Source organism: Paenibacillus sp. TCA20 (genome assembly GCF_000732325.1).
Lineage (GTDB): Bacteria > Bacillota > Bacilli > Paenibacillales > Paenibacillaceae > Paenibacillus > Paenibacillus urinalis.
Window position 1 is genome coordinate 461,374 of the sequence record NZ_BBIW01000001.1, and the last position, 115,343, is coordinate 576,716.

The following is a 115,343-nucleotide window of genomic DNA, read 5'->3' on the forward strand; positions in this document are numbered from 1 at the left end:
AAATGAAAGGAATTGTATTCCCCCTGATCAAAGGACAAATAAGGATACTCCTCCAGCTCCTCAATGGTCACTATGGACTGCTTCGCCAGCGGGTTATGGATACTAATGAAGATATGCGGCTTCGCTACAAACAAGCTGTGAAACTGCAAATTGGCGGAATCCAGGAGTCGATTGATAACTTTGGCATTAAACTCATTTAAATACAAGATCCCAATCTCGCTGCGCAGTGTTTTGACATCTTCAATAATCTCATAAGTCTTCGTTTCCCGTAGCGCCAGCTCATATTCATCTAATCCGTGCTCCTTCACCAGCTTCACAAAAGCGTTGACGGCAAAGGCATAGTGCTGGGTAGAGACTGAAAAATGCTGTGGAGACGGCTTGGCGTTCCGATATCTGCTCTCCAGCAGCTCTGCCTGCTCGGTCACCTGTCTGGCGTACCCCATGAATTCGGCACCCTCCATTGACAGCGTAATCCCCTTATTTGTCCGTTCAAATATAGTAATGCCGATCTCTTCCTCCAGCTCTTTGATCGCCTTGGACAAGCTCGGCTGAGATATAAACAGCCGCTTGGCGGCCTCATTCATGGAGCCGCGGTTCGCAACCTCAATCACGTATTTTAACTGCTGCAGTGTCGTCATAACTCTCCTACTTTCGTAAATTAAACTAATCCTCATCGGGAAGACAGAAGAACATAATTCATCGTAAATCGCCATACACATCATTAAATACACAATTGAATCGGAATTTATTTAAGGAGGGCCGGTATATGGCTATTGCTCCCCCTATTTTACAAGCAGGAGACACTGTGGGTCTAGTCACATTAGGCAGCCCGTTAAGCGCTGAAACCATCGATTCACGAATCGAGGTCCTTCAGGGCTCTGGTTTTAATGTAATTATTGGCAACCATGTATATGATCAGGACGGGTTCCTGGCAGGAACAAACGAGGAGCGGGCATCCGACCTTATGAGCATGTTTGAGAACGAAGAGGTCAGATTAATTCTTGCAACACGCGGCGGCACTGGAGTTGCCGGCATTCTTCCTTATCTTGACTATGATGTAATCCGCAATAATCCCAAAATCGTATCCGGCTATAGTGATATTACAATACTGCTGAATGTGCTCTATCAATACGCGGACCTCATTACACTGCAGAGCCTCATGCTTATTGACTTCGCACCACAAACGCCTGCTTATAACTTCGATCAATTTTATAATGCAACCTCTACTTTACAGCTCCAAAGACAGATTACGAACCCTCCCAGCATTCCTCAAATCAGCAGGATTCAAGGCAATGTAACGGGACCTATCGTTGGAGGGAATTTAGCCTCCTTCATGGATACCATTGGAACTCCCTATGAAATTGATGTACGAGACAAAATATTGTTGCTTGAAGAAACGCATGAGCCGACCAATACGATCTATCGTTATCTAAATCATCTCTTGCTGGCGAATAAACTACAGGAGTGTGCGGGCATTGTGATGGGGGAATGCACCGGATGTATTGAGGCCTATGGGGTCTCCTACCAGCAGTTAATAGAAGAAGTTATCGTACCGCTAGGCAAGCCCCTCATGACCAATGTGACAACTGCTCACGGGATATATAAAGCCGCAATTCCCATTGGAGCGACGGTAAATTTAAACACCTATGAGAACACTCTGACAGTCATTGAACCGACGGTCAGTGCTGAACAATAATAATCAGCACAATGCAGAATTTTATTTAACATTTGCCTTATATACAGCGTCAATCATAGTTTCTGTCCAAAAAAAGAGGAGCGAACCATTCGGTTCCCTCCTCTTCGTTATTATATGAGTTCTAGTACCAGTACATTGACAGAGTTTGCCGGCAGGGAAATAACCACAGAGGCTTGCTCTACTTCAACCTCTGTTTGATAAGGCTGTACCTTCTCATCGTCTCTCTTGTTCACGTTAGGAACATGGACGAGAGACGCATCTCCTGTCAGAACCGTTAACTGACCTTTGGATGCTGTATTCAAGCTGTCCAGATCAATCTTGATCGATTTACCCGAAGTGTCCGGGTTAACGAGCTTCACATAGACATGCTTCTCGTCTTTCGTCACCGAATGATAGACCTCTCGGTTATAAGCTTCCAGCTTGTAATCCAGCACTTTGCTCACCTTATGCCCGTCTGTGTAGAAGCAGATGAGGTGTTTGCCATCATTGCCCCCATAATTCACCGTAATGGTATATTCTGTGTCATTTGCAAGCTCTTCGTAGCTTGCCGCACGCAAATTACCTGCTGCAGTACTGGAGGAATAGTCACCAAGCGTGTAGGCTTCAACCCCGTTCTTAAACACTTTGACGCCGGTTGCATTTCCGTTATAGCCAATCGCGTATTCAATGACATTCTTATGCTCTGCTGTAATATCCGTGAGTCCTGCTCCAATGTAAAAACCATCATCCCCAGGCGCCTTCTTCGCCGTAAATTCCACTGTATAATTCGTCCAAGCCTCATTCATGAGGTAGATACCGTTGCGACCGATTGGCTGAGCTTGGAGGACTAGCCCCTCCTCGGAATCAAGCTCATAACCGGCAGAGCCAGGAATGACCTGCCATTCTGGGCTCAGCGGCTTCGTAAAATCTTGATCCAGCAGAACGCTGCCGTCTGTGTTTGAAGTAACGACGACCCGTTTCACGTGAACCTCTGCTTTTCCAGCTGAGATTTCAATTCCACCGTGCGTAATCAGCTTGGTCTCCTCCCCGTTTCGATAGGTAGTGAATGATGTGGCCAGCCCTTTGGTACCGATATATTTGGCGAAGAGCTGCTGCACGTAATAGTTCGGCGTATACCAGACCGTCTCATCATCAAACCAAATGCAGTCCGGTGTCCAGCGATACAGATTGTCTGTCCGTATTTTATTGAACAATGGAGCGGTCGCCGCAAGTCGGACAACATCTGCATTATTCTCGAAGCTGGTCATAATCACCGCTTCTGCTACCGCACCCGCCAGTGTATTCTTATCTGTGGAGGCATACTCTCCGACAAACACTTTGGACGTCTCAGTCTCGTTCAAGCTGCCATCTTCGTTATACGCACGGTAGTAGTAATTGTAACGGTCGGCATTTTCCAGCAAATACTCATTGGAACGGTAATAATGCTCATCCGCGATGGTATCCATATAATTCGGCTGCTTGCCATACCAAGTGATGGTCTCTTCAATACTTGTCTTGCCATCGGTAAAGCTTACTTGAGCTGAGCCTTCGAGTCCTCCGCTTAGGAATTTCCACCCCTGCTGGTAAGCATCATCGTCCGCCTGTGCCCCAACGGTAGAGATGATGTGAAGCTCATGATCCGGATAGTACTGCTGCATATGCTCATCAATCGCCGCTTTGAAAATTTCAAAGTTAGCGAAGAATTCTGTTCCCCAGTTCTCGTTCCCTACACCCAGATATCGAAGATCGAACGGCGCTTCATGGCCCATATTTTTACGTAGAGCAGCCCATTCATTCTTCTCATAATCCGTGCTGATTGCAAAATCAATCAGATCTGTAAAATTGCTGATATAGTAGTCTCTCAGCGCTCCTCCGGCTGGATTTGCATAATCTGAACGTGCTTGACACAGTACACCACAGGCCATAACTGGAAGCGGAGTCGAATTCAAATCCTCAGCCAGCTGGAAGTATTCCATATAGCCAAGACCCATCGTCATCATATAGCCCCAAACGTTATAGTTCTCCTTGCGCAACTCTACATCACGCACGGATTCTTTCCAATCATAGACATTCTCCCAAATGTGTGAGCCTTCGGAGATACAACCACCTGGGAAACGCAGAAATTTAGGGTGCAGATTAACCAGTGACTCGACCAGATCCTTTCGCAGACGATAGTTCGGGTTCCCTACATAGTTGGAATGTGCAGTAGAAGAGCTTTCTTCCTCGGTGGCTCCCCACACATTTGCCGGGAATAACGAGACCATATCAATGGAGATCTCTCCAGTAAAATGAAGGGATAACTGGCCCAGCCCATTTTTCTTTCCTTTAAGTTTAACAGGTGTAGCTGCTCCGTACTTCTTCCAGCTCCCTGCCTCAACATCAATAACGACGGTGTCGCTGATTCCTTCTCCGTCCTGATCCATCAGCTGGAGTGTAATGCTGCCCGCTTGTTCTGACTTGGCCCAAATGGAGAACAAATATTCCTCGTCTTTTTTAATAGACATGGCGCAGTTATGGTTCAAATCGTTAAACCCTTTATTATATATTACAGCCCCATCCGCTGCAGTCACATAATAGCTGTTAACATCCTTGTCCTGAATATCAAAATGCTCGTTAAGTCCCCCGCTGTGATGAACCGTGAGCTTATCTGTGTCACCATACCATGCAAAGAGAGCATCACGGTTCCGTCCTGTAGAGACACCGCATTCGCCGCATACATGAGAGTAGCTGTCGTACTCAAACGCTTCAAAGGAGCGGTTCTGCACCAGCTCTGCATAGATCCCTCCATCAGCCGCATTGTTGATGTCCTCATAGAACAATCCATACATGACCTCACTAATATCAACGACCTCGTTATTTCCTTCAATCGTCAGCGTATGGTCCGGGACACCTTCAGGCAGCACAGAAACGACATAGCTCTGGGAAGCATCATGCTCTCCAGCGCTAAGTTTAGCGGTAAGTGTAACACCAGCAGGCTGCTGGATGTTCTTGTTTACTTTTCCCTCATTCGTAATCGCTTCCGAATTGCTGGAGCTCCACTCTACTTGGACTTTGCCCCCCATAAGTGAAGATGGAAGATCTATATCGACTTTGATAATAGAGTTCGGTGCGCTTAAATATTTGCTCTTGGCCAGCTTGACAATCTGTTCATCGGACAGGGATTCGCACATGACCTCGATGACTTCATCCTCAGTAAGCGCAGCTTGATAAATGCGCACATCGGATATAGATCCCTGAAAATCGGCATCCGCATAAAACTGGGATTTCCCAATATAGTTACGATCATAATTCGTACCGTTTGTAAACGTATCAAACCATGCTCTCAGCTTCGCATAGGTTCCACTGGAAGTCTGGCTGATCGTCCCATCCCCAATCGGTTCTCCGTTAGCATATACGACAGGACCGGCACTGCTGAGTGTACCGCCCTCGGTACCGCGGATTGAAATCGCAACATGCAACCATTCACCCGCCGGGAAAATCTTCCCTGGATCTGCAACGATCTCGTCTCCCGCATAGCATACGCCTCTTAAGTTACGGGTCAAGAACAGATACGGGTTTCCTTCCCCTCCACCAAAGTCGATGATACGCTCCCACACACTGTTAACTTTGCCGGGATGAATCCAGGCAGCTACCGTAATTCCCGTATGATCACTAACTCCCTTCAGCAGATTGGATGGCAGCTCCATATAAGATGTTCCATTGCTGCCACCCGCCAAAGTTAGTGCAGACCTGCCGTCTACATTATGTATTTCAGGAAGCTTGCTCCCTTTAAGCACACCGTCGTTACCGTTATTTGTTGCATCCTTGCCTGCATTGCTCTCATCCTCAAACTTGTAATGCGCGATTAGTTGCTCGTTCTTTATCATGCTGCAGCTCTCCTGTCTTGTCATAATAGAAATTAAAAAGCAGTCGTTTAATGCATAAGCAATCAATAAAGTAATGTAAATGCTAACTTATTAATATAATAACTAATCTTTGTACAAAACGAAAGCGTTTTTTTCTCATATGCAAAAAAAGAAGCCCCCAAACTAGGGACTTCTTCTGACAATTGATTTATTCTTGGATTCATCATTCTACTACTTGATTTGAAGCTGCGGATGGTGATTCTTTCTTGATAAACAGCTTGCACAGCTTCCACAGTAAATATCCAATAAACGCCCCAGAGGTGTTAAGCAGCAGGTCATCTACATCAAAGGTCCCCATACTAAAAACAATTTGAGCGCATTCGAGCAGCAAGCTAAAGCTGAAGGATAGAAGCATGACGAGGACAAAGCTCAGCTGTTTGATGATCGTTCCAGCCAAAAATCCAAAGGGGATAAAAATCGCGACATTGCCAAACAAATTGATTAAATTATGCGTTGTTGGATGCTCCAAGCTGTCTTTTATCGTATGCAGCCATATCATATTGGATCTATAGCTCATCGATTCACTCAGAGAAGCAGGATTCTCTATGACTCTGGATATCATCTGACCCAATATACTGACATCAACAGCTCCGAACTTAAACAAAATGACCTTGATCACTACATAAGAGTAGAACAGCAGCAAACCTAGTATGAGTACTGGATACAAATGCATTTTTTGTTTCATCATCATTACTCCCTTATTGTACACGTGAATTCCTGATGAATACACAATATACGAATCTTTTTAAGATCAAGGGAATTAATTCTTAAATTTTTCTTAAGAGAATCCATTAGTTCTTCTTCTAGTATGACCATCATATAGTGAAAATAATAGAGTGGTTGATAGAGTTACTATTTTCAAGTGGGAGGTCATTATGTACCGTCTATCACGTATTTCATATGCAGGAATCAGTGGAATCCTTCTGCTCGGTTTCTCATTATTGCTAGTTCTTGTTGTTTCCATGTGGCAAGGAGCACTTCATATTCCATCAAGTCTTCTTCAGCTGAACACCATTTTCATGAGCATACTCATTGAGGCATTACCGTTCGTACTCATTGGGGTGCTGATCGCTGGGGTTATTCAAATCTTTGTGACTGAAGATCATATTCGAAGATGGCTCCCCCGCAGCAAGCCTGCCACGATCCTCATGAGCTGTGTTATCGGAGCCCTCTTTCCCGCCTGTGAATGCGGCATTGTACCGATAGCAAGACGACTTGTTCAAAAAGGGGTCCCGCTCTATGCGGGTGTCGGTTTTATGCTGACGGGTCCACTCATTAATCCGATCGTCATCGCTTCTACGTACATGGCTTTTGGCAACGATCTGCAAATGGCTGGGCTGCGTATGGGCATCGGATTCTTGATTGCATTACTGATTACTTTTGCCGTGAGCATGTCTTTTCAAGGAACTCAATTGAGAAATGCTTCCTCATCCACATCCACAGCTCATCAGCATGCTCACAAGCAGCATACCTCCAATTCCTTCACTGCTCGCTTTAAACATATGCTTCATCATTCCATTGACGAATTTTTTGACATGGGGAAGTTTCTCATTATTGGAGCGTTCATCGCGGCAGCGGTTCAGACCTTCGTCTCTGCCAAATCCCTTGTTGATATAGGTACAGGTATGGCTTCATCTACTCTTGTTATGATGGGACTAGCCTATGTTCTGTCGCTATGCTCTGAAGCAGATGCCTTCATCGGTTCGTCCTTCCGTCATTTATTCGGCACAACACCTATTCTCGGATTTCTGATCTTCGGACCGATGCTGGACCTGAAGAACACCATAATGATGCTTAGCGTATTTCGGACCCGATTTGTTGTCTGCCTTCTTGCTCTTGTCGTGCTGACCATATTTACTACACTCATGCTGCTGCAACCCTATATATAAGGAGGCTTCGTCCCGCTTATGATCATCAAATGGAACGGACAACAGCTCTTTCGAGCTGGCATCCTGCTGCTATTTTCCATCATGCTGTTTCGGCTGCATTTCACCGGAGAAATATTGAAATTCGTTAATCCAAAATATGAGCTGCTCAGTCTTAGCGCTGCTGTCCTATTTGCATGCCTGTTTCTGATTCAGCTCGGAAGAGGCTGGGATAAGGTAAGTCATGAGCATAACCATCATGAGCACGTTCATCACGAGCACGTTCATCATGAGCGCGTTCATCACGAGCATGACCACCATGAGCACGTGCCTTCTATAAAAGAGCAAGGTAATTCAATGCAGCCGCATGCACCTCACCATTGCGCCGATGACCACTGTCATCACGATCATGGAGATGGCAAGCTCAATTATAAGAAACTCATCAGTTATGCCATCATTATCTTCCCGCTGACTGCAGGATTTCTTGTGCCTCCCCAGGTTCTGAATGCTTCCATCGCAGATAAGAAAGGCGGCTTGATGCTGTTAACCGGCTCACAGCAGAATTCGGCAATAACAGATACAACGGAATCGACAGCATCAAATGAAGATTTCGCTCTGCATAACCATCATACAGGGCTTATTGAGCTCCCGGGATATGAAGAGGCTGTCACAGATGAACATGCAGAGGATGAAGCCGTAATGGAGAACACGGTATCAAGGGATGAGTTTAATCAGATCATGGTGGAATTGGAGGACAAACAATCCATCGTGATGGAGGAGCATATTTTTGCTTCTTATTATGAACGTATTGCTAACACGCCGGATAAATATGCAGGCAGACCCATTCAGCTGTCCGGTTTTGTATTTCGGGATGAGGAGCTTTCAGACAACCAGCTCGTAATTTCGAGATTTTTAATTACCCATTGTATCGCAGATGCAGCCCTGATCGGATTTCTGGCTGAATTTCCGCAAGCAGCCCGGCTTGACGAGGATACATGGATTGAAGCGACCGGCGTCATCGATACGACGGTGCATAACGGAACTAGGCTGCCCATGATACGCATCACAGAATGGAAGGAATCCGCAGCCCCCGATCAGCCGTATGTCTATCCGCTGAGTGTAAGGATTTTGTGATTGATTTGGCTGAGTTCAGTTAGCTCGATATGTTTATTTTTATCTTGTTCAGATAGGTGACAAGCTGTTCCACATTTTGCACCGCTTGTGCAAAGCCAATATATCCGTCCGGCCGGACGAGAAATAGGGAACCCAGAGGAATGCCTGCTTTTTTAAAGGCTGAAGGGTCGTTGAACTCATATAATGGAATGGAACGGTCGTCAGCAGACAGGACCAATTCTGGATCTGCTTGACCATACACATGAAGCTGCCACTTCATGGATTGCAAAGGCTTATAATTATCTTCTGACATCTCTACCCATGGCAAACGGTCACCTGCCTGCAGATGGCCGGCTTTGCCTTCACTCAGCAGACTGTCCGGATAATGAATCCGCGTTTGGGACAGGATTTCAAATGCTTTTCTCCGGGCCGGCGGAAGATGGAACAGAACAGGTACAAAATACGGAACAATCACCTCCATCGCTAATTTGGAGTTTATCCCCTTGCCCACCATAATCTGAAAAGCGCGGTCTGTCGTTGCTACAAGGGTCTTTGCAAATCCGATTCTTTCTGTTTCATAGGAATCCAGAATTTGCTCGTCTGCTTCTCCTTGAAGAACAGCGGCGAGCTTCCAGGCCAGGTTCATCGCATCCCCAATCCCTGTATTCATTCCTTGTCCCCCTGCCGGGCTATGGACATGTCCTGCATCACCTGCAATAAAAATACGTCCTTTTCGGAAATGCTCGCTGACTCTGTGATGTACCTTGAAGGTAGAGAACCAGTTCACCTCTTGAATCTCTGCTTCCGTATTTGATGACGCATAGGGAGCAATGACATTAAAATCATCCGGGAGACCCTGCTCCAGTACCGCTTTCGGTATAATACCGATTAACCTGACATATCCGGTTGTGCGCACCGGTGCCGTAAGGCAGAATCCGTCATGGTTAAAGCTTATATGCAGACCCTGGATCGGGACAGCGCTCTTCACATCCGCCACATAAAACATTTGTTCATAGGTTCCGCCGGCAAAGGAAAGCTCCAGTCCTTTACGGACTGCACTATGAGCACCGTCACAGCCACATATGTATTGAAAGATGGCCTCCTCGCACTCCCCTTGCTTCTCAAGAACCGCATGGACCACATCTCCCTCTTCTCTGAAAGATATTAGTTCCGTATTCCACTCCACACGGTCTCCTCGCTCCTTCAGCGCGCTTTCCAGAATGGCCTCATGCTCATCCTGAGGAAGGCTGAGTACATAAGGATAGGGACTGATCCCAAGGCCAATATCCCCCATTTTCATGCTCGCTTTAAGCTCCCCGTCTTTACGAATCTGTAGTTCCTGGATGGGAATACCCCGCTGAGCCAATTCCTCCGCTAAACCAAGCTGCTGGTAATATTCCAGTGTTCGCGCATGAACGACAATCGCTCTAGAGGCTTCTCCCGTTCCACTGTTTTTGTCAACAATTCGAAACGGGATTCCCTGCTTCTGCAAGGCCAAGGCCATCACTAAACCTGTTGGACCGGCGCCGACGATCAACACTTGAGGATTCATATGTCTTATTCCTCCTGCACTTTATCCTGAATTGAGGGGAAAATGATTAATTGACAATGTCACACACATTATAATGATGAGTTTGCTTTATTTTAACCCTATGCCATCACTGCTAAGCAATATATATGTCCTTAATATTCCATTATGTACTGTCTGCGGCCAGGACTGATAGATTCGCGAATTTGCATAAGAGCAAAATAAAAACGCGCGCGTAGAAAACTAAAGGTACTCATTAGAGTGTCGAGTATTAAAACATAAAAAAACCCTTACTCCACGTAAGGGTTTAGTCAGATATATGGACTCTCAGGGACTCGAACCCTGGACCAATTGATTAAGAGTCAACTGCTCTACCAACTGAGCTAAGAGTCCGTAAGCTCATGCCGCTAAGGCAGTTGTTACATTCATGAATGTTAACAACTCAGTAAAATCTATTATAACAGATAATAAATAATAATCAAGCATTTTTTATAAAATTCATTCCGAAGTTTGCGGGAATCCTAATTTTTCTTAAAAACCAATTCTCCACGATTTGAAAATGCTTCTAGTGTATCCGCGTTTAAGTATGGCTCTTCTAGCATTTGGTACCATAAAGTGATCCCATCGCCAAATCGTATTATTTTTGCAGGCTCACCATTAACCAGAATTCGGGTTATTTCTTCTTGATTTATTGAGCCAAAAACAATTCTGAATGGCTTATCGTTGGTATATTCCCAAACATAAGATATCGGCAAATCTGGTTCCATTAATGTCGCGCTGCCGGAACTCCCTATAAGCTGCCATTCCCCAGAATTATACTCCACATAACTCGAATCTATACCGTTATCATTTACATAAAAAGCGACCACTCCATCCCCTTTTACTTCATAATGTAACAGCCCTTCAACATTAATGTCTGCATCCCTAAGCACTGTATCAAGTTCTTCTTGGAGACTGATATGATCTGTATCGTCAGAACAACCAGAAAGAATCACCAGCATTAAACTAATAAGCAATAGAAATTGCGTTTTCATTGTGATGTCATTCTCCTCTTTGGAAGGTACCATCAGATATAATGAAAAAAACCGCTAAATATAGCGGCTTTCTACGAGTATGGAGCCTAGGGGGATCGAACCCCTGACCTCATCGCTGCCAGCGATGCGCTCTCCCAGCTGAGCTAAGGCCCCATGATTTGAAGTTATAATTAATCACTCATCTTGTACACAAAAAGTAGTGTAACATAACTCGGTATATTTAGGCAATATGTCACCCTACTTTTTATTTTCATCGTTATCAATTTTCTCTTACATCCCAAGTAGGATTCCACACTACTTCCCACAAGTGACCATCCGGATCCATGAAGTGCCCGGAATAGCCTCCCCAGAACGTTTCATGTGCAGGATCACAGATCGTGGCCCCGGCCTGACGTGCCTGCTCCATTATGGAATCCACCTCTTCGTTGCTTCCCACATTATGTCCAATCGTCATTTCAGTCGAACGAACTAGGAGGAGATAGCGGAACTTTAGCTTCAAAGGAAAGGTCCCTTCGGTCCCAAATCGCCAGCTTCATCCCACCTTGCAAATTCAAAAAAGGCAACCGCCCTGCTCCCCCCTACTTCTTCATAAAGGACAATAAATCCTATCTGATAAAAATACCGATGTGTTCAGACACACACGACATATTTTCAACTGAAACTCTAGGCACCAACCTATGCTAAGCTGAATAACCTAACTCGTGGATTATAATATCGAAGCGGAGGAATGAATAGCAATGGCAGTGTCTTACATGGATTTTACTTCCCCGGATGTACAATTTTTTGATGATGTCAATAAAAACCGGTTCTTTACCAAAGACAGTGGTAACTACATTAATGTTCTGGGCAGAACACAACTGAATACACTGGGAAATGCTTCCTTACTGGATATCACGCTCACCAGAGGAAATGTCGTTGAGCCTCATGTTCATCAAAATGCTTCTGAACTCGTCTACGTTGTTTCGGGAGAAGCGATTGTATCTTTTGTTAATCCTTTTACCAAAGAGGTTCTTAATTTTACGGCTGGACCTGGACAATCGGTATTAGTACCTCAAGGATGGATTCACTGGGAAGTCGCATCACAGGACAATACAAAAATCATTGCCATTTTTGATGCCCCGGAACCGCTATTTATTGGAATATCTGATTTCCTGCGCCTGGCTCCAACGAACACGATTGCCCATACTTATTGTCTGGATGAGGCCATGCTGAAACAAACTTTGGCTCCCATCAAGGATACGACCGTCATTGGCCCTCCTGCAGACTGCAACAAGTACCATCAGCCGCAAACGGGAGTTCAGGGTACTTCCTACAACAACCACATGATGGCTCCGCAAGGATATCAAGGTCATATGATACAAGGTGCTCAAAGTATGCAAGGTGCTCACGGTCATCAAGGCCAAATGAAAAAGGAAGGCTATTCCCGGCAAGTGATCGGGAATGGACAACATCAAAATTATTAAGAGGTAATTTAAAATAGAAGCCTTCGGAGCTCACAATCATGAGTCTGAAGGCTTTTACTTTTATCATGCTCGATTTTCACTTTACATTTTGACTGATTCATTAAAGCTTTACATCTAGTCTTCGTTTACGCCCTTAGACAACAGCGTCTTCAATTCCTTCATAAACATGTTGATGTCTTTAAATTGTCTATAGACCGATGCAAAACGGACGTAAGCAACCTCATCCACAGGATATAGCTGTTCCATGACGAGTTCTCCAATCTCCCGACTCTCCACTTCAGCAACCGCAGTATTACGAAGAGACTTCTCTACTTCTGATACGATGGAATCGAGCTGCTCCACGGAAACAGGTCTCTTCTCACAGGCACGAATCAATCCTCGCAGCAATTTCTCTCTGCTGAATTCCTCTCTGCTTCCATCCTTCTTAATTACGATCAAAGGTGTCTCTTCAATCGTTTCAAAGGTTGTAAATCTTCGATTACACTTCTCGCATTCTCTGCGTCGGCGTATGGATTTGTTCTCATTGGCTGGGCGAGAATCAAGTACCTTGGTACCGCTATATGTACAGTACGGACACTTCAAGCTCACTCACCTCCTTAATTGTATATAGTTACCAATCATTTTTTTAAATAAAATGTTATGAAAATTCGAGTTGCGAGACATAATACTTTTACCAACCCGCAAGGAGGTGAAAGCAATGGCACAAGGTAATAACTCCAACAACCTGGTAGTATCTAAAGCACACGGAGCTCTCGAACAAATGAAGTACGAGGTTGCTCAAGAGCTTGGAATCAGCATCCCACAAGATGGTTACCAAGGTAACATGACATCTTATGAGAACGGTTCTATCGGTGGTTACATCACTAAACGTCTTGTAACAATCGGTGAACAACAACTGGCTGGACAATTTCACTAATTAGATTTCATTAGAAGTATTGGGCTCGGCTTAATCAGATTAAGCCTGTCCAATGCTTCTTTTGCTATTCACACTGAATTCTAAAATTCCTTATAAATATCCTTGTATTGATTATAATAGTAAACGACCCGCTGAACATAGTGTCTCGTCTCACCGATCGGAATTTCCCCAATAGTGTCCAGATGACCGTCCCATTTGCCTTCCTTGATCCAGCTTCCTACATTCCCTTGGCCTGCATTGTAGGCAGCAATTGCTGCTATGGGATTGCCTTCAAAATGGTCTGACAGATAATCCAGATACCAGGTTCCCATTTGAATGTTGGCATCAGGCTCATGCTTCAGTTCATCGAGTGTGACATTGTCCAGCCTTGCTGTTTCCAGGATCCAATTGGCCGTATCGGGCATGAGCTGCATTAAGCCGATTGCGCCTTTTTTGGACTCCCTGCTCAGCTTGTAGTTGGATTCTACTCGAATAATGGAGGCGACTAAAAACGGATCTACCTCATAATTCTCTGAATGGGTGCGAATTTGTTCTTTATAATGGATAGGATAAAACCATGACATCCAGTTCGTATTTAAAAATAACAAGAGTACAAAGGCAATGAAAAGAACGAGCAGGCTTCTTTTTTTGCGTAATAGCTTCATGATAAGCCCTTGTCATGCCAAAACTTTAAGATTTGCGCCTTCGTTTCTTCCATCGTTCCGCTGTTGTCGATCACAATATCGGCCCTTCGCTTCTTCTCCTCGATATCCATTTGTGCATTTAATCGGCTAATAGCATCCGATTCGCTGATTCCATCCCGTTCCATCAGGCGCTTCAGCTGAATTTCGGCAGGGACATAGACCACCATCACCTGTTCAAATTGCTCTGACAATCCAGACTCATAGAGTAAGGGGATATCGGATACAACTAGCTTATCAGGCTGTTCCTGCTCAAACATCCGCATACGCTCCCGCATCTCTTGACGAATGGCAGGATGCGTGATGTCATTGAGCGCCTTCAATTCAGCAGAATTTCCAAATACGATTTCGCCCAGCTTCTTTCGATGCAGCGTTCCGTCTTCATTCAGAACAGCTTGTCCAAATCTTTCAATCACAGCAGCGAGCACGGGGTGCCCGGGAAGCATCACTTCCCGGGCAATTTGATCGGCATCAATAAGAATGGCTCCGAGGCTCACAAGATACCTGGAGACGCTGCTCTTCCCCGTAGCAATCCCGCCTGTAAGTCCTATATTCATGTGTTCACCTCAAATCAGCTTCAATAGACCCATAATAATCAACATCACGGCTGGGAGAGCAGTGAATGAACGAATCCAGCTTGCACTTGCAAACCGAAATCCTGCTCTTAACCCTAACACAAGAAATGTACCGCTGAAAAGTGCGATCATCACAGATGTGAGCAGCGGAGGCAGTCCAAGCAAGGCTGCACCAAGTCCTGCTCCAAATGCATCAAGTGACAGGGCAATACCTAACCACATCGCTTCATATCCCGAAATACTGCCAGAGTCGTCCATATCTGCAGCGGAAGGTTTCTTCAATATTTGAATGACGATGCCCCACTTCTGAATTTCCAGTAAAAACACCGTCTTCTTCGATTCCTTCATTATATGCTGCTCGTCTTCATCCCATTCTTGCTCCTCTGTGACAGAAGCGCCATTCACAGTCTCCTCCTGCCCTGGCTGAGCAGATGCTCTCAGGGATTGAATAAGCGACCACGCACCCATGCCTATAAGAATGATTGCTCCTATATATGAAGCAACATCAGGAGATACGAGGTGCGACAGCAGCACACCGAGCTGCATCGACAGTCCAATTACAAGGCCCGAGCATACCGATATAATGACGATGGACAGCCAAGGTATTTTCATTTTTCGAAGACCATATGTAATACCTATACCAAATCCATCCAGGCTTAATGCAAAGGCGAGCATTAGCAGAGTTAATAAATGAGGCACCCTCCATTCCTCCCCGTCCGGCTCAAGTTACATCTACCCATTTTTCTAATTTAAAGGTAGCGAATGTTTGCCTTAACTGCGTTGCCCTAGCAGTATATGGGAACCTGGTCTAAAGGGTGCCTATTAATGCATTTGCTCTCTATGACATACTAAACAAGAACCTGACACTTAGGACAGGTATGGGTACCGCGACCTCCGACGACACTCTTGACAATCATCGTACCGCACTCCGTACAAGGCTCGTCTTTTCTTCCATAGATCTTAAGCTGATGCTGAAACATCCCCATCTCACCCTGTCCGTTAACATAGGACTTGATGGATGAGCCTCCGGCTTGCACCGCTTCAAGAAGTGTATCAATAATGGACTGATGCAATAGAGCAAGCTGCTCTTCACGAAGTGTATTCGCTGGCTGCTCAGGATGTATTCCTGCTCTGAACAATGCTTCATCTACATAGATATTTCCGATTCCCACCACATACTCCTGGTTAAGCAGCGCAATCTTGATCTTCGTTGTTCTTGCTCCGATAACCTTAACGAAGGATTCAAGCGTAAAAGCCTCATCAAGCGGCTCAAGACCCAGCTTCATTAGTGGTTTATTCGCCAGATCCTCACCGTTCTTGAACAGATGCATGGTGCCAAATTGTCTTACATCCTTGTAACGCAGCTCTGTTCCATCCGAGAAGTGGAACACAACATGGGTATGCTTCTCAAGTGGATCGCCCTCTTGATACATCCCATAGCGGCCCTCCATTCGCAAATGAGAAACAAGCACGAGGCCGTCAAGCATAATACGCAGGAATTTGCCTCTGCGCTCTACCCCTTGAATCGTGTGGCCTGCAAGCTCCATTGCAAAAGCTTCGATGTCATCCGGCCGCTGAATAATACGCGGCAGGTGTACGGTAACGCGATCTATATACTTTCCGACAATAAGTGTATTTAATGTTCTTCTGACTGTTTCTACTTCCGGAAGTTCCGGCATGATGTCTTCACCTCACGTACCATTATACCGGAAGTTTGTTCGGACTTGTAACCCAAAATTAGATTACTTCGCCTCGTACCAGTTTCTTCCGTAGCTAACCTCTGCCTTGAGCGGAACCGACAGCTGGAGCGCTTGTTCCATCACTTCCGGAACGAGCTTCTTCATCGTTTCCAGTTCCTCTTCAGGGACTTCAAATACAAGTTCGTCATGCACCTGAAGCAGCATCCGGCTCTGCAGTCCCTGCTTGGCAAGAGCAGCATCCATCTGAACCATGGCAAGCTTGATGATGTCTGCAGCTGTGCCCTGAATTGGTGTATTCATTGCAGTCCGTTCTGCAAAAGAGCGCAGGTTAAAGTTACTTGCATTGATCTCAGGCAGATACCGGCGCCGACCCATCAGAGTCGTTACGTAGCCGTCTTTTCTTGCTTCTTTTACAATATCATCCATGAACTTGCGAACGCCCTGGAATACAGCAAAATATTGCTCAATAAACTGTGCTGCTTCTTTACGTGTAATATTCAAATTTTGTGACAAGCCGTAATCACTGATTCCATACACGATACCAAAATTGACGGCTTTGGCTGAACGTCTCATATTACTGTCTACGGCATCCTTGTCCACTCCGAATACATCCATAGCTGTCTTCGTATGAATATCCATGTCATGCACAAAAGCTTCCTTGAGCCGCTCATCGTCCGAGATATGAGCCAGAACCCGCAGTTCAATCTGCGAGTAATCGGCAGCAAGAATGTACCAGTTCTCCTCCGAAGGTGCAAATACTTTACGAATCTTCCGTCCTTCTTCAAGACGAATCGGAATGTTCTGCAGATTCGGATACTGACTGCTCAGCCTTCCTGTAGCCGCGATGGTCTGACGATAATAGGTATGGACCTTGCTGGTCTCCGGAGAAATTTCTTTAAGAAGTCCCTCAATATATGTGGATTGCAGCTTGGCAATCGTACGATATTCCAATATATACTGCACAATATCGTGATAAGGAGCCAGCTTCTCCAGCACGTCAGCCCCCGTCGAGTAGCCTGTCTTCGTCTTCTTGATCACAGGCAGCCCAAGCTTATCAAATAGAATCTCGCCCAATTGCTTCGGAGAGTTCAGATTAAATTCCGTACCTGCGATTTCATAGATCTTCTCCACCAAGCCGCGGATCGTCTTCTCAAACTCTGCGCCCAGCTCCTTCAGATCGTTGATATTTGCCTTGATTCCCTGCTTCTCCATATCAGCCAGTATTCTGGATAGCGGCATTTCCAAATCGTAGAACAGCTCATGCATCCCTGTCTCCTCCAGGTCCTTCTGTTGAAGCGGGATGATCCCTTGCAGTGAAGCTGTCTTGCGGGACAAGTGATTGGCCAGAACCTCAATATCTGGCACCTTATACTTTGCTCCCTTGCCCAGCACTTCCTCATCGGAAGCAAGTCGAGGCAGGGCGTATTTGGCAGCAAGCCCTGTCAGGGTCTGATCGCTGTCGGTGGGATCAAGCAGATATCCTGCCAAGTGAGCATCAAAGGCAGCTCCGGCGAATTCGATGCCGCTCGCATGTAGAGCAAGATCTACCCGGTGCAGATCATATCCATGCTTCGGCTGATTCGTATCAGCAAACCATTCTCTGATTTGGATACAAGCATCCGATCTCAGTATTTCTGGTGTCAGGAAGTAATAACGCTCCTGTGTGTAGATTACGATTCCAATGATTTCTGCATGATGGGGGTTGTCCCCATGAGCTTCTACGTGAACAACCTTCACTTCTTCCAGCGCCGAAGCGAGCTCCTTCGCGTTATCTTCAGTTACAATGACCACGTCCAGTTGAACAGCCTCCGGAGCGTCTTCTGAATCCTCATTCACCCGGTTCACAGTAAAGGATAAGCGTTCCAGCAGAGACTTGAATTCAAGCTTACCGAGTGCCGGGGCTGCTGATTCTTCCTTCAGTCCATCGAATACCATGTCTTCCCAGGATTGATCCAGCGGAACCTCGCGATAGATTGTAGCCAGCTTCTTACTGAGCCTGGCATCGTCCGCATGGGTTTCAATCTTCTCCTTCATTTTCCCTTTCAGCTCACTGGTATGTTCAAGAACAGCCTCTACCGAACCGAATTGATGCAGGAGCTTCAGCGCAGTCTTCTCTCCGACGCCCGGAATCCCAGGAATATTATCTGATGCATCGCCCATCAGACCTTTCAGATCAATAATTTGCAGCGGAGTTAGTCCATATTTCTCTTCAATCTCTTTCGGACCATAGGCTTCGATCTCGGAAACGCCTTTTCGAGTGAGAGCAATATTGACATGCTCGGAAGCAAGCTGCAGCATATCCTTGTCTCCAGTAACGACAAGCACTTCCCGTCCTGCCTCATCTGCGCGTTTGGTCAAGGTACCGATAATATCATCCGCCTCGTAGCCTTCGAGTTCAAATTGAGCAATGCCAAAAGCTCTCAGCAAGTCCTTCAGCACAGGGAATTGTTCGGACAGCTCAGGGGGAGTCTTCTGTCGACCGCCTTTATACTCCTCGTACCCTTCATGACGGAACGTCACCTTGCCTGCATCAAAAGCAACCATCATATGAGTCGGCTTATGCTCCTCCAGCAGTCTTAGCAGCATCGTTGTGAATCCATACACTGCATTCGTATGTAGACCGCTCGAATTCGTCAGCGGCGGCATTGCAAAAAACGCCCGATAAATAATGCTGTTACCATCTATTAAAATAAACTTTTCCATTAGACACCTCACACTGTGTTTTTGCTGTTTATATGATAACACAAGGGAACGGCTGTTCCAAAAAAAACAAGCAACCAGACGAGTGTGATAACGTCTCTGATTACTTGTTTTTTGTGAAAACCTGTTTATTCAATGGATACAGGTGTCAGAATTCCTTTTCCAGCGCTGCTAATCATGGCGGCCTCCGTCACTTTTGCAATGTAAAGCCCACTCTCAGCTGGTGCAGAAGCACTCTCTATTCTTCCAAGCAGCAGTTCAACAAAATCATGATTCGGATTACTGGACTCCGGCCATCGTTCTGGTGGTACCTCCCGAACTTCCGGTTCACCGTCTACAGCTTCATACAGCCTGCCATTTCGGAAGAGCAATGTACCTTGATCTCCATGGATCGATAAGTCCTCCTGCCACTTAATGCTTGCGCTGCCTACAACATGGAACGAGCCAATGGCTCCTCCCTCGAACTGAATCGTAACTGCTGAATCGATATCGACTTCGGTCTGCCTTGTGTCAATCACCGCTGAGACCTGCAGCGGCCGCAATCCGGTAATCCATAATACGGCATCAAGCAAATGACTGCCGGAATCGTTCAGCTGACCACCGCAGGATAAAGCCAGGCTCTGCCGCCAGGTGCCTTTCTGATCTACCATCCAGCTCTGGGCCTGATATGCGCTCACAAATTGAATGCTGCCCAACCTTCCGTGCGATACGGATTGCTTCATATACATATAAGGACCTAATAAATGACGTTGATATGCTACGGCAAGATGCTTGCCGCTGGCAGCCGCATGCGAAATAATTGCCTCTGCATTTGCTGCGCCATCTACAAAAGGCTTTTCCATGAGTACATGCAGTCCTGCCGTAAGGCAATCCATTCCTTGCTCATAATGCATTCGATGGGGAGATACGATGACAGCCGCATCCAGCTTCTCCTTTGCTAGTGCATCTTTATAGTCCGTATAAATGGCGGTCTTCTCTAATTCGGGAAAATCAGCCTTAGCACCATCTAGTGCAGCCGTACTGGGATCTGCGAGCGCTGCAATTTCTGCTTCCGGGAGCTGAAGAATTCGGCGTATATGCTCTCTTCCCATCCCTCCGACTCCGATCATTAAAAAACGAATTTTGTGCATTTGCTATAATCCCCCTATCCTTTGATTCCACTGAAGGTAATCCCTTGAATAAATGTTTTCTGCAGGAAGAAAAACAAAATAATAATGGGCGCGGTCATAATCGTCGATACCGCCATCATAAGTCCCCACTCCGTCCCTTTCTGGCTTTGGAACTGCTGCAATCCAAGCGATAAAGTATACGACTCGGGATTGGTCAGATACAGCAGTGGTCCCATGAAATCCGTCCAGCTCGCCATGAACTGAAACAAGCCGACTGCCAGCACAGCGGATTTGGCTAAAGGCAGCATAATCTGCCAGTAAATCCGAAACTCCCCGGCCCCATCGATTCTCGCAGCATCCTTCAGCTCGTTAGGTAATCCCATAAAAAATTGCCGCAGCAAAAAGATATAGAATGGAACTCCGAAAAAAGCAGGGATGATCAATGGCAGCAGCGTACCAATCCAGTTCAGCTTATCGAACAAGAGAAAGAGCGGAATCATCGTAACCTGGCCAGGAATCATCATGACGGCTATGGTGATCAGGAATAAAGTCTTGCTGCCTCTCCACTGCAGCTTGGCGAAGCTGTAAGCGACCAGCGGCGAAGTTAAGACAACGCCCAGCGTGCTGAAGCCAGTTATGATTAATGTGTTTTTTAAATAAGTAAAGAAGGGAATGTAGGTCATGGCATCCACATAATTGCTCCACATGAAGGGCTTCGGAATCCATTCCGGCGGGAAAGTGAACACCTGTTCCAGCGGCTTCAGTGAAGTAGACACCATCCAGATAAACGGGGCCAGAAAGAATACAGCTGCAATAAGCAGAAAGAGATGGGCACTGATTCGTTTTACATTACGTACTGTTTTGGCTGTCATATCCATCCCCCCTATTCGCCTTGATAGTGAACCCATTTTTTGGACGAACCAAAGATTACGGCTGTAAGCACCATCACAATAATAAATAAGATCCAGGCCATCGCTGATGCATATCCCATCTTAAAGAACTTGAATCCATTATCGTACAGATACATCACATAAAATTTCATGGAATCAGCTGGCGTTCCCTGACCATTCGTTAGTGTGTAGGGCAGCGTAAACTGCTGAAACGCATTGATTACACCCATGACCAGATTATAGAAAATAACGGGGGTGAGCAGTGGCAGCGTCACACTCTTCACCTTGCTGAACCAGCCTGCCCCATCAATCTCAGCTGCTTCATAATAGTCACTTGAAATATCATTCAGGCCTGCCAGATAGATCACAATAGATTGACCGATCCCCCACAGAGACATCAGGATCAGTGACGGTTTGGACCAGGTCTCCGATCCGAGCCATGCCGGGCCTTGTATCCCCATTCCGTCCAGAATACCGTTGACAAGACCAAATCCAGGATTTAGCAGCCACATCCAGAGTACAGCCATCGCGACAGCCGGAACCAGCGTTGGCAGGAAGAAGATCGTGCGGTAAACTGCCATTCCTCTAATCTTCATATTGAGCAGCATGGCTAAGGCCACACCAAAGAATATACTGAGCGGAACAAAAAACACGACAAAGTAAATGGTATTGTTGATGGATGTCCAGAACACAGAGTCCTTCATGAGAGATGCATAATTTTGGAAGCCTACAAATTCACCAGGCTGCAGGATGCTGTATGTGGTTAGGCTGAAATATAGAGATGAGACCAGTGGTGCCCCAAAGAACACGAGAAGTCCGATAACCCAAGGGGAAGCGAACAGCCAGCCGTACATATTGTCTCTATGCAGTCTGCGGCCCTTTTGTCTCATATTCACATGCTCTGTGCGGATCGGTTCCGATTTAATCAAGATTTACGCCTCCTGTTCAACTAGAGTGAAGTGAGGAATGATAGGTGTGCAGCAGCGTACGAACCTAAATTATTCATTCAATGCCTTGGATACATTATCGGTAACCTTCTTCAACACTTCTTCTGGCGTTCCTTTGCCGCGTGTTGCCAGATCGACTGCGGATGCCAGCTCGTTCCAGTACAGAGAGCCTTGTGTCATAACCGGACGCGCATGGGAGACGGGAAGTACATCAATGAATTCCTTAAAGATCGGATCCTCTTTGTACCCAAGCTGCTCATTCACTTTATCCTTGATTGAAAAATCCCCACTGATTCTGCTGAAGATTTCTTGACCCTTCTCACCGGATAAAAATTTCATGAATTCCCACGCTGCATCCTGATTTTTCGAACCCTTCGGCATGACGGTCGCCCATCCTCCGGACCAGGTCGTGTGATTCTCACCTGTAGGGGTTGGCATCGGAAACACACCATACTTCAAATCAGGGTTAAATTTCTTGGCCTGTGACACAGTCCATGGCCCTGAGACTTGCATGCTCAATTGCCCGGTGAAGAAAGGGTCCATCGTAGAGGTTCCCTGAGAGCTTGTAAAAGAAGCAATATCTTCAATGTTATATTCTTTAGCGTAATCCACCATCCAGGTAAGGGCTTCAATATTCTTCGGATGGTCTGCGGTTACATTCCCGTTCTCATCAAGGAATTCGCCCCCAAATGCCCATCCCCAGCCATAGAACCATCCCTGCCCATACCAAGGGATAAAGCCAATCTGCTTAAACCGGTTGCCTTCTTTGATTGTAAGCTTCTCAGCTACCGCCTCCAGCTCCTCGATGGTCTTCGGCGTCACTTCAGGATCTAGCCCTGCCTGTTCAAAATGCTCCTTGTTATAGAACACAAGACGTGCATCTGTCGACGTCGGCATCGCATAGAGCTTGCCATCATAGCTTGCTTCTTCCCACGCAAAAGGGTAGAAGCCATCCTCGGTAATCTGATCCCTTGCCGCAAATTCGGTTAAATCCGTCAATGAGCCTTGATTCGCCCAAGTAGCGACTTCGAATCGGTCAAAGTAGGCCACATCCGGTGCATTTCCACCCGCGACCGCAGCAAGCAGCTTCTCGTTCTTCCCTTCACCCTGCTGGGCGATATAGACCGAATTCACCTTGATGTCCGTATGCTCTGCTTCGAACGCCTTGATCACTTCTGCTATGGCGTCCCCCGTCAACTCTGTCATCGAATGCCAAAAAGTAATTGTTGTCTTTCCTTCTTGATCTGCTGAGCCGCCTCCGTCAGCATCCCCACCTGCACAACCTGACAATACTGTGCTGAATAACAGAACAAGCAAGCTCAAGCTCCAGAACCCTTTCTTTATAGCCATTCTTCTGACACCGCCTTTACCATTTTTGGTTCAGATAACTGTAAGCGCTTACGACCATTCATAAAAAAATAAGACCGGTAAGTTAGTATGTAATGTATATATCAACTTAAGTCATCTGTAAACAGTACAATATCAGACCTTGCTTCATTTTGCAATATTAAGAATAAATATATTTTTATTCCAAACAGAGCCCAGCAAAAAAAGAAAGAGCAGCTCTTATGTAGAGCGCCCTTCCTTAAATTCAAATCCGAGCAAGGTCAGCTTCGGAACTTCCTTGTTCTCAATTTGTGCAAACAAAAGCTCGACTGCCGTCCTTCCCATCTTCTCTTCATATTGCCGGATATGCGTAAATCTTGGCCTGTTCAAGTGATCATACGGATCATCCGGGCAATCGAAGCAGACGATGGAGCAATCCTCCGGAACACGTAAGCCCATGGATTCGAGCAGCTTATATAGAATAATCGCAATCTCATACTCAGCACATACATAGGCCGTAATTTGAGGATGCTCCTCAAGCAGCTTTTTCATCAGCCTGTACTCTCCAGAATGAGTATCACTTGATTTACACGAGTAACCACTCGGAATGTCTGTTATCAAATAATCGGAACACAGTCTCGTCCCGCTGGCCAAGAAGGCTTGCTGAAAACCGGCCAGCCGATCTTCAAGTGTTGACGTCCGGTTAGGATCCGGTGATATAAAAGCGATATGCTTATGTCCTGACTCCAGCAAATGAGCAGCGAGCTTGTAGGCTGCGGTTTTATTGTCTGTATGTACTGTACAGGCCTGGATCCCTTTCAAATTTCGATCTACCACTACGACAGGGAATTCATCCAGAATCATCTTGAGCAGCCGCTGATTATACTCTCTGCTGTCAGCAGGGAATACAATAATGCCGTCCACCTGAAGATCCAATAGAGCGTCAATCGCCGCTTCTTCCTCTTCTACAGAGTGATTGCTCCGCTTGATAACGAGGGAACCGCCGAGCTCAGCAATGGTCTTCTCAACCGCATACTGCAGCAATAATCCATAACCATCCGTATAGCTTGGAAAGATCGCTCCAATCAAACGGTCACCTCTTCTTAACTCCTTCCCCTCTCTGCCTGTAACGTCTTCGTCAGCTAGAGCATCAGAAACGTTGACATACGATCCTTTGCCGCGAATTCTTACAATAACTCCTTCTTCTGCAAGCTGGTCCAGTGCTTTTTTTGCTGTAATTCGACTGACCTGGTATTGATCTGTTAATTCTTTCTCTGAGGGAACCTGATCGCCAGGCTGCAGTCGGCCAGTGTCGATTTCATTTAGAAGAGATGTAATAATTTGTTGATATAAAGGTTGGTTCATACACATTTCCTTCCAAAAATTTATAATATACCAACTATATCAACTTAGGTTTGCAGCGTCAATTTTGTTTATTACATGAAAAAGCCCGTCACATGCGTAGTGTGACGGACCTATAATGGGTCTAAGGTATATCCTAAGACTTAGCGATTTTAAAACGATTCGACAATCTTCCGAGAATGATATCCGCAAGAATGGCCAGCAATGCGGCGGGGATAGCCCCTGCCAGGATCTTAATATTGTGACGCTGGTTCAGACCTGCATAAATTTCACGGCCCAGTCCATCTCCGCCAATAAGCGGTGCAAGCGTTGCGACACCAATCGCAATGACGGCTGCTACACGTAAACCCGCCATCAGAAACGGCAGTGATAGCGGCATTTCTACCTTCCACAGCAGCTGAAGCGGACTCATCCCCATGCCTTTCCCCGCATCCTTAATGCCTGCATTGACTTCGGATAGGCCAACGTAGGTATTACGAACAACCGGGTTTAAGCTGTATAGGAACAACCCGACAACTACGGTTGCATTGCCTAATCCAACGAGCACCATTAGAAGAGCAAGGAGCGCCAAGCTAGGTAACACCTGGATAATATTCGTGATGAACATGATTACTCGTCCCGTTCTCTGATAACGGGCACTTATAATACCTAACGGAATCCCAACTACAAGGGCAAGCCCGAGTCCGCATAGCACCATAACAATGTGTATCCATGTCATATTCCATAGATAGGATGCATTCTCTGTTAAATAATATCCAAACTTCTGCAGTGGAGGCGCATCCGGGTTCATCACGGACGCAGGAAGCTTGGATTCATCAAGCAGCCCTTGGTCCACCAAATACATAAGAGCCACATTTTTCGGCTCCATTTTGTTAACATCCACCTGATAATTGAGATCCGTCATTGTGTCGGCATCAATCGTGCCAATCAATAAGGATAGTGTTTCATCGAGCTCAGGGTATTCGGCGAGCAGCTCTTTTTTTACAACAGTCGATGCATCAAAGGGCGGAAAGAATTGCTTGTCGTCCTCAAGTGTAACGAGATTAAACTCCTTCAGACCCGGGTCAGTGGTGTAAGCAAGAACGACATCTACAATCTTATCCGCTACCGCTTGGTATACGAGCGAGATTTCCATAGGTGAAGTCGATGCGAATGTATAGCCATATTCCTTCGTAAAGGCCGGATAACCGTCAGCAGGACGTTCCAGCCAGGTTGTATCCACACCGATACTCATATTCCCTGCGTGCTCTTTGAGATCGGACATTGTACTTAAACCATATTGTTCAGCTACCTCTGGTCTTACAGCCAAGGTATACGTATTTTCGAACCCAAGCGGATCATACCATTTCAAATTATACAATTCGTCAAAGCCTTCTTGTGCCTGTCTCAGCACCGCTGCCCGGTCCTTGGTGTCTTCGATTTCAAAATATCCATTAAATATTTCTCCTGAGTACAGTGTACCCATATCCACTTCGCCCTGGGCGATGGAACGGAGAACAACACTGGAGGCAGCGAGGTCCGTTTTAATATCTACAGTTAGATCGGTTCGATCTTCAATTAACGCCTTATACATTTCGGCAAGTATCTTCGTTTCGGTAAATGTCTGGGTTCCTATGGTGACATCTGCTGCGGCAGCCTTGGTTGGAACGCTTACTGTGAATAACGTAAGAACCAAGACCAGCGTGAACAACGACCGTATCGTTTTGAACCATTTCTGATTTAATGCTCTCATATTTCCGTATCTCCCTCTTTCTTCATGGCTTTGAAGTGTGAACTTCCTGCTGATGCAGCGTTCTTATGCATTCGCTTTGGCACTATTCTTTTTTGGTGTGAATGCTTTCTCGACAAGGCTTAACACGAGGTCAGCCAGCAATGCAAAAAGAATGGCCGAAATGGCACCTGCTACAATCAGCTCCGTCTTATTCACGCCTAGACCTGACACAATTAATTGGCCAAGGCCACCGGCTCCAACAAGGCCTGCAAGGGTGGTCCAACTGATAATATAAACGGTCGTAATTCGGATTCCTGACATGATGTATGGAACAGCTAAAGGGAGCTCGATCTGGAATAAGCTCTGAAGTCTGCTATAGCCCATTCCCTTCGATGCGTCCCGGAGTGCTGGGTCTACAGATTGTAAGCCCGCGTAAGTATTCCGCAGCAAGGGCAGTAGGGAATACAGAAACAACGCGATAACCGCGGGTGTCATTCCAATGCCGAAGAGCGGAATCATCAGTGCGAGCAGTGCCAGACTTGGTATCGTCTGAAACAGATTAGCTACGCTAAACACAATCGAGTTGAGCCATTTGATCTCGCTTCTTGATATCATGATTGCGACTGGAATGGCGACCACAATCCCGAGCAGTGTTGCAATCAGCGCAATGAGCGCATGCTGTCCTGCAGCACTGAGGATATCAGGGTATCGCTCACCTACAAATACAAAGAAATTCGCTATCGCATCAAAGATTTGCATTGGCATCTGCCTCCTCTGTATCCGGAGTATACACATCCGCCAGCAGTCTCACCACGCTCCCCCTTGTAATGAGACCAAGGAATTGTCCATGCTCATCTACCACAGGCAGATTGGATAAATGATGCTCATTCAGAATCGCCAGCGCGGTCGTAACCGAAGTTCCACGCTGCACCACATGCTCTACAGGAGTCATAATATCCGCAATCTTCTTATCTTCCTCACGGTAATGCTTGATTAATTGATAGATCGTAACCGTACCGAGGAGACGCTTGGATTTGTCGACAATAACGAGGGAGTCAACCTTGCGTCTTTGAAGGATCGTTACAGATTCAGCAATTCCCCGGGTCGGGAATGCGGTAGCAGGATTATCGATCATGACCTCCTCAACATTCGGGAAGTCACTGTCATTATTTGAGATCATCCGGTTCTTACCAATGAAGCTTTCGACAAAAGGACTCGCAGGATGACGCAAGATTTGGTCCGGTGTCCCGACCTGTTCAATCTGACCATCCTTCATAAGCACAATGGTATCCGCAAGCTTAATCGCTTCGTCCATATCATGCGTAACGAACACAATCGTCTTCTTGACCTCTGTCTGCAGTCGGATGAGTTCATCCTGGAGCTCTTCACGACTGATGGGGTCCAAGGCACTGAATGGTTCATCTAAGAGGATAATGTCCGGATCAGCAGCAAGAGCACGAATAACTCCTATCCGCTGCTGTTGACCTCCGCTGAGCTCTGAAGGATAACGATTTCCAAATGTCTCAGGACTTAGCCTAACCTGGTTCATCAGTTCATTCACTCGGCTATCGATTTTTTCCTTATCCCATTTCTGCAGACGAGGTACAACCCCGACATTTTTTGCAATTGTCATATTCGGGAACAGACCTACACTTTGAATGACATATCCGATCTTCCGTCTAAGCTCAACCGCATCCATCTTGGAAATATCATCGCCATTGATTAGAATCTGCCCGTGTGAAGGTACATTCAATCGGTTAATCATTCTCATCGTCGTCGTTTTCCCACATCCCGAAGGTCCGATAAATACCGTTATTTCGCCTCGCTTGATTTCAAGGTTTATCCCTTTTAATGCCTCGAAGCCATCATCATACACTTTCTTAACACCTTTGAATTCAATCACAAATACGTTCCCCCTATTCAGAATTACTCACCTTATTCATTGTCTCGCAAATAACAAAAAGAGCCGTTGTATAACGGACTCAAGTATTAACCGCTATATCCATTTGCTTGGTGAGTTGCTTAAGTGACAAAGTATTATTACCCAATTTTGAGCATAAAAAAACAGATTTATCCGAAAAAGTTGAAAAAACTTTTTTTCGGTATAAATCTGTTCTTTGTTTCTTATTGATTTAGGTCTGGACGCTTGCCGGTAACCAAATATACGGTGCTTTCGCCGATATTGGTTGCATGGTCTCCAATTCGTTCAATATATCTTCCTACAAGCATCAGCAGCATCACTTGGGAAGCTTCCTGTGGATGATCAGACATGTAGCTGTATAGATCCGTAATAATTCGACTGTACAATTGATCTACGCCATCATCTCTCTTAGCCATTTGATACGCCAAATCTGAATTCTCTTCAAGATAAGACTGAATGGATTCGTCGATCATCACTTTTACGATATCCGCCATTTGAGGAATATCAATCAGCGGTTTAATTAGATTCTGACCTTCTAGACGCATGGTCACTTTCGCAACATCCAGTGCCAGATCACCCATTCTTTCAAGATCACTGGAAATTTTGAAGGCAACGATAATTCTGCGAAGGTCCTTTGCTACAGGCTGCTGTGTAATAATCAATTTGGTGCCGATATCCATGATGCGTTCTTCCATGGCGTTCAGTTCCACGTCTTCGCTTACTACCTTTTGCGCCAGCCCTTGATCCGAGGTTTTCAAGCTTGTAATAGAATCCACTAATGCCTTATTTACGTGCTCTGCCATCTGAAGCAGCAAATCACGGAGTTCATTCAGTTCACGATCAAAACTTTTTCTACGAATCATACTGCAGTTCCTCCCTTGGATGAGTCAAGCTGAGCTGGTACAAATATTACTTAACCAAAACGCCCTGATACGTAATCTTCTGTTCTGGAATCCTGCGGGTTAGAGAAGATTTCATTCGTATCCTGCGCTTCAATCACTTCCCCATTGAGGAAAAATACCGTTTTGCCCGATACACGTGCCGCCTGGTGCATATTGTGCGTTACCATCACAATGGTATATTTCTCTTGGAGCTCCTGCACCAGCTCTTCAATCTTGAGTGTAGAGATGGGATCAAGCGCGGAAGTCGCTTCATCCATCAGGAGCACTTCCGGCTGAACCGCAAGTGCTCTCGCAATACAGAGACGCTGCTGCTGGCCTCCCGACAGAGAGAGTGCAGATCTTTTGAGATAATCCTTCACTTCATCCCATAAGGCTGCTTGTCTCAAGCTCTGTTCTACGAGCTCATCAAGGACCTTCTTGTCTGTTGTTCCATGAAGTCGAGGCCCATAAGCGATGTTATCATAGATCGATTTAGGAAATGGATTGGGCTGCTGGAATACCATACCAACCTGCTTCCGAAGGTTCTCTACAGGCAGATCCTCACCGTATATATTTTGGCCATCGAGCTCAACAATTCCTTCAATGCGGGTTCCTGTAATCATATCATTCATTCGATTTAACGTACGCAGAAGCGTTGATTTACCGCATCCCGATGGTCCAATGAATGCCGTAACCGTGTTCCGTGGAATATCCAGATTTACGTTTTTCAAAGCATGAAAGGATTCGTAGAATAAATTTAGATTCTTTATATCAATCATGGTAGTGTTCATCCGTATGCTATCTCCTTTACTGCCTAACAAAATAAGAAATACAAAAACTCATGAATATAGTCGTCAGAAACTGCTTAATTGTATCAAATTATTGTTAAGGCTGTATAAACAATTGTTAACGCTATGTAAAATATAGTCTCACTTACGTCTATCACTTTTCTGACTAATCATTCAGCAGCAAGTGATGTGAGCGTTTTGTGGACCATCTCTGTTACATGAGCAGCATCGGATATTGAAGCCAGAATCTCCTCACTTGTACGAGACATTTCCCTCGTCGTAGACTGAACAGAGTCATAAGCTTCATTACCAAGAGCAATATCTTCAGAGCTTGAGGCGATTTCAGCTGCGCTTTCTTTTGCAATAAGAGCGGTCAGATGTATTTTGTCTCTGATGAGGTTTAATAATTCAGTGATTTGATCGGCAAGCGTTCCTGTCTGACCCGACAGCTTCCTAACCTCATCTGCAATGACGCGAAAAGATCTGCCATATTCCTTGGCATGTGCCGCCTCAATGGAGGCGTTAATCGCCAGCAAATGACTGCTCTCTGCGAGCTCGCGAATGGAAGAAGTAAGATTAGATATATCGCTGACCTTAACCATCTGTTCCTCTGCTTGTGAGCGCTGAGCCTTGGTTTGATCCAGAACTGAACGATAGGATTCCTGGATGTGCCTTAGTGAGACACTGCCCTTCTCCGTCAGCTGGTTCAATTGTGCAATCCCCTCTGTATTTTTCAGTACAGCCTGTCTTACTTTCTGAACGGCAGTATCCACTTCTTGCAGTTTAGATTGACTATGCTCGATAACCTCTGTTCGGGACCTTCTAGCGATCTTTTGAATATCTCTTGACATGTTCATTAAATCACGAACTGTAAGAACACCCACGTAACGCCCTTCTTCATGCATAATGACACAATGATAAAAAGATTCGTCCTCTCGGTCTACTGCCTGATCTACGATCTCTTCGGCAGACAGCTGGATGCTTAATATTAATGGATGCTCTGTCATAAAAGATACAACGGATCTGTGATCATACAGTTCAGCAGCAAATCGGTTCGCATACTTTTGAAACACCGTATCCCGCATAATCAGTCCTACGATCGAATCATTCTGATCTCCAATGACAACACAAGAGAGCGTTTCATCCTGCTTCATCATCGCAAACAATGACTTTCCTGTCATATCTTGCGGTACCATCGGCATTTGGCGGCAATAGGCCACAGCTTCCAGATCTTTTTTCATCGTAACTACCCCTTTAGAATTAGTTCTAAAGGCTCATTTTATATAAATGTGATGAAGGATGATCTTGTATTTTGTAAAGGGAATGTAAAATTAAATGTTGTGATTTATTTTATTGATGCACTTTTTTCTTCCCGGCAACAAGCTTGTACCCTACACCGCGAATTGAATCGATATGCACCGTCTCCGGGTCCAGTTCAAGCTTCTTGCGAAGAGAGCTGACATGGACATCCACGGTACGCTGACCTCCGATATAATCAAACCCCCATACCGCATTCATCAAATCATCCCGAGTGAGGACTACACCCGGCTTCTTGGCCAGATATAACAGCACCTCAAACTCTTTTGGCCGCAAGTTGATGGATTGTCCGCTCAGGAGGACTTCATATTTCTCCGGATAAATCTCCAGCTCACCAAGAACAATACGGGAATCATCTTCCTTCTCGACTGTGCGTGTCTCTTCAACACCGGTAACTCTTCTGAGCACGGCATCTACGCGAGCTAAGAGTTCGGATACCCCGAATGGCTTCGTTATATAATCATCAGCTCCGAGCTTAAGACCCTGAACGACTTCATTCTCACCGTTCTTGGCCGTCAGAATAATAACGGGTGTCTTCACACCCGAGGATCTTAATTTACTGAGTATCTCTAATCCGTTCATCCCTGGCAGCATTAAATCAAGCAGTATGAGATCAAATTCTTGTGAAGAAGCTCTATTGTAACCAGCGGAACCATGATCCTCCACCGTCACGTCATGGCCCTCTTGGGTAAGATTGTAGGAAAGCAATCTAGCAAGTGTAGGTTCATCTTCTATAACAAGCAATCGTTGTGCCATCGTATATATCCCCTGCTTTCTTTATGTTAAATCTGCTCATATCATAGCACTCTTTTGTTATCGTTGTGTAAAAATACGACCTGATGCTTAATCTTCCTCTGCTTCTTCGACAGAATCCTGCAGCATAGGCAGAGTTACGGTAAAGGTGGTCCCCGTTCCAAGCTCACTCTCGACAGCGAGCTGTCCATGATGAAGCTCCACCAAGTGCTTCACAATGGAGAGACCAAGCCCTGTTCCGCCCGAATTACGGGACCTGCCTTTGTCCACCCGATAAAAACGTTCGAATACGCGAGGCAGATCACTTTTCGGAATACCTATACCTGTATCACTCACCTGGAAGATGATATGCTCCTCATCCTTGCTGATCTGAGCTGTAATCTTAACCCTGCCGCCATCCAGAGTATAATTAATTCCGTTGCTGACCAGATTCAAGAAGATTTGCTTCAATTTATCCTCATCTGCTTCGATGAACAATTCTTCCGGCACATCCAGAATTAATCGAATCTGCTTCTTCTCTGCGGCATTGCCCAGTGTTCCTGTTATCATTTCAAAAAAAGGCATGAGATGTACAGGTGAGCAATCCAGTGTCGCTCGCTTTGATTCAATCTTAGACAGATCCAATATGTCACTTATTAAGCGATTCAGCCTGTCCCCTTCATCATAGATAATCTGCAGGAAGGACCTTGTTGTTTCTTCATCTCTAACTCCCCCGCTCAGCAGCGTCTCCGCAAAACCTTTAACAGCGGCAACCGGCGTCTTCAGCTCATGAGATACATTCGCGACAAATTCGCTGCGCATGTTCTCCAGTCTGCGAATGGCTGTAATATCCTGAAGCAGGAAGAGCATTCCCCGATAGCTTCCATCATTCTCATACATCGGTACACCGTCAATGCGAACGATAATTTCGTCCGGGCTGTAGATTCGCACTTCGTCATGCACTTTACTTCGCTGCAAAATGCTTGTCTCCACAATCTTCGTCAGTTCATAGTGACGTTTTAATTCATGGTACGGCTTTCCGGTTACACGATCGGGATGCAGCCCCAGCATGCGATGGCTCTCTCTGTTCAGCACCGCAATATTCTGATTCGCATCAATCATCAAAATACCGCCAGCCATGTTGGTCATCACACTCTGCACCAAATCCTCATTGTCACGAATCAACTTCAGCTGGGCCTGCAGGCTGTCAGCCATTCCATTAATGGCATTCCCTAGCTGTCCTATCTCATCATTCCGGGTAAATTTGACTCTCGCATCGTAATCAAGATTCGAAATCTGATTCGCTACTTTGGTTATATGCTCAATTGGCTGCGTTAAGCCTCTAGCTACTCTGTAACAGACGATCGCCGCAATGATATAAAGGGCAAGAAGTGTTAACCCCATTAAATACCAGCCTCTTGCAAGTCCTTCATCAACCGAGTCCAAGCTTAGGGATAGTCGGATGTATCCATCAAAATGTTGGTCAGGGGATGTGACTGGCAGTGCAACATACAGCATTTTTTGTGACAGTGTATCACTCGTCCTGATGGAACGGCCGTAAGGTGAATCATGATCATTCGCTGTTTGTATCTCTTCACGATTAAGATGATTGTCCATCTCGTCAGCAGCATACTCTGAATCTCCAATAACGGTTCCATCCTTCAAAATGAACGTCGTTCGGGAGTCGGTTAAGCGCTCCAGTAACTCGGCCTGCTGCGTGTAGTATGCAACGACTTCATTCTTGTCTAGTGAAGTGTCTTTAAAGTCAAATGTAGAATGAAGCAGATTAATCTCTCTAACCATATTTTCTTCCTGAGATTGGATATGCAGGTCTTTAAATACTTGACCCAAAGCCAAACCAGAGGACAGTACAGAGAGTCCAATCAGCACCATGATGATCATTGTGAGTCTGAATCGAAAATTTTTCATAAATGCTAGTAATCATCCTTTGTATGAATCAATTTCATATTACCTTTAGCTGCTTCAATAAGACGAATTGATTCGTATAATAATAATTAATCTTGTGTATAGAAAGCCCATAGATATTCATCCATTGGCTAAATTAATGGGGACTGAACATTTACAATGTGCTTCCCCCTATAATTAAGTTCCACACTAATATTTACTTCCAATATAAGAACCTATGTCACCTCGCAGCAAGACGCTTGTCTTTCACAGGAGCAAAACGCTTGAGTACAGCATGCTGCACCGTGGCTAAGGGCTGTTGAATTAAGATGCCGAGTACTACAGGTATGGCTGCTTCCGGTGAAAAATAACCCATAGCGAGTACAAGACCGAGTGATATATTCCGCATACCAGAGGCATAAGACATCGTTACGCTTATTTCCCGGGAAACATAGGGCAATAAGAAGGAGCCGGCAAAACCGATGATGTAGCACAGAGCAACGATAAACGTAATGGATATGATCGCCATGATTACACTTGAATCTAAACTGCGCACATGAGGTGCAATAGCTGCCGCGTTGAGCAGAACAACGGCCATAAAGCAAAATTTGGATATTGGAGCAGTAATCGGGGCGGACCATTCTTTAAATTTTCCTTTAGACAGTTCATATACAATGACACCCAAAATCGTCGGCACCACAATAATGAGCATCAAATCCTTGATCAAACTAAGCGTATCAAATTGAACCTCTGCTCCAAAAAACAACTCGATCAGACCTGGAACAACCAGTGGACTTAGAGCTGAATCCAGCACGACCATCGCAAGCATCAGAGGCACACTTCCATAAGACATTGACACCCACAAGACCGAGGATACACCAAGAGGTATGATCGTAAATAGAACGAGTCCAATTGTATACCCCGATGAAGCACCAAATAACAATGTGCCCATAAAATAGGCTATCAAAGGAGCCAGCACATGTGACAGCAATAGTGTAACAACCATGACGGCCGGGCGCTGTACCACCTTCTTCAAGTGACGAACACCACACCCAATGGCCATAACAAAAGTAACGTAGCCAAACAGGTAAGGAGCCCATGATACATAGGATATCAGCTGGTCCGACAGCATAACGCCTAGTAATAATGTTAGCGGCATAATGATAAACATGTATTTTTCAAAACCTGCAGTAAAGCGCAGTGACAGTAGCCTCATGCTGCAACAGATCCTCTCTATGTAACTTATGTAAATTCATGTTCAGTTTTAATTGATCATATCATAGATTACCAGCTCATTTTCGTTCTTTATGTAAAATCTAATTGAATATAAGAATACAAAAAAAGCTCTGTACAGTGTATTTATACTGTACAGAGCTTTACGTATTAGAAACCTATTAACCGTTGACCACTTCGCCGCCATTTACATGGATAACTTGGCCTGTTACATAAGAAGAGTCGCTGGTTGCTAAATATACATATGCAGGTGCCAATTCTTCCGGCTGACCTGGACGCTTCATCGGCTGAGTTGCTCCAAATTCACTTACCTTCTGCTCATCAAAGGTAGCCGGAATAAGCGGAGTCCAGATTGGTCCTGGAGCAACGGCATTGACTCGAATTCCTTTCTCTGCCAAATGCATAGATAAGGAACGTGTGAAGGAAGTGATGGCTCCCTTCGTCGAGGAATAGTCTATGAGTGTCGGGCTGCCGCGATATGCCGTGATTGAGGTCGTATTGATAATTGAACTCCCACCTTTTAAGTGAGGCATTGCCGCTCTAGTCAAATAGAACATGCTGAAGATGTTGGTACGGAATGTCTTCTCAAGCTGTTCATCCGTAATATCCTCAAAGCTTTGCTGAGGATGCTGTTCAGCTGCATTATTGACTAATACATTCAGTTGTCCCAATTCCTCTACCGTTTGCTGTACCGCTTGCTGGCAGAAGGCCGGATCACCTACATCTCCAGCGATCAGGATACACTTTCTGCCTTCCTGCTCAACCTGGCGCTTCGTTTCCTCTGCATCACCGTGTTCATTCAAATATACGATGGCTACATCGGCACCTTCCTTGGCAAAAGTCACTGCCACAGCACGGCCTATACCGCTGTCACCGCCTGTGATAAGCGCTGTCTTCCCTGTGAGCTTCCCTGCTGCCTTGTATTGTTCAGATTCGAATTCCGGTCTAGGAAACATTTCCGATTCGATTCCCGGCTGCTGATTCTGATGCTGTGGAGGCAAAGTTTGATTCACTTGATTCTGTCCCATTTCTGATTTCTCCTTTCGAACGTCAATTTTCATTTCATTAACAGGTTTAGGATGGCTGTTCCCCTCCTCATTATTCCTAACGATTCAGTGACAGCCCATACTCAATAAATATCTCATCCTACTCAATATGGATTTACCCTCTCTTCATAGGATCAAACAATTCGAATGATTAATTCTCGTTCTTAAATCGATGAAAAAATCGGAAGCACAAAAAGACAATGGTCGTTTGCTTATATGCAAATAACCATTGTCTCCGTTAATACATTATTATGTATCTTTAGTTTACCAAGGATTAACCATAATCCACAGCATGACCAATAGAAGCACTGCCAGAATGATACTAAATGTGCGCAGCTTTCCTTTTTCACTACTGATGTCTCTCTTCTCTTGAATACCTGCAATACCCAGACGTAGAGATTTCCCCATAATACCTGCAATCGCCAGCATAGCAAGGAAAATAACAACAACAAGAATCATCCAGGAAACGCCATACTCTCCTTGAGACATAATATATCCGCCGGACAGCAATTGAATGATCAAGCCGTATTGAGCGATACGGTTAAAGGTTCTTACAGCTGCAATACTGCCCTCTTGTGCGGGTACCGACAATTTGCTGATTGCCGCAACGACAAAAGGAAGTAACAGATAGAAGCCGACTGAAACAGCTCCAAGAATGTGTACAAAATACATAATAGCACCCATATTCGTTGATCTCTCCTTTCTTCAAATTGAAAACAATATCATCATATTACCCATTAGAATAATGCTGTAATCAGTCTATTCCCATAAGGAATATGTACAGGTAATACTCTTCCAAATTATACTTGATAGGCGAGGATAAAGAAAAGGAAACCCTCAAATAATTAAAGGGTTTCCTATCATAATTCACGGATTTTTCATAATCAACATCTGAACTCAGATATGGATCACAGAAATTACATTGCGTACGGAGTCTGCTGATTGATCCAGTGCTGTCTTCTCATCGCTAGTAAGCTCGAGCTCAAATATCTTCTCGATTCCACTGCCGCCAAGAATGGTCGGTACACCAAGGAATAAATCATTGTATCCGTACTCTCCCTCGAGGTATGCAATGACAGGGATAATTCGTTTCTTGTCCTTCAGGATCGCTTCTGTCATCTGAACCAGTGAAGCCGCCGGTGCGTAGTACGCACTTCCGTTTCCTAGGAGATTTACAATTTCGCCCCCGCCTACACGAGTCCGCTTGACGATGGCCTCAATTCGATCCTGAGGAATCAGCGTATCAATGGGGATGCCTCCCACACTGGAATAACGTACAAGTGGAACCATATCATCCCCATGTCCGCCGAGTACGAAACCACGGACATCTTCAACAGAAACATTCAGCTCCTGAGCGATGAACGTACAATAACGAGCCGTGTCAAGAACCCCTGACTGGCCTATGACACGGTTCTTCGGAAAGCCCAGTGTCTGATACGCCGCATAGGTCATTGCATCCACCGGATTACTCAGGATGATGACGATCGAATCAGGACAATATTTTTTCACATTTTCACAGACAGATTTGACGATGCCTGCATTCGTATTTACGAGATCATCACGACTCATGCCCGGTTTACGGGCAATCCCTGCCGTAATAATGACGATATCCGAACCTTCGGCATCCTCGTAGTTGGATGTACCGGTTATGTTACTGTCAAATCCTTGAACAGGACTTGCTTCCAGCATATCAAGCGCTTTACCCTTAGTTGGATTCTCAAGCTGAGGAATATCTATAAGCACGACGTCACCAAGTTCTTTTTGAGCCAACATAAGTGCCGTTGTCGCACCGGTAAAACCGGCGCCGACCACGGTGATCTTTTTACGCTGAATGGTCACAGTATCCGCTCTCCTCTACAGGTTTTTGATAATCTCGTCTGCAAACTCAGAGCATTTCACTTCTGTCGCGCCTTCCATTAAGCGAGCAAAGTCATAGGTAACGGTCTTGTTATTAATGGACGTTTCCATCCCTTTGTAGATCAGGTCAGCCGCTTCCTGCCAGCCCAAATGCTCAAGCAGCATAACACCGGACAAGATAACAGAACCCGGGTTAACTACGTCTTTGTCTGCATACTTCGGTGCTGTACCATGCGTCGCTTCGAAGATGGCATGACCTGTTACATAGTTGATGTTCGCGCCTGGAGCGATACCGATACCACCAACTTGTGCAGCTAGAGCATCAGACAGATAGTCACCGTTCAGGTTCAGTGTTGCGATAACATCAAATTCTGCAGGACGAGTCAGAACTTGCTGAAGGGCGATATCGGCAATTGCATCCTTAACAATGATCTTGCCTGCATCTTCAGCAGCTTTTTGAGCGGCATTCGCTGCATCTGTACCTTCTTTTTCTTTAATTTCATCGTATTGTGCCCAAGTGAACACTTTATCGCCAAATTCAGCTTCCGCTACTTCATAACCCCAGTTCTTGAAGGCACCTTCCGTAAATTTCATAATGTTGCCTTTATGAACCAAAGTTACGCTCTTGCGTCCATGATTGATTGCATATTCAACTGCTGCACGCACAAGACGTTTGGATCCTTCAGAGGATACAGGCTTGATACCGATACCGGATGTTTCAGGGAAACGGATCTTGTTCGCGCCCATCTCTTGCTGCAGGAACTGAATAACCTTCTTCACTTCCTCAGATCCTTCTTTGTACTCGATTCCTGCATAGATGTCTTCTGTGTTCTCACGGAAGATGACCATGTCTACGAGGTCCGGACGTTTAACTGGAGAAGGTACACCGTCGAAATAACGTACAGGACGCAAGCATACATACAAATCCAGCTCTTGACGGAGAGCTACGTTCAGAGAACGGATTCCACCGCCAATTGGAGTTGTAAGCGGCCCTTTAATAGCTACGATATATTCACGGATCGCTTCCAGCGTATCAGCCGGCAGCCACTCTCCGTATGTATTGAATGCTTTTTCACCAGCAAACACTTCATACCAAGCGATTTGCTTCTCGCCATTGTATGCCTTCTCAACTGCTGCATCCAGAACACGCTTCGATGCCTTCCAGATGTCACGGCCTGTCCCGTCACCCTCAATGAAAGGAATGATTGGATTGTTAGGTACTTGAAGTGAACCATTGTCAATTGTAATTTGTTCGCCCTCAGTAGGTAGTGCGAATTTTTCAAAGTTCGGCATTGTAAGTATCCTCCTTGTTATTTAGCGGGTAGTATTCGATAGGCTGACAAGCATGGCAGTGCCTTGGGTAATCAAGAGAGCCTCTCCTGCTACCCAAGGATGCTATGACTCTATTATACATATTTCTTCATTAAAATCCCTAGAGAGTCTATCAAAATTATCGATTTTCGATAGAAATGTACTTTTGGGTTGTCGGTCCTGTATATTCTGCGCGTGGACGAATAATACGGTTATCCGCCAGCTGTTCCAAAATATGTGCTGTCCATCCAGATACACGACTGATAGCGAAGATTGGAGTAAACAAATCTCTTTGAATACCAAGCTGTGTATAAACCGATGCAGAATAGAAATCCACATTAGGTCTCAGACCTTTTTGGCCTGTGATCAATTCTTCGATCCGAACGGACATTTCATACAGCTCTGTATTTTCATTCTGCTCACCAAGTTCACGAGACATCTTCTGCAGATGCTTCGCACGAGGATCTCCGTTCTTGTATACACGGTGTCCAAAGCCCATAATCTTCTCACGATTATCTAGCTTCTGCTGAATATAGGCTTCCAGCTTATCTTTGGAACCGATTTCATTCAGCATCTTCATAACAGCCTCGTTCGCACCGCCATGCAAAGGACCCTTAAGTGCACCAATCGCAGAAGTAACTCCGGAGTAGATGTCAGAAAGGGTAGCTACGGTTACACGGGCAGCAAAAGTAGATGCGTTCAGCTCATGATCCGCATGGAGAACCAGGGCCTGATCCAGTGCTTTGATTGCAGTTTCACTCGGCTCCTCTCCTGTAAGCATGTAAAGGAAATTCTCTGCGATGGATACCCCTTGTTTAGGCGCAATCGGCTCTTTGCCTTCACGAATACGAGCAATGGCTGCAACAATCGTTGGAAGCTGTGCTTGCAGCTTCACTGCCTTATTCTCATTTGCTTCCTGAGAGTCGTCTTCTGCCTGAGCATCATACAGCCCAAGTGCAGACACCGCTGAACGCAGAGCCGCCATTGTATTCAAGTCCCGCGGATAGAGTTTGATCTGAGCGATCAGTTCATCGGGAATCGGTGCATATTCACTGAAGCTCTTATTCAATTGATCAAGCTCAGTTTTGTTAGGGAGCTTGCCGAACCACAGCAAGTAAGCAACTTCTTCAAAGCAAGCGTTCGCAGCGAGGTCATCGATATCATAACCACGATATGTAAGAACGCCGTCAACGATGGAACTGATTGAGGAAGTTGCTGCAACGATACCTTCAAGGCCTTTAGTAGCTGTCATCTTAAACATCTCTCCTTTTTATCAAAAATTTACAACATTTAGAATGAAAACATTTACATTATTAAAGATTACAATATCACATAACGGTATAGCCACGAAACATCACTGGAATCAGACACGCTGTGTAAACAACTTTCTTGAATTATCATACTGGATTTTGTCGCTCCTGTGAACATTTTGGAGATGGATTAGGGCATCAAAGTTTTTTTTCAATATCATAAGACATTTTTTGTAATCACTTTCATTGACATTTAAGGAACCTTGGGACCTGAGACTTTGGTCTTGAATAATGATAAGTTTGATTAAAAAAAGAGCAGAAAGAAGTAATAACTTCTCTCTGCCCTTCCTTAAAAACGTTTATAAAACGTAATTTTTCCGTCTTTCATCTTCTTCTCGATCCATTTCAGCAGGAACAAACGGTATATGGGTCTGGTTAGCGGAAACACAAGGGTGAATCCGATAATATCTGTTACGAATCCAGGTATAATTAACAGGCTGCCACCCAAAAACACGCATAATCCATCCAGCATCTTTCGCCCTGGAACCAGGCCGTTTTGCATTTCATTACGTGTATCCTGAAGAACTTTACGTCCTTCAAATTGCATCATTGCCATCCCGATAATGGAGGTAACCAGAATGAGTAGTAAAGTATATCCTGCCCCTATTTGTTCGCTTACCCATATGAACCCGAACAATTCCACTGCAGGAATGAGCAGCAGAAGCGCCCACATCCAGTTTCGCATGTACGGTTACTCCCTTCCAATAGACAAAGCTCTCTTTAAAGCATCGTACAGGTTTGGAACGCTTTTATCAAGCCTGACAGGCTTGAAGTCTGCATTTACCCACACATGCTGCGTCGATCCTGTGACAAGCAGCTCCCCAGGCAAATCCTCGGTATTCAATACGACCTCTTTGTTATCTATCTTTATCTTGTCTGCTGCCATATCTTCTCTTCGCACTTCATATTCGTAATGAAGTCGGACACTGCTAAAATTATTTATACGCGTCCACACCGTAATATAGTCATCATACTTCGCAGGCAGCTTATACTTCAGGTCAAGTCCAATTACAGGCAGCAGAACCCCCTGCTCTTCCATGCTCCGGTAACTTAATCCAAGACTTCGGATCATTTCGGTTCTGCCGATTTCGAACCAGTTCACATAATTCGCATGGTAAACGACCCCCATTTGGTCACTTTCCTGATAACGTACTCTGAACCGTGTTCCATACCAGGCTGTTCGTTCTATCTGCTGGGCTTTCAAACTTTTGCACCTTCCTTTCTGGAAAAACTGTGAAAAAAGCAATGAGACGATAAATGTCCCATTGCTTCTTTACAAATTCTATATGCTTAATGCTTCAGGAACCTTAGTGGATATGGTCGATCTTGATAAGGTTCGTGGATCCCGAGCGGCCAAGAGGAACGCCCGCTGTGATAACTACCAGATCTCCATCTTGCACGATTCCTGATTTTTTGCCGCCAACTACTGCGTTTTCAAACAGCCCGTCAGTCGTGTCACAAGGCACACCTTTGACAGGTGTTACGCCCCAAGTCAATGCGAGTCTACGCATTGTACGATCTTCGTTCGTTACAGCAACGATCGGAGCTTCTGGACGATATTTGGAAACCATTCGAGCTGTATATCCGGATTCCGTAGAAGTAAGAATTGCTTTGGCATGCAGTTCGTATGCACTGATTGCAACCGATTGACTGATTGCTTCAGTAACCGTTGTTTCTTGAGCAATTCGTTGCTTCTTGTATAGTTCACGGTAGTTAAGTGCAGACTCTGCTTTTTCAGCAATACGAGCCATTGTCAGCACAGATTCTACAGGGTATTTACCTGCAGCTGTTTCTCCGGACAGCATAATTGCATCAGTTCCATCGAAAATGGCATTCGCAACGTCACTTGCTTCCGCACGTGTAGGGCGCGGGTTGCGCTGCATGGAATCCAGCATTTGAGTTGCTGTAATAACCGGCTTGCCGGCAATATTACATTTTTCGATCATACGTTTTTGCACAACCGGTACATCTTCTGCTGGAATTTCAACACCAAGGTCACCGCGTGCAACCATCAGGCCGTCAGATACTTCAAGAATTTCATCCAAGTTATCTACGCCTTCTTGGTTTTCAATTTTAGAAATAATTTGAATGTGTCCTGCATTGTGTTTGTCAAGCAGTTCACGAATTTCTAATACGTCACTTGCTTTACGAACGAAGGAAGCTGCAATAAAATCGATGCCTTGTTCAATTCCAAAAATGATATCGTTAGCGTCTTTTTCGGTAATACCAGGGAGAGAAATTGCAACACCAGGAACGTTAACACCTTTCTTGCTCTTGATGGTGCCGCCGTTAACGATACGGCATTTAATATCCGTTTCGCTTACTTCCTCAACCGTCAGTCCGATCAGACCATCGTCAATCAAAATCGTTGATCCTGGGGATACATCACTTGGCAAGTCTTTGTATGTGATAGACAAACGGTCTTTGTTGCCAAGGATCTCTTCCGTTGTCAGAGTGATGTACTCGTCTTGAACCAGTTCGATAGGCTCAACTTCGAGTTTGCCTGTACGGATCTCAGGACCTTTCGTATCCAGCAGAATTGCAACTGATTTATTCAGCTCGTCACTCGCTGCACGAATTGTTTTGATACGTCCGCCATGCTCCTCAAAGTCACCATGGGAGAAGTTCAAGCGAGCTACGTTCATACCCGCCATAATCAATTTTTTTGTGTTTTCCAACGACTCACTGGAAGGACCAATAGTACATACAATTTTAGTTTTGCGCATTTTTCTAGTTTCCTCCGTTTTCAAAATCTCTCTTTATATATCTTTTCCAACAATTAAATCTACTACAAAATTCGCCTTTTGTATAGGAACTTTGTCATATTTAATCTTTAATTAACGAAGATTCTTCAGGCACTGTTTCCTTAGCTGTAATTTCCTGGAATTTACCTATTTTACGGAATTTCTCGTAGCGATCCTGACGAAGGGCCTCTCTATCCATCTGCAGCAGTTCATTAAGATGCTTCTCCAGCGCTTCCTTAATCGATACTGCCGTCGCTTCGTAATCCCGATGAGAACCGCCACGCGGCTCGGGAACGATATCCTCGATGACTTCCATCTCTATCAGATCCTGAGCGGTTATCTTCATCGCTTCTGCAGCCTGATCTGCTTTGGATGCATCCTTCCACAGAATCGAAGCTGCACCATTAGGTGAGATAACGGAGTAAATTGCATGCTCAAGCATTAGCACCCGATTGCCGACCGCCATCGCAAGAGCACCGCCGCTTCCTCCTTCTCCAATGATGACGCACAGCACAGGCACAGAGAGCTTGGCCATCTCAAGAAGATTACGGGCGATAGCTTCGGACTGACCACGTTCCTCCGCTGTTTTGCCCGGATATGCCCCTTTCGTATCTATGAAAGTAATAATAGGCCTGCCAAACTTGTTAGCCTGATGCATTAAACGGAGCGCTTTACGAAACCCTTCCGGGTGCGGACTCCCAAAAAAACGGGCAATATTATCTTTCGTATCCTTGCCTCGCTGCTGTCCGATAACCGTAACAGGACGTCCGTTAAGCTTGGCAAGTCCTCCGACCACGGCCAGATCATCACCAAACTGGCGATCTCCATGAAGCTCCATAAAGTCCGTAAAGATGAGCGATATCAGGTCCAGCGAAGTGGGGCGCTGCTGATGTCTTGCCAAATGCATTTTCTGAGGAGCTGTAATTGATGAGTAAATCTCCTCTTCCAATTTGGTATACCGCTCTTCCAAACGAGCCACTTCCTCTGCAAAATCGATGCCTTTTTCGATACCGAATTGCTGAAGCTCTTCAATTTTTTTGCGCATCTCAATAAGAGGCGCTTCATATGGCAACTCTCCCGCCAATTTAGACCTCTCCTTTCGCGCTGTGCATGTCGAGCAGTTTGGCCAATGTATTCCGCAATTCCTTACGGTTCACGACCATATCCAGCTGTCCATGCTGCAAATTGAATTCAGCGGTCTGAAAGTCATCAGGAAGCTTCTGGCGAATGGTCTGTTCAATAACAATTCGGCCTGCAAACCCGAATATAGCTCCCGGTTCCGCAATATTTATATCTCCGAGCATAGCAAAGCTGGCGGAAACGCCGCCTGTCGTCGGATCGGTTATAACAGATATGAACAATCCGCCCTGTTCATCATGCCTGGACAGCGCACTGCTTGTCTTCGCCATTTGCATCAGACTCAGAATGCTCTCCTGCATACGAGCTCCACCTGAGGTGGAAAAAATAAGGATAGGAACCTTCTTCTCTGTGGCTTTCTCTATGGCGCGCGTAATTTTCTCGCCGACAACCGAGCCCATGCTGCCTGTAAAGAAGTCAAAGCTCATAACAGCAACGACCACCGGATGACCATCAATCGTACCTTCACCTGTAACGACGGCATCCTTCAGGCCCGACTTCATCGTTTGCTGCTCCAGCTTAGATTTATAGCCTGGAAAATCCAGGGGGTCCACGGACACCATATCCGCGTCATACTCAATAAATCCTTCATCAAGCGTCATTTCAATACGCTCTCTTGCATTTAGACGCATATGATGACCGCATGACGGACAAACTTTCAAATTCTTTTCAAGTTCCTTGCTGTATTGTATCGTGCCGCATTTGCTGCACTTATTCATGAGTCCCTCTGGAATCTCACGACGCGGTCGCTCTTCACCTTCAGGATTATCTGTGCGCTGTGCACGATCTGAAGGAATGGTCGCGTACTTCCGTTTTTTCTGGAAAATATCTTTGAACACAACTACACCTCTTCAGCCGTAAATTTGTGGCCCATGCAGTCAATTTGTATGATCGACATTGCATAATAAAGTTAACATGAGCAGCTATAAAATGTGCCCTATAAGCAAAAAAAGAGAAGAATGACACATGTGGGGAGTCGTTTCACTCTTTGCATCCGTAGCCCTTGTCCAATTTAGAAGCAGGTCCTAAAAATAATGAATACAATTCCACCGCCTTCAGTATTATGAATGCAGAATGGAATTCAACACTTCCTGAACCTCTTCCAATTCTCCGGAGGGTACAAGAATTTCGTACTGTTGCTTGGATAAGCTGATGGGACGGGCCTGTACCAAAAATCCTTCTTCCTCAAGCCGATTTGTAATTCTGTCAGCAATCTTTGCCGTCGGTGCAATATATATCACCGTCCACATGCCATTGTACGCCCCCTAAGCCTCATGTTCAAAGCCCGTATAATGGGTTAATGATAACATAACTGACTTTTTTTCCGCAAGGAAAGGAAAGGAAGGCATGGGACGATTATAACCATAATGTTCCTTCATTACATCTTACTGTAACATTCGTTATATCCATATTAGCAGAATATAAACCTTCCAATTACAGCGGATAGACCTTCGCATTCGTGTTCTGATGCGCAATTCGAGCCGAAGCAGCAGCTGCAAGGCCTGCCACCAAATCATCCAGGAATACATGAATGCCCGCATTTTTGTCATTCAGATTCTTAATGATTCCGGTCTTCTCCTTGTCTAAATATCCAAAACTTGTAAGCCCTATCATACCATATACACTGGTAATTCCAAGTGCAAGAGTCTCGTCCACACCATACAGCGGCTCATCCGCCTCCATCAATGCCTGAAGCGGCTGAGGCAGCAGATTTTGCTCCGCCAGCTCATCAAGTGCTACCCCCGTATATAACGTATACTGTACCTCACGCTTGGCAAGAACAGCCCGTACGCTTGTAACACACTCTTCTTCCTTTAATTCGGGATGAAACTTTTTTTGAAGATCATAGACTATTTTGGCGATGGATTCAACGCTCACACCCCTGCGTTTCAGCATCGCTTCCGCAATTTCATATGACATCCGCTGATTCCCCCATCCTTTAAAAACTAGGAATTCCACATAAACTAAGGTATCCGCTTCAAAAATCAAAGCCCACCTTTGCACCTTAGGCCGCATCAATTCACAGCAACCATCGATACTTATAGGGTGTTCCTAAGTGTATGCGCCAGGTTCAAAAATAGTTCGTAAAATGTGCTCATGCACAACAGGGATGCCATATAAAATTACATTCATTATTTCACGATAACGGTATCTTCCCCGAGCATTTGTTCCATACGGTGAATCAGTTCAGGAGAGGGATTAATTCGATAACTGTCACTTAATGCCCGATACTCCCTAGTTTCTTCATAAAAAAGGATCGTAGCTACATTTCCCGGATGTTCCTGTAACAAGACCTTAAGCTTAGTGAGCATCCCCGACTTCTCTATGTCAGGTTTAATCTTGATGAATACTCGCTGCTCGCCCCTGGCGGGCTTCCTATCCGTTACAACCCCTTGGCTATCTGACTTATTTTGCGCCCGTCCACTTCCACTGTTAGGCGGAGAAGTAGAACGACGATTTCTGCCGACTTTAGGCTGTGAAGCTTCTTCCGAACTGCTTCGCTCTTTACCTCCGCTCCCTCTGTTACGCTGCTGCATCATACGCTGCAACTTGTCTGTACTAAGCTCATCCACCTCATCAGCAAGCAGCTTGAAGCCTTCATCCTGAAGCTGAACTTTAGCCCGGAGCGCAATTAATTGACCTTTTGCCGCTAAGTTCTGACTTCTTCTCCACACTTCGGGAAACAATACCACTTCGGTCCGTTCGATCTGATCCTCCAGCTCCATGAAGGCCATCGCTTTGCCTTGCTTCGTAGTAATCGATTTGACGGAAACGACCATTCCGGCCGTAACAATCTGCGCATGCTCTTGTGCATCGTGAAGCTCCATCAGCTTATCCGCTTCGAGCTCTTCCAGAACTTCCGTAAAATCATCAAGCGGGTGACCGGATAGGTATAATCCAAGCAGCTCGCGTTCTAATTCAAGCTGCTGTGTAATCGTGTACTTAGGTATATCCGGATATTCAATTTCCCAATTCGGAGTCTCCACAAAATCAAACAGCTGGATCTGCAGATCCTCTCTCTCTTTGCGCCATTTCGTGGCCGCTTCTACCACTTCATCAAGCATGGCGAACAGCTGCGCACGGTGACCAGGCAATGTATCGAAAGCCCCGGCCTGTATAAGAGATTCTATGACCCGCTTGTTACATACTCTTAGGTCCACTCTTCTGCAAAAATCGAGCAGACTCTCGAACGGTCCCTTGGCCCGCTCTGCAATAATGCTGTCTACGGCCTGTGTACCTACATTTTTAATGGCAGCCAGACCAAAGCGAATGCCCGTCTCACCACCGCCCGGAGTAAACAGCACTCCGCTTTCATTTACATCAGGTGGCAGCACAGGAATATTCATTCGTCTGCATTCGACAACATACTCTGCTACTTTTCGATGATTTCCCATGACCGCCGTCAGCATCGAAGCCATAAATTCGACAGGATAATGTGTCTTCAGATACGCCGTCTGAAAGGCCAATACTCCATACGCAGCAGCATGGGCCCGAGGGAAGCCGTAATTGGCAAACCGTACAATCATATCGTACACAGCTTCAGCATCCTCGCTGCTATAGCCCTGATTCAGGCTCCCTTTTACAAAGTGCTCTCTCTCTTTATCAAGCACTTCCCGTTTCTTCTTCGATACCGCCCTGCGGAGCAGATCGGCTTCTCCAAGAGAAAAGCCTGCCATTAGAGAAGCAATCTGCATAATCTGCTCCTGATACACGATGATACCGTAGGTGTCCTCAAGTATTGGAGCGAGATCAGCATGCGGGTACTCGACCTTGATCTCCCCATGCTTTCCTTGGATATACTTAGGAATGAAATCCATCGGACCCGGACGATATAAAGCAACCACAGAGATAATATCTTCAAATACGGAAGGCTTCAAATCCTTCAGCACTCTTCTGATTCCGGCTGACTCCAGCTGGAATATACCTGTCGTATCTCCAGAACCGAGCATTTCATAGGTTAGCGGATCATCATCCGGAACTGTTTTGAAATCTGGAACTTGCTTCTGCTGATCCTGAATCCATCGCATACAGCGTTCAATGATGGAGAGAGTCCTCAGTCCAAGGAAGTCCATCTTGAGTAGTCCGATGGCTTCGAGATTCTCCATGGAATATTGAGTAAGCGCGGTCCCTTCACTGCCCTCCTGGAGAGGCACTACATCGGTCAGCGGGTCTTTGGATATAACCACACCTGCCGCATGCGTAGAAGCATGCCTTGGCATGCCTTCGACCTTTTTGGCCATTGTGAGCAGCTCTCTTGTTTTGGCTTTGGTATCATGCAGTACTCTAAGCTCATCGCTTATCTCCAGAGCTTTGGTGATATTCATCCCCACTTGTCCGGGAATGAGCTTGGCAGCCTTGTCCACTTCCCCATACGGAATATTAAGCACTCTTCCTACATCTCGAACGGCTGCACGCGCAGCAAGCGTACCAAAAGTAATAATCTGTGCGACATGCTCGCGTCCATATTTAGAAGCGACATATTCAATCACTTCATCCCGGCGTTCATCACTGAAATCAATATCGATATCCGGCATGGTCACCCGCTCAGGGTTGAGAAATCGCTCAAACAAAAGCCTGTATTTCATCGGATCCACATTAGTAATATTCAGTACGTAGGCAACGAGACTTCCTGCGGAGGAGCCCCGTCCCGGACCGGTTGCTATTCCCTCTCTATGCGCATAGGCGATGAAATCCCATACGATGAGGAAATAATCAGAGAAGCCCATTTTATCAATGACGGACAGCTCGTAATCCAGCCGTTTATTCAGCTCGGATCTCTGCTCTTCATGATGCCAGTTATCCGTATCCTTGTAGCGTTCTTCCAGCCCCTTCAGGCAGAGTTCGCGCAAATACTGTCCAGGCGTCAGATGCTCAGGGATCGGCCGGTACTCAGGCAGAATGGAATGTCCAAATTCCAGATCAAGCTGAATGCGGTCAGCAATTTTAAGGGTATTCTCTACCGCCTCTCTCACATGAGGAAAAAGACGAGCCATCTCATCGCCGTTTTTCAAATATAGCTGGCTTGAGGGAATCTTAAGCCGTTCCTCATCCTCCACCGTTTTGCCCGTACCAATGCATATAAGGACATCCTGCACCTCGGCGTCCTCTTGAGACAAATAGTGCACATCATTCGTTGCTACAAGCGGTATGGACAATTCTGCGGCAAGCTCAATCAGCTGAGGATTCACTCGCTTCTGCTCTGCCAGACCATGATCTTGAAGCTCAAGATAGTATCGGTCTCCAAAGATCTGTTTGTGCCTCATGGCTGCACTTTTGGCTTCATCATATCGTCCCATCAGAAGATGCTGAGGAATTTCTCCCCCGAGACAGGCACTGAGGCATATCAATCCTTCGTTGTATTTCGCCAGGCTCTCCATATCGATCCGCGGCTTATAGTGAAAGCCCTCCAAGTGACCAATGGAGCACAGCCTCATCAGATTTTGATACCCGGTCATGTTCTGCGCCAGCAATATAAGATGATAGATCGGTTGATCCTTGCGGCTGCCGCGTTCATGTCTTGAGCCTGCTGTAATATACACTTCACAGCCGATAATCGGCTTAATTCCTTTAGCTGCACATGCTTTATAAAAAGGAATGGCTCCATACATAACCCCATGATCCGTCAGGGCCAGAGCTTCCATCCCGTATCCTGCTGCTGTGTCCACGAGCTCTGCAATCCGCGCCGCACCATCTAGCAGGCTGTATTCACTGTGAACATGCAGATGCACAAATGAACTCATGCTTCCATTCTTCCTCTCTACATTCTCAAATTTACGTATTTTATCTTTACTATTTTATCATATCAGACAAGGCTCCGCCCATAGAATAGAGTACAAGCCGGACGACTCTGCATATCTCACTTAGAAGAACAGCTTGCTAAAAGTGCTATTTAAGAAAGGTGTGTAGTGAACAATGACTTTCATGTCCAAAGTAATCCTAGATTTCTTTATCGCTTTCGGCATCGTTCTCGGTGGGTCCATGCTTGGCGGGATTGGGGCCGTAATGTCCATGCAGCCGCCTACACAAACGATGCTGGAGGTTGCCGGCCGCATTAAAATCTGGGCTCTTGCTGCAGCTGTAGGAGGCACGATTGACCCCATGCGGGTCATAGAAAGCAATATGCTGGATGGGAATCTGTCACCTGCCATTAAACAGATCCTTTATATTATATTCGCCTTTCTTGGAGCACATATGGGAACTGAGCTGGTTAAATGGGTGTGTACCATCCGGAATTAAGTAAGGAGGAAGTCAGCTTATGCGTGTACCCGAGTATCGCCGCTTCCGGCCCTTTATACAGCTGTCTGGTGTATTTGTCCTCGGAATGATTGTAGGGAGCATCGTCTATAATGCGATTTTTCATGCCAGCTACAATAAATTATGGATTGAGAATAAAGATCTCAAGATTCAGGAAGAGCAATATATTGATGATATTAATTCTTTGAAGAAATATAGTAAGAGACAGACCGTGATTAAGGAAATCAATATTCGTGCTGAGGAGTCCGAGAAGGCTCCTGATTCTGTGTACGTGAAGGAGATCATTCAACTGCTTACTGATGAGCTTGAGGTGCTCCGGGGAAGAGATGTTTATAATATCGATGAATACAGTAAAATGACACGCATTATGCTGAACAAGAAAACGTATAACGTCCGAGGACATCCTTACACTGTCAAGATTACAACCATGCTCGTAATGGAAGGCGTTCTTCAGGTATGGGTTGATATTTCAGCTGCACCATAAATGAGCTAAACATGTTACAATAAGTGATAATTCCATATTTATGTAACATAAAGGAGCTGTCCTTCTTTCTATGCTGGATGTCATTCGTTATTTACTGTTTGCGCTGTTCATCCTCTCTACCGTCTGCGCAGCCTTCACAAGTATTCGTGGACGCAGAGCCAGTGATGCGCTGAAGCGAGGTCTCTACCAGGCAATGACAAGCATATGGATGGGAATCATGCTGATTGTTCTGGCCCTTATACAGATGTTTATGTTCAGCGGTTCTACGGTTGCCGTCGTTGTTGAGGGATTGTTCCTGGTGCTGGGTGCCTTCAATCTGTTTGCAGGAATTCGCAATCGCATTCATTACTCCCAGATAAAAAACGAAAAGTCTCCTTTATAGGGAGACTTTTCTGATGAATCATTAATATCTAGGATAGATCGATGGATTGCAGGGTCATGATCGCTTTACATATCAGCTGCCCGTCTCGGACCAGGTCAATATCCAGCTTGCAATTGCGTCTGCTGAGCTCCATTACACTTGGAGATATCGTCACTTTATCTTCAATTTGCAGAGGACGCACAAAATAGGTCGAAAAATTCTCCAGCATATGGTCATTTCCGGTAATCTCACGCGCAATTCGATGTCCGGCCTGCGTCATGAGATGAATAAGCACCCCTTCGGAAATCGTGCCTAAGTCTGTCGCCATCTGAGGAATGATTACACCATTGTACTTGATCTCTCCCTGCTCTCCTCTCTCTTCAACGAACCCATTCCATATCAAATGATCGAAGGTTTCTCCAAGCTGAGGCTGCTTCTGGGTGTCCCGCATCGCACTCAACACTTCTGTGCGCTTAACAGAAGTAATCAGCTTACGATTCCGGTCAACGATCGGTAAATAATCGATACCTTCCCAGGCCATAATCTGTGCGGCAGATGCGAGTGAGGTCTTAAGTGTTGCCGTGACAGGCTTGCGCACAACGCTTTTGTCAATACTTTGATGTTCAGGGAGATCTACGACATCCTTGCGGCTTATAATCCCGATTACCCGATTCCATTCATCAATTACCGGAAAACGCAGCTCTCCCGTTTCGAGCACCAGACGGCTGAAATCCGCCACTGTACTACTCAATTTCAAATAGTAGGTTTTGGGCTTTTCACCGACAATATCTTCTACCAGCATAATCTTCTTCTTAATCAATCGGTCAAATATCGCTCTGTTAATCATGGATGCCACAGTAAATGTGTCGTGCTTAGAAGAGATAATCGGTAAGCTCAGCTTGTCCGCAAGACCCACCACTTCTGGATCAGTACCGAAGCCTCCAGTAATAAGCACGCCTGCCCCTTGATTTAACGCAAGACTATGCGCATTATCTCTATTACCAACGATAAGCAGGCTGCCTGCATCGATGTACTTGGCCATGGCTTCTTCTTTCATAGCTCCAATGACGTATTTATACAAAGGTTTGCCCAGCCCTTCATTACCACCAAGGACATGTCCGCCCACAATCTCGACTACATCCCCGAAAGTGAGCTGTTCCGAGGCTCCTCGCAGCCTTTTCTCTACACGTACTGTACCAATCCGTTCTTTGGTAACGACAATTCCTGCATTTTCTGCTTCTTTGACAGCACGGTAAGCAGTCCCTTCACTGACTCCCATTTCTCTAGCAAGCCCTCGAACCGATATCTTCGAACCGATCTTTAACTGCTCTATGTATTGAAGGAGCTGCACATGCTTCGTTACTGTTTCTTCTTCAAATCCTTCCAAACTCGACACCCCTCGGACGATAAAACATTTTACAATTAGTTTAATCAAATATTTTGCATTAAAATCAGTTCATGTGACTCTTAGCTGCTGAAACCAAAAATATAGTTATTTCCGATTATAGCATTAATAAGGGGGACATCTCACCTTAGAACGGTAAAAAGAATTGCATCCCTCATTACATGAAGGTGCATCCGTTAAATAAAAAGGGTTGACTCCATAACAGCAGCTACACTGTAGGAGACAACCCTGCAAGCATTACTGTGAATGCTCTTTGGCCTGCGCCGGCACAATTTTCACTTTGTTTCCCTGTTCCGTATTATCCGTCCATTTAAGCTCCCACTGACGCAGCTTCGCTTTGCGGACACGGTCAAGCGTCTGCTTCTTCTCTTCATCAACGCCCAATATAAAGTGCAGGTTTGCACCGATGACTAGCAGTGTAAAGAACAGCCAGGCCATGCTGAATCCTGCGCTCCAGCCTGTAAATGAAAGCTTCGGTAATGCAAAAACCAGCATACCACCCGCAACAAGCATATACAGCGTGTGCTTCCACTTCGCAAACTTCATACCCTTTCCTCTCATTTCATTCAGCTCCTCATTTATTCCTTAGAATCTATATATCTATTCTATGAACGGAAAAATGAGATTATGTGAATCAATTTAGAGAAAGAGTCCGCAATTATTATTTCAGTTCGCCGCCGTACAGATGCTGCAGACTTTCCATAATGATTTTGTTGACATCTTCAATAATGACGCTAAGGCGGCGTTCTGCCTCAAACAGTCTCCGAATATTCAAATTCAGACTTAGCACCTCAAAGGATTTTTCCATCGTTTCCATTTCCTCTTGAGAAGGCATGTCGCCTGTCATCATCCGCTGCTGGAGCTCATTCTGACGAACCCGAAACTCATCCAGCATACGCTGCGAATCCGGATCTGCGGCAACAAGCTTCATCGCCTGTGAGATTTCCTTCACTTCTTCGCTGTCTTTAAGTGCTGCGGCCAAATCGTGTGCTTTGTCATAAACGTTCATTATTCATTTTCCTCTCTGTCGATAAAGTGCTGCTGTACATTTACTTCCATCCCTCATGTTTTCGTACAACAACCTAAAATTAAATCAAGTTTTGCAAAAAATGGTCAATCACCAAGGGATATATGTCCTCATATGATGAATCACATGCACTTTCTCATACTCAGCTTACATCCAAAAACGACTGACATCATGTTTGCCCCCTGGAAGGAGATCCACGATGTCCCAAAAAAAAATAACGATCCACATCAGCGGATCAGGCATCCTGCAGGATGACGTCGTGATGATCGGTGAGAAATTTCTAAAGTTTTGGAAAATTCCTGCCGGACGTCCGCTCCAGCTTGCATTCGGAAGCTTTAAGCAAGAAGTTACCATTATTTCCGTACCCAAGTTTGAAGGCATGCGAGTGAGTCCCATACTAGCCGAGCGATGTGGTCTCACTTCTCGTACGGTTCTGAAGATCCGTTATTTCGATAGCAGCCGGACACTCCGTATCGGTCCCCTCATCAGCGTCCTGATCAGTCGCGATCATCCTGATAAGCTTGATCGGCCTTTCGGCTCTATCACGATGTTTTGCAGCGAACTGGTGAGGGCCTGTCAGAAACGGGGAGCATACGTGTACTTTATTACACCAGACCATGTCGATTCAGTTACCGGGCAAATCGAAGGCTGGGTGTATGACGAAGGATGGAAAAAAAGAGTGATGCCTATTGCAGATGTCGTCAACAATCGACTGACTTCACGCAAGCTTGAGAACAAACCTAGCGTACAGCATTTTGTAAAGGAAGTAAAATCGCGATACGGAACCGTGACGTATAATGAGAAGTTTCTCGACAAGAATGAAGTGTTCGAGGCGTTGAAATCGGAGAGCAGTCTAAGAAGGTACTTACCTGAATCACACTCCCTCAAGTCCTTTACTGTGCTCAAAACGATGTGTCAAACGTATCCGGTTATATTTCTCAAGCCCGTTCGAGGCAGCCTGGGCAAAGGAATCATACGTATATCCAGACAGTCTGATGGAACCTATATGACCCTTTCCACTCAGCTTGGCGGTGTCCAAAAGCAGGTATACTCCAGCCTCACCAAATTATTTGCAGGATTGTCTGGGAAGATGAAGACAACCAAATACCAGATCCAACAAGGACTGCATCTCATTGATATCGGCAAAAAACCGGTCGATTTCAGAGCATTGGTACAGAAAAATCGTGCAGGGAAATGGAAGGTAACCTCCATTGTCGCCCGCATTGCCGGCGGCAGCCATTTTGTATCCAACCTCGCCAGAGGCGGCTCACTCAGCACGGTAAGAGAAGCCGTAAACAAGAGCTTATTATCCAGTGATGCCAAAAAAAATGCTTATGTCTCTCTGCATAAGGCAGCGCTTAGTATTGCAGAAGGGATCGACGCGACCATTCCAGCGCATTTTGGAGAACTGGGAATTGATCTTGCGATGGATTACTCGGGTAAGGTCTGGCTCATTGAGGTCAATTCGAAGCCCTCCAAGAATGACAACACACCGCTTACTGACAATAAGATCCGGCCATCTGTCATTACTATGCTCGATTATTCCGCTTACCTCGCCGGATTCTAACAACTGGAAAGGAGGAATCAGATCCATGAAAAAGCCGCTTGGTACGCTCGGTGTGCTCGTGAATGAACGGAAGGGAACACCCCCATTTGCCGATGAATATTTCTGCAGGCGGCTCTGTCAAGAAGGAGTAAACTTTGGAATGAATGTCGTTGTGCTCACCCCCAGAAGCTCAGAGCCAAATGGTAATTATCTAGGTTATCAATATATTAAGGGCACCTGGACCCAGCTTCCGGTAGAACAGCCCGATCTGATCTATGATCGATGCCTGTCACCTGTACCCGGCATATTCAGACGAAGAATAAATAAGGCTGCGAAATCAACTTCACACAAGGTCAGATATTTATCCCGGGGACTACCGGGTAAGTGGCATGTTTATAACTCCCTTCGTCTAAACGCTGTGCTGAGAGAGCATTTGCCCGAAACAGCCATCTACACGAATGTAGAACAGCTGAAGCAATGGCTGGTACGGCATCCTCAAGGTGTATTCTTGAAGCCGCAGGCAGGAACACACGGCAAAAGAACCGTTCTCGTTCGCAGGCAGCCTGAGAATGGCAAGCTTATCATTCAGGGACGCAATCGCTCCAACCACATGTTCAACAAGCGTTTCACCAATCATGAACTTGGACTCAGCCAGCTCCATCGCATCCTTTCCACTCGAACATTTATCATTCAGCCATTTCTCTCACTCATGAATCACGAGGAAAAACCATTTGATCTGCGTGTTCTCGTTCAGAAAAATGGCAGGGGGAAATGGAGCTTAAGCGGTCAAGCGATTCGTGAAGGCGGTCATGGCAGTCTTACTTCTAATCTTCACGGAGGCGGAACAGCTGTGGACTGCCGCTCCTTTCTGGAAACGGAATACGGCAAGGATCAAGCCGATCTCATTATGAACAAAGCGGCTGAGCTCTCCGCTATCATCCCCGTGGTACTAGAAGGAAGGTTTGGTCGTTTAAGCGAGCTTGGTATCGATTATGGGATCGACCGTGATGGGAAGCTGTGGATTATTGAAGTGAATTCCAAGCCGGGCCGCTCTTCCTTTCTGCTCGCAGGTGATGTGGAAAGCGCGAGTCTTGCTTACAACCGGCCTCTTGAATATGCCCGTTATTTACTGCTTCGTACCCAATAACGTCAAGCAAAACGAATAAGCACACTAAAATAGCCGAATACATCCAGCACAGCTGGCCTGAGACGAGACAGCTAAGCTCAAGATCAGCAGCGTTTCAGGATAGGAGGATAAAATCAATGAGTCTGACTTTGTGTAATGTGCACTTTACAAAAAGGCCGGAGAAGGTCATCTATATATCCAATGCATTAATGAATAACTTCCAGCTATCCGGTAAAAAAACAGTTCATGTCCGGCTTGGCAAACAGCGTATCAATGTCCATCTCAAACCACTTAAAAAATCCGGAAAACACATCTATCTGTCAAGCAGCGTCCGCAACGCAATTCAAATTCCAAATCCAGGCAATATTCTTATCAAAGGAGTCGAGGGAGATGAAGTTCAGCTCGGTCCGCTGATCGGTATTCTGTCTGACGGTCCGACTTCTGCATCACAACCGTTCGGCTCACGAACCGGATTTGTGAAACAATTGCTTAAACAAGGTAATCAGGATTCTTATACATTCGGATTTACTCCGAAAGATATTGATTGGGGAAATGAGAGGGTCTACGGCTATTTTCTGAACAGCAGTGGTGGATTCTCTAGAAAATACGTGCCGCTTCCAGACGTCGTATATAACAGGCTGCCGAGCAGAAGATCCGACTTCTCGCAATCGACCAACCAGCTTCGTGACCGCTTTGAGCGAAAGAACATTCCTTTTTTCAACTGGAGCTTCTTTAACAAATCCGATATCTATCGATTGCTGGAGAATGATCAGACAGTTAACAGCTATGTACCGGAGTCACACATGAATCCAAGCATGGAAAAGATCAAGGAAATGCTGGACCGTCATCAATTTGTATATTATAAGCCTTCCGCAGGAAGTCTCGGTCAAGGTATTTTTCGTCTGACCTACTTGCCCAAGAAAGGTTATTATGCCAGGTTCAGAAAGCCAGGCGGCAATGTACTTCTCCGATTTACTTCGTTCAAGAAGCTTGCAACCATGCTTCAAGCCAGACTTGGATCGAGAACGAAGGATTACGTTGTCCAGCAAGGGATTCGGTTGATTGAGATCGATGGCTGCCCTATAGATTTTCGTTTTCATATGCATAAGAACGGGAATAACGAGTGGGTTGTTGTCGGGATCGGTGCCAAAAAAGCCGGAAAGGGCTCCATTACTACTCACATTAAGAACGGCGGCTCCCTTATGACACCAGAACACGCTCTCAGCAAAACCTTTGGTGACCGAGCGCAAGAAATCCTGCAGAAATCTAAGAACACAGCGATTAAATTAGCTGAGGCTATCGAGTTTCATCATAAACATCTTCTCGGTGAAATCGGTTTTGATCTCGGTATTGATCAGGAGGCACAAGTATGGATGTTCGAAGCGAACGCCAAACCGGGCAGATCCATTTTTCGTCACCCTTCCCTCCGCACAGAAGGGAAAGCTTCGGTGGAGCATATCCTGGCGCACTGCATGTATCTGAGCAAATTCCGGAAGAAGGAAAGTTCTTAATTGGAGGCAAAAAAAACACAAAGCCAACGATCGCCATATTAACTGTTTATGATAGAAAGAGAAAATTCCGAGGGAACCATAAAAATTTTAAAGACATTATCAAAACAGGCGAACAATTGGGGTGTCAGGTCTATGTCGTTACGGTTCGCGATCTGAACCTGTCCGCCGACTTCATTAAAGGATACAAGTACAGTGCAGAGCGGAAGGAATGGCTCCAGGGCCGGTACCCACCACCCAACATTGTTTACAATCGGATTCCTCTTCGTGAAGATGAGAGCCGGCCGCTGGTGCAAAAAAAAATCAAGGAATGTATCGCTCATCCCAAAATCAATCTGTATAATCCTTACTTTTTCAACAAATGGGAATTGTTTGAATGGCTGAGCAAAGCGAGGTCAACCGTATCATTTGTCCCCCATACTCGTAAGCTCAAATCGTCTTCTGTAATCAGCAGCATTCTTCAATCCCACCCTACTGTATACCTTAAGCCAGAAAGCGGAAAGGCCGGTAAAGGGATAATGACCCTTCAATATCGTGAGGAAGATAAGCTTCCCTATAAGCTCAAGATCCAGGATCAATCCAAGAGCACAACCTATAAATCCTCTAATCTGGAGTCGTTATGGAAGAAAATTAAGCGCAGTATTAAACAAAACGACTATATAATCCAACAAGGTATTGAGCTGGCCGAATATGGAGGACGTCCCTTCGATCTTCGGGTTCTTGTGCAAAAAAATGCGAATGGTCAGTGGCGCATGACCGGTGTAGGAGCCCGCCTGGCCGGCCGCAGAAGCATCACGACTCACGTTCCGCGCGGAGGCAGTATTGAAGATCCGATCCTGCTTCTCAGCAGCGTATTTGACACACAGCTGGCCAGTAACATTCTCAACGATGTAAAAAGCACCGCTTTGGAAATTGCCAGACAGATAGAGAAATCATCGGGTCACGCCTTGGGTGAAATGTCGATGGATCTCGGCATTGACCAGGACGGAGGCATATGGTTTTTTGAAGCCAATTCCAAGCCGATGAAATTTGATGAACCTGCTATTCGCAAAAGATCGCTTGAACGGTTAATCCAATACTGTACGCACCTAGCGAAGCAAAATGGATAAACCATCCAAATTTGACTATCAAAGAAGGTGATCATTCTATGCCGTCACCTGTCTTAGGCATACTGACACTGTACCTCAACGACAAAAAACAACTCGAAGAAAAGAAAATATACGAGCGAATGATTTCGGAAGGCGAACGGCTCGGACTCGATGTTTATGTATTCACTCCATCCGATGTCCATCCGTCCAAAGAGATGATTCATGCCCTGATTTATGAGACAGAGCATAAACGATGGGCTCGAAAATGGCGAAAGTTCCCTGATATGATATTTGACCGGTGCAGAATCCAGCGGAGTGCCCGTTTCCAAGAGCTCAGACTTTTCAGACAAAAGTATGCGCATCTCCTCTTCTTGAATCGGCCATTACGCAATAAGTGGACTATACATCAGGTACTGCATAAGAAACAGCGATTCAGACCCTATCTACTGGACACCAAATTGTACAGCAGTAATGCAGATCTGAAGAGCATGCTCATGAAACACAGTCTGCTGTATATTAAGCCGATTAACGGAACAGGGGGCCGCGGAATTCTCAGAATCGAACGATTAACCAAGGACGGCCTCCTGCTCGTTCAAGGCAGAGATCATCAACGGCAGATTCTGGAGCCGAGACAGATGCACTATAAGCTGCTCCCTAAGCTGCTGAAGAATTGGGAAGTCAGGAGCCGATACATTATCCAGGAAGGGGTTCAGCTCCAGCTAGCCAGTGGACGGGTGCATGATTACAGGATGCTGGTTCAGAAGAATCAAGAGGGGATATGGGAATTCACTGGCTGTGCCGGTCGGATCGGAGGACATAAGAGTGTCACTTCCAATCTTCATGGCGGGGGAACAGCGATTGAAATGAATGAACTATTAACACAGTGGATTACCGATTCGGATAAGAGAGCAGAGGTTCGTGCTGCTGTCGAGCACTTTGGAGTCGATGTTGCAAAATATTTAGAAGCCACTTATGGTGCATTATGTGAGTTGGCACTCGATATTGCCATTGACAAGAACGGCGATATTTATCTGATTGAGGTAAATCCGAAGCCTGCAAGGGAAGTCTTTGCACAAATTGGCCAGAATGAGGTTTACAAGCAAGCGATTGTGAAACCGCTGGAATACTCTCTGTGGTTATATAAGCAGAGGAGTTCATAATTGTCCTATGCCTCATCATTGATTATATGAGTTAAGAAACCGCATATGCGTAATTCCCTTCGAAAGCTTGAAAGCAATTGACAACGTCCAAAGGGGATTTCATATGCGGTTTACTCATTTCTATAAGCAGTTATTCATTACTATTCAGCTTGTTTATACAAGGTCAACAATTCTGTAAAGTCATTTAGAAGCGCATTTGAGCCCTTCAATTCATCCTCGCGCCCAAACCCTGCATAAGCGCAGCCAATCACTGTTTGTCCATTCTCCACGCCTGCTTCGACATCAGAGGATCGGTCTCCTACCATCCATGCCGAACGAATATTGTGTTTATCTAACAATAGCTTGACCAGATCAACCTTTGATGCTGTTGCATACTCTCCGGCACTATACAGATCATCAAACAGATGTGCAATACCATAAGCTTTGGCGACACCCTTTACATAATGCTCCAGTCCATTACTTGCAACAAACAGCTTCACACCGTAATCATGCAGTGCCTTAAGCGTATCAACCACCCCAGGATATAGTACACCTATCCCCTGCTCTAATCCTTCCAGCTCGAGCTGCAGCAACAGTTCATCGGCACGCAGCTTCGCTGCCTCTGTTGAATTGGGTATTACCCGCTTCCATATATCAGGAAGCAGCATGCCCAGACTGCCGAGAATAAGCTCTTCAGGCGGTGTCGCTCCTTCGTGATGTCCTTCTTCTCTTAAAATATCAAACATTTTATGGTACACAGGAACGAGCAGCGATTCCGTCTGAAACAGTGTTCCGTCCATATCAAAAATCATTGCCTCGGGTTTATTCAGTATGATCCTTTTTTCCACTAGTCCGCATCCCCTATTCTATTAAATATAAGTTTGCTATTACGAATGATTTAGTCGTAAGTCCACCTGTCTATGATAAGCATTCCAGCTCCCACATGTAAACCTTTCAAATGTAAATTTTCAGTCCTGCTTCCGTTTATTCTGTGTGTTGAACCTTCGTACTATACTTTTAGTTTCATCTTTCATCTTGAGGAAAAAAGGGTATATATAATGGCGAAGGATAAGGAAAGGAGAAAAGGGAGAAATTATACTGTCAAGCTCTCTTAGAGTTCTAGGTTCCACATACATATGCGGGCTGTAGGAGCAGGAGCAAATACTAAAATAGGAGAATGGAAAGGAGTCTTAACGCTTGAAATACTACCAAATAGATAAAGAGGAAGTTCTGCGTGAAGTGAACAGCAGCTTAGAGGGCCTGTCGAAGGAAGAAGCACAGAAGCGAATTGAAACAACAGGATACAATGAACTAAAAGCAAAGGATCGAGATCCCATCTGGAAGCTGTTTCTTGAAAACTTCAAGGACCCTATGGTGATCGTCCTGCTGATTGCGGCGATTGTGCAGCTGATTCTTGGACAATTCATTGAATCACTTATTATATTCCTTGTACTAATTCTTAATGCTATCGTCAGTGTTGTGCAGACTCGAAAGGCTGAGAGCTCTCTCGATGCGCTTCGTAATTTATCTGCTCCAGAGGCCAAGGTTATCCGTGCAGGAGCACGAGTTACCATTCCGGCAAGGGAGCTTGTACCCGGCGATATTGTCATTCTGGAAGCAGGTGACTACGTACCTGCAGATGGACGCATTATCGAATCCGGCAGCCTTAAAGTGAATGAGGGTATGCTGACTGGCGAGTCTGAAGCCGTGGAGAAGCATACGGACCCGATCGAAGGAGATGCAGCTCTCGGAGATCGGCGTAATATGGTATTCAGCGGTGCACTAACCGTGTATGGACGGGGAACGGTCGTCGTCACCGCAACTGCTGGCAATACCGAGATTGGTAAGATCGCCGGGCTCATTGAAACTGCGGAGATGAAACAAACACCTCTTCAGCGCAAGCTTGATAAATTCAGTAAGAAGCTGGGTGTGTTTATTCTCATCCTCTCGATCATTATATTCGGTGTTGAGGCTGGTCGCATCTGGCTGTCAAATGATACAGGAGATGTTACGAGCTCTATCCTTAACGCGCTAATGTTTGCTGTTGCCGTAGCGGTTGCTGCGATTCCCGAGGCCCTCTCTTCGATTGTGACGATCGTACTCTCTGTGGGAACCAACAAAATGGCAAAGCAGCACGCCATTATCCGCAAATTGCCGGCGGTAGAATCGCTGGGCTCCGCGAGTGTTATCTGTACAGATAAGACAGGTACACTAACACAGAATCGAATGACCGTTGTTGATTACTTCCTGCCCGAAGGAGCTAAGGAAGAGTTCCCGGATAACCCGCAGGAATGGAATGATGCAGAACGCCGGCTTCTTCATATTGCGGTATTGTGCAACGATTCTCATATTAATGAGGAAGGTAAGGAGCTGGGAGATCCGACCGAGATTGCACTCATTGCATTCAGTAACAGCAAGAACAAGCACTATCGTGAAATTCGTGATCAGTTTCCAAGAGAAGCAGAGATTCCATTCGATTCCGATCGAAAGCTGATGTCTACCATCCATACCTTTGCCGGTCAAAAAGCAATATTAACTAAAGGCGGTCCTGATGTATTATTCAGCCGTTGCAAGCATGTATTTATGAAGGGAGAGCAGGTTCCGCTCACAGACGAGCTGCTCACTCAGTTCCAGGAAGCAAATGAGAATTTCTCTGAAAGAGCACTTCGCGTGTTAGCTTATGCTTATAAAACAATACCAAGTGATAAAAATGAGCTTGGTGTTGAGGATGAGTATGATCTAACCCTAGTAGGTCTGACTGCCATGATCGACCCGCCGCGTGAAGAAGTATACGATTCAATTATTGAATCGAAGAAGGCCGGCATACGTACGGTAATGATTACAGGCGACCACAAGACGACTGCGCAGGCCATTGGGCGTGATATCGGTCTGATGGATGACCATGATATCGCCGTAACAGGACAAGAGCTGGACGCGATGTCTGAGGAAGAGCTGGATCAGAAGCTTGAGAATATATCGGTCTATGCCCGCGTATCACCAGAGAACAAGATAAGGATTGTACGTGCCTGGCAGAAGAAAGGAAATATCGCTGCCATGACTGGGGACGGCGTTAACGATGCCCCGGCCCTGAAGCAAGCCGATATCGGGGTTGCCATGGGCAGCGGAACGGATGTAGCCAAGGATTCCGCGGCGATGATTCTGACGGACGACAACTTCGTGTCCATTGTTAAGGCCGTCGGTGTCGGCAGAACCGTGTTTGATAATATTAAAAAAGCGATCGCATATTTATTTGCAGGAAATCTGGGTGCGATCATCGCCATCCTGTTCGCGCTCATCGTTGACTGGATCAATCCTTTCACAGCAATACAGCTTCTATTCATTAACCTAGCCAATGATTCCCTTCCAGCGATTGCACTTGGTATGGAAAAACCGGAGCCGAACGTCATGTCTCGCAAGCCAAGGGACATCAACGAAGGGATCTTTGCGGGAGGCACGCTCAGCGCTGTGCTCACACGAGGAATCCTTATCGGGATTGCCGTTATTACATCACAATATATCGGTCTATCCCATTCACCTGAGATGAGCGTTGCAATGGCCTTTACAACCTTAATACTGGCCCGCACCCTGCAAACGTTCGCTGCACGCTCAACACAGCAGACGATTTTCCAAGTCGGGCTATTCTCGAACAAATATGTCCTCGGTGCTGTAGCTGTATGCTTCGTGCTGTACGCTGTCACCTTGATTCCAGGTGTGCGAGGAATCTTCTCTATTCCTGATGCATTTGGCTGGAATGAGTTCTTCATAGCCGCTGGCTTAGCGCTGGGTGCTGTAATTCTGATGGAGATTATGAAATTGATCCGCAATACAACAGCTCAGCGTAATTAATAAATTAAGGGCTGCCTCACCTCATGGGTGTGGCAGCCCTTTGTATACAAACTATCCGATGATATTTGGAAAGGCCTTACGTGTCTTGAAATCAATATCTTTGTAATACATATCTCTTACGAGCAGATTAGGCCCACAGCAGCTCGCTGCATCGCAGAAGCAATTCACCGTTTGATTCAATGGATGATTTGAAGTCCATTCCGAGAAAATATCATCCAGTCTCTCATTCTTAATATTTCCGAATTCCGGAATATCCGCAAAATCGGTTACGTATACGTTGCCGGTAAACATGTTCACATTCACTCGATTGCGGCCATCCGGATCATTTCTTACTGTTACATTCGGCTCTTTATATAGACGGGAAATGAGCCTGCGATCCTCATCTCCCCCATTGCACGCATAGAACGGCAGTGTTCCGAAGAGCATCCACATGTCCTGATCTCTCACATCCAGCAGTCCATGGATCGCGTTACGCATATCATCCAGCGACAAGACAGGTAGTGACTCAGCAAAGTTTGAAGCATACATAGGATGAACCTCATGCCTTCTTGCTCCCATTTGTCCTATGAGCTTGTGGATCTCACCCAGCTTCTGATGTGTGCGATAATTAATCATTGATTCTGCAGAGATGAACATTCCCTGTTCGCTTAGCTTCAAGGAGTTCTCCATCATGCGATCGTACATTTTGGCTGCCGTATTATAGCTGACCGGGCGATTCGTGTTCGCAAATCCTACCTCATGAAAGTCAGAGGCATTCAAATAATTAAATGAAATATGCATAACATCCAGATAGGGCAGCAGCTTCTCATATCGACTAATATCCATCGTCAAATTTGAGTTGATCTGTGAGCGGATCCCACGTGATTTGGCGTACTTGAGCAGAGGAAGAATCATTTCATCCACTGTTTTCTCCAAGAAGCTCGGTTCCCCGCCCGTCAGGCTAATCGTCTCTAGATGCTCCACCTGATCCAACGCCTCAATCATTTGAGATACTGGAATGGAGGGAGCCTCTCTCATAACCAGCATCTCACCGACAGCACAATGCTCGCAGCGCATATTGCATAAATGAGTGACAGTCATTTCAACGCTGGTGAGCACATGCTTACCATATTTTCTTAACGACATCATCGGATCCCAGGGATCATATGCCGGAGAAAGCGCACGAATATTCTTCATTTCATGATTCATTAAAGTCATTTATTTCACCTTATTTCCTAAATTGAACTATGCTGTCCTGCTAAACTACACTACATTATGTAAACTGTGGCTGTTCAGCGATCGATAATACCGAGGAAGACTCACCCATCACTCCTGTAATCATCACCGATAGACGATGAAACAGATCCAGTTCATAAGGGGCTGTAAGGGTGTAACCTTCCTGATCCATAATGATCCGAACTACCGGTCTCTGTGGAGCTTCCGGATGCAACCGTACAACGACTGCCGTCTCTCCTGTAGATAACTGAACAGTCAAACCTACGGGATATATCGCTGCATAGTCCCGAAACAATTCTAACATTTTTTGATCATACTGCGTACCCGAACCTGCAAAAAGCATTTCGACCGCTTGATGCGGCAGCAGAGCATTCTGATAAATTCGGTTTGTCGTCATCGCATCATAAGAATCGGTTAAAGCGATCAGTTTACCGTAATCGTGAATATCGGGCCCAGACAAGCCCTGTGGATATCCCCTTCCATCCATTCGTTCATGATGCTGTAAAGCACAGTGGGCTGAAATAAGCGGAATTCCTGGCTCATCTTTGAGGAGCTTAAACCCATAAACGGTATGATTCTTTACAATATCATATTCCTCATTGGTGAGCTTACCCGGCTTCTGCAGAATATGAGCAGGGATCTGAGTTTTTCCGATATCATGGAGCAGAGCTCCAAGCCCTAACTCCATCAATCTCTTGTTGTCATAACCAAGTGCCTTGCCTAACACTAATGAATAAATACATACATTTAATGAGTGCTCGTATAAAGCATGGTCCATGGATTGCATCCCGGTGAGCATAATCATCACATCTTGACGAGAGCTGATATCTTCAAGAATCTTCTCCATTAGTCCCACGAATACTTTGCCGAGATGAGGATAATAGCCCCGCATCGTTCCACTGGAAGATAACATAGAAAACTGAGTCTTTATCTCTTTCATGGCCTGTATACGGGTTTCTTCTCGTAATAATTCCGGAAATTCAATATCATCAGTATTCGGATCATGAATATACACATAGCTTAAGCCTAATTGACCTAAACGATGAATCAAATTGGCGGTCAATTCGACCTGCTCGCCTAACAATATAATTCCTTCGTCATTATATATTCTTTTGCCCAGCTTCATTCCGGGCTGCAGCATTTGAATGGGTATTAAACGCAAAGTGATCTCTCCTGCCTAAATCAGATGCTATTAGCGGATTTCATTTTATTCTCATTCAAGAATCCATCTCTGTCTCAGACATTCATCAAGCGAATTCGGTCTCTTAAGCTCCATGGCTATCAAATCACGGATAAACTCTGGTAAACGATAAGCTGGCTCTGAACCGAGCGATAGGCTCTGATATCCCACATTGAACGTAAACATATCCAGTGTTCCCACTCGATATAGCTGCTCATCATTCAAAGGAACGCCTCCTATATTCAGCTCGGTAATTCGTTCATATGGAGCTTTGGTCGGATCGTAATGTAACTCTGCACCATCGATGCACAGGACTCCCAGCTGGTATCCTCGAAATCCAAAGCCTTTAAATACGAGGTCCCTGTACTCTGGTATTAAGCTCTCCTCCATAGCTGTACGAAGGTCAGCGCCTTTTAACAGAATGGTGCATGCATTAATCGGAGAAGGGCATAAAGCATGCAGCATCCCCTCCGTTATATTCCCTTCCTCCAAATCACCAAGCAGCTGACCTGCATTAACAACCGCCAGATCTGTACCCGTAAATTGCCGCACTGCCTGAGCTAATAAATTTCCAAATGACGATTCTCTGTCCCAATGAATGGCAAGTGTTCGATCCGTCACAGCAATGGTTCTACCTAATTTATTTTCGGCCTGTTCCCGATGTGTAATAATAGCAGCCGCCACATTTTCATGCAGAAGATTGTCATCCACAGGCAGGCACCCACCTGAAACCAACTTAAAATGCTCTTCCTCGCTGGATCTTTCCACGGTTATTTTTCCGAGGTATTGACCATATTTGCCCGCACCGCATAAGAGCGTCTTGTTTATTTCCAGCGGCTCCTCCAATACGTGATGCGTGTGGCCTCCCAATATCATATCAATTCCATCGATCTGTTCAGCAATTCTCTGATCGGTTGTTAGTCCCAAATGCGATAACAGAATTACGATGTCTGCTTGCTCTCTTATTTGTGTTACCTGAAGCTTTAGCGTTTCGATTGGATTAAGCACCTTCATCCCAAGCAGCTCATAGAACGCGCTAAACGGTGCGGTAGATCCCAATATACCTATTCGTATGTCGCCCTTTGTCAAAATAGTCGATGGCTCCATCCAGGCCGGAGGCTGCCCTGAACGTTCTTCAATCAGATTACCGCATACGACCTTGCATAACAGACCTGCATATGCCTGATCTAGGATATCCGGTGTAAAGGTTAATCCCTCATTATTACCAATCGTAATTGCATCATAGCCCGTTAAGTTTAGAACATCTACATTGGCCCCGCCCATGGAGCCTTCGGTCTCCACTGCCATCCGGTCCATGTGATCTCCAATATCCAATACTAGAATTTCTTCTCCGGGTTCTGCCTGCTCTCTCTCCCTTTGGATCATCGCAGCGATGGAACCCATTTTCTCAAAATGGCTGTGAATATCATTCGTATGAAGAATGGTCAAGGTTTGTTTAGGCATATGGTTCGTCATCTCTGTATTCCTCCTCCGGATACTTATTAGCCATAAATTAATGCGCTATATAAACTAAATTCTCGTCATTTTGCTCACTCTGGTCCATTGGATCTATCTAAAAGATAAGAATAACATTTTCATAAAGGATATGATATATTAAAAGGGTTTATCAATACATCCGTTCGAGGTGAAATCATTTGAAACTGTCCGTGTTATTATTCGCTGGTGTCGCAGAGAGAATTGGGCAATCTAAGATTGAATTAAATATAGATCATGCAGTCACGGTAAACGATTTGAAAAAGCAGCTTGCAGAAGCGTATCCTGAAGCTTCCTTACTCATCCATTCCTCACTAATTGCTGTAAATATGAATTATGCACCAGGCCATGTGGTGATCAACGAAGGAGACGAAATAGCGCTGATCCCCCCCGTTTCCGGCGGAGAAGGTCCCACCTATTCATCAAATTCCGTTCAGCAAACCCACACCTCTGATGATGGACTATACTCTATTGGATATGCCCCCCTATCGGTAGAAGAAACTTCGGCCAAAGTCATCACTGCCAATCACGGAGCAACCTTAACCTTTATAGGAACAACAAGAGAAATGACCGGCGATCAGCGCACCGTCCATCTTGAATATGAAGCATACATACCCATGGCATTATCTACAATGAAGTCGATTGGTGATGAAATCAATGAAAAGTGGCCTGGCGCGCAATGTGCGATATCCCATCGATTAGGCAAAGTGGATATTGCCGAGACAAGTGTCGTGATTGCCGTCTCTTCCCCCCATCGTGACGATGCCTATAAGGCAAGCCGGTACGCTATTGAGAGGCTGAAACAGATTGTCCCGATTTGGAAGAAGGAGATCTGGGAGGACGGATCAGAATGGAAAGGACATCAAACTGGTCCCTGGGACCCATTAAAATGACTAATCATTAAAACTAGTCGTTGTCTGTCCATTTTTTTCTTGATATGATAAATTTAAAAACTTTACATTTAAAGGTGGTTAATTGTCTTGAGATTACATGTCACCGACTTAAAGCCTGGTTTATTGCTTCAATCGGATACTTTTAATCCTTCCGGAGTGCAGCTGATGTCAGCAGGATCCATAATTGATGATTCAGACATCGATAAACTGATGATGCACGGTATTGATTATGTAGACATAACAGAGCCTGCCACCCAGACTGCTCCTGTCTTCAGATCATCCCCAGGAGAATCCCTGCTTAAGCTAGTTCCAATGTTCGATAGTACCATGATAGGAACTGCCTCGATCTTTAAGGAAGCTACAACATCAGGACGTTTCTCGATATCGGAGGTTGACGATCTGCTTAAGCCAATGGCTGAACAGCTTCTGGAGCAGAAGGATGTCGTGTCACTTCTTCTCCTGCTTGATCGTGATGATGAGTATACTTACAACCATTCCGTACAGGTAGGCATTCTTACATACTATATGGCTTCATGGCTCGGTTATGCCCCGGAGGACTGCTACACCATCTCCAAAGCAGGTTACCTCATTGATATAGGGAAATCTATGGTGCCTGAGAAGCTGCTTCACAAGCCAGGCAAGCTAAGCCCAGAGGAATTCCGTGTGATGAAAAAACACGCTAAGCAGGGATATGACATTATATTAGAGTCTACCGGTAATGAAACACTCGCGATTCCTGCATTACAGCATCATGAACGGGAAGATGGCAGCGGTTACCCTTACGGATTACGCAAAGATGATATTCATCCTTATTCCCGAATTGCGGCTGTGGCAGATGTGTACAGTGCGATGACGACTCATCGTGTGTATCAATCCAAGCAAGAATACATATCCGTGTTATGCGAGCTATACGGACTCAGCTTCGGACAGCTCAATGCAAAAGTAACGCAGAGCTTTATCAAGCATCTCCTGCCTAATTTTATTGGCAAACAGGTATTACTGACTTCAGGAGATACAGGTACGATTGTAATGAATAATCCGAATGATCATTTCCGTCCGCTCGTCCGTTGTGGACAAGGCTTTGTAGACTTGGCCAAACAACGAGATATTACTATTGTAGAAATTTATATCTAGAACATACGTTACATAATAAGTCCTTGATTCCTTTCATATCAGCTAGAACTACTTAGAAAGAACAATCTAGTACATACTTCCTTAGATCATCAAATGAAAAACATTTGTAGAAATAGAGGCCTTTCCTATACGGATGGCCTCTATTTTTATATAGCCTAAGCAGCTGCTTGATCACGATGTGAACAAAAAAATACGTGCCCAGCCATAAATGGCCAGAACACGTATTAGAAATCATTTCAAATGTTAAATAGCTCTGCTTAACCGATCGAGCCTTCCATCTCGAATTTGATGAGACGGTTCATCTCCACCGCATACTCCATTGGAAGTTCTTTCGTAAACGGTTCAATGAAGCCCATAATGATCATTTGTGTTGCTTCGTCTTCAGAGAGGCCGCGGCTCATCAAGTAGAACAGCTGATCCTCAGACACCTTAGATACGGTTGCTTCATGCTCAAGCGTAATATTATCGTTCATGATCTCATTGTAAGGAATCGTATCCGAAGTGGACTCGTTATCCAGAATCAATGTATCACACTTAATGTTCGATTTAGCGCCTTCTGCATTGCGTCCGAAGGAAGCCAGACCACGGTAGGTTACTTTACCGCCATGCTTACTAATTGATTTGGATACAATTGTAGAGGTTGTATCTGGTGCAAGGTGAATCATCTTCGCACCTGCATCCTGATGCTGATCTTTACCCGCTACTGCAATCGAAAGTACAGAGCCTTTCGCGCCGCGTCCCTTAAGAACAACTGCAGGATACTTCATAGTCAGCTTGGAACCGATGTTACCATCAACCCATTCCATGGTTGCATTTTCTTCTGCAACTGCACGCTTGGTAACGAGATTGTAGATGTTCGGAGCCCAGTTCTGAATCGTCGTATAACGTACACGTGCATTTTTCTTAGCGATAATCTCAACAACCGCACTATGCAGAGAGTTTGTGCTGTAAATTGGAGCCGTACATCCTTCTACGTAGTGTACAAAGCTGTCTTCGTCAGCAATAATCAGGGTACGCTCAAATTGACCCATATTCTCAGAGTTAATCCGGAAGTAAGCCTGCAGTGGAATTTCACACTTCACGCCTTTTGGCACGTAGATGAAGCTTCCGCCTGACCATACAGCACTGTTCAGAGCAGCAAACTTGTTATCTGCCGGAGGAATCACGGTTGCGAAGTACTCCTTGAGAATCTCTGGATGCTCCTTCAGCGCTGTATCAGTATCCATGAAGATAACGCCTTGATCCTCAAGATCCTTCTGCATGTTGTGGTATACAACCTCAGATTCATATTGAGCAGATACCCCTGCCAGGAACTTTTGCTCTGCTTCTGGAATACCCAGTTTGTCGAAGGTTTCCTTGATTTCTGCAGGAACCTCTTCCCATGTCTTTCCTTGCTTCTCCGAAGGTCTTACGTAGTACTGAATATCATTAAAATCAAGCCCGTCGAGATCGCCGCCCCAACGAGGCATCGGCATCTTCTCAAACTGTTTCAAGGATTTCAGACGGAAATCGAGCATCCATTCAGGCTCTTCCTTAATACGGGAGATTTCTCTTACAACCTCTTCCGTCAGACCTTTACCTGTTTGGAAAATGGACTTATGCTCATCCCGGAAACCATATTTATACTCTTCCATTTCTGGCGCTTTTTTTGCCATGTGGGTCTACCTCCCTATCGTTATTGTGGTTTGTGATCCTCATCTATCCCTTTGCGCAGCGCATTCCAAGCAAGTGTTGCGCATTTGATGCGCGCAGGGAACTTATTTACACCGGATAGGGCTTCTATATCTTCATATTCGTCAAATTCTGGTTCCTCTCCTTGCATCAAGGCGGAGAAACGATCTGCTAGGTTCAAAGCTTCATCCATAGTCTTCCCTTTAACCGCTTCGGTCATCATGGAGGCCGAGGACATGCTGATGGAGCAGCCGTCACCGGTATACTTCGCATCCTCGACAATTCCATCTTTAACTTTTAGCTGCAGGGATATCCGGTCACCGCAGGTCGGGTTGTTCAAATCAACTGTTACCGAGTCGTCTTCAAAGCTGCCCCGATTCCGCGGATTTTTATAGTGGTCCATAATTACGCGCCGATACAGATCATCAAGTTGCATCACCAAAATACTCCTTTGTCTGGATTAAGGCGCTCACAAGACGGTCTACGTCCTGCTCTGTATTGTATAAATAAAAGCTCGCTCTTGCTGTAGATCCAACTTCAAGCCAGCGCATCAGCGGCTGACAGCAATGATGACCTGCTCGAATAGCTACTCCGCTTGCATCAAGCACGGTTGCTACATCATGCGGGTGTACATCATCGAGATTAAAGGTTACGAGACCTACATGACGTTTCTTAGGTCCGTACACCTGAATGCCATCGATTTCAGATATACGACTCATTGCATAATGTGACAGCTTGCTCTCATGCTGCGCGATTTCATCCATTCCAATCTCAGTCAGAAAATCAATTGCTGCTCCGAGACCAACCGCACCAGCAATGATCGGAGTTCCTCCTTCAAACTTCCAAGGGAGTTCCTTCCATGTAGACTCATACAAGCCAACATCATCGATCATCTCGCCGCCAAATTCGACCGGCTCCATGGACTCAAGCAGCGCCTTCTTGCCATACAGTGCACCGATTCCGGTCGGTCCGCACATTTTATGTCCGGATAAGGCGTAGAAATCACAGTCAAGATCTTGCACATCAACCTTCATATGAGGGGTGCTCTGTGCGCCATCAACAACCATAACTGCACCATTGCGGTGAGCAATTTCAGCTACTTCCTTAATGGGGTTAATGACTCCGAGAACATTCGAAACATATGCCATAGAGACAATTTTCGTGTTAGGAGTGATCGTTTTTTCCACATCTGCCAGATCGATATTGCCGTCTGGTTGAAGGGGAATATATTTCAGCACAGCACCTGTTCTTTTGGCAAGCTGCTGCCAAGGGATCAAGTTACTGTGATGCTCCATAGGAGTGATCACAATTTCGTCTCCCTCATTCAGTACGGAAGGTCCGTATGAGGAGGCAACAATGTTGAGCGCCGTTGTTGTACCTCTAGTAAAAATAATTTCTTGCGATCGTTTAGCATTAATAAATTTGGCTACCTTCTCACGAGCACCTTCATATGCATCCGTTGCACGGCTTCCAAGCGTGTGAACTCCACGGTGAACGTTGGAATTCTCCCACTCGTAGTAGCGCTTGATTGCATCAAGCACTACGCGAGGTTTGTGGGAAGTTGCCGCATTATCTAGATAAACTAATGGATGTCCGTTAATTTCCTGATCGAGGATGGGGAACTGTTCACGAATCGCCTGAGCGTTCATTGTCCCAGTTTCCTTTCAACAAGGGACTGCAGCTGCACCTGCAATTCTTCAAGCGGAATGTCAGATACAACAGGCGCAAGGAAGCCATAGATGATTAATCTTTCTGCATTCTCACGGGAAATACCGCGTGACATCAGATAGTAGATTTGCTCTTGGTTTACTTGACCTACAGATGCAGCGTGACCTGCTGTTACATCATCCTCATCAATCAGAAGAATCGGGTTCGCGTCTCCGCGTGCTTTAGGACTCAGCATCAGGACACGTTCCGTTTGCTGACCGTCCGCTTTTGTTGCACCATGCTCGATTTTGGTAATTCCGTTAATGATCGCAGACGCTTCTTCACGCATAACCGCACGTGTAATCATCTGGCTTGCAGAGCTCTTACCAAAATGCTTGGCTTGGGTCGTATAGTTCAGCTTCTGAGAGCCTGCACCTACTGCAATCGTCTTCTGATCCGAATTCGAACCATTGCCTTTCAGGATAGAAAGGGTGTCACTTGCTGTATTACCTGTGTTCATTTCACCAACGATCCATTCAATTGTACCATCGTTCTCAACTACAGCACGGCGATAAGTAATATCTGTTACTTGATCTCCAAATTGGTGAACGGTAGCAAAACGAACCTTCGCACCTGGCTTAACAAACACTTCAGCTACCCCATTATGGAAGACAGGAGCTTCCAAATTGCCTGATACATAGTTGTCTACATATACGACAGAGCTATTCGTGTCCGCAATAATGAGCACATGTGGTGCAAATGTTGCCGTTCCATCTTCAGCAAGCAAAATAGCTTGAACCGGCTTCTCAATCACCACATTACGAGGCACATAGAGGAATACTCCGCCGTTCCAGATCGCTGTATGCAGTGCAGCCAGCTGATGTTCGTCAGATTTAACTGCTGTGTGAAGATGACTCTTAACAAGATCCTCATGCTCACGCACTGCAGTTTCGAGATCTGTAAAGATTACACCTTGATCAGCAAGCTCTTTGGAAAGATTGCTGTACACGACGCTGGAGCCCCGTTGAATCAACAAAGTTCCATCTTGCTCATCTTTTATTAAGCTTGCGATTGCTTCAGGTGTTTCATTCAGAGTAATCGCATCACTCGTTTTATATTGTCCGTACGCGGATAGATTCCAGCGTTCAATTTTTGTTTTTTCCAGTTTTGGAAGCGCAAGGTTGCCCGCAAGATCAAGTGCTGCTTGGCGCCCTTCAGAAAGCCATGCCGGCTCATTTCTGCCTTCGGATAACGCGCGAAGCGCTTCGGAATCAACCGGAAGAATGGTTTGTGTCGTCATTTAAGATATCCTCCTCCGTTTATTCTTTACGCTTCTTGGCCAACAGTTTCGTCTTCAATTCCCAGTTCTGCCTTGATCCAGTCATAACCTTCTGCTTCAAGACGTTCTGCAAGCTCAGGACCACCAGATTTAACGATACGTCCTTGCATCATAACGTGTACATAGTCTGGCTTGATGTAGTTCAGCAAACGTTGGTAGTGAGTGATAATCAAGAAGCCACGATCCTCACTCTTCATTGCATTGACACCTTCTGCAACGATACGAAGAGCATCGATATCAAGACCGGAGTCAATTTCATCCAAAATAACGAGCTTCGGATCAAGCATCATCATTTGAAGAATCTCATTACGCTTCTTCTCACCACCGGAGAAGCCTTCATTAAGGTAACGATGAGCAAACTCAGGGTTCATCTCAAGATCTTTCATCTTACCTTCCATTTGGCGGATGAACTTGATCAGAGAAATTTCGTTACCTTCTTCACGGCGTGCATTGATTGCACTGCGCAGGAAGTCGGAATTTGTTACCCCTGCAATCTCACTTGGATATTGCATTGCAAGGAACATCCCTGCACGAGCACGCTCATCAACTTCCATTTCCAGAACGTCTTCGCCGTTCAAAGCAACAGAGCCGCCAGTTACTTCATACTTAGGGTGACCCATCAGTGCTGAAGCAAGCGTACTTTTACCCGTACCATTCGGTCCCATGATCGCGTGAATTTCTCCACCGTTCATGTTGAGGTTAATGCCCTTCAAAATTTCTTTTCCTTCTATTTCTGCTTTAAGTCCTTCAATGACGAAATTTGTAGCCATATGTGCCTTTACCTCCAATAGAAATGAATTTCCCACTTGAAATCATGAAGTATATTTAATAGGGTATCCCCTTGATTTCCAGCTTCACTCGATAAGTGTCACTTTATAATAATTCTAAACTGATTCTCAATGATTCTCAAGTCATTTATGTGGGAAAGTTTACAGACGCCGTAAACAAAATACCCTTGTCCACATAAACTAAATAGACACAGCTTCCCGAGGTGCTTCCTAAGTGGTCCAATATTTATGCATTCTATAATAAATAAGGAGGCAAATCAAATGATCTTTCCCCCTTTCACTAAGAAATTATCGGACCTTTATTGTTCCTTCATATAATGAAAAAGTCTGGTCATATCGACCAGACTTTAGAATTGTGAAATTATCTATCTTATGCCAAGTAAGAACGCAGCATCCAGATATGCTTCTCCAGATCAGCCTGGAAGCCAGTCAGCATATCTGCTGTCGGGCCATCTCCTGCTTCCTCCGCAGCTTCAATACCTTCTGCATATTCTTCGGATAGTGTTGCGAAATCCTCAATCAGATTTTGAACCATGGTCTTCGGATCTTCACCGCCGGATGCCTCTTGGATGGAAGCCAGGTCCAGGTATTCCTTCATCGTTGCTGCCGGACTACCTTTAATAGTAAGAAGTCGTTCAGCCACTTCGTCCATTTGAAGAGTAACTGCATTGTACAGCTCTTCAAATTTAGTATGAAGGGTAAAGAAATTCGAGCCCTTAACATACCAGTGGTAATTGTGAAGCTTAACGTACAATACATTAAGATTCGCAACCTCTCGATTCAGCAGCTGTTCAATCGTTGTTTTGTTTTCTGTTTTATTTGTTGATTTTGCCATAATGATCCCATCCTTTAACTTATATTTATGATCACATTTATCTTTCGCCACTAGTTCTAAGTTACCCTTGTACGATTTTAATGAAACAAGTTAAGAACTCTATTCCTTAGAGTAAACTCCGACAAAAATATCATGATCCAGCAGTCTCTGCATTATGCAAATTTACGAAATGAAATCTTTGGCGGTTCATCTTATGTAATAGCTTCATTTAAAAAAAAGCAGTCTCCTATAGACAGATTCGACTCAAGGATGAAGTATTACCCTCATTAGCTTCGCATCGTCCGATAGTGGGACTGCTATTCATATTATGTTCGCTTACTACTCCTCAGCTTACTCTTTCATTCCCATTACAGCATTCTTTGCAGCGCCTCTACCCCACTCATTCCAGGAACTATACCTAATCTTTCAGCTTCAATGGTTACAGATTCCATCGGTGCAGCAAGCAGTTCTGCAATGGTCTTGACGCCAACTGCCCGAGCTGCGATAATGCTGCGCGCAGCCAAACGCTCGTTTAGCAGGCCAACATCAAGTGCTCCGCACATAATGTATCCTTTGGAAGTCGAGACTGTAATCAGTGTTGTTTTGGGTAATTTAACTTCAACTGCTACAAGGGTATGGTCTCCAACTTGAACCGGCTCCAATGTTACCATAAGTGTAACACCCCCTTCACTTAACGCGTCTCGACAGTTTATTCCTGGGTCTTCTATATGGTGTGGACAGTAGCGGATACTTTTCATGCTAAAAGAACCATGTCTTAAAACCTACCATTCCACCCTCATACTCATAAAAAAATCCTAAATTTTCGTATAAATATGCGTCTATGGTAGTATTCATGATTGCGTTTTAATGATATAGTTAGAGAATCAATGTACATAAATATTCCATTATAAGAGCAGTGCGAGGTAAATATTATTATGAAAAATACGACGTCAGCAGGCACGAGTAACGAGACCGAATTTCTTTTTAACGTTGACATTATGATTCACAGCAAGTCCGATGCCCTTGCACTGCAATCCCTTCTCGAAATGCTTAATGCACAAGATCAAATTGCAGATTTCAGAATTCAGTCCGGAATGAGGCTGGGAGCAAGAATTGAGCAAGCTTTGAAACAAACAGCTGTATCCGATCTAAACTTGAAACCGATTCATAAATCTCCTCTCCTCCCTGCATCCGGAACGATGAAGAGAGAAGAAGAGGACCGTTGCCCTTCAGAGAAATGGCTTATGTCCGCCATGAAGGAAGGGAGACTGATCAGGCTCGATATTCGTGATAAGAATGGCAAAGATAAGAGCATTCCGTGCCGAGTTCTTAATTTTGATGCGCTATCCAAGCTGGTCAGCATTTATCATGTGGATGAGAAGCAGGTCTACTCCATCCATACGTCCGAGATCGAGAAGTATATCTAGGAATAAGCAAGAACGGCCACTCTCAGCTAATGAGAATGACCGTTCCTTATCCTTATTTTTTTAACACGGACACGACAACAAGAATCCAGCCTATAATGAAGCAAATTCCCCCTAATGGTGTAATTGCCCCGAGAATGCCGATTCCCGTCATGCTAAGCACATATAAACTTCCTGAGAACAGTATAATGCCGATGAGCAGCAGTCTTGCCGCCCAATCTAATGCCTTCTTTGGACCGAAGCTGTTGGCAAGAAGTGCAATAAGCAAAATTCCAAGCGCATGCATCATATGATACTGCACGCCGGTTTCATACGTAGTAAGCCGCTCTTCACCAATAATCGGTTCAATAATATGTGCACCAAAGGCGCCAATCAGGACAGACAGCATCGCTAAAATTGAACCTATGGCAACCCATTTTTTTGCCACTTGATATGTTCACTCCTCAATGAAATGTATTCTAAATTATCTTAACCTAATTTACGCGCCATTTACTAGTGAACATCCCTTTAACATTGTGACAGAACGGTTAGAGAGATACAGCTTGCATTTTAATTTGAATTATGGAAAAGTTAACTGTAAATCTATAAAGGAGCGACTTCATGGATAAGAACCAAGTACCCGATTACGAACAACTTCAAGAAGTAAACAATCCCTATGGCACTTTTCAGCCGCCCCCTGCTAAGGTTAAGCATTCAGGTCCTGGTATTGCGTCTTTCATTGTTAGCATAATTTCCCTGGTCCTTTACATCGCTGTTCTCGCCCTGTCACCAGCTGCGGCAGCTGAAATACTTGAGAATCCCGATCCAGAGGCAATGCTGAACAACTTATATGTAATTGTTATCGGACTTTTGATTCTTGCCAGCCTTGGACTGAATATCATTGGTGTTATCCTTTCTATTATCGGATTGGCATTAAAGAATCGAAAAAGAGCATTTCCACTGGTTGGCCTTATTTTAAATGGACTGATCCTGCTGATTGTCATTGGCTTTTTCAGCATGACCGTTGTGGTGTAGAATAAATCCTCTTCGCGACGAACCTTTTTGCTGCCTTTTTTGCTACACACGCCAAATATGCATTATAATGTTTGATGTAAATCCGTTTTTCACACGATGATGTGAATAGGAAGATGATTTATGAAGAAGAAATAACTAAGTATAAAGGGGATTGAGATGTCGCGAATTAAAATTTTTGCGGACAGTACTAGTGATTTGCCAAAAGAATGGATCCATCAGTATGACATTGGCATTGTCCCTCTCTATGCCGTATTCGGAGACGAGTCATTGAAGGATGGAGTGGATATCGTTCCTGAAGAGCTGTACGAACGTGTCAAAACAGAAGGACGGCTACCGAAGACTGCAGCTCCATCACCGGCCGATTTTATGGCCTGTTTTGGCCCTTACATAGATGAAGGCTACGATATTCTATTTATCAGCCTCTCTTCAGAGCTGTCGTCAACCTATCAAAATGCACTGCTGGCTGCTTCAGAATATCCCGATGGCAGAGTTACCGTGTTTGACTCCCTTAATTTATCAACGGGAATCGGTCTTCAGGTGATCAAGGCGGTACGCGCAGTGGAAGAAGGGCTTTCGGTTCCCGAAATTGTGAACCGTCTTACCCAGATCCGACCACAGGTTGATACTGAATTTGTAATTGATACATTAGATTATCTATATATGGGCGGCCGCTGCTCGGGGATGCAAAATTTAATCGGCAGTCTGCTCAAGATTAGACCGGTTATCAAAGTAACGGATGGCAAAATGACACCTGCATACAAGGTCAGAGGCAAACGGGAAAAAGCGATGGATCAGATGCTCTCAAATGCACTGAGCAAAGCATATGAAATGGACAATGATATTATCATCGTTGTTCACTCCATGTGTGAGGATGATGCGCTTTATCTGCAAAAGGTATTGCAGGAAAAAACAAATGCCAAAGAGGTTGTTCTAGCTACTGCAGGTTGTGTTATTTCCAGTCATTGCGGACCTAAAACCATTGGTATCATCTACACTAAATCATATTAAAAAGAAAAAGAAGACCCTGCATTATATTGCAGAGTCTTCTTTTCTTATGTTCGTTCTATACTGTTATTTCGGTCAATTGTGCCTCGAGCTCGAGACATGCCATAACAAATGGAGCTAATCCTTTAGGATCATCCGTACGCTGCGGTTCTCCAATATAGTATTCGAATGATCCATCCCTATACGGCTGACCGCCGAGACCAGCTACCTTGCATATGCCTTCCAATGCGTAAGAACCATCCTCACGTGCTTTAACAAACTGGCGAACGATGCCTTCATGTCCCCTCCGAGCAGCCTCCAATGCATGACTGCCCAAATAACCAAGACGGGCCCCTTTTGCGAGTGCACATACAAACATTGAGGAGGCAGATGCCTCCAAGTAGTTGCCTTCTTGCTCAGGCAGATTCAGTACTTGATACCATAAGCCAGTCGCCTCATCCTGCACCTTCATGATTGCCTCACACACCCGATAGAAGATGCCGATGACCTGACCGCGTTTAGGATGATCCAAGGGCAATGTATCGAGCACATCGGTGATCGCCATTACATACCAGCCGAGAGCTCTTCCCCAGAAGTGCGGAGAGCAGCCTGTGATTGAATCGGCCCAAGCCTGTTCCCTGCTCTCATCATAAGCATGATATAGTAATCCAGTTTCTGGATCTCGTGATACTTTTTCCATCAACAAAATTTCATGCACAGCCTCGTCAAACCATTCATTTGCACCAATCAGATCTGCATAAGCCGTCATCAACGGACAGGCCATATAAACGCCATCCAGCCACATTTGGAACGGATAGATTTTCTTATGCCATAGTCCTCCTTCGGCCGTTCGAGGATGGCTTCTTAGCTGTGTCATCAGGTGCTCGATCGCGATTCGATATTTCTCATCACCCATTTCTTCGTACAGAGTAAACAATGTCTTCCCTTGATTCAATTGATCCACATTGTATTCATTCAAACGATATGTATGAATATGGCCGTCATCCTGAATGAATAGATCCATGTTCGTTTTGAGGTAATCAAAATAGATAGGGTCGTTCGTCGCCCGCCATACTCGTTCAACAGCGGTCATCATGCAGCCATTTTCATAATTCCAGTGCAGCCTTGAATGAAAATCCCCCCATGGCAATTGCTTGTTACGGTTCATGAATGAATCCAATATCCGAGTAGACCAAATGATATCCAAAGCCCGTTTCCCTCCTATGATTGTTATTCATAATTCATATTTGCCTAATGTGTCCAAGTATCGAATCTCACTTTTTAACTATATAATGGAAATAAAGCGTATACAAGGTTAAATACACAAAAATACGATCTCCATATAAAATCGCATAAAAAACCGCTGACAGCATATAAGCTGATCAGCGGGCTTGCATATTTCACAGATTAATTTCAGTAGGTCTTGGTCTTTAATTCATCCAAGCTTTTGAAGGTGTAGCCCTGAGCTCTCGCAGCATCTATGATGGAGCCAAGTGCCTCTGTATTGTCCTTGGATACCGAATGCAGCAGAATTACAGCACCCGGATGCAGCTGCTTCATCACTTGATCATAGGCATACTGCGAGCCTTTCTGAACATTCGTATCCCAATCCTTATAGGCGATGGACCAGAATACATCGGTGTATCCGAGACCACGACTTACTTCAAGCGTTCGATCACTAAATATTCCTCGAGGTGGCCGGAGATAAGGGTATTCTTTACCTGTCAGCCTCTTGGTCTCTTCCTTGACTTGGTCCAGCTCGATCTTGATTTTTTCATTCGAAGTTATCGTGAGATCGGGATGGCTCCAGGAGTGGTTTCCAACGATGTGTCCTTCTTGACTCATCCGGCGAACTAGGTCCGGCTTGTCCTTCAGATAATGTCCTGTTACAAAAAAAGCAGCAGGCACCTTCTTTTCTTTCAATACATCCAGGATAGCTGGTGTATACCCATTCTCATACCCATTATCGAAGGTCAGATACAATTCCTTCTGCTTCGTATCTCCCATAAAAATAGCACCATGCTTCTCCAGAATATGTTTAAAGCCTTCCTCGTTAATGGAGGCTGATTGTCCGTCCTTGCTTTTCTTAAACCCAAAATGAAATGCGTCCTTCACGGAGGAAGCATGGACCATCTGTGTCCCTGAAATGAGGATTGCGATTATCGTGCCCAGGACGAGCAACTTTTTCATTTGTGATCTGCCCCTTTCTTAATTTGATCTTTGGCCCAATTCCACTTGAACGATGTCTAACGAACACAGCAGGCCTAATACTTTCACTTGCTGTCACTTTACGTAATATAAGCAGATATTTATATTTTTATGTAGTATTTTGCTAATTACTTTCATCCGTTATAATCGAAATGTAGGGGAACCAAATTGTACTAAAAATACATATTTTCTAAGGAGAGAAGGGCCTTGTCTATAAATAAGAATCCGAGAGTCATTTGGCTTACAGGCCTATCTGGATCTGGCAAGACGACACTTGCGTCCCATCTGGAACACGTTTGGAAGAGAGAAGGAATTCCCTGCTACATGCTGGATGGGGATCAAGTGCGCCGCGGTTTAAACCGGGACCTGGGATTCAGCCCAGAGGACCGCAGAGAAAATTTAAGGCGAATTGCAGAGGTATCTAAGCTATTTCTCAACTCAGGCACCAATGTCATCGCAGCGTTTATTTCTCCACATGAGCAAGATCGGGAAATGGTGAAATCCATGTTTGAGCCTGGGGAATTTGTAGAGGTGTATGTGAAATGTTCTGTCGAAGTCTGTGAACAGCGAGATCCGAAGGGATTATACCAAAAAGCAAAACGTGGTGAAATTTCGAATTTCACAGGGATATCAGCTGGATACGACATACCAAACAAGCCCGATATCATCATAGATACCGAGCTTCAAGATATTGAGCTGTCCGTCTCCTTACTCGTCACCGCGTTACAAAGACATGCCCTAGCTTAATGGCTTCTTCTATTGGCACCTTCAGACGGAGAGCATCCTGTGTTATAAAGATGCTCTCGTCTGATAAGACAGCAATTGACCGAAAGCACCATCTGCATCTGTAGACAGCCCTTCATATGCTCCTTGCTGCATTACTTTGCCCCCTCCCTTCAAGCACGATGACTTGATCAGCGCCTTGAATAGTAGACAAGCGGTGTGCAATGACGACGATCGTCATCCGCCCCTGCAACGCCTTAAGTGCTTCTTGTATAGTGAGTTCATTCTCGCCATCCAGTGCGCTGGTTGCTTCATCTAATATGAGAATGGCCGGCTTACGTAATATCGCTCTTGCGAGTACAATCCGCTGTCTCTCCCCTCCAGATAATCGGACTCCCCGATCACCGATGATGGTATCCAGTCCTTGCGGCAAATCAACAACAAAATGGGCGGACGCAAATCGCAGCGCTTCCCACAGCTCCTCCTCGGTAGCATCACGCTTAACCAGAACAAGATTGTCCCGTATCGATGTATGGAACAAGAAAGGCTCTTGCGATACATAACTGATCGACTGACGCCAGGCTTGCAGCCGTGATGCCTCCAAAGGAGCTTTATCCAAGAGAATGGTCCCTTTTGTCGGCTGAATTAACCCCATGAGCAGATCAATAAACGTACTTTTACCTGCACCTGAGCGTCCCACAATTGCCGTCATACCGTTAACGGGAATAAAGGTATTAACGTGCTGCAGCGCATCTTGGGTTTGTCCTGGATATCGATAGGATATATCCTCACAGCGAATCCCTGTCTTCAAAGCAATCGGTTTGATATCCGTACCGCTCATCGGAGTATTTAGGCTGCCGGATTCCAAAGCCTGCTCACATTCTTGTTGCAGCTGTAACAAGCTCCGGAAAGCAGGGATCAGCGAACCGATATACTCCAGACTGGTTTGGATCATGGAGAACCGGGGCCATAATCTCGAGAATATAACAATCATCAACAGCAAATGCTCAGCAGGATAAGAAAACAGGTTAAGAGATGCATACACAAACAAGGCAATAATAACAGCCGCAGCGATTCGATAAATCAGCTGTGTAGTTGAATTAAGACGAATATAAGACACCATGTTGTGCTCCATTCGCTTGCACAAGGCTTTAAAGCCTGTTTCATGCTGCTGCTCCAGATTGTTGCTCTTAATATCCTTCATCCCGTTAAAATGCTCGACGATCTCAGACATATATTGTTGAGACAGATCAGATGTGTGATCCCCCAAAGCCTTGGCTTTGCGTATAAACGGCCGGAGAACCATAAACAGAATGGCACCAAAGCCTAATACCATCAGAGTCAATTCGGCAGACAGCCAAAAGGCAAATCCAATCTGAATGACTGTAAATATGACCGATGCCGTAAGCTGAATTAAGACGTTCGTTCCTTGGCTCACACGCGCCAGCTCTGAGGTGAGGATATGGTTAAAGTCTGATTTTTTCTTCGTTAAAAAAAGCTCCCATTTGGAATAAATTAATAGTCTATACGTTTCATAACGCAAGGTATGTATAAAGTTTTGCTGGATTTGAGAGCTGAGAATGTTCTGATTACGCTGCATTAACGCCTGAAACGTCAAAATAACCACAAAAATGAGAAGTACAAGTAAAAGCTGTGATTGCTGCGGTACAAACCCAAGAAGACCGGTGACCCATTCGAGCGGGACTGAATCATTCACGCCAGAGTCCAACACATTAATTGCAGACAGCATGGGAACCAGTAAGTAGATTCCAAACCCTTCCAATATACTGATGATGACCATAAACAAAATGCTGGCGATCAGCTTGGGACCTGTAATAGAGTACAGCTTCTTTAGATAGGTTCGAAGTTCAATCATATTCATGTCTCCCTTTAAGAACCATGCGCTGCCTGATTCTGCGCCACATCCATAGGAAAGGGCGTAAAGGTATGTATAGAAAATGCAGCTTGCGGGGCAGTGGCAATAATTCAGCATCCATCGGACCTGGATACAGCCTTCCTAGCAGCATGATCATTCGTCGTTTCGGAGATTTGATCTGTTTCAGATAATTTATCCCTGTTTCTTTATCAGGTTCTTCAAGGATCAAATTTAATGCATACTCCGTTAATTTTATTGTATGGGCATGCTCCACTAATTCTTTCATTTTACTTGTAAGCGGGGCTCTCAATAATCTCGAACACAACAGGTAAGCCTGCCCTGCATAGAATTCACTTTCATGCAGTTCCGCATAGTATTCAAAATTATGAATCGTATTGTTCTTACGTAATATGAGATCGATATCCATTAACCAACGAAGTCTAAACCATCCATGTCTTGCTCCATGACTGACGAGATACATGAATAGATCTTCTTTGCCTAGGTAAGACACCTCGTGTTCAACTATAGTTATCGTTTGTCTTCTATTCCACAATTCTTGAAAAGAAATGTCTTTTGCTCCGGATGGATTAAGCTTCCAATGAACCTCAATTTGCGTTTTATGCTCCGGATGAAACAGAGAGATATGATGGTCCTTCCATTTCCAGCCTTCCATAATAAATGGGGTATCATACTTTTTAATATAACCCGCTTTTTCTAGAACATTTAGGGAGGCATCAACATCACTAATGTTGACCAGTAAATCAAGATCCTTGGAAGTTCGATGCGCAAGATCTCCATATAATTCGAAAGCAAGAATCGGCCCTTTTAACATAATAACCTTAATATTTTGTTGTTCCAGGACTGAGGTGACTCGCTCCATTTCAGCCGTCAGTCTCATCATATAGAAAGTGTTATGCGTCACTGCCTTCTGAATTTGATCCATTACATCCAATGGGACTACTTCGTGGAATGATTGTAATCGTGCATAAATAAGCGGGTAAATGCGGTGGTGGTAAATTAATCTATTGAATTCCTTCCAATCTATTGTTTCAACCTCATATTTTTGTCGAATTTCCTGTTCAGTTACACGATCTTCTGCTAGTAAATCACACATGAATTGAAATTCAATGGATTCTCCGACAAATATATTATTATTTTGAATACTCATCATTTTGCTCACCCTCTGACTTCACTCTGGTTCAAGCATTTTTGTTAGAGAACATCCCTACAACGGTATATTTCTCGATTTCGTCTGCTCCAGCTACATACATGGGACCACTACGAAGCCAAGCATGCGCACTCATTCCTCCGCTTTCGTTACGTGCAACACCTAGATAAAGCGTACTTTGAATATTGCGTCTTTTCAGCATCTTCATCCCGGCAATACTAGTGACAAGGCATTCACTCCTCCAAGGAGTATGTTTAGCCGTCATATCAATGGCCTTGGCAACTTTCAGTCTAATGGGATCGAGATCAGAGCTCCGATCATATGATGTTTCTTCATTCTCACAATCTAACATCTGAGCAACTTTTGAGAAAGGGCGCAGGTTAAGTACTCGTGCATAGGCCAAATAAAAGAAAGCCTCTATGATCAGTTTTCTCATGGCAGGCTTTTGTTTGGTGAAAGAGCGAAGTAATAAAGTTTTGCTCCACATCACATTAATCCTCTTTTTGTTTAATTAATCCTTCCTTAAGGAGGGAATTCATAAATAGCTCTACCTGTTGACCACATGTAGATTGATCGATTGAATATTCAGCAGATAAGATATTAACAATTTCTGAAATCGTGTTGCCATCAGCAAGTAGTTCCCAGATTCGCCCACCTGTACGGCCCAAGTTATAATACTTTCCTGACTGAATTGACATCATCACTTTATCACCATTCATGTCACTGACAACATGTCCTTCTTGCTGAATATAGTGGACATCTTGTAATATCGTTTCTAATTTCATTTGGTTACCCTCACTCCTCTTTCAATGGCTTGCAGCACAGTATTCACAAGTTGCTCAATAGTTATAGAATTCTTCGGACGATGCAGTCGACACAGATCTACTTGACTTGCAATCTCTGTCACCTTGTCAAAATGCCACTGCATATTCTGTATTCTTTTGACAAGTGGCAACCGATAAGTATGTGCTTGGAGCAACTGAATACCCTCAAGCGTAGATACTGAATTCAACTGTACTTCTGGCTGATGATCTGAGGCAATAAGCTCAAATACACCTGCTAACGGTATCCTAGCTTGAGCTTGACTAAAATCCTTTTTCCTCGGAACGGCATACTTCCATTCGTCCTTAATTACACTAAGTCCATCAGAACTCATAGTTAGCAGATCAAGACTAAATGCATTTAGTTTTTGCTGGGGATAAGCCGGAGAAACCATAGGTACAGATTGATTCGTGCTGACAGCAATGACATCGTCACTAATAAGTCTGTAGCCTCTATTTACAAAGGCCGCAGATAAAGTTGATTTGCCTGCACCTGATTCCCCAACAAAAGCAAATGCATATCCATTCATAGCTACTGCGCTACCATGTAAAGGTAATATATTTCGCTGCAGCAGCAATACGCCCATACACGTTCCTAGCAAATACAGCCTAACTCTGGATAAATTACAGCCATTATGCGGCATTACCGTCACAGTTCTGCCTTGTACGACATGAAATGTTCCTACTTCAGGTATTTGAAATAAAAATTGATCATCCCTGCTTTGAAAATTCTGCTCAGCCAACCCCCAGTCAAAGCAGACAGAGGACAAATCTCCAAACTGAATGGTTACATCAATATTCGTCTCTTCTGCAACAATTATAGCTGTCAATTCAGGAAGAGGCATTTCACTTTGAATGGTTAATCCAAAAGCTAAATAGGCGGATACAGCTGATTTATCTTGTGACATGTAATCCTCCCAGCTGGTCTATTTAAAAGCTATTTTATATCGGTTTACAGCTATCAGCGAAAGCAGATATAGATCGTTTTCACTGATAGCTGTAAGCTGTCAGTATGCATAAGTAAAAATGACTCCATTACTTCTTATTAGCTAGGATCATACAAATCCGCATCATGCTCGGAGATCCAGTCAATTTGTCTGAATCCAGTTCCTTGCTTAGTCTCACTCATTTCAAGAACTTCAAGGCTAGGTATTTGCCATTCCATTTTGTTGTTTTGCATTCCTCTCACCTCCTTTCAATAATTTCAGATATACAACTCAATTTAGAGGCCGTTAGAATTGCTGCAAAAAACGATAAACGATCAGGCTGTGCATCAGCATCCGAACCTCAGGATCCCATGCAAGTTCTAAACGAGGATTATCCAGCTTAGTAATTCCTTTATGAATCTGGTCTATATTAAGGTAGTCTGAAATTGAAGTATCATTAGTCATTCGTTTTAGCTCGGATACCCAGATGTCCCATTCCGGCTTAATTCTATAAATCCAATCCGCTGGTTGAACGCCTCGTATAGTCTGATTAAGTCTCACGTTATCCGGTAAGTAATTCACTGTGGAGCGACGCAGCAGAGCGCGATCTCGTCCTTTTTGAACATATTGCTCTAGTGGAACAGATAAACAGTATCGAACCACCCTTGGATCATTGGTTGGATCACGTTCAATAAGCCCGTATCGCATAGATAGTTTCGTTGCCATTGCCCCATTCTTGTTAGCCACGGCCAAGTTATTTATATTTTCTTTTCGTGCAGTTAATGCGTTAATATAAACCGTTTGTTTATTTACAACGTATGGCTTCATTTGCCGATGCATTTCCATTCTTCGAGCAAAATCCGGGTGGATAAGTTCAGGCACTTCGACTGTTCCTCCCACAGCCGCACGCTGCCTGCGAAGCATGGGAAAAGCCTTTCTTCCGATAATCGGCAGCAGCTTGCCTCGCGGTACTTCGGCCAGACGGCTGTATTGCTGAACTTCCCTTGCGAGGTGAACCAGCTTGCCTCTTCGCAATAAATGAGCATAGTAGTCTAACGCCGGCCCCCATGAAATTGTGAAGTTTCCCATGGCCCCTGTAAGCATTACCCCTACTCCCTGCTCCTGTGCACGTTCATAAAACCCCCGAATCCAGAATGAGTTTTCAAAAAATTTGTAGGGGGTCTCCATGATGTCCAGCCAGTCATTCACTTCCGTCAGCGGACTCTTGCCAGCAAAATTCATATAGTTCTCTCGAATATTCCCTACAAAATTCACTGTGGATTGAATGTAAGGCGTTTCATCTGCAATTAACCGGCTGGACGTCCAATCCTCGAAGCCTGATACAGGTACGTAGCTGTAGGCATGAAGCTCCTTGCCATTCAATTTCAGCATCGGTGAGGCGAAGCTCGCAACCGTTCCTGAATCAAGTCCACCACTGAGGGCTGTGCCTACTTGCTTATATGTTCTGACTCTTGCCCGAACAGCCTGGTCGAATACATCTCGGAAGGCCTCTTCATATTCTTCATCCGACTTCAGATACAGCGGCTCTATTTCTTCAAAATTGCTGTATTGACGTAATTCGACTCCCTGCCTGCCTACCTTAATCCAATGTGCAGCCGGAATCTGTCTGACATTACGATACGCAGTGGCGTGAACGTCATAGGATTCATACATTCCGCGGATCGCCAGAAATTCGGCCAGCCATTGCTCGTTTAACTCTTTGTTAAAATAAGGCATATGGAAGAGCGGATTCATCGAGCTGCAGAACGCAAAATGCACACCATCATCTATATAGTAAAAGGACCTGCGGCCTGACTCATCACGTGCACCAAACAATTGATCCTTCCTTGAATCCCAAATCATAAAGACATAATCACCTAATAAATGCTTAGGAGCATCTTCTCCCCACTTCACATAAGCTTCCAGTATCAATTGGCTGTCGGAAATCGTGATTCGCTCTTTAAGAGGGATCTGCAGCTTGTCAAACAGCTCACTGCGATTATCAATAATCGCATCCGCAGTGATGGTGATATCCCGCCTTTCATCGTAGAGGGGAAGCACTTCATGGACGGACTCCGGGGTCACCCACTGCATATGACAGCTAAAAAAAACATGAGCATCACTCCATGAGTGAATGCGATCCCACTTATATTTCGTCAAGTAAGCTCCTGCGGGGTCCATATCTTCAGGCATAATCGGCTCTCTGCGGGAAAAGCATCCCATGATGGCACTCATGATTTCCCCTCCCTTCCAGACAAGTACCCCTGAGCCCAGGATGACAGCCGGTTCCCAAATGGCAGTATGGATTTAATTCGATTAAGCTTGCTTCTAAGCTGGATCAGCTGCTTCTCCACATGGTTCTTCTCCATATAGCTCTTCGTTAATCGGTTCTCCAGCAGCCTGACTCTCGTTTCAAGCTGAGCAATCTGGATGGAAGCCTGCCTGTGATCCCTGATCTGATTCACTTGCACAGCCTCTAATTCCAGGTCATCTACAGCTCCAGCAAACTGTGTCCCTGTAAGAATACTACTTGTGCTTAATTCATAGTCCGGCTTCCATATATAACCGCTCGATTTCAAAAATTGCTGCTCAATCCGCTCCATCGTCGCTTCGTCTGGCGAGAGCTCATACCTCACGCCCGTTATCCGCTGTGCTTCTTCCAGTTCCTCCGAGTACCCAAGATCATGAAATATTCGTGCTCCCAGCACTCGGCAATAGGCATCCATCTCATCAGGACTAAGCTGATCCTTCCAAGCGTCAATGGACTGCACATGCGCCTGTGTATGATTCAATAAGAAGGGGTCCCCTGCCCCCATACTGTAAAAAAGATCCGCTTTTTCTTCACTTACCGGATTACCGTACTGCTCCATTCCTTCACGGTAAGAAATACCGATAAACTCGCACAGCTTGCGTAATTGTTGTTCAGGCTGCCGCACGAGCTCTTCATATTGAAGCTTGTAGGAGTAGGCCGATTCTCCCTTAAAATACGTAGCGTAGCGGAACAGCCCCGCTGTAAGGTCGACGATCTTCATACCAGGAATAGGCTGCTTGAGATCCTCAATCAGTGAAAATGGTTCTCCGCTATATGCATTGACCTTCTTGTAGGATGCAGCCACAGATAGCGGGTTACGAAATAATCCAATTCTTTGCGATTCGGGAAACACGGCATCCAGAAACTCTAGCAATATATAATATCTTGGCGACTTATCTATGATCTTACGTGCGCCATTCTGATTTAATAATCCCTCATATATCTCCACTCCGAAGCTGCGTGCTGCTCTATGAAACAAATCTTCTGAAATAATTCCATTATAGAATTGACGGATAATCCCCGTGCCTCCATAGGGGCGTACAGGAGCTAGTTGCAAGTCCGCAAGTGAGAGCAAATACCACATCTCCTGTGCGGCGAACACTTCCTCATGGTTCTGCAGCATCACTGTTGTAAGTGAGCTTCCGCTTCTGGGCGTACACAGCAAAAATACGAGTTGATCATCACGGAAATGCTTCAATGCTGCGACTCCTTTCCGACAAATAACTGTACATTATTTGTTAATAGTACTTCTATCCTAGAATTATGATACTTTATGTATTGTAAAACCTACTTTGTGATACATTTTGTATCATGTCAATGCTTTATTTTTCATCCTTTTTCACTTTTGTATTTTCATATTTGATTCATAAATAAAAAAGTCTGCTCCAAAGATATTATCTTCGGAAACAGACTTTTATGCCGTTCTTCGTAATTATGCAATTAAATAAGGTTTAAACTGAATTCTGTTTTAGGCGTTGTAAAAAGGGAGAAGCTCTGCCACGACAGCATCAAGCGTTCCATCTACCAGCTTCTTCCGTGTCGGCAGATCCGTTAGTCTTGCAATCTGCTCAGGGAACTTCTGCTCAATCCCGCACAGCTCGATGGCTTCATTAAACTTGGCCGGATGTGCTGTAGCCAGCGACACGACTACTTCCTGTGCTCCCACCTTTTGCTCAGCTGCCTTTACCCCACAGGCCGAGTGAGGATCGAGCAGATAGGTCGTTTGCTCATGATACTTCTTGATTGTGTCCAAACATTCTTCACCAAGCACTCCATAAGCTGCAAACTCTTGTTGTACTTTAGCTAGGATGTCTTCGGGAATTTGAATGTAGCCCTTCTCTTGGAAAGACTTCATATATTCTTCCGTCTGAGCAGCATTCTCTCCCAGTACGTAATACAAATAACGTTCAAAGTTGCTAGCAACCTGAATATCCATTGACGGGCTGTAAGTCGTATGGAATTGGTCTGGCTTATACAGCCCTTTATTTACAAACTGCTCGAGGATGTTGTTCTCATTCGTAGCCAATATGAGCTTGCCAACAGGAAGCCCCATCAGGGATGCAAGATATCCTGCAAAAATATCACCAAAATTACCTGTCGGGACGCTGAAATGAAGCGGTGCAGCCGTTAGTTCCGGACGCTCGTCCGTCACCCGGAAGTATGCATAGAAGTAGTAAACCGTCTGAGCGAGAATCCGCACAATATTGATAGAATTGATCGCACAGAGATGATGCTCATTCTTGAATTCTACATCCGCAAACAGCTGCTTGATCATGCGCTGGCAATCGTCAAAATTACCTTCAACAGAAAGATTCAATACGTTGCTGTCCTGTACTGTCGTCATCTGCAGCTCTTGAACCTTGCTGACCTTGCCATTCGGATGCAAAATGCAAATATTGATGCCTTCTTTTCCTCGAACACCTTCAATTGCAGATGCACCGGTATCCCCTGAGGTTGCTCCGAGAATATTAATCTGTTTATTGTATTTGCGCGCGACATAAGTATATAGATTACCCATCAGCTGTAGTGCGACATCTTTGAACGCAAAGGTAGGTCCATGGAACAGCTCAAGCAAATATATTTGATCCGTCAGCTTGCGCACGGGTGTAACAGCTTCATCACGAAATGTGCTGTAGCTCGCATACACCATTTCTTTTAGCTCGGCTTCCGGAATTTCTTCATTTGTATAATAGGAGAAAATTTCGAGCATGAGATCTTGAAAGGATAGATTCCGCCATGCTTCCAGCTGTTCCGTCGATAATGAAGGTATTGTGCTCGGTACAAGCAGACCTCCATCCGTTGCCAGCCCCATCAGAAATGCATCGATGAAACCAACTCCACTTACATGTCCTCGAGTACTATGATATTGCATCTGTTTCCCTCCTGCATAATGGACCCAATTCTCGTTTCACTGGACCTCTACTTTTTCTTTTTAACCATAATACTACTATCTTGGATAAAAGCGAATCTTTTTCTTACAGGAATCGTCAATACCATGGCATTTTGAAAAAAAACGTTTTGATATATTCTCTATTTATTATATATGTCATCACATAACGTCCCTGCCCGTGAATATACATAATTTACAGCAGGCCAAACTGTGCCGCGTAATCCAAGGGGGGTGCCTAACATGCCAGATTCTCGCCATCCTTACTCGTTTGTCGTTTCCAAAGAAGATTGGTCGCTTCACCGTAAAGGGTACCAAGACCAGCAGCGTCATCAGCAGAAGGTGAAAGATATCATTAAGCAAAACCTGCCCGATCTTATTACGGAAGAAAATATTATCATGTCCGATGGCCAGCAAATCATCAAGGTTCCAATCCGGAGTCTGGATGAATATCGCTTTGTGTACAATTATCAGAAGCAGAAGCATGTCGGCCAGGGTGACGGGGACAGCCAGGTCGGTGATGTCATCGGCCGCGATCCTGCGGGACAAAAACCCGGCAAGGGTGAAAAGGCTGGCGATCAGCCAGGTCACGATATTGTCGAAGCTGAGATCAGCATTGAAGAATTGGAGAACATGCTGTTCTCTGAATTGGAACTGCCGCATTTAAAGCAAAAGGATAAGGAACAAATTGAAACGCACAACATCGTGTTTAACGATATCCGCAAAAAAGGAATGCAATCCAACATTGATAAGAAACGGACCATTCTTGAGAACCTGAGACGGAACGCCACAAGCGGAAACCCGGGCATCCACCACATCAGTCCGGATGATCTGCGTTACAAGACCTGGGACGATACCGTGATTCCGCATTCTAACGCTGTTATTATCGCAATGATGGACACTTCCGGTTCTATGGGGTCCTTTGAAAAATACTGCGCACGCAGCTTTTTCTTCTGGATGACCCGCTTTCTTCGCAAGCAGTATGAAAAGGTAGAAATTGTCTTTGTCGCCCACCATACGGAAGCGAAAGAAGTAACCGAGGAAGAATTTTTCACCCGGGGAGAAAGCGGCGGTACCATCTGCTCCTCAGCATATATGAAGGCTCTTGAAATTATTGATCGGCGCTACCCTCCTTCAAGCTATAACATCTATCCCTTCCACTTCTCGGATGGAGACAATCTCACTTCTGACAACGAACGCTGTGTGAAGCTCATCGGTGAACTGCTGAAACGAAGCAATATGTTTGGCTATGGAGAAGTGAACCAATATAACCGCAGCAGTACGCTGATGTCCGCTTATCGCAATATTAAAATGGATCAATTTATGTACTACGTGATCAAGGAGAAAGGCGAAGTCTACAAAGCGCTGCGCACCTTTTTCCACAACAAGGAAGGAGGAAGTGCTTCATGAGCAATGAGATCAATGAACTGGAATATGCAATTGCAGAAATCATGGAGATCGCCGACGGATTTGGGCTTGATTATTATCCGATGCGTTATGAGATCTGCCCTGCTGACATCATATACACTTTCGGTGCCTATGGTATGCCGACTCGATTCAGCCATTGGAGCTTCGGCAAGACGTTCCAGAAGATGAAGATGCAGTATGACTTTGGTCTGAGCAAAATATATGAGCTCGTCATTAACTCCAATCCATGCTACGCCTTCCTGCTCGATGGAAACTCCCTGATTCAGAATAAGCTTATTGTAGCCCATGTGCTTGCACACTGTGATTTTTTCAAGAACAATGCCCGCTTCTCAGCCTCCAACCGCAATATGGTGGAGAGCATGTCAGCGACGGCAGACCGAATCAGCCAGTATGAGCTTGAATATGGTACGGAAGCCGTGGAATCCTTTATTGATGCGGTCCTCGCTATTCAGGAGCATGTAGATCCGCAGCTGATCAAGCCTCAGCATCTCGACAAGCAGCGTTACATGGAATTGAAAATGAAGCAGCAAAAAGAAACCAAAGTCATTCGCCCTCCCGGACGATATGACGATATTTGGGCCATCGGCGAACCTGTAGAATCTGCAGAAGAGCAGCAGCAGCAGAAGGTTCGCCGCTTCCCTCCTGAACCAGAGAAGGACATCATGTGGTTCATACAGGAATTTTCCGAAACACTAACCGATTGGCAGAGAGACATCATGAGCATGCTTCGTGAAGAGATGCTCTATTTTTGGCCCCAAATGGAAACCAAGATTATGAACGAAGGCTGGGCTTCCTACTGGCATCAACGTATTATACGCGAGCTGGACCTGACAAGTGAAGAAACCGTGGAATATGCCATGCTCAATGCCTCTGTTGTACAGCCGTCGAAGCAAAGCCTGAACCCTTATTATCTTGGAGTCAAAATCTTCGAGGATATCGAACGCCGCTGGGATCACCCGACTCTTGAGGAGCAGGAGCGCTTTGGCCGTAAGCCAGGGCAAGGAAGGTCCAAAATGTTCGAGGTTCGCGAATACGATTCAGACACCTCGTTCATCCGCAACTACATGACAAAGGGCCTGGTCGAAGACCTCGACCTGTATGTGTTTGAGAAAAAGGGACCCGAATGGAAAATTACCGACAAGTCCTGGGAAAATATTCGGGATCAGCTGATCTATGCCAGAGTCAATGGCGGCTCACCGTATCTCGTCGTGCATGACGGAGATTATCTTCGTACCGGCGAGCTGATGCTTAAGCATCAGTACGAAGGTATTGAACTTGACTTGAAATATATGGAACGCACGCTTCCTTACGTATATAAATTATGGGGTCGAACGGTACATCTTGAGACCATTATCGAAGATAAACCGGTGCAATTTACATTTGATGGGAAAAAGATCCACCGCAAACTGTTAAATTAACACAATTGCCCTGTATAAGCCTGTTTCCGCTCATTTTTGGGTTGAAACAGGCTTTTTCATGGAGTACATTGAAATATAGGGGGCATTACATCTAAACCCATTAAAATATGATATAATCAACTTTTGTTAGCGCCTTACATTATTGCGCTCATCATTAGAATTTCTTTGATAGAATTAAAGGAGCGAACGAACTTGATCAACTTAGGTAGAAACGAACCGTGCCACTGCGGCAGTGGCAAGAAATATAAAAAATGCTGCCTCGAGAAAGACAGACAGCAGCAGCGCAATGTAAGGGTGGCCACATCAGTCGAAGTCATTACGAATCGGCGCCCTGGATCTGCAGTATCCGCTGTATCTAAGATGCCCCCTGCCCCACAGGTAGCTGATCAGAACTCCCAGATGTCTGCCCTGAACTTTACTGAGATGAGTTGGGAACACGACATGCACCGTGAGCTTGCTGAAACCGCCATTCCTTCAATCGCAGAAGAGTACAAGCTGACCGAAGAAGAGACAAGTGAACTTATCTCTCTGTGGAACAACTATAGCAATAGTGAAGCTCCTCGTTATCGTAAGCCGGGAGGTTTCGCTGGTGCATTAGAATATGTCACTGCAACGAAACAAGGCAGTACCATCAGTCAATCCGAGCTTGCTGCTAAACATGAGGTATCGGCTACAACCCTCTCCAAGAGCATTGGACAGCTGTCTGAATACGCGGAGAAAGCTTCCTTTGCGAGTCAAGGTGTCTAAGTCAGAGCGTCCGAAAGTGCCCTGCTCAGCAGGTCCTTTCGGATTTTTTTATTTAAAATGCGGTGTACAAAATAGATTTCGCCTCAAACTCTTCCACCTTAGAATTATATTCATAGGTAATCACTAGGTCGCCAATATATTGAGAGAAGGATTGTGCAACACCTAGTGTGGCCGTCACGATGCTGTCCTTCACCTCATAATTGACATAATTACCTACAGATACAGGACCAACCTCATCAAATTCTGCGCTCATCTGTATGTATTCTTCTGCAGTCTTCACAGGATCCTTCATCATGATCTCAACCATCTGCATTCCATCAACGATATGGAGCTGTTCCACATAGACCCCTGTTCCATCAGCAGCCGTTAAAAATACAATTGCATCTTCTGTCCCATCCTGCGTAACATCACTTGCCATTAATTGTGCAGCTGCAGTCTCAGAGGCCACACTTCTCCAAGGAAAGTTAAGAAAACGGCCTTCCCATGCCAATGTCATTCCTTCATAGATTCCATCTGTTTCTTGTACCGGATACAATGCATTGTCGGTACCCGATATAACAGCCACTGCATCCATTGCTGGCTCGATTTTTACTTCTTCTGTATTCTCTATATTTGAAAGGGAGCTCCCCTTAATCTCTGCAAAAACAATCGCACTTCCCACAAACATGACACAAGTCAGCAGAATGACTGCTTTAATTAATCTATTCAATTAAAATTTAACTCCTTTATGAATCTATTTCACTTGTCCTTGTCCCATTATATAGCTCATCCTTACATATAAGATAGTCATTCTCGTAATAAATGGGTAAATTTCTTGAAAAGAATGAAAAAACACCTTCTCACTTGATCTGCATGAAAAACCTCATGAGATATGAGTGAGAAGGTGTTTCCTTATTTGAATAAATAGAATGTACAATAACTGCGCTTCAGGCAAGCTTAGCCTTCCCTGTGGTTTGCCTTACAATCAGTTCAGAAGGCTCCATAATGACAGGCGGAGAGTAATCCCGGTTCTCTATGAGCGCAATCAAGCATTCAATCGATTTAATGCCGATGGAATAAATATTTTGATTCACTGTCGTTAGATTTGGCTTGAATACCTGCGCATGATAGGTATTATCGAATCCGACGACAGAGATGTCTTGAGGAACGGACAGCCCGTGCTTCTCTATTTCATGAATGGCACCAAAAGCGGAGAGATCCGAAGCACATACAATGCCTGTCGGCGTGTCTTTGAGTGCAAGCAGTCTGCGCATCGCAGCCGCTCCGCCGTCGAATGTATAATCACATACCTCAAGGTAATTGGTCAGGTATGATAATCCGCAGCTAATCAGGCCTTGTCTGTATCCTTCAAGCCGCATATTTGCAATTGAAGGCCCCAATGTGCCGGATATGTAGGCTATTTTACGATGACCGAGCTCGTAAAGATGCTTGACGCCCTTATGGATTGCATTTTGGTTATCTGTTGTAATATATCCTGCCCGCTTGCCGACAATATCCATATCGACAAACATGGTCGGGATATCCGAATGTATCAATTCGTCAATGCTGCGATTATCGCGCTCCACTCCAAATACGACAACTCCATCCACATTCCGGCTGCGGCAATGCTTAATAAATGAATAATGCGGATCATCAAAGCGAGTGGATAAACGGACCAGATCATATCCGCTGTTCTCAAGCGCTGTCTTAATTCCTTCTAATAGTTCGGCTACATATGGATTGGTGAAGGGGACGGTCAACAACACGCCTACAGTCCATGATCTTCTTTTTACTAACCCCCTTGCAACTACATTCGGTTGATAGTGCAGCTGCTCAATGGCCAGGTTTACTCTTTTACGTGTTTTGTCACTTACATCGGGATAATCATTCAGCACCTTTGAAACGGTAGCAACTGAGACCCCGGCTTCTTTAGCCACATCATGGATCGATGCCATTTGATCACCTCTTACGTTCTCATTATCCAAAACGCATTCGTATGCTTGTTAGCTTGGTTTTGCATGAATGAATTCATTATAGCCTAAAAGGTGTGATCCTCATAGAATTAAATTGTATGCGCTTACTATTTACAATTTATTGGATATTTGGAAGAGACAAAAGACATTGTAATGCCTTTTGCTCTTTAGTACTGCATAGAAGTTAGGAATGAGCAGCTTGCAGCTCTTTGAGATCACCGGATACGGATTCCATGACTTGAACAAATGCCATTAGCTCACTGGAGCTGAATACTTGCTTTCTTGCATTATCCGACGTATTATCAGACTCGGTCTGCACTTGATCCAGCTTCGTTCTAATACTGTTCAGCACGCTCTGGATCTGCTCCATTGCCTTCTTGGAGCCCGTAGCCAGCTTGCGGATCTCGCCTGCAACGATCTCAAAGCCCCTTCCGCTATCTCCCGCGTGAGCAGCCTCAATTGCTGCATTGAGTCCCAGAAGATGACTTTGGTCTGAGATTTCTCGGATGAGACTCCCCATCTTTTGAATTTCTTTTACTTCTTGATTCAGGTCATCGATCAGCTTGTGGGCTGATTCCTGGGAAGCTGCGGTCTGTCTCGCGGTCTCGGATATCAGCTCCGTGTTGTGAAGCAGCTCATCAATCATACCGGTCAGTCTCTGAGACACCTCTGTAATCGCCTGCAGCAGGCGATCCTGCTCATCAGCAATATCCGTGATCTTCTGCTTCTCCTTCCCTTCGTAAGCTTCGAGCACAAGCTGGGAATCGAAATTAAACATCTTGCTCAGTGCATGAATTACTGGATACCATCCATTTGGCATGATTTGCTGTACCATGCTGGTCGCCACATCGAGATACACCATATAACTACCTAAGTAAAAATCGGATTTGAGTCCAATTTTCGAATGAATCAGCCCGATTTGGATTCGCTTCTCAATAAATTCTTCATCTATATGCCCATCCGTCAGGGATATAAAGTACCAACGCTGTGTCTGCTTCAAACGTTCTATTGTCGAGTATTTCGTAATGATGCTCCTTAGTTCTTCCACTTGTCCTATTCTGTCGTATAACCGATCAACAACCTCATCTACTATTTTTTCAAAAATAGGACGATGCTTATGAAGCAATTCAAGCTCCAGATTCGTAATCCCTATGTAGGCCAGCTGTCGTTCTCGTTCTTCGGAAACCTCAATCATCGCGAAAAATCTTCCTCCTTGCAACCATTTTGCCTTATATTAGTATTTTGTTACTTCGAACAATCATTATAGACCTTAAATACCATAATATCATAATCCTAAAGTCCTATTTTGCATTTTTCTTCCTATTCTTATTTCGGGTCGACAAATAAAAACACGCTGTCTGAACTGCAACATTTACAGCAATCAGACAGCGTATTATGAGATGGGGTTAAGATCTTTGCAAGGGGATAGGTGTAAACAATGTAAATCAGCGGTTCAACAAGCTGCCTACATAACGCAACAGCTCATTTGCACAGACAGGGCAATAGCCGTGCTCGTCAATCAGTCTGGAGCTGACCTCATTAATACGTTTCAGCTGATTTGCATCCGGAGTTTTAGTTGAAGTTGTGATCTTCACGATATCCTTCAGATCAGCGAACAGCTTCTTCTCAATCGCTTCACGAAGTCGATCGTGGCTGCTGTATTCGAATTTTTTGCCTTTACGGGAATAGGCTGAAATCCGAATTAGAATTTCCTCACGGAAGGCTTTTTTCGCATTTTCAGAAACTCCGATCTGCTCTTCGATGGAACGCATGAGGCGCTCATCTGGATCCATCTCCTCATCGGTCAGAGGATCACGTATTTTACTCCAATTGCAGAAGGCTTCAATATTGTCCAGATAATTCTCAAACAACGTCTTGGCCGACTCCTCGAAGGAGTAAACGAAAGCCTTCTGTACCTCTTTTTTCGCAAGCTCATCGTATTCTTTGCGTGCTACCGCGATAAAGTTCAAATACCGCTCACGTTCTTCTTTCGTGATGGAGGCATGTTGATCCAATCCGTCTTTGATTGCTCTTAATATATCCAGTGCATTGATGCACTCCAAATCCTGCTTGATCAGTGCACTTGAAATCCGGTTGATGACGTAACGTGGATCAATTCCAGTCATGCCCTCTTCCAGATATTCACTCTGCATTTCTTTGAGGTCAGCTTCTTTGTAGCCCTCAACCTCTTCCCCATCATACATTCCCATTTTTTTAACGAGATCCATGCCTTGTTTTTTGGATTCCTTTAACCGAGTGAGAATGGAGAAGATGGCAGCCGTCTTCAGAGCATGAGGCGCAATATGAACATGCCGCATATCGCTTTGTTCGATCAGCTTTTTATATATTTTCTCTTCTTCTGACACCTTCAAATTGTAAGGAATCGGCATGACGATCATCCGGGACTGTAGTGCCTCATTTTTCTTGTTCGATATAAACGCCTTATACTCCGATTCATTCGTATGGGCAACAATCATCTCATCTGCACTAATAAGAGCGAATCTGCCTGCCTTAAAGTTTCCTTCCTGGGTAAGGGAGAGCAGGTTCCATAGAAATTTCTCATCGCATTTGAGCATCTCCTGGAATTCCATCAAGCCGCGGTTTGCTTTGTTTAACTCCCCGTCAAACCGATAAGCACGCGGATCGGATTCTGAGCCGTACTCCGTAATGGTTGAGAAATCGATACTTCCGGTCAGGTCAGCAATATCCTGAGATTTCGGATCAGAAGGGCTGAAGGTACCGATCCCGATTCGGTTGTCTTCCGATATAAATACCCGCTCTACACGTACCTTTTCGATGTCACCGCCATACTCTGTTTTCAGCCGCATTTGGCAGGAAGGACATAAATTTCCTTCAATCCTTACTCCCAGCTCTTTCTCTACCTCAGGTCGGAGCTCCAGCGGAATTAAATGAAGCGGGTCTTCATGCATTGGGCAGCCTTCAATCGCGTATACTGCCCCTTTCTCTGTGCGGGAGAATTGCTCCAGGCCTCGTTTAAGCAGAGTCACGAGCGTCGATTTCCCCCCACTGACTGGACCCATCAAGAGCAAGATCCGCTTGCGGACATCAAGTCTCCGTGCTGCAGAATGGAAATATTCCTCAACAAGCTTCTCTACGCTTCGGTCTAGTCCAAAAATCTCCTGCTCAAAAAACTTGTAATGCTTGTGTCCACCAATCTCTTCCACGCCATATGATTTGATCATTTCATACACTCTTGCGTGAGCCGTCATTGCAGGTGTTGGGTCCTTTTTTAGAATATCAATATAATCTTTGAATGTACCCGACCAAGATAAACGATCACTCTCAGCCCGAAATTCAGCAACGCGTTCAAAAATGTTCATGCTCCTTCGTACCTCCCATGGCTCCATAATGATTCAGCGTCCACTCCGAATAAGGTCAATTCATAAGCTCCCCTGCTTCAAATCTTCCCACTAGCGTTTAAATATGCAATCATCTCGCCTACCCTCAAGCTTGACGATTTGATCTAAAAAAAGTGTATTACATACCTATGCGTCAATTCGGATAAGTTGCCTGTTTTTTTGTGACAGGTTCTCTTTTCGGGGAATGAACAACATATGGATCTTAAAATGAACCCTTCCAAGTCGTATGCTATACTTGATTAGATAGGAATGTTTATGATAGAGCTTATCTATACGTTTATGTACTTCTCCAGTAAATTAGACATGGATTTGATGTTCGATTCCAGAGGAATAGCTGCACAGCAATAAAGGAGTTTGATCAACAATGGCCGTTCAATATGAAACCGAATTATACGAGCCGATAAAGTCCTATTTTGAGAGGCAAGGATACCATATTAAATCCGAAGTGAAATATTGTGATCTGGTGGGTATACGAGAGGATCTCGCTGACCCGTTAATTGTGGAGATCAAGAAGACCTTTAATTTGTCGCTTCTGCTGCAAGGAATGCAAAGATTAAAAACGAGCAGTAATGTGTATCTTGCTGTTGAACGTAACCGGGTGAAGCGCGGGGCTGCCAATCAGCGGTTTGGAGAGATTACAGATCTGTGCAAAAAGCTGGGTTTGGGTCTCATCACCGTAACACGGTACAAAACGAAACCGGCGCTTGTCGATTGCTTATGCGTACCAGAGGCAGTCATCACTTCTTCAAAAACAATGAAAAGACGCAAAGACCTTCTGCTCAAGGAATTTGATGGACGCAGCGGCGATTACAACCTGGGCGGCAGCCACAAGGCCAAGCTTGTCACTGCCTACAGAGAGCGTGCACTTCGAGTTGCACAGGCGCTGGCTCCCATTCCCTATGCCTCTCCTGCAGAGCTTGCCAGACAGACAGGAATAACGAATACTGCGTCCATTCTGCAAAAAAATTATTATGGCTGGTTTACCAGAATTGAGCGCGGCCGATATACACTAAGTGAGCAGGGAAGAACTGACTTGGACAAGTACTATGCAGTTCTTCAGCAATATCCACTTCCATAAGCAACACAAAAAGACTGGATGCGAATATTATCGCATCCAGTCTTAATATTAGAAGTAGCTATTAGAAACGGGAAGCCGTCTCAGCGACTTTTCTAAGACCTTCTTGTACAATTTCAGCAGAACGGTCAGGGAAGGCATTATGTCCTTCAATTACCAGAACTTCAGGGTTTTGAATGCCCCAGAAGCCAAATGCAGAAGCTACGTATTTCACAGCCATTTCAACAGCTGCCAGAGGACCTTCAGAGTAAACGCCGCCGCGTGCGTTCAGAAGTACCACTTTCTTCTCGCCTGCAAGACCTACTGGACCTTCAGGAGTGTATTTAAATGTAACACCTGCTTGGCTCAAGTAAGAAATGTAGTTAACCAGCGGTGCAGGAACAGTAAAGTTCCAGAGCGGAAATGCTACAACGACTTTATCAGCTTCCAAGAATTGCTTTTGGTAAAAAGCAGCCAGATCAGCAGCTTCTTGTTCTGCTGGAGTCGTCTCGATGCCTTTAGCTACTTTGAACGTTCCTGTTGCGGCATTGTTGCCGTAAGCCGGAAGGTTAGCTGCAAACAGATCCAATTCAATAATGTTGTCTGTCGGATTTGCTTCCTTGTATGCGTTATAGAATGCGTCGTACATTTGTACGCTGATCGCTTGATCCGCTGGACGGTCATTTGCTTTGATAAACAATACGTTTGCCATAATAGTATATTCTCTCCCTAAATAAGTGTATTTATCTCTATATGTCATTTGAAACCAACTAAGAAAGTGATTGCAACTGACTAATAAACATTATATATAAAAATGTTAGTGAGTTCAATATATATATTTTCTTCTTTAGACAAAATTCCACATTCACTACTATTATAAAGTTCATTAAGACGAAAAAAAAGAGAGGAAGCTCCTCTCCTTATGTCAACATTATGTCTCTTTAACTCCGTGCCGTAAATTCGGATATCGCTTCACTGATCAAATTCATCCCGAGTAACAGCTCTTCTCTGCCGGGTCTGCTAAAATTGAGTCTAATAAAATGCTCTGTCTGCTTGCCAGGAGAGCATCTTGCGCCTGGCAAAAATGCTACGCCTTTGTGCAGCACAGCTTTGAGCAGCGTCTCGCTGCCAAGTCCGGGTGGAAGCTCAATCCAGAGGTACATCCCTCCTGCTGGCGGATCGTATTTTACATGCTTGAACCCCGGTCTTTTTAACAGCTCCAGCATCAGCTTAAGCCTCACCTCATACTCTCGGTTGAGCAGCGCCAGATGTTCATTCCAATTGAAGGAGGTTGAGCCCAGCAATTGGTACAATATTTGTTGATTAATCGGACTGGATTGCCAGTCAGCCATCTGCTTCAATGAGGACATACCCTGGATCAGCCTTTTATCACCGGTCGCCCATCCCGTACGAAGGGCAGGAGCGATCGTTTTGCTGAAAGAGCCAATATACAGTACATGATTTCCATCATCCTCTTGATCTATCGCATATAGAGCAGGATAACGCTCAGAGAAGGAATTTGCTGAATCATCTGCCCCAAAATGCAATTCACCGTAGGAATCGTCCTCAATGATTAGGACACTGTATTTTCGACATAGATCCAATACCGCCTTACGTCTGCGAAGAGTCCATAATATTCCGGTTGGATTAGAAAAACTGGGTGCAGCAAAAAGCAGTTTCGGACGATGCTTCTGAAACTGCTCTTCAAGATGTTCTGGGACAATGCCCTCCGTATCGGTGAAAACAGGTAATATGACCGCACCTTGCATCTGCAGCACCTGAAGACATCCGGGCGATGTCGGGTTCTCCACGACAACCGTATCGCCAGAATCGACCAGAAGCCTGGTGACCAGATCAATGGTCTGCTGTGTGCCTGATGTCAGCAGTATTCGTTCCTCTGTGGTACGGATTCCTTTTCGCATCTCCCAATCCTTGCGAATCCAGCTTCTTAGAGGCAGGAAGCCTTCTGGCTCACCATATTGCAGAACGGAAGGATCTGAAGAGAAGACAGCATGTGCCGCTTCGCCCAATCGTTTAATTGGGAAAAATTCCTCCGCAGGAAGCTCTTCAGCCAGTGAGATAAACGAACCTTGTCTTTTGACTCTGTTCGTCCTGCTCGCATGTGAAGACAACAGCCTGGAGGAATGGGAAGCAAAGGAGAACTCCATGTATTTCCCCCCTATCCGGGTAATCGCCCCATCTCTTAATTCCTCTCTCTATCGGGACGTATAAAGACTATTCGCCGTTCACATCTATTATGCCTTGTTACACATACTGCTGTTTCTTATGTAGTTTGGAATACAGAGTAAACTGTTCGATAGCTTGAGCCCGGCTGGACACGCCCAGTTTGGTATATATTTTGCGGAGATAGTTGTCAACCGATCTTCTGCTGACATCGATTTCATTAGCAATTTTATCGTAGGTCACACCTTGAACGATCCGTTCCATAATGAAGATTTCCATATCTGTAAGCTGAAGATGAATGTCTAGTTCCTGGTCCACCGTGTTCGACCACTCGTCATTAGTCAGCCACTGCAAAGGGATCGAGGCCAGCCCCTCTCGGAGACCGGAAATCATATGAATAAGCTTCATGGGCGAAGATTGCTTAGACAGCATTCCACTTGCGCCTAGACTGATATATCGCTTATACAGATTCAAATTATCCTCATCCGTCATCACGACAATATGGGTATTTGGAGAGACCTGCTTCATCTCTACGATGAATTGGTCCGCATTTCCGTCAGGCAATTTGTAATCGATTAGAACGAGGTCTGGCTTCAGGCTGCTCACTTGAGCTAACCCATCCTCCCCCGTGGAAACCATCGCGCGGACTAATAGGTCCTGATGCTCTTCCAATATTAATTTTGTACCTAGCATGCTGGTCGGATGGATATCAATCAAGACCACCTGCCATACCTTTCTCATACAAGCTCCTCCTAGTTCATTAATAGATATAATTTATGAAATTCGATAGAATGTGCGGCAATTGTAGTTTAGAGGAAGCACAGCCCAAAAAGGATAAAAATAAATCACATTTCACCAAAAAAGACATCCCTCTTTAGTCCTTAATTTGGATTATATATGAAATTGTATCCTAGGACTTCCTTCCGATGCAATCTCTTTTTCCTTTTTTCGCTAAAGAAGTTCTTTTTTGCGTATGAGGCGGCCCCATGATAGAATGAGGACTGGAAAATTTATAGAATTTTGTAGGAACAACACGAGGAGTGGTGAAATGAATCCATCAACAGAAGAGAACACAAGCCATCACACCCGGCAAGCTGCAAGAAGAAGCAAACGATCTGTCCGTCTATTTCTAGTATTATGGATTATTATTATTGCCTTAGGAGCTGCGGCAGCCTATTTATACAGCAATCATTTAAGAGAACAAATGGTACTAGAAATTAAGACCTACAACGATCAGCAGTTGACGGCCGTCAAGAAGGAGTATCAGACACAGCTGGATGAAATATCCAGTGAGCTGGTCAGCCTGCAGGAGCAAGTGCAGTCCTTCAATGAGCTGCTGACCTTCACAAAGGACAATGCAGGCAATACAACCGATAACAGTAATCAGCTATATTCAGAGCTTAGAGAAGTGAAGCAGCAGCTGGATACGCTCCAGAAGAAGATGGATCTGTTAAAATGATGACTTCACTCCAAAAACTAAATCGCTTTTTCATGCTGATTACAGCTCCATTTATCGGTCTGCTTATGTACCTGCTCTTATTGCAGCCAACGCTGGATCTAAGTTCGCTAGCGCCAAAGGAAGCTCACATCCCGCAAAACACGATCATCTCCCAAACGGAGGATATCAGCCAAGGTTTGGCGGAAGCGAAAGTGCTGGCCGAGACGACCTCTTCATACATTCAAAAAACAACCGAGTTGTATGAGAGCACGACTAAAACGATGAACAGCATTGCGAACATGACTGCAGCACAAGCCAGGAAACCCGAAGCAATCTATAACAAGCGGATATCTGCCAAGCTCGGCACACCGATTGAACAAGTGAACAGTGACCGGATTCGGATTGAACTATACAAAATGAACCCAGGCCTATATAAAGGCTATGCCATGAAGATCAAGCTCAAGGATCCGAGTGCTATGAAGATGTCCATTGGTGAAGGTGTGGGCAAATCGCAAACGACGATGCAGGCTGTCGCACGCAGTGGTGCGGTTGCCGGCATTAATGCCGGGGGATATGCTGATGCAGGCGGCAGTCGGTATCCTCTAAGCACCACGGTGGCTAACGGCAAATACCTGACTGGCTTTCATCCCAGCACGAAGGATCTTTCCTTTGTCGGCCTTAGCAAGGAAGGAAAGCTGATTGGAGGAAGATTTACGAAGCAATCGGACCTGGACAAGCTGGAGCCTGCATTCGGCGCTACCTTTGTCCCCATGCTCCTCAAGGACGGCAAGAAGCTGATCATTCCATCCAAATGGAAAACAACGCCGAAGCGAGCGCCAAGGACAGTCATTGGCAATTATAAGGATGATCAGCTGCTCATTCTGGTGGTGGATGGATACGATGAAAAAGGCAGCTCGGGAGCGACACTACAAGAGCTTCAGAACAAAATGTACAAGCTTGGGGTACAAAATGGCTATAACCTGGATGGCGGCGGCTCCTCTTCGCTGATTCTGAACGGACGTGTCGTGAATACACCTTCGGACGGTGTCCTGCGTAAGCTGCCCACCCATTTTCTTTTCTTTGAGTAAACATTTACGAATTAGGAAAAAGATTCCTTTTTGAGACAAGTATCAGTATAATAGGATTTACAAGGTAACAGGAGGTGGATGACATGTCATTTTCGTTGACTTTCTGGATCGTCGCCCTGGTGCTTGCATTGTATTTGGGAGGCATATTGACTTCTTCTTACAATGATGACAAGACGAAGGGGCTGTAAGGCTCACCAAAGAAGCTCTCCTCGACTGAGGAGAGCTTCTTTCTGTATAAGCCTACGCTTGCTTGGGCTTGGATTGATCTAAGTTTAGGCGTTCTCTTGAAGACCCGTCATTTCTGTGAGACACACGCCGCAAATATAACGATCTTTGAACTCGCTTACTTCTTCCATTGATCCGCAGAAAATACATTTTGGACGATAACGCTCCAGAATAATATGATCACCTTGCACTAAAATTTCAACGGGATCTCCTTCATTCATCTGATACCTTTTACGCAAAGATTTCGGCAGCACGATTCTTCCGAGCTGATCCACCTTACGTACGACTCCAGCAGGTTTCATTAACGGTACACACTCCTGTTCATTTTTCTTTCTTTGTAGGTACATTTGTACTATGTTTATACATTCGCTGTTTTTTTGTCGAATCCTGCAAGAATTAATAAAAATATTAACTTTATTTTAGGAACCCATTTTTTGAAAGTATGTTACCAAAGGTTGGGATTTAATTCATTCCAGGATAATCCAGCTGCCTTAGTGCTTCATAAACGATAATTGCCGCCGAATTCGACAGATTCAAGGATCGGACTGCATCCGTCATCGGCATTCGCATGCAGGTATCTGGGTTTGCATTAATTAGCTCAGGCGGAAGACCTTTTGTCTCTTTTCCAAATACTAGGAAATCTCCATCCTGAAACTTGAAATCACTGAAACGATTTTTCGCTTTGGTGGTTGCATAGAAAAAACGGTGATCCGCATATTTCTGCCGAACTTCATCAAACGAATCATGATACTCGATATTTACGGAATGCCAGTAGTCCAACCCGGCCCGTTTGAGTGTGCGGTCATCTGTGTTAAATCCGAGCGGATGCACCAGATGCAGATGTGTTCCTGTTGCTGCGCAGGTTCTTGCTATATTTCCTGTGTTTGCTGGAATCTCGGGTTCCACAAGTACGATATGTAATGCCATTGACTCTAATCCCCTCTTATAATGGACTGCAGAATTTCGCCCTATCATTCAGCAAATCCTGACTCACTTCATCCATGAAATTAATTAATCGTATGAATCAGCTTCATAATACCCCTAACTAATGATTTATGAAAATGATTCGGTATAACATAAAATTATAATATAAAAAAGCACCTCCCACAATATTTGCAGGAAGTGCCCTGTATTTCCCTAACATGTATTACAGCTTAGCCATGTGTCTTCTGGAATTGTTTCATAAAATCAGTCAGCGCCTGTACACTCTCCATTGGGACCGCATTGTAAATCGAAGCACGCAAGCCGCCTACGCTGCGATGGCCCTTCAAGCCGATAAACCCTTCTTGCTCAGATTGCTTGATAAACTCCTTCTCCAGTCCCTCATCCGCAAGTCGGAAGGTAACATTCATTCTTGAACGGTCTGCCGTATCAGCACAGCCTTGGAAGAAGCCATTGCTATCATCGATCGTATGATACAGGATGCCTGCCTTCTCTTCATTCTTAGCCTCTACGCCGGCAAGACCTCCTTGCTCTTCAATCCACTTCAGCACTTCATTCACCATATAAATACCGAAGGATGGTGGTGTGTTATAAAGAGAATTGTTGCTTACAAAGGTATCGTAACGGAGCATAGAAGGGAGATGTTTAGGCGATTCGGTAACAAGCTCCTCTTTAGCAATAACGACAGTAACTCCGGATGGTCCAAGATTTTTTTGGGCACCTGCGTAGATCATATCGAATTTCGTCATATCAAGTGCTCTGCTTAGAATATCACTGGACATATCTACAATGAGTGGAGTCGTTCCAGTATCCGGGAAGTCTCTAAACTGTGTGCCCTCTATTGTTTCATTTGAAGTCATATGCAGATAAGCGGCATTGCTGTTCAGATTAAGATCAGAGAGTTCTGGAAGCTTCATGAACTTCGAGGACTCGCCTGATGCAATAATGCTTGTCTCGCCGATCAGTTTTGCCTCAGACAGCGCCTTCTTCGCCCAGCTCCCTGTATGTACATAATGAGCAGTTTGACCGGCAGACAGGAAATTCATCGGGATCATCGCGAATTGTGTGCTTGCCCCGCCTTGCAGGAACAATACTTTGTAGCCTGTCGGGTTACCGAGAAGCGCCAGAAGGCGTTCCTGCGCTTCGTTATGAACAGATTCATAAACGGCCCCGCGATGGGACATCTCCATAATCGACATGCCTGTGTTCTTATAATCGACAAATTCAGCCTGTGCCCGAGTGAGCACCTCTAGTGGCAGTGCTGCAGGTCCCGCATTGAAGTTAAATGCTCTCTTATTCAATCTAAAAACCGCCCTTCTCTCCAAGTTGTTCTACCCAAATATAACATCTAATGATACGTATGATTATTGGTATGATAGCAGTAATCGTTCGTGTCTTCAAGTGTTTTTCACACGAATATAAGGCAGTATCGTTACAAATAAGGGAAACCCCCGGGAAACTAGATTTCCCGAGGGCTTATAATTAATGATAATGTAATATGAGTGCTGATTAGCAGTCGAAGTACAGGCTGTATTCGTGTGGATGAACACGGATTGATACAGCTTTAGCTTCAGCGCGTTTGAATTCAATGTAGTTATCAATGAATTCTTTAGTGAATACGCCGCCTTCTGTCAAGAACTCAAAGTCAGATGCAAGAGCGTCAAGCGCCTCGTCTAGAGAAGCTGGTACGCTGCGGATGTTCTCTTTGTCTGCATCAGACAATTCATAGATGTTCTTGTCGATTGGACCATATCCAAGCTCAGTTGGGTTGATCTTGCGTTTGATTCCGTCAAGACCTGCCATAAGCATTGCTGCAAATGCAAGATAAGGGTTAGCAGTAGAGTCCGGAGTACGGAACTCGATACGACAACCTTTAGGTGTTACAGCTGCCACTGGAATACGTACCGCTGCAGAACGGTTACCTTTGGAGTATACAAGGTTAACTGGCGCTTCATAACCAGGTACAAGACGTTTAAACGAGTTTGTACTAGGGTTAGTGAGTGCGATCAGTGCTGGAGCATGGTACAGAATACCGCCAATGTAGTGAAGCGCCATTTCACTCAGGTTCGCGTATGCGCCTTTTTCATAGAACAAAGGAGTATCGCCGTCAAAGATAGATTGGTGAACGTGCATTCCGCTGCCGTTATCGCCGAAGAGCGGTTTAGGCATGAAGGTTGCCACTTTACCATATTGACGAGCTGTGTTATGAACGATGTATTTGTAAACGAGCAGGTTATCTGCTGTTTTCTTCAATGTATCAAAACGGAAGTTGATTTCTGCTTGACCCGCAGTTGCAACTTCATGATGGTGACGCTCAACGCGAATCCCTACTTCATCAAGAAGACGGGACATTTCACTGCGGATATCTTGTTGAGTATCCATTGGAGCGACAGGAACATATCCGCCTTTAGTGCGGATCTTGAAACCAAGGTTACCGCCTTCTTCTTTGCGGTTTGTGTTCCAAGCTGCTTCTTCGGAATCAACATAGTAAGAAGAGCTGTTCGTTCCACTTTCATAACGTACGTCGTCAAAGATAAAGAATTCGGATTCCGGAGCAAAGTTTGCACGTGTACCGATACCTGCTTTTTGCAGATATTCTTCCGCTTTAACAGCAATACCGCGCGGGTCACGCTCATACCGCTCTCCGTCTGGAGTGAAAATATCACACATTACGTTTAGTGTAGGATGTGCTGTGAATGGGTCAATGAAAGTGGATTCTGGATCCGGCATCATAACCATATCGGATTCTTCGATACCGCGGAAGCCTGGAATAGAAGATCCATCAAATGCTACCCCGTTAACAAAGGTTTCTGCTTCAACTTCAGAAGCTGGCAGAGAGATATGGTGAGCGCGGCCAGATAGATCTACAAAACGAAAATCTACCCATTCAATGTTGTTTTCCTGAATTGATTTCAATACATTTTCAACAGACATGTGTTCTTCCTCCCAAATTTTCCGAACATTTGACGACCTAAGCCTTGTGAATGTTCATTAAATCGAATTTTCAACTGAGGTAAGTATAAATCCCAAATCTTACATCGTCAATACTTATGTCAGGTATTTTTTATACTAGTGTAAGATATACTCACACTTTAATGAAAAAATACGAATATAGACAAATAGCCTAAATCTCCGGTTTCGTTGCCGGAAAGATAGGCTTATTTATCACATGAGAGTGATACATTTAATTTGTCATTTTATCAATATTTTACCTATTATCAATAAAATTCGTCTTTGTCAATATTAACGACTTGCAGTTATTGGTGATTTCTTTGTATTAAATGTCTTACCTACGATTGGAGCGAGCTTCTCTAGATCTTGAAGCAACTGAGCAAACTGATCCGGGAACAACGATTGAACACCGTCGCCCGTCATCGAATTATCAGGGTCTGTATGCATTTCAATAATCAATCCATCCGCTCCAGCTGCTACAGAAGCCTTCGTCATCGGTTCAACAAGCTCTCTGCGTCCCGTTCCATGACTAGGGTCAGAAATGACTGGCAGATGGCTAAGCTGCTGAAGTACAGGAATCGCTGACAAATCCAGTGTATTACGAGTATAAGTCTCAAATGTACGGATTCCGCGTTCGCAGAGCATCACGTTCGGATTCCCTCCCGCCAGGATGTACTCGGCTGCATTCAAGAATTCATCATAAGTTGCACTGAAGCCGCGTTTAAGAAGCACAGGCTTACCGCAGGTTCCGAGCTTGCGAAGCAAGTCAAAATTTTGCATGTTACGTGTTCCAACTTGAAGGATATCTGCGTACTCGGCACAAATGTCTACATATTCAGGTGTCATGACTTCAGTAATGGTTAGAAGGTCGTGTTTCTTCCCCGCTTCTGCCATCATGATAAGACCCTCCACCCCAACACCTTGGAAGCTGTAAGGGCCGGTCCGTGGTTTAAATGCTCCTCCGCGAAGTATCTGACCACCTGCTGCCTTGACAAGTCCCGCAATCTCATCGATCTGCTCTGCGGATTCAACCGCACAAGGACCGCCCATGACGACCAGCTCACCGCCGCCAATATTGACTCCCTTTATTGAAATGACTGTATCTTCAGGATGAAAGTCTCTGCTTGCTAATTTGTATGATTTCGAAATTTTGACCACGTTCTCTACACCTTTCATTTGTCGTAAATGTTCTGCTAATTTGGGTTCAACGGAGCCAATGAGACCGATGACTGTCCGATCCTTCCCTCTCGAGAGATGAACCTGGAGCCCTTCCTTCTCAATGACGGCAATAATATCCTGAAGCTGTTCCTCTGGCGTAGAGTTTCCTGTTATAACGATCATATATCATCGATACCTGCCTCTCGATAAGAAATTAAAGTCCGTTTATGAATGACCTCATATTTTGTATAAGTTATTTCACACTTAAACGCTTGTTCGCTTTTAAGCTTTTATACGTTAAAGCAACTATACATCATTATTTCTCATCCGTCAATAATAGATTAGCTTATGTACGTCCCCCACCTTTTGACACTGTCCCAAGCATAAATTTCTAAATAAAAGAGGAAGATCAGCAAGTTGCCGACCTTCCTCGTGATAGTATTATGATTTGGTTTTGACCCGTACGGGTGGAAGCAGCTTCTTCATGTTGATGGTCCGCTGGATTTCCCAAGTCTCCGGTTTGTCATGATCATATTGCTCCAGATAGGTAATGACTTCCTTCGTAATTGGAGTAGGCGTGGATGCTCCTGAAGTTACAGCTACTTTATTGACGCCTTGAAGCCACTCCTGTTTAATCTCTGTTACATCAGACACCCGGTAAGCTGTAGTCCCTGCAATCTCTTCTGATACTTGAGCCAAACGATTGGAGTTATTGCTGCGCGGATCACCGACAACGATAACGAGATCGGCTTGACCCGCTTGCTCTGCAACAGCCTCCTGGCGAACCTGAGTCGCCAAACAAATCTCATTATGCACTTCTGCACCCGGATATTTTTCCAGCAGCTTCTTCATAATGTGCTTGATATCCCATTGGCTCATCGTCGTTTGGTTTGTAATGATGATTTTGCCGTTTGGTACATCTAGTGAATCAATCTCGTCCTCACGTTCAATTAAATGAACGCAATCCGGAGCAATACCGATGGCTCCCTCCGGTTCAGGATGCCCCTTCTTACCGATATAAATAATCTGATAGCCTTCTTGCGACTTTTCTTTAATCAGGTCGTGAGTCTTAGTTACATCCGGGCATGTTGCATCAACGGTCGTAAGACCTTTGTCTCTTGCCAGCTTGCGCACTTCAGGAGAGACCCCATGAGCTGTAAAAATAACCGTGCCCTTCTCAACCTGCTTCAAGATCTCCATCCGATTCGGGCCATCAAGCGTAATAATGCCTTCGTCTTCAAAGGAATTCGTCACATGGCTGTTATGAACGATCATACCAAGTATATAAATGGGCCGCGGTAAATCCAAATTGTTCGCCGCCTGTCTTGCGAGCACCATAGCATCTACCACACCATAGCAGTAACCGCGAGGAGAAATTCGTAGTACTTCCATGTTGCCACCTGCTTTCTTTACACATAATGGAGCCTGTAATCTTCGTCTAAGAAAAAAGCTCCGCATTTCGTATTATACCTTATTCCAGAGGGGGAGCCAACTCGAGCGGGAGCCATACAATAAATGTTGTTCCTTCTCCCAGCTTAGTAACAACCTCCACTGATCCGTTATGCTCGTCAATAATCCATTTTGCGATGGATAATCCAAGTCCAGTCCCCTTCGTGATCCCCCTTGACTCATCTGCTCGGTAGAAGCGGTCAAAGATGTAAGGAACCTCATTCTTATCCATTCCTATGCCCGTATCACTAATGCGCAGACCCACTTGTCCGTTATACACCACAGCATCGAGAGTCACTTCACCCTCAGGTGTATATTTAAAGGCATTCTCTATAAAGATAAACAGCATTTGCTGCAAATAATCTTTATTACCTAGAACATAGGCGCCATTGAGCACTTCAAGATCGCTGTATTTCCATTCTGCCGTGCGAGGAAGATGCTGAGCTCTGCGTGCTACATCCTTCACCAATATCGACAGAGGAGTTGGGTTCAAATCTATGGTCTGCCCAGTATCTGCACGAGCCAGGGACAGCATATCATTAACGAGCCTGCTCATTCGTCTGCCCTCATCCGCAATATCCTCAATGGCTTCCAAGGTCATTTGCTCCTTCATTTCCTCTGTCAGCGGCTTGCGGTCTTCCGGATCGGGATCCCACAGCTTTTTCAGGAAATCGGTATTGCCTCTGATCGTCGTCAGCGGCGTTCTTAATTCATGAGAGGCGTCAGAGACGAATCGTCTTTGGGCTGCATAAGCATCCTCCAGCTCTTTGAAGAATCCCTCTGTACGTGCAAGCATGTTATTTACAGTTGTGATCAGTTTGCCAATCTCATCATTAGGTCCGTTATACTCGATTCGTATGCTCAGATCATTTCCAGACTGAATACCATCTGCCGCATCAATAATATGGATCAGCGGACGCATGGACTTGCGGGCGAGAAACAAAC

At 45.0% G+C, this 115,343-nt stretch carries 103 protein-coding genes, 2 tRNA genes and 2 pseudogenes (2 of these 107 only partly in view); 26 read left to right on the forward strand and 81 right to left on the reverse strand.

Annotation, left to right across the window (positions count from 1 at the left end; genetic code table 11):
- On the reverse strand, positions 1–638 hold the 5' portion of the coding sequence (locus TCA2_RS02165) for a LysR family transcriptional regulator (RefSeq protein WP_047909894.1). 265 nt of this gene lie to the left of the window's left edge; the window shows 638 of its 903 coding nt (coding positions 1–638); the start codon lies at positions 636–638; its stop codon lies beyond the left edge, outside the window.
- Between the two features lie 128 nt (positions 639–766).
- Here TCA2_RS02165 and TCA2_RS02170 point away from each other — a divergent pair, with 128 nt between their 5' ends.
- Entirely contained in the window at positions 767–1,696 is a 930-nt protein-coding gene (locus TCA2_RS02170) for an LD-carboxypeptidase (protein ID WP_047909895.1), read from the forward strand.
- Between the two features lie 110 nt (positions 1,697–1,806).
- Here TCA2_RS02170 and TCA2_RS02175 read toward each other — a convergent pair whose 3' ends face one another.
- Together TCA2_RS02175 and TCA2_RS02180 are read right to left on the reverse strand one after the other, a co-directional pair.
- Positions 1,807–5,541: an alpha-L-arabinofuranosidase C-terminal domain-containing protein gene (locus tag TCA2_RS02175; protein WP_047909896.1), complete on the reverse strand. Its 3,735-nt coding sequence runs from the start codon at positions 5,539–5,541 to the stop codon at positions 1,807–1,809.
- A gap of 202 nt (positions 5,542–5,743) precedes the next feature.
- Positions 5,744–6,265, reverse strand: coding sequence for a VanZ family protein (locus TCA2_RS02180; RefSeq protein ID WP_047909897.1), 522 nt, complete (start codon positions 6,263–6,265; stop codon positions 5,744–5,746).
- 190 nt (positions 6,266–6,455) lie between these two features.
- On the opposite strand from TCA2_RS02180, the gene TCA2_RS02185 reads away from it, so the two are divergent.
- Together TCA2_RS02185 and TCA2_RS02190 are read left to right on the forward strand one after the other, a co-directional pair.
- The gene (locus tag TCA2_RS02185; RefSeq protein WP_047909898.1) at positions 6,456–7,469 is read left to right on the forward strand and encodes a permease; all 1,014 of its coding nucleotides are present in this window, start codon (positions 6,456–6,458) and stop codon (positions 7,467–7,469) included.
- Positions 7,470–7,487: 18 nt separating this feature from the next.
- Positions 7,488–8,579 carry a TIGR03943 family protein gene (locus tag TCA2_RS02190; protein WP_052511680.1) on the forward strand — a complete coding sequence of 364 codons (1,092 nt, stop codon included), beginning with the start codon at positions 7,488–7,490 and terminating at the stop codon, positions 8,577–8,579.
- Between the two features lie 19 nt (positions 8,580–8,598).
- On the opposite strand, the gene TCA2_RS02195 is transcribed toward TCA2_RS02190, so the two are convergent.
- From TCA2_RS02195 to TCA2_RS02215, 5 genes and pseudogenes are all read right to left on the reverse strand, one after another.
- Positions 8,599–10,110 carry an FAD-dependent monooxygenase gene (locus TCA2_RS02195; RefSeq protein ID WP_047909899.1) on the reverse strand — a complete coding sequence of 504 codons (1,512 nt, stop codon included), beginning with the start codon at positions 10,108–10,110 and terminating at the stop codon, positions 8,599–8,601.
- A gap of 296 nt (positions 10,111–10,406) precedes the next feature.
- Positions 10,407–10,479, reverse strand: a tRNA-Lys gene (locus TCA2_RS02200).
- Between the two features lie 128 nt (positions 10,480–10,607).
- The gene (locus tag TCA2_RS02205; protein WP_047909900.1) at positions 10,608–11,120 is read right to left on the reverse strand and encodes a hypothetical protein; all 513 of its coding nucleotides are present in this window, start codon (positions 11,118–11,120) and stop codon (positions 10,608–10,610) included.
- Positions 11,121–11,200: 80 nt separating this feature from the next.
- A tRNA-Ala gene (locus TCA2_RS02210) sits at positions 11,201–11,273 on the reverse strand.
- A 106-nt stretch (positions 11,274–11,379) separates the two neighbouring features.
- Positions 11,380–11,677, reverse strand: a pseudogene (locus TCA2_RS02215) (VOC family protein); the annotation flags it as partial.
- 180 nt (positions 11,678–11,857) lie between these two features.
- Between TCA2_RS02215 and TCA2_RS02220 the strand changes: the two are divergent.
- The gene (locus TCA2_RS02220) at positions 11,858–12,583 is read left to right on the forward strand and encodes a cupin domain-containing protein (protein ID WP_081872157.1); all 726 of its coding nucleotides are present in this window, start codon (positions 11,858–11,860) and stop codon (positions 12,581–12,583) included.
- Positions 12,584–12,697: 114 nt separating this feature from the next.
- Here the strand turns inward: TCA2_RS02220 and nrdR are convergent, their stop codons facing one another.
- Positions 12,698–13,165: a transcriptional regulator NrdR gene (gene nrdR / locus TCA2_RS02225; protein ID WP_047909901.1), complete on the reverse strand. Its 468-nt coding sequence runs from the start codon at positions 13,163–13,165 to the stop codon at positions 12,698–12,700.
- Between the two features lie 115 nt (positions 13,166–13,280).
- Here nrdR and TCA2_RS02230 point away from each other — a divergent pair, with 115 nt between their 5' ends.
- Positions 13,281–13,499 carry an alpha/beta-type small acid-soluble spore protein gene (locus tag TCA2_RS02230; protein ID WP_047909902.1) on the forward strand — a complete coding sequence of 73 codons (219 nt, stop codon included), beginning with the start codon at positions 13,281–13,283 and terminating at the stop codon, positions 13,497–13,499.
- An 80-nt stretch (positions 13,500–13,579) separates the two neighbouring features.
- Here the strand turns inward: TCA2_RS02230 and TCA2_RS02235 are convergent, their stop codons facing one another.
- The 32 genes from TCA2_RS02235 to TCA2_RS02390 form a co-directional block, all read right to left on the reverse strand.
- Positions 13,580–14,143 (reverse strand): lytic transglycosylase domain-containing protein, encoded by a 564-nt coding sequence (locus tag TCA2_RS02235; protein WP_047909903.1) that lies wholly within the window; start codon positions 14,141–14,143, stop codon positions 13,580–13,582.
- Entirely contained in the window at positions 14,140–14,736 is a 597-nt protein-coding gene (coaE, locus tag TCA2_RS02240; RefSeq protein ID WP_047909904.1) for a dephospho-CoA kinase, read from the reverse strand. The genes TCA2_RS02235 and coaE overlap by 4 nt, the downstream gene beginning before the upstream one ends.
- Before the next feature lie 9 nt (positions 14,737–14,745).
- Complete coding sequence (locus TCA2_RS02245) at positions 14,746–15,453, reverse strand: MntP/YtaF family protein (protein ID WP_274520926.1); 708 nt, start codon at positions 15,451–15,453, stop codon at positions 14,746–14,748.
- A gap of 149 nt (positions 15,454–15,602) precedes the next feature.
- Entirely contained in the window at positions 15,603–16,433 is an 831-nt protein-coding gene (mutM, locus tag TCA2_RS02250; protein ID WP_047909905.1) for a DNA-formamidopyrimidine glycosylase, read from the reverse strand.
- Positions 16,434–16,496: 63 nt separating this feature from the next.
- A complete protein-coding gene (gene polA / locus TCA2_RS02255; protein ID WP_047909906.1) occupies positions 16,497–19,157 on the reverse strand; it encodes a DNA polymerase I in 2,661 nt (886 codons plus the stop codon).
- 125 nt (positions 19,158–19,282) lie between these two features.
- Positions 19,283–20,284, reverse strand: coding sequence for a Gfo/Idh/MocA family protein (locus TCA2_RS02260; RefSeq protein ID WP_047909907.1), 1,002 nt, complete (start codon positions 20,282–20,284; stop codon positions 19,283–19,285).
- Positions 20,285–20,298: 14 nt separating this feature from the next.
- Entirely contained in the window at positions 20,299–21,135 is an 837-nt protein-coding gene (locus tag TCA2_RS02265) for a carbohydrate ABC transporter permease (protein WP_047909908.1), read from the reverse strand.
- 11 nt (positions 21,136–21,146) lie between these two features.
- A complete protein-coding gene (locus TCA2_RS02270) occupies positions 21,147–22,082 on the reverse strand; it encodes a carbohydrate ABC transporter permease (RefSeq protein ID WP_238546261.1) in 936 nt (311 codons plus the stop codon).
- A 69-nt stretch (positions 22,083–22,151) separates the two neighbouring features.
- Positions 22,152–23,450 carry an ABC transporter substrate-binding protein gene (locus TCA2_RS02275; RefSeq protein ID WP_047909909.1) on the reverse strand — a complete coding sequence of 433 codons (1,299 nt, stop codon included), beginning with the start codon at positions 23,448–23,450 and terminating at the stop codon, positions 22,152–22,154.
- Positions 23,451–23,666: 216 nt separating this feature from the next.
- Positions 23,667–24,791, reverse strand: coding sequence for a substrate-binding domain-containing protein (locus tag TCA2_RS02280; RefSeq protein ID WP_052511682.1), 1,125 nt, complete (start codon positions 24,789–24,791; stop codon positions 23,667–23,669).
- Positions 24,792–24,924: 133 nt separating this feature from the next.
- A complete protein-coding gene (locus TCA2_RS27960) occupies positions 24,925–26,520 on the reverse strand; it encodes a glycine betaine ABC transporter substrate-binding protein (protein WP_081872159.1) in 1,596 nt (531 codons plus the stop codon).
- Positions 26,521–26,583: 63 nt separating this feature from the next.
- Positions 26,584–27,258 (reverse strand): ABC transporter permease, encoded by a 675-nt coding sequence (locus TCA2_RS02290; RefSeq protein WP_047909911.1) that lies wholly within the window; start codon positions 27,256–27,258, stop codon positions 26,584–26,586.
- The gene (locus TCA2_RS02295) at positions 27,245–28,402 is read right to left on the reverse strand and encodes a betaine/proline/choline family ABC transporter ATP-binding protein (RefSeq protein ID WP_047909912.1); all 1,158 of its coding nucleotides are present in this window, start codon (positions 28,400–28,402) and stop codon (positions 27,245–27,247) included. The genes TCA2_RS02290 and TCA2_RS02295 overlap by 14 nt, the downstream gene beginning before the upstream one ends.
- A 221-nt stretch (positions 28,403–28,623) precedes the next feature.
- A complete protein-coding gene (gene phoU / locus TCA2_RS02300) occupies positions 28,624–29,283 on the reverse strand; it encodes a phosphate signaling complex protein PhoU (protein ID WP_047909913.1) in 660 nt (219 codons plus the stop codon).
- 50 nt (positions 29,284–29,333) lie between these two features.
- Entirely contained in the window at positions 29,334–30,092 is a 759-nt protein-coding gene (gene pstB, locus TCA2_RS02305) for a phosphate ABC transporter ATP-binding protein PstB (RefSeq protein ID WP_047909914.1), read from the reverse strand.
- A 167-nt stretch (positions 30,093–30,259) separates the two neighbouring features.
- A complete protein-coding gene (locus TCA2_RS02310) occupies positions 30,260–31,330 on the reverse strand; it encodes a methyl-accepting chemotaxis protein (RefSeq protein ID WP_047909915.1) in 1,071 nt (356 codons plus the stop codon).
- Between the two features lie 109 nt (positions 31,331–31,439).
- Positions 31,440–32,162, reverse strand: a complete 723-nt coding sequence (locus tag TCA2_RS02315) for a response regulator transcription factor (RefSeq protein WP_047909916.1) — start codon at positions 32,160–32,162, stop codon at positions 31,440–31,442.
- An 87-nt stretch (positions 32,163–32,249) separates the two neighbouring features.
- Entirely contained in the window at positions 32,250–34,067 is a 1,818-nt protein-coding gene (gene pnpS / locus TCA2_RS02320) for a two-component system histidine kinase PnpS (protein ID WP_047909917.1), read from the reverse strand.
- A gap of 217 nt (positions 34,068–34,284) precedes the next feature.
- Complete coding sequence (locus TCA2_RS02325) at positions 34,285–35,259, reverse strand: bile acid:sodium symporter family protein (protein ID WP_047909918.1); 975 nt, start codon at positions 35,257–35,259, stop codon at positions 34,285–34,287.
- A 178-nt stretch (positions 35,260–35,437) separates the two neighbouring features.
- Complete coding sequence (locus tag TCA2_RS02330) at positions 35,438–36,304, reverse strand: SDR family oxidoreductase (protein ID WP_047910230.1); 867 nt, start codon at positions 36,302–36,304, stop codon at positions 35,438–35,440.
- A 282-nt stretch (positions 36,305–36,586) separates the two neighbouring features.
- Positions 36,587–37,006, reverse strand: coding sequence for a hypothetical protein (locus TCA2_RS02335; RefSeq protein WP_047909919.1), 420 nt, complete (start codon positions 37,004–37,006; stop codon positions 36,587–36,589).
- Positions 37,007–37,219: 213 nt separating this feature from the next.
- The gene (mdh, locus tag TCA2_RS02340) at positions 37,220–38,161 is read right to left on the reverse strand and encodes a malate dehydrogenase (RefSeq protein WP_047909920.1); all 942 of its coding nucleotides are present in this window, start codon (positions 38,159–38,161) and stop codon (positions 37,220–37,222) included.
- A gap of 15 nt (positions 38,162–38,176) precedes the next feature.
- Positions 38,177–39,472: an NADP-dependent isocitrate dehydrogenase gene (gene icd / locus TCA2_RS02345; protein WP_047909921.1), complete on the reverse strand. Its 1,296-nt coding sequence runs from the start codon at positions 39,470–39,472 to the stop codon at positions 38,177–38,179.
- 157 nt (positions 39,473–39,629) lie between these two features.
- Positions 39,630–40,742, reverse strand: a complete 1,113-nt coding sequence (citZ, locus tag TCA2_RS02350) for a citrate synthase (protein WP_047909922.1) — start codon at positions 40,740–40,742, stop codon at positions 39,630–39,632.
- Between the two features lie 347 nt (positions 40,743–41,089).
- The gene (locus TCA2_RS02355; protein WP_047909923.1) at positions 41,090–41,485 is read right to left on the reverse strand and encodes an FxsA family protein; all 396 of its coding nucleotides are present in this window, start codon (positions 41,483–41,485) and stop codon (positions 41,090–41,092) included.
- 6 nt (positions 41,486–41,491) lie between these two features.
- The gene (locus TCA2_RS02360) at positions 41,492–42,004 is read right to left on the reverse strand and encodes a thioesterase family protein (protein WP_047909924.1); all 513 of its coding nucleotides are present in this window, start codon (positions 42,002–42,004) and stop codon (positions 41,492–41,494) included.
- Between the two features lie 103 nt (positions 42,005–42,107).
- Entirely contained in the window at positions 42,108–43,526 is a 1,419-nt protein-coding gene (gene pyk, locus TCA2_RS02365) for a pyruvate kinase (protein ID WP_047909925.1), read from the reverse strand.
- A gap of 100 nt (positions 43,527–43,626) precedes the next feature.
- Positions 43,627–44,628 (reverse strand): acetyl-CoA carboxylase carboxyltransferase subunit alpha, encoded by a 1,002-nt coding sequence (locus tag TCA2_RS02370; RefSeq protein ID WP_047909926.1) that lies wholly within the window; start codon positions 44,626–44,628, stop codon positions 43,627–43,629.
- Between the two features lies 1 nt (position 44,629).
- Positions 44,630–45,520, reverse strand: a complete 891-nt coding sequence (gene accD, locus TCA2_RS02375; protein WP_047909927.1) for an acetyl-CoA carboxylase, carboxyltransferase subunit beta — start codon at positions 45,518–45,520, stop codon at positions 44,630–44,632.
- A 222-nt stretch (positions 45,521–45,742) separates the two neighbouring features.
- Positions 45,743–45,931, reverse strand: a complete 189-nt coding sequence (locus TCA2_RS02380) for a hypothetical protein (RefSeq protein ID WP_047909928.1) — start codon at positions 45,929–45,931, stop codon at positions 45,743–45,745.
- 184 nt (positions 45,932–46,115) lie between these two features.
- On the reverse strand, positions 46,116–46,601 hold the full coding sequence (locus TCA2_RS02385; RefSeq protein WP_047909929.1) for a phosphatidylglycerophosphatase A: 486 nt from the start codon (positions 46,599–46,601) through the stop codon (positions 46,116–46,118).
- 212 nt (positions 46,602–46,813) lie between these two features.
- Positions 46,814–50,422, reverse strand: coding sequence for a DNA polymerase III subunit alpha (locus TCA2_RS02390; protein ID WP_047909930.1), 3,609 nt, complete (start codon positions 50,420–50,422; stop codon positions 46,814–46,816).
- Positions 50,423–50,594: 172 nt separating this feature from the next.
- On the opposite strand from TCA2_RS02390, the gene TCA2_RS02395 reads away from it, so the two are divergent.
- From TCA2_RS02395 to TCA2_RS02405, 3 genes are all read left to right on the forward strand, one after another.
- Positions 50,595–50,918, forward strand: coding sequence for a YtrH family sporulation protein (locus tag TCA2_RS02395; RefSeq protein ID WP_047909931.1), 324 nt, complete (start codon positions 50,595–50,597; stop codon positions 50,916–50,918).
- Between the two features lie 19 nt (positions 50,919–50,937).
- Positions 50,938–51,420 carry a hypothetical protein gene (locus tag TCA2_RS02400; protein WP_047909932.1) on the forward strand — a complete coding sequence of 161 codons (483 nt, stop codon included), beginning with the start codon at positions 50,938–50,940 and terminating at the stop codon, positions 51,418–51,420.
- A gap of 70 nt (positions 51,421–51,490) precedes the next feature.
- Positions 51,491–51,802 carry a YtpI family protein gene (locus TCA2_RS02405; protein ID WP_047909933.1) on the forward strand — a complete coding sequence of 104 codons (312 nt, stop codon included), beginning with the start codon at positions 51,491–51,493 and terminating at the stop codon, positions 51,800–51,802.
- A 28-nt stretch (positions 51,803–51,830) separates the two neighbouring features.
- Here TCA2_RS02405 and TCA2_RS02410 read toward each other — a convergent pair whose 3' ends face one another.
- The 3 genes from TCA2_RS02410 to TCA2_RS02420 all read right to left on the reverse strand — a co-directional run bounded on the left by TCA2_RS02410 (position 51,831) and on the right by TCA2_RS02420 (position 54,195).
- Positions 51,831–53,168, reverse strand: coding sequence for a DRTGG domain-containing protein (locus TCA2_RS02410; protein WP_047909934.1), 1,338 nt, complete (start codon positions 53,166–53,168; stop codon positions 51,831–51,833).
- A gap of 255 nt (positions 53,169–53,423) precedes the next feature.
- Entirely contained in the window at positions 53,424–53,747 is a 324-nt protein-coding gene (locus TCA2_RS02415; protein WP_047909935.1) for a hypothetical protein, read from the reverse strand.
- Between the two features lie 100 nt (positions 53,748–53,847).
- Complete coding sequence (locus TCA2_RS02420) at positions 53,848–54,195, reverse strand: YlbF family regulator (protein WP_047909936.1); 348 nt, start codon at positions 54,193–54,195, stop codon at positions 53,848–53,850.
- A gap of 217 nt (positions 54,196–54,412) precedes the next feature.
- Between TCA2_RS02420 and TCA2_RS02425 the strand changes: the two genes are divergently transcribed.
- The 5 genes from TCA2_RS02425 (at position 54,413) to TCA2_RS02445 (ending at position 60,641) form a co-directional block, all read left to right on the forward strand.
- Entirely contained in the window at positions 54,413–55,780 is a 1,368-nt protein-coding gene (locus TCA2_RS02425) for a YheC/YheD family protein (RefSeq protein WP_047909937.1), read from the forward strand.
- 25 nt (positions 55,781–55,805) lie between these two features.
- The gene (locus TCA2_RS02430; RefSeq protein WP_047909938.1) at positions 55,806–56,906 is read left to right on the forward strand and encodes a YheC/YheD family protein; all 1,101 of its coding nucleotides are present in this window, start codon (positions 55,806–55,808) and stop codon (positions 56,904–56,906) included.
- Positions 56,907–57,022: 116 nt separating this feature from the next.
- A complete protein-coding gene (locus tag TCA2_RS02435; protein ID WP_047909939.1) occupies positions 57,023–58,396 on the forward strand; it encodes a YheC/YheD family protein in 1,374 nt (457 codons plus the stop codon).
- 116 nt (positions 58,397–58,512) lie between these two features.
- Entirely contained in the window at positions 58,513–59,502 is a 990-nt protein-coding gene (locus TCA2_RS02440) for a YheC/YheD family protein (RefSeq protein ID WP_370510308.1), read from the forward strand.
- Positions 59,503–59,540: 38 nt separating this feature from the next.
- Positions 59,541–60,641: a YheC/YheD family protein gene (locus TCA2_RS02445; RefSeq protein WP_047909940.1), complete on the forward strand. Its 1,101-nt coding sequence runs from the start codon at positions 59,541–59,543 to the stop codon at positions 60,639–60,641.
- A gap of 140 nt (positions 60,642–60,781) precedes the next feature.
- On the opposite strand, the gene TCA2_RS02450 is transcribed toward TCA2_RS02445, so the two are convergent.
- The gene (locus tag TCA2_RS02450; RefSeq protein ID WP_193745979.1) at positions 60,782–61,432 is read right to left on the reverse strand and encodes an HAD family hydrolase; all 651 of its coding nucleotides are present in this window, start codon (positions 61,430–61,432) and stop codon (positions 60,782–60,784) included.
- Positions 61,433–61,832: 400 nt separating this feature from the next.
- Here TCA2_RS02450 and TCA2_RS02455 point away from each other — a divergent pair, with 400 nt between their 5' ends.
- Positions 61,833–64,466, forward strand: coding sequence for a cation-translocating P-type ATPase (locus tag TCA2_RS02455; RefSeq protein WP_370510311.1), 2,634 nt, complete (start codon positions 61,833–61,835; stop codon positions 64,464–64,466).
- Positions 64,467–64,517: 51 nt separating this feature from the next.
- On the opposite strand, the gene yfkAB is transcribed toward TCA2_RS02455, so the two are convergent.
- From yfkAB to TCA2_RS02470, 3 genes are read right to left on the reverse strand one after another with little or no spacing between them, the layout of a single operon-like run.
- On the reverse strand, positions 64,518–65,663 hold the full coding sequence (gene yfkAB / locus TCA2_RS02460) for a radical SAM/CxCxxxxC motif protein YfkAB (RefSeq protein WP_047909943.1): 1,146 nt from the start codon (positions 65,661–65,663) through the stop codon (positions 64,518–64,520).
- A 55-nt stretch (positions 65,664–65,718) separates the two neighbouring features.
- A complete protein-coding gene (locus tag TCA2_RS02465; RefSeq protein WP_047909944.1) occupies positions 65,719–66,843 on the reverse strand; it encodes an HD-GYP domain-containing protein in 1,125 nt (374 codons plus the stop codon).
- 51 nt (positions 66,844–66,894) lie between these two features.
- Positions 66,895–68,337, reverse strand: coding sequence for a bifunctional UDP-sugar hydrolase/5'-nucleotidase (locus tag TCA2_RS02470; RefSeq protein WP_047909945.1), 1,443 nt, complete (start codon positions 68,335–68,337; stop codon positions 66,895–66,897).
- Between the two features lie 179 nt (positions 68,338–68,516).
- On the opposite strand from TCA2_RS02470, the gene moaD reads away from it, so the two are divergent.
- Positions 68,517–69,248 carry a molybdopterin converting factor subunit 1 gene (moaD, locus tag TCA2_RS02475; RefSeq protein ID WP_047909946.1) on the forward strand — a complete coding sequence of 244 codons (732 nt, stop codon included), beginning with the start codon at positions 68,517–68,519 and terminating at the stop codon, positions 69,246–69,248.
- A gap of 87 nt (positions 69,249–69,335) precedes the next feature.
- Positions 69,336–70,382 carry an HD-GYP domain-containing protein gene (locus TCA2_RS02480; RefSeq protein WP_047909947.1) on the forward strand — a complete coding sequence of 349 codons (1,047 nt, stop codon included), beginning with the start codon at positions 69,336–69,338 and terminating at the stop codon, positions 70,380–70,382.
- 257 nt (positions 70,383–70,639) lie between these two features.
- Here the strand turns inward: TCA2_RS02480 and sufB are convergent, their stop codons facing one another.
- The 7 genes from sufB to TCA2_RS02515 all read right to left on the reverse strand — a co-directional run bounded on the left by sufB (position 70,640) and on the right by TCA2_RS02515 (position 77,312).
- On the reverse strand, positions 70,640–72,037 hold the full coding sequence (gene sufB, locus TCA2_RS02485) for a Fe-S cluster assembly protein SufB (protein ID WP_047909948.1): 1,398 nt from the start codon (positions 72,035–72,037) through the stop codon (positions 70,640–70,642).
- Positions 72,038–72,057: 20 nt separating this feature from the next.
- The gene (sufU, locus tag TCA2_RS02490) at positions 72,058–72,489 is read right to left on the reverse strand and encodes a Fe-S cluster assembly sulfur transfer protein SufU (RefSeq protein WP_047909949.1); all 432 of its coding nucleotides are present in this window, start codon (positions 72,487–72,489) and stop codon (positions 72,058–72,060) included.
- Complete coding sequence (locus TCA2_RS02495) at positions 72,479–73,702, reverse strand: cysteine desulfurase (protein WP_047909950.1); 1,224 nt, start codon at positions 73,700–73,702, stop codon at positions 72,479–72,481. The genes sufU and TCA2_RS02495 overlap by 11 nt, the downstream gene beginning before the upstream one ends.
- Positions 73,699–75,000, reverse strand: a complete 1,302-nt coding sequence (gene sufD / locus TCA2_RS02500; protein ID WP_047909951.1) for a Fe-S cluster assembly protein SufD — start codon at positions 74,998–75,000, stop codon at positions 73,699–73,701. Before sufD ends, TCA2_RS02495 begins: the two co-directional genes overlap by 4 nt.
- Before the next feature lie 26 nt (positions 75,001–75,026).
- The gene (gene sufC / locus TCA2_RS02505) at positions 75,027–75,809 is read right to left on the reverse strand and encodes a Fe-S cluster assembly ATPase SufC (protein ID WP_047909952.1); all 783 of its coding nucleotides are present in this window, start codon (positions 75,807–75,809) and stop codon (positions 75,027–75,029) included.
- Positions 75,810–76,197: 388 nt separating this feature from the next.
- On the reverse strand, positions 76,198–76,662 hold the full coding sequence (locus TCA2_RS02510) for a Dps family protein (protein WP_047909953.1): 465 nt from the start codon (positions 76,660–76,662) through the stop codon (positions 76,198–76,200).
- Between the two features lie 347 nt (positions 76,663–77,009).
- Positions 77,010–77,312 carry a YunC family protein gene (locus tag TCA2_RS02515; protein ID WP_047909954.1) on the reverse strand — a complete coding sequence of 101 codons (303 nt, stop codon included), beginning with the start codon at positions 77,310–77,312 and terminating at the stop codon, positions 77,010–77,012.
- Between the two features lie 264 nt (positions 77,313–77,576).
- Between TCA2_RS02515 and TCA2_RS02520 the strand changes: the two genes are divergently transcribed.
- Positions 77,577–78,068: a hypothetical protein gene (locus TCA2_RS02520; protein WP_047909955.1), complete on the forward strand. Its 492-nt coding sequence runs from the start codon at positions 77,577–77,579 to the stop codon at positions 78,066–78,068.
- Between the two features lie 52 nt (positions 78,069–78,120).
- Here TCA2_RS02520 and TCA2_RS02525 read toward each other — a convergent pair whose 3' ends face one another.
- Positions 78,121–78,453: a DUF423 domain-containing protein gene (locus TCA2_RS02525; RefSeq protein WP_370510312.1), complete on the reverse strand. Its 333-nt coding sequence runs from the start codon at positions 78,451–78,453 to the stop codon at positions 78,121–78,123.
- A 212-nt stretch (positions 78,454–78,665) separates the two neighbouring features.
- On the opposite strand from TCA2_RS02525, the gene TCA2_RS02530 reads away from it, so the two are divergent.
- Both TCA2_RS02530 and TCA2_RS02535 read left to right on the forward strand, forming a co-directional pair.
- Positions 78,666–79,079: a hypothetical protein gene (locus TCA2_RS02530; protein WP_047909957.1), complete on the forward strand. Its 414-nt coding sequence runs from the start codon at positions 78,666–78,668 to the stop codon at positions 79,077–79,079.
- Between the two features lie 156 nt (positions 79,080–79,235).
- Positions 79,236–80,087 carry a DegV family protein gene (locus TCA2_RS02535; protein WP_047909958.1) on the forward strand — a complete coding sequence of 284 codons (852 nt, stop codon included), beginning with the start codon at positions 79,236–79,238 and terminating at the stop codon, positions 80,085–80,087.
- Between the two features lie 55 nt (positions 80,088–80,142).
- On the opposite strand, the gene TCA2_RS02540 is transcribed toward TCA2_RS02535, so the two are convergent.
- Both TCA2_RS02540 and pdaA read right to left on the reverse strand, forming a co-directional pair.
- On the reverse strand, positions 80,143–81,270 hold the full coding sequence (locus TCA2_RS02540) for a glycoside hydrolase family 105 protein (RefSeq protein ID WP_081872162.1): 1,128 nt from the start codon (positions 81,268–81,270) through the stop codon (positions 80,143–80,145).
- 206 nt (positions 81,271–81,476) lie between these two features.
- Entirely contained in the window at positions 81,477–82,253 is a 777-nt protein-coding gene (pdaA, locus tag TCA2_RS02545) for a delta-lactam-biosynthetic de-N-acetylase (protein ID WP_047909959.1), read from the reverse strand.
- Positions 82,254–82,454: 201 nt separating this feature from the next.
- Here pdaA and cysC point away from each other — a divergent pair, with 201 nt between their 5' ends.
- Positions 82,455–83,018 carry an adenylyl-sulfate kinase gene (cysC, locus tag TCA2_RS02550; RefSeq protein WP_047909960.1) on the forward strand — a complete coding sequence of 188 codons (564 nt, stop codon included), beginning with the start codon at positions 82,455–82,457 and terminating at the stop codon, positions 83,016–83,018.
- Between the two features lie 42 nt (positions 83,019–83,060).
- Here cysC and TCA2_RS02555 read toward each other — a convergent pair.
- From TCA2_RS02555 to thrC, 9 genes and pseudogenes are all read right to left on the reverse strand, one after another.
- Positions 83,061–84,870: pseudogene (locus TCA2_RS02555) on the reverse strand (ABC transporter ATP-binding protein).
- Positions 84,863–86,041: a nucleotidyltransferase family protein gene (locus TCA2_RS02560; protein ID WP_052511684.1), complete on the reverse strand. Its 1,179-nt coding sequence runs from the start codon at positions 86,039–86,041 to the stop codon at positions 84,863–84,865. Before TCA2_RS02560 ends, TCA2_RS02555 begins: the two are co-directional and overlap by 8 nt.
- Before the next feature lie 28 nt (positions 86,042–86,069).
- The gene (locus TCA2_RS02565) at positions 86,070–86,525 is read right to left on the reverse strand and encodes a lasso peptide biosynthesis B2 protein (RefSeq protein WP_238546263.1); all 456 of its coding nucleotides are present in this window, start codon (positions 86,523–86,525) and stop codon (positions 86,070–86,072) included.
- A 4-nt stretch (positions 86,526–86,529) separates the two neighbouring features.
- The gene (locus TCA2_RS02570; RefSeq protein WP_047909961.1) at positions 86,530–86,823 is read right to left on the reverse strand and encodes a lasso peptide biosynthesis PqqD family chaperone; all 294 of its coding nucleotides are present in this window, start codon (positions 86,821–86,823) and stop codon (positions 86,530–86,532) included.
- The gene (locus tag TCA2_RS02575) at positions 86,820–87,767 is read right to left on the reverse strand and encodes a hypothetical protein (protein WP_047909962.1); all 948 of its coding nucleotides are present in this window, start codon (positions 87,765–87,767) and stop codon (positions 86,820–86,822) included. The genes TCA2_RS02570 and TCA2_RS02575 overlap by 4 nt, the downstream gene beginning before the upstream one ends.
- Positions 87,768–87,904: 137 nt before the next feature.
- Positions 87,905–88,039, reverse strand: coding sequence for a paeninodin family lasso peptide (locus TCA2_RS26855; RefSeq protein ID WP_152557589.1), 135 nt, complete (start codon positions 88,037–88,039; stop codon positions 87,905–87,907).
- Positions 88,040–88,091: 52 nt separating this feature from the next.
- Entirely contained in the window at positions 88,092–90,020 is a 1,929-nt protein-coding gene (locus TCA2_RS02580) for an asparagine synthase-related protein (RefSeq protein ID WP_047909963.1), read from the reverse strand.
- Positions 90,017–91,294, reverse strand: coding sequence for a sulfotransferase (locus TCA2_RS02585; protein ID WP_047909964.1), 1,278 nt, complete (start codon positions 91,292–91,294; stop codon positions 90,017–90,019). The genes TCA2_RS02580 and TCA2_RS02585 overlap by 4 nt, the downstream gene beginning before the upstream one ends.
- Positions 91,295–91,564: 270 nt before the next feature.
- The gene (thrC, locus tag TCA2_RS02590; protein ID WP_047909965.1) at positions 91,565–92,968 is read right to left on the reverse strand and encodes a threonine synthase; all 1,404 of its coding nucleotides are present in this window, start codon (positions 92,966–92,968) and stop codon (positions 91,565–91,567) included.
- A 258-nt stretch (positions 92,969–93,226) separates the two neighbouring features.
- Here thrC and yhbH point away from each other — a divergent pair, with 258 nt between their 5' ends.
- The 3 genes from yhbH to TCA2_RS02605 all read left to right on the forward strand — a co-directional run bounded on the left by yhbH (position 93,227) and on the right by TCA2_RS02605 (position 96,576).
- On the forward strand, positions 93,227–94,393 hold the full coding sequence (gene yhbH / locus TCA2_RS02595) for a sporulation protein YhbH (RefSeq protein ID WP_047909966.1): 1,167 nt from the start codon (positions 93,227–93,229) through the stop codon (positions 94,391–94,393).
- Positions 94,390–95,829 carry a SpoVR family protein gene (locus TCA2_RS02600; protein WP_047909967.1) on the forward strand — a complete coding sequence of 480 codons (1,440 nt, stop codon included), beginning with the start codon at positions 94,390–94,392 and terminating at the stop codon, positions 95,827–95,829. The genes yhbH and TCA2_RS02600 overlap by 4 nt, the downstream gene beginning before the upstream one ends.
- 192 nt (positions 95,830–96,021) lie before the next feature.
- Positions 96,022–96,576 (forward strand): SEC-C domain-containing protein, encoded by a 555-nt coding sequence (locus TCA2_RS02605; protein ID WP_047909968.1) that lies wholly within the window; start codon positions 96,022–96,024, stop codon positions 96,574–96,576.
- Positions 96,577–96,628: 52 nt separating this feature from the next.
- Here the strand turns inward: TCA2_RS02605 and TCA2_RS02610 are convergent, their stop codons facing one another.
- From TCA2_RS02610 to TCA2_RS02625, 4 genes are all read right to left on the reverse strand, one after another.
- Positions 96,629–97,285, reverse strand: coding sequence for a hypothetical protein (locus TCA2_RS02610; protein WP_047909969.1), 657 nt, complete (start codon positions 97,283–97,285; stop codon positions 96,629–96,631).
- Between the two features lie 217 nt (positions 97,286–97,502).
- Positions 97,503–98,510, reverse strand: a complete 1,008-nt coding sequence (locus TCA2_RS02615; RefSeq protein WP_047909970.1) for a LacI family DNA-binding transcriptional regulator — start codon at positions 98,508–98,510, stop codon at positions 97,503–97,505.
- Positions 98,511–98,712: 202 nt separating this feature from the next.
- Complete coding sequence (locus TCA2_RS02620) at positions 98,713–99,723, reverse strand: globin-coupled sensor protein (protein ID WP_047909971.1); 1,011 nt, start codon at positions 99,721–99,723, stop codon at positions 98,713–98,715.
- A gap of 250 nt (positions 99,724–99,973) precedes the next feature.
- Positions 99,974–101,869, reverse strand: coding sequence for a PrkA family serine protein kinase (locus tag TCA2_RS02625; protein WP_047909972.1), 1,896 nt, complete (start codon positions 101,867–101,869; stop codon positions 99,974–99,976).
- 403 nt (positions 101,870–102,272) lie between these two features.
- On the opposite strand from TCA2_RS02625, the gene TCA2_RS02630 reads away from it, so the two are divergent.
- The gene (locus TCA2_RS02630; RefSeq protein ID WP_047909973.1) at positions 102,273–102,986 is read left to right on the forward strand and encodes a DUF2161 family putative PD-(D/E)XK-type phosphodiesterase; all 714 of its coding nucleotides are present in this window, start codon (positions 102,273–102,275) and stop codon (positions 102,984–102,986) included.
- 61 nt (positions 102,987–103,047) lie between these two features.
- Here TCA2_RS02630 and TCA2_RS02635 read toward each other — a convergent pair whose 3' ends face one another.
- The 3 genes from TCA2_RS02635 to TCA2_RS02645 form a co-directional block, all read right to left on the reverse strand.
- Positions 103,048–103,674 carry an FMN-dependent NADH-azoreductase gene (locus tag TCA2_RS02635; RefSeq protein ID WP_047909974.1) on the reverse strand — a complete coding sequence of 209 codons (627 nt, stop codon included), beginning with the start codon at positions 103,672–103,674 and terminating at the stop codon, positions 103,048–103,050.
- Positions 103,675–103,903: 229 nt separating this feature from the next.
- Positions 103,904–105,130 (reverse strand): PLP-dependent aminotransferase family protein, encoded by a 1,227-nt coding sequence (locus TCA2_RS02640; RefSeq protein ID WP_047909975.1) that lies wholly within the window; start codon positions 105,128–105,130, stop codon positions 103,904–103,906.
- A 97-nt stretch (positions 105,131–105,227) separates the two neighbouring features.
- Complete coding sequence (locus tag TCA2_RS02645; protein WP_047909976.1) at positions 105,228–105,887, reverse strand: response regulator transcription factor; 660 nt, start codon at positions 105,885–105,887, stop codon at positions 105,228–105,230.
- A gap of 307 nt (positions 105,888–106,194) precedes the next feature.
- On the opposite strand from TCA2_RS02645, the gene TCA2_RS02650 reads away from it, so the two are divergent.
- Entirely contained in the window at positions 106,195–106,605 is a 411-nt protein-coding gene (locus TCA2_RS02650) for a hypothetical protein (RefSeq protein WP_047909977.1), read from the forward strand.
- On the forward strand, positions 106,602–107,672 hold the full coding sequence (locus TCA2_RS02655) for a phosphodiester glycosidase family protein (protein WP_152557593.1): 1,071 nt from the start codon (positions 106,602–106,604) through the stop codon (positions 107,670–107,672). The genes TCA2_RS02650 and TCA2_RS02655 overlap by 4 nt, the downstream gene beginning before the upstream one ends.
- A gap of 272 nt (positions 107,673–107,944) precedes the next feature.
- Here TCA2_RS02655 and TCA2_RS02660 read toward each other — a convergent pair whose 3' ends face one another.
- From TCA2_RS02660 to TCA2_RS02690, 7 genes are all read right to left on the reverse strand, one after another.
- Positions 107,945–108,199, reverse strand: a complete 255-nt coding sequence (locus TCA2_RS02660) for an AbrB/MazE/SpoVT family DNA-binding domain-containing protein (RefSeq protein WP_047909978.1) — start codon at positions 108,197–108,199, stop codon at positions 107,945–107,947.
- Between the two features lie 160 nt (positions 108,200–108,359).
- Entirely contained in the window at positions 108,360–108,824 is a 465-nt protein-coding gene (gene trmL, locus TCA2_RS02665; RefSeq protein ID WP_047909979.1) for a tRNA (uridine(34)/cytosine(34)/5-carboxymethylaminomethyluridine(34)-2'-O)-methyltransferase TrmL, read from the reverse strand.
- Between the two features lie 227 nt (positions 108,825–109,051).
- On the reverse strand, positions 109,052–110,140 hold the full coding sequence (gene serC, locus TCA2_RS02670) for a 3-phosphoserine/phosphohydroxythreonine transaminase (protein ID WP_047909980.1): 1,089 nt from the start codon (positions 110,138–110,140) through the stop codon (positions 109,052–109,054).
- Positions 110,141–110,348: 208 nt separating this feature from the next.
- Positions 110,349–111,773, reverse strand: coding sequence for a type I glutamate--ammonia ligase (gene glnA / locus TCA2_RS02675; protein ID WP_047909981.1), 1,425 nt, complete (start codon positions 111,771–111,773; stop codon positions 110,349–110,351).
- 309 nt (positions 111,774–112,082) lie between these two features.
- Positions 112,083–113,132 (reverse strand): 3-deoxy-7-phosphoheptulonate synthase, encoded by a 1,050-nt coding sequence (aroF, locus tag TCA2_RS02680; RefSeq protein ID WP_047909982.1) that lies wholly within the window; start codon positions 113,130–113,132, stop codon positions 112,083–112,085.
- A gap of 258 nt (positions 113,133–113,390) precedes the next feature.
- Positions 113,391–114,341, reverse strand: a complete 951-nt coding sequence (locus tag TCA2_RS02685; protein WP_047909983.1) for a 4-hydroxy-3-methylbut-2-enyl diphosphate reductase — start codon at positions 114,339–114,341, stop codon at positions 113,391–113,393.
- A 79-nt stretch (positions 114,342–114,420) separates the two neighbouring features.
- A protein-coding gene (locus tag TCA2_RS02690; RefSeq protein WP_047909984.1) for a cell wall metabolism sensor histidine kinase WalK crosses the window boundary here: on the reverse strand, positions 114,421–115,343 show its 3' portion. Its footprint extends 550 nt past the window's final position; the window shows 923 of its 1,473 coding nt (coding positions 551–1,473); the start codon falls outside the window, past its right edge — the gene reads right to left on this strand; the stop codon is at positions 114,421–114,423.

What these genes read in the sequence shown, in the direction of transcription:
- TCA2_RS02190 (WP_052511680.1), top strand. Translation starts at nt 7,488, where the DNA reads ATGATCATCAAATGGAACGGACAACAGCTCTTTCGAGCTGGCATCCTG.
- TCA2_RS02565 (WP_238546263.1), bottom strand. Translation starts at nt 86,525, where the DNA reads ATGTGGAGCAAAACTTTATTACTTCGCTCTTTCACCAAACAAAAGCCT.
- trmL (WP_047909979.1), bottom strand. Translation starts at nt 108,824, where the DNA reads ATGGCATTACATATCGTACTTGTGGAACCCGAGATTCCAGCAAACACA.
- TCA2_RS02570 (WP_047909961.1), bottom strand. Translation starts at nt 86,823, where the DNA reads ATGAAATTAGAAACGATATTACAAGATGTCCACTATATTCAGCAAGAA.
- TCA2_RS02180 (WP_047909897.1), bottom strand. Translation starts at nt 6,265, where the DNA reads ATGAAACAAAAAATGCATTTGTATCCAGTACTCATACTAGGTTTGCTG.
- TCA2_RS02330 (WP_047910230.1), bottom strand. Translation starts at nt 36,304, where the DNA reads ATGGGACAGAATCAAGTGAATCAAACTTTGCCTCCACAGCATCAGAAT.
- TCA2_RS02280 (WP_052511682.1), bottom strand. Translation starts at nt 24,791, where the DNA reads ATGAACCAACCTTTATATCAACAAATTATTACATCTCTTCTAAATGAA.
- TCA2_RS02510 (WP_047909953.1), bottom strand. Translation starts at nt 76,662, where the DNA reads ATGGCAAAATCAACAAATAAAACAGAAAACAAAACAACGATTGAACAG.
- TCA2_RS02660 (WP_047909978.1), bottom strand. Translation starts at nt 108,199, where the DNA reads ATGAAACCTGCTGGAGTCGTACGTAAGGTGGATCAGCTCGGAAGAATC.
- TCA2_RS27960 (WP_081872159.1), bottom strand. Translation starts at nt 26,520, where the DNA reads ATGAGAGCATTAAATCAGAAATGGTTCAAAACGATACGGTCGTTGTTC.
- TCA2_RS02630 (WP_047909973.1), top strand. Translation starts at nt 102,273, where the DNA reads ATGGCCGTTCAATATGAAACCGAATTATACGAGCCGATAAAGTCCTAT.
- TCA2_RS02650 (WP_047909977.1), top strand. Translation starts at nt 106,195, where the DNA reads ATGAATCCATCAACAGAAGAGAACACAAGCCATCACACCCGGCAAGCT.
- TCA2_RS02515 (WP_047909954.1), bottom strand. Translation starts at nt 77,312, where the DNA reads ATGGTAACATTGGAGCCGGTTCAAGTTGGAGACCATACCCTTGTAGCA.
- TCA2_RS02175 (WP_047909896.1), bottom strand. Translation starts at nt 5,541, where the DNA reads ATGATAAAGAACGAGCAACTAATCGCGCATTACAAGTTTGAGGATGAG.
- TCA2_RS02325 (WP_047909918.1), bottom strand. Translation starts at nt 35,259, where the DNA reads ATGAGGCTACTGTCACTGCGCTTTACTGCAGGTTTTGAAAAATACATG.
- TCA2_RS02220 (WP_081872157.1), top strand. Translation starts at nt 11,858, where the DNA reads ATGGCAGTGTCTTACATGGATTTTACTTCCCCGGATGTACAATTTTTT.
- yfkAB (WP_047909943.1), bottom strand. Translation starts at nt 65,663, where the DNA reads ATGACTTTAATGAATCATGAAATGAAGAATATTCGTGCGCTTTCTCCG.
- icd (WP_047909921.1), bottom strand. Translation starts at nt 39,472, where the DNA reads ATGCCGAACTTTGAAAAATTCGCACTACCTACTGAGGGCGAACAAATT.
- mutM (WP_047909905.1), bottom strand. Translation starts at nt 16,433, where the DNA reads ATGCCGGAACTTCCGGAAGTAGAAACAGTCAGAAGAACATTAAATACA.
- TCA2_RS02400 (WP_047909932.1), top strand. Translation starts at nt 50,938, where the DNA reads ATGCGTGTACCCGAGTATCGCCGCTTCCGGCCCTTTATACAGCTGTCT.
- TCA2_RS02580 (WP_047909963.1), bottom strand. Translation starts at nt 90,020, where the DNA reads ATGAGTGCCATCATGGGATGCTTTTCCCGCAGAGAGCCGATTATGCCT.
- TCA2_RS02435 (WP_047909939.1), top strand. Translation starts at nt 57,023, where the DNA reads ATGAGTCTGACTTTGTGTAATGTGCACTTTACAAAAAGGCCGGAGAAG.
- TCA2_RS02205 (WP_047909900.1), bottom strand. Translation starts at nt 11,120, where the DNA reads ATGAAAACGCAATTTCTATTGCTTATTAGTTTAATGCTGGTGATTCTT.
- TCA2_RS02635 (WP_047909974.1), bottom strand. Translation starts at nt 103,674, where the DNA reads ATGGCAAACGTATTGTTTATCAAAGCAAATGACCGTCCAGCGGATCAA.
- sufU (WP_047909949.1), bottom strand. Translation starts at nt 72,489, where the DNA reads ATGCAACTTGATGATCTGTATCGGCGCGTAATTATGGACCACTATAAA.
- TCA2_RS02315 (WP_047909916.1), bottom strand. Translation starts at nt 32,162, where the DNA reads ATGGCACAACGATTGCTTGTTATAGAAGATGAACCTACACTTGCTAGA.
- TCA2_RS02185 (WP_047909898.1), top strand. Translation starts at nt 6,456, where the DNA reads ATGTACCGTCTATCACGTATTTCATATGCAGGAATCAGTGGAATCCTT.
- TCA2_RS26855 (WP_152557589.1), bottom strand. Translation starts at nt 88,039, where the DNA reads ATGCAAAACAACAAAATGGAATGGCAAATACCTAGCCTTGAAGTTCTT.
- TCA2_RS02430 (WP_047909938.1), top strand. Translation starts at nt 55,806, where the DNA reads ATGAAAAAGCCGCTTGGTACGCTCGGTGTGCTCGTGAATGAACGGAAG.
- TCA2_RS02495 (WP_047909950.1), bottom strand. Translation starts at nt 73,702, where the DNA reads ATGAACGCTCAGGCGATTCGTGAACAGTTCCCCATCCTCGATCAGGAA.
- thrC (WP_047909965.1), bottom strand. Translation starts at nt 92,968, where the DNA reads ATGCAATATCATAGTACTCGAGGACATGTAAGTGGAGTTGGTTTCATC.
- TCA2_RS02275 (WP_047909909.1), bottom strand. Translation starts at nt 23,450, where the DNA reads ATGGCTATAAAGAAAGGGTTCTGGAGCTTGAGCTTGCTTGTTCTGTTA.
- aroF (WP_047909982.1), bottom strand. Translation starts at nt 113,132, where the DNA reads ATGATCGTTATAACAGGAAACTCTACGCCAGAGGAACAGCTTCAGGAT.
- TCA2_RS02620 (WP_047909971.1), bottom strand. Translation starts at nt 99,723, where the DNA reads ATGATTGAGGTTTCCGAAGAACGAGAACGACAGCTGGCCTACATAGGG.
- citZ (WP_047909922.1), bottom strand. Translation starts at nt 40,742, where the DNA reads ATGACAGCTACTAAAGGCCTTGAAGGTATCGTTGCAGCAACTTCCTCA.
- yhbH (WP_047909966.1), top strand. Translation starts at nt 93,227, where the DNA reads ATGCCAGATTCTCGCCATCCTTACTCGTTTGTCGTTTCCAAAGAAGAT.
- TCA2_RS02235 (WP_047909903.1), bottom strand. Translation starts at nt 14,143, where the DNA reads ATGAAGCTATTACGCAAAAAAAGAAGCCTGCTCGTTCTTTTCATTGCC.
- TCA2_RS02645 (WP_047909976.1), bottom strand. Translation starts at nt 105,887, where the DNA reads ATGAGAAAGGTATGGCAGGTGGTCTTGATTGATATCCATCCGACCAGC.
- TCA2_RS02615 (WP_047909970.1), bottom strand. Translation starts at nt 98,510, where the DNA reads ATGGCATCGATCCATGATGTGGCTAAAGAAGCCGGGGTCTCAGTTGCT.
- TCA2_RS02420 (WP_047909936.1), bottom strand. Translation starts at nt 54,195, where the DNA reads ATGAACGTTTATGACAAAGCACACGATTTGGCCGCAGCACTTAAAGAC.
- TCA2_RS02450 (WP_193745979.1), bottom strand. Translation starts at nt 61,432, where the DNA reads ATGATTTTTGATATGGACGGAACACTGTTTCAGACGGAATCGCTGCTC.
- TCA2_RS02390 (WP_047909930.1), bottom strand. Translation starts at nt 50,422, where the DNA reads ATGAGTTCATTTGTGCATCTGCATGTTCACAGTGAATACAGCCTGCTA.
- TCA2_RS02230 (WP_047909902.1), top strand. Translation starts at nt 13,281, where the DNA reads ATGGCACAAGGTAATAACTCCAACAACCTGGTAGTATCTAAAGCACAC.
- TCA2_RS02575 (WP_047909962.1), bottom strand. Translation starts at nt 87,767, where the DNA reads ATGTCACAAGATAAATCAGCTGTATCCGCCTATTTAGCTTTTGGATTA.
- TCA2_RS02260 (WP_047909907.1), bottom strand. Translation starts at nt 20,284, where the DNA reads ATGCACAAAATTCGTTTTTTAATGATCGGAGTCGGAGGGATGGGAAGA.
- TCA2_RS02170 (WP_047909895.1), top strand. Translation starts at nt 767, where the DNA reads ATGGCTATTGCTCCCCCTATTTTACAAGCAGGAGACACTGTGGGTCTA.
- pstB (WP_047909914.1), bottom strand. Translation starts at nt 30,092, where the DNA reads ATGAACACTACCATGATTGATATAAAGAATCTAAATTTATTCTACGAA.
- TCA2_RS02560 (WP_052511684.1), bottom strand. Translation starts at nt 86,041, where the DNA reads ATGATGAGTATTCAAAATAATAATATATTTGTCGGAGAATCCATTGAA.
- pnpS (WP_047909917.1), bottom strand. Translation starts at nt 34,067, where the DNA reads ATGAAAAATTTTCGATTCAGACTCACAATGATCATCATGGTGCTGATT.
- sufD (WP_047909951.1), bottom strand. Translation starts at nt 75,000, where the DNA reads ATGACGACACAAACCATTCTTCCGGTTGATTCCGAAGCGCTTCGCGCG.
- TCA2_RS02385 (WP_047909929.1), bottom strand. Translation starts at nt 46,601, where the DNA reads ATGTCATATGAAATTGCGGAAGCGATGCTGAAACGCAGGGGTGTGAGC.
- TCA2_RS02415 (WP_047909935.1), bottom strand. Translation starts at nt 53,747, where the DNA reads ATGAGAGGAAAGGGTATGAAGTTTGCGAAGTGGAAGCACACGCTGTAT.
- glnA (WP_047909981.1), bottom strand. Translation starts at nt 111,773, where the DNA reads ATGTCTGTTGAAAATGTATTGAAATCAATTCAGGAAAACAACATTGAA.
- TCA2_RS02445 (WP_047909940.1), top strand. Translation starts at nt 59,541, where the DNA reads ATGCCGTCACCTGTCTTAGGCATACTGACACTGTACCTCAACGACAAA.
- TCA2_RS02530 (WP_047909957.1), top strand. Translation starts at nt 78,666, where the DNA reads ATGGATAAGAACCAAGTACCCGATTACGAACAACTTCAAGAAGTAAAC.
- sufC (WP_047909952.1), bottom strand. Translation starts at nt 75,809, where the DNA reads ATGGCTACAAATTTCGTCATTGAAGGACTTAAAGCAGAAATAGAAGGA.
- TCA2_RS02425 (WP_047909937.1), top strand. Translation starts at nt 54,413, where the DNA reads ATGTCCCAAAAAAAAATAACGATCCACATCAGCGGATCAGGCATCCTG.
- TCA2_RS02535 (WP_047909958.1), top strand. Translation starts at nt 79,236, where the DNA reads ATGTCGCGAATTAAAATTTTTGCGGACAGTACTAGTGATTTGCCAAAA.
- TCA2_RS02640 (WP_047909975.1), bottom strand. Translation starts at nt 105,130, where the DNA reads ATGGAGTTCTCCTTTGCTTCCCATTCCTCCAGGCTGTTGTCTTCACAT.
- TCA2_RS02195 (WP_047909899.1), bottom strand. Translation starts at nt 10,110, where the DNA reads ATGAATCCTCAAGTGTTGATCGTCGGCGCCGGTCCAACAGGTTTAGTG.
- TCA2_RS02265 (WP_047909908.1), bottom strand. Translation starts at nt 21,135, where the DNA reads ATGACAGCCAAAACAGTACGTAATGTAAAACGAATCAGTGCCCATCTC.
- sufB (WP_047909948.1), bottom strand. Translation starts at nt 72,037, where the DNA reads ATGGCAAAAAAAGCGCCAGAAATGGAAGAGTATAAATATGGTTTCCGG.
- TCA2_RS02395 (WP_047909931.1), top strand. Translation starts at nt 50,595, where the DNA reads ATGACTTTCATGTCCAAAGTAATCCTAGATTTCTTTATCGCTTTCGGC.
- TCA2_RS02470 (WP_047909945.1), bottom strand. Translation starts at nt 68,337, where the DNA reads ATGACGAACCATATGCCTAAACAAACCTTGACCATTCTTCATACGAAT.
- TCA2_RS02625 (WP_047909972.1), bottom strand. Translation starts at nt 101,869, where the DNA reads ATGAACATTTTTGAACGCGTTGCTGAATTTCGGGCTGAGAGTGATCGT.
- phoU (WP_047909913.1), bottom strand. Translation starts at nt 29,283, where the DNA reads ATGATTCGTAGAAAAAGTTTTGATCGTGAACTGAATGAACTCCGTGAT.
- TCA2_RS02520 (WP_047909955.1), top strand. Translation starts at nt 77,577, where the DNA reads ATGAAAAATACGACGTCAGCAGGCACGAGTAACGAGACCGAATTTCTT.
- TCA2_RS02685 (WP_047909983.1), bottom strand. Translation starts at nt 114,341, where the DNA reads ATGGAAGTACTACGAATTTCTCCTCGCGGTTACTGCTATGGTGTGGTA.
- polA (WP_047909906.1), bottom strand. Translation starts at nt 19,157, where the DNA reads ATGGAAAAGTTTATTTTAATAGATGGTAACAGCATTATTTATCGGGCG.
- TCA2_RS02290 (WP_047909911.1), bottom strand. Translation starts at nt 27,258, where the DNA reads ATGCAAATCTTTGATGCGATAGCGAATTTCTTTGTATTTGTAGGTGAG.
- pyk (WP_047909925.1), bottom strand. Translation starts at nt 43,526, where the DNA reads ATGCGCAAAACTAAAATTGTATGTACTATTGGTCCTTCCAGTGAGTCG.
- TCA2_RS02355 (WP_047909923.1), bottom strand. Translation starts at nt 41,485, where the DNA reads ATGCGAAACTGGATGTGGGCGCTTCTGCTGCTCATTCCTGCAGTGGAA.
- TCA2_RS02655 (WP_152557593.1), top strand. Translation starts at nt 106,602, where the DNA reads ATGATGACTTCACTCCAAAAACTAAATCGCTTTTTCATGCTGATTACA.
- TCA2_RS02600 (WP_047909967.1), top strand. Translation starts at nt 94,390, where the DNA reads ATGAGCAATGAGATCAATGAACTGGAATATGCAATTGCAGAAATCATG.
- TCA2_RS02525 (WP_370510312.1), bottom strand. Translation starts at nt 78,453, where the DNA reads ATGCTGTCTGTCCTGATTGGCGCCTTTGGTGCACATATTATTGAACCG.
- pdaA (WP_047909959.1), bottom strand. Translation starts at nt 82,253, where the DNA reads ATGAAAAAGTTGCTCGTCCTGGGCACGATAATCGCAATCCTCATTTCA.
- coaE (WP_047909904.1), bottom strand. Translation starts at nt 14,736, where the DNA reads ATGAATATAGGACTTACAGGCGGGATTGCTACGGGGAAGAGCAGCGTC.
- TCA2_RS02310 (WP_047909915.1), bottom strand. Translation starts at nt 31,330, where the DNA reads ATGAAAAAAGATCTGGAAGCTGTGGCCTATTGCCGCCAAATGCCGATG.
- TCA2_RS02335 (WP_047909919.1), bottom strand. Translation starts at nt 37,006, where the DNA reads ATGGGTGCTATTATGTATTTTGTACACATTCTTGGAGCTGTTTCAGTC.
- TCA2_RS02380 (WP_047909928.1), bottom strand. Translation starts at nt 45,931, where the DNA reads ATGTGGACGGTGATATATATTGCACCGACGGCAAAGATTGCTGACAGA.
- TCA2_RS02405 (WP_047909933.1), top strand. Translation starts at nt 51,491, where the DNA reads ATGCTGGATGTCATTCGTTATTTACTGTTTGCGCTGTTCATCCTCTCT.